A 115,343-nucleotide genomic window follows, 5' to 3' on the forward strand; every position below is an offset into this window, starting at 1 on the left:
CCCCGACCCTCTGGGTGTAAACCAGATGCTCTGAACCAACTGAGCTAAGCGCCCGGGTGCTGAATTGCGGTGCAAATCTAATTTATATTTTTAATTTGTCAAAAGAAATGAAGAAATTTTTATCAGAAAATTAATTTTCCGATTCTTTCAGTTCTTTACTGAAAAGCGTATCGAAGAGATCTCCGCGGGTGAGTTTCCCGTTTTGTAAGCATATGATTTCGACGCATCCTTTTGCACAGAGTTGGTGATCAGGGATTTTGTAAATGTCTTCAAAAAAGAGCAGTTTGATTCCTTCCCGCTTCAACGCAATTTTTACTAAAAAGCGATCGCTTCCTTTCAGAGAGTATTTGTAGGAAATATCCACCCGGGAGACCATGGCGTCGATGCCCTGGGCATGAAGGTCAGAAAAGCTTTTTCCCGTGGTTTCCAGGAATTCATGCCTGGCGTGCTCTAAGTAATGTTGATAATTGGCGTTATTGACTACTCCCTGAATGTCACATTCGTAGTCGCGTACTTTCATTTCCAGTTCGAATATATATTTATGCATATTTTATAAACCTAAGGATTCGTTGATCAGGATAATTTTAATTCGTTTTTGCGGAAAGGACTTTTCGGTGATGGTCCAGGTGTTGCAAAGACGATCGCTACTTTGGCAATTCATACAGGTGTTGGTCGTTTGGCATGGCGTGTGTAAATGGGGATGGCGAATCGCATTCCGGGGTGCGGCGACGGTACGGATACGTTCCATGGCTTTTTCCAGGTTTTCGACGATTTTGTTTACGCCGATGAATAAAACGACATTTTTGGGGCCGAACGTGATGCCTGCCACCCGGTTTCCGACCATATCCACATTGACGAGTTGTCCCTGTCGGGTCAAAGCGTTTGTTCCGGTAAGAAACAGATCGGCTTGCAGGGCTTGTCGTCTCCAATATGTTTTTTGAGTTCGACTGTATCCCTCTTGAAAGGTTCGGATCAATACGCACTCGGAATTGCTTTCTAATTTGCTCAATACTCCGGTTGCTTTCATCGTCTCGGAATCGCCCCAGGAGACGGTTGTAGGTTGAAGGCGCTCGAAAATCTCCGTAAAGAAAATTTCTTGGGCCTCGGCCGTCGTTTGGGCAAAATAGACTTCAAAATGATTCTTTTCCAGCGCTTTTATCGTGTGATTTATGATTTCGTTTTCCATGACGGAATGATTTTTATATGAAACAAAGATAGGATAAAAACTGAAAGACTCAAAAAGGGAAGCCTAAGCCGGATTCCTAACCACTCCCTGTGATTACCGTATTCATAATCGAATTTTATGCTATAGATCTTAGCGTAATGGGGTATGATAATACCGGTCTGTTTCTGTTTGTATTATTTTATCGACAAGGGATAACGGATTTTTTTGTATTTTTGCCTTTTGAATAGGAAGTATAGTATTTATTTGAAAATGTTATTTTTATGAGAATCTTTTTTTCTTCTCTTTTTCTTCTTTTTTTCGTGCATGTTGCTTCGGCTCAGTTAGTATTGAAGTCTGAAAAGGGAGAGTTCGAGTGTCGGTTGATCGGTCGGGCGTTGTTTGACGGGGGGGTATTTTTTAGTGATAAGACCCCGTTGGGAAATGCCGTTGAAATTTATGATGTGCGTTTGGGGACTACTATGCGTTTCCTGGATCATTGGTTTGGAAAAATCGAAATCGGTTTTGCTAATAGTGAGGTTTCTTTGAAGGATATATATATTGAATACCAGCAAGAACGCCATGTAATCCGGGTGGGACATTATTACGAGGCTTTTGGTTTGGATTACCGGATCGGGACGTCGGATATGAAGTTTAACGGGGTATCCGTTACGGGAAAAGCGTTTGGTGATCGCCGTAAACTGGGGATCAGTTATATTTATAATGTGGACGCTTTAAACTTGTGGACCGGTATTTTTAGTGATAAGGATGTGGACAATAAGGAAAAAGGAGATGAAGGTTTTACTTTGGCCGGTCGGTATCTCTATCGTCCTTATGTGGACGGGGATAATGCTATTCACATCGGGCTTTCTTCTCGTTTTAGCACTCACGGGGAAGCGGAAGAGAACACGATAACTTATGCTGCCGGGGCTCCTTCCGAATTACTTTCGGAAAAGTTCTTAAAAGCGGATGTAACGGATGCCATCAATCAATGGAAACTGGGAGCCGAGATTGTTTTGGTGTATGATAAGTTTTATATGCAAAGCGAGTATATGCTCGGACATGTAAACCGGAGGCATGCCTTTTCTGATTATAACGGTGACGGTTGGTATGTGCAAATGGGATACGCTTTGTTAAGCGGGAAATACGGTTACAGTAAGATGACCGGAATGGCGAAGAGTCCGGGGGCGAAAAGCCTGGAGGTGCTTTGTCGATATAATGTGACTAATCTGAACGATCGAGGAGCGGGGATTATGGGTGGAAAACAAAACGATCTCTCTTTGGGAGCTATCTATTATTTCAATAAATATATCGCGGCCAAAATGAGTTATAGTCTGGTTAGTTTGGATAAATATGCCCGAATTGACGGTAAGCAGACGTTCAATATGATTCAGGGACGTGTTCAGGTGAGTTTTTAATTGTATAACCTTATTTCATGAAGCTTTGTATAGCGGAAAAACCCAGTGTCGCAAAGGAGATCGCTGCCGTATTGGGAGCAAAGGTTCGCCGGAATGGTTATTTCGAAGGAAATGGCTATTGCGTGACTTGGACGTTCGGTCACCTTTGCTCTTTGCAGGAACCGCATGAATATACGGATAAATGGAAACAATGGAATATGACTTATCTGCCGATGATTCCTTCAACGTTCCGGATTAAGTTGATAGAAGACGAGGGGATAAAGAGGCAATTTGCCGTCATTGAGGAGTTGGTAGGAAAGGCCGATATGGTGATCAATTGCGGGGATGCCGGACAGGAAGGAGAGTTGATTCAACGTTGGGTATTGACAAAAGCCAAATGCGGGGTCCCGATGAAACGATTGTGGATCTCTTCCTTGACGGAGGAGGCAATTCGGGAAGGGTTTGAAAAATTGATGGATGCCGCCGATTTCGATACGTTGTATGCTGCCGGATCGGCAAGAGCAATCGGGGATTGGTTGTTGGGGATGAATGCCACCCGGGCCTACACGTTAAAATATGGAGACGGTAAGGGGGTATTTTCGATCGGTCGCGTGCAGACTCCGACCTTGGCTTTGATCGTGGAGCGTCAGAAAGCGATAGAGCAATTCAAGCCCGAAACCTATTGGGAGGTACGTACGGATTACAGGGGTGGATGGTTTGCCAACACGAAAGGACGATTTACGGATAAATCCCAGGCTGAAACTTTTTTAAGGGAGATAGAGCCGTTGGAGTTGGAAATCACGAGTGTAGAACGGAAAAAGGCGATGGAACATCCGCCGAAATTGTTCGATCTTACCTTGTTGCAGGTGGAGTGTAACCGTAAATTTGCCTTCTCTGCGGATACCACGTTAAAAATTATTCAATCGCTTTACGAGAAGAAGTTAACGACTTATCCTCGCGTGGATACGAACTTTTTACCTAACGATATATACCCTAAGGTTCCTACTATATTGAAGGGATTGAAGCCTTATGAGGCCGTGGTACAACCGGTATTGAACGGAGGGAAGATTCGAAAATCGGGGAAAGTTTTTAATGATAAAAAAATCACGGATCACCATGCTATTATCCCTACCGGGGTATTCAGTTACGATATGACTCCGGATGAAAAGCGGGTATACGATCTGGTTGCCCGTCGTTTTATTGCCGTTTTTTATCCGGATTGCGAAGTGGCTAATACAACGGTGATGGCTGTTGTGGGTGATCATGAGTTTAAAGCCACGGGTAAACAAATTGTCGTTTCTGCGTGGAGGGTTCTTTTTCCGACGGCTTCCAGCAAGCAAAGCGATGAAAATGTTTTGCCCGTGTATGAAGTCGGAGAGCGGGGGCCTCATCGGCCGGAGTTACAGGAGAAGGAAACGCAGCCGCCGAAGTATTATACCGAAGCGGATCTGCTGCGGGCAATGGAGACGGCCGGGAAGCAGGTAGAAGACGAGGAGTTGAGAGATTTGATGAAAGAAAACGGCATCGGGCGTCCTTCTACGCGGGCGGGTATTATCGAGACCTTATTGAAACGTCGTTATATCCGGAAAGATAAAAAGCGATTGGTGGCTACGATTACCGGGGTCGAATTGATCGATACGATCCAGAACGGGTTGTTGAAATCTGCCGAATTGACCGGACAATGGGAAAGAAAACTCCGGATGATTGAAGATGGATCTTATCGTGTGACGGATTTTATGGAAGAGTTAAAAGTGATGGTCAACGAGGTGATCCACGAGGTGAAGTGTGCCCGTCGAAAGGCGATTACCGTGGAAACAGAAGGAGAAAAAATGGCAGAGAAGCCTGTAAAGGAACAGGTTGCTGCTGCTTTGAAATGTCCCAAATGTGGTAATGGTGAGGTTGTAAAGGGACGTACGGCTTGGGGATGCACTCTTTATAAAAAATCCTGTGATTTCTTGATACCGATGGAGGTACAGGGGAAAAAAATAACCCAAAAGCAGGTGGAGGCCTTGGTGTTAAAAGGCAAGACCGGGACATTGTCCGGTTTTAAAGATGCTGACGGTAACGTGTTCAGCGGGACTCTTCGTTTGGATGAATCTTATAAAATAGTGATCGATAAAAAATAATTTGGTAACCGAGGGATGATGTCTTACGTTATAATTCGTATTTATTAAATGGAACGGATGATGACGGATCGTACACAGAACAATGAAAAACATCCTAAAGTGGATACCCGTGTAGTAAAAGAGTTGGAATTAACTCGTTATATGGGTAAGTGGTATGAAATCGCCCGTTTTGACCATCGCTTCGAACGGGGATTGGAACGGGTAACAGCGGTTTACTCTTTGGGGGATAACGGAAAAATCGAAGTTATAAACAGCGGTTATAAAGAGGGGCGGTTGCATAAGGCCAAGGGAAAAGCCAAAATTCCGAATCCGGACGAACCCGGCAAGCTAAAGGTCTCTTTCTTCTGGTTTTTTTATTCCGATTATTTTGTTTTAGAGTTAGACGAACAATACTCTTATGTCCTTGTCGGAAGTTCTTCCGATGAATATTTATGGATTTTGAGCCGTACTCCGCAGATGCCTGATGATAGGCTGAAAGATTTGTTGAAGAGAGCCGAGGCCCGAGGTTATGATACGGGAAAGTTCATCTATGTCGATCAACAGATGCCTGCCGTTTGATGCATGAAATATTAAATCTATCTTAAATCCGCTTTATATGATCGATTATTGCTCTGAATGATTTAAATTTGGTTGTCTATTAAAACTATAAAAAGAGAAAAGCTATGAAATTGAAATACGTATTGGCATGTATATGTGCCTGTTTGTTCTTCACTACGGTTGGAGCACAGGAGAAAAAAGAGTTGAAAGCAGGAGATCCTTCACCGGTTTTTAAATACAAGGATATAAATGGAAAAGAGGTATCTTTAAGCGATTTGAAAGGTAAGTATGTTTATATCGATATTTGGGCAACCTGGTGTCCCCCTTGTCGACAGGAGTTACCGCATCTGAAAGAGTTGGAGAAAAAGATGCATGACAAGAATATTGTTTTCGTGAGTATCTCTTGTGACCAGAATAAGGCGGATTGGGAAAAGATGGTGAAAGATCAGAAATTAGGTGGTGTTCAATTGCATATAGGCGGAGACCGGGCTTTTATGGATGCTTATCGTGTACGGACTATTCCTCGTTTTATCTTATTGGATAAAGAGGGGAAAATATTGAATCTGGATATGACTCGTCCTTCTGATCCGGCAACGTTAAAGACATTGGAGGCATTAAAAGGAATAAAATAGAAAGAAGCCTTTGGGATGTATCAAAACGGGCTTTGTTTTTATGGAGGGATTGCTTGTAGGGCAATCCCTTTTTTTAATTGTTTACAATCTCATGACCGAAGGGGGCGAGGGCTAAGCCTGCCAATTTGAAATGTTGTATCCCGAAAGGAATACCGATAATCGTTAGGCAAAAAACGATCCCCAAAAAAAGATGTGAAAGGCATATCCATATACCGCCGATGAAGAACCAAATGATATTCATGAGGAGGGATAGACATCCGTTACTCTGAGGAATATCGACCACTTGGCTGCCGAATGGCCAGAGGGCTAATATACCTAATTTAAGGGTTTGTAATCCGAATGGGATTCCTATAATGGTAATGAAAAGTATTACGCTTGAGGTGAAGTACTCCAATGCGACAGCCAATCCGCCGAAAACGATCCAAATAATATTTCCCAGGATTTTCATAACGTTTGTTTTTTGAGGGTGTTCTTAAAGAGACAAAAATAAAATAAAGGTAACAATTTTGGTAAGGAAACGTATCATTTGTAGAGAATAGATCATGTATTTAAAAACAGAGGGATATGATAGAACATTTGACAAAGGATAGTTTTAAACAGAAAGTGTTTGATTATCAAAATAAAGAGGAATACAAATTTAAAGGACAGCATCCTGTTCTGGTTGATTTTTATGCTACCTGGTGCGGACCCTGTAAGGCGATAGCCCCGATACTGGACGAATTACAGGAAGAATATAAGGGAAAGATCGATTTTTATAAGGTAGATAGCGATATTGAAAATGAATTGGCCGCTACTTTTGATATTCGTAGTATTCCGACATTGATGTTTGTTCCGATGGCGGGTCAACCTCAAGTTGCAAGCGGGGCGATGTCAAAGGCTCAGTTTAAAGAGTTGTTTCAGAAAGTTTTTAATCTATAGATAACTTCGAAGTATTTATTTATTACATTATATTGAAGATCCCGAAGAGAAGCTGTTTTAAAAGGCTTCTCTTCATATTTTTATGATTCTTTATTTCAAATACCTGCAGATGTATTTATTTTTTTACCTTTGTGCGTTTTTATTAAAGGGTGTTTGATATGGAAAAAGTGTTTGATCCGAAATTGTTTGGATTAATTAAGGATGGTTCTGTAAAAAAGAACTTGTCGAAAGATATTTTAGCGGGTATCGTTGTCGGAATTGTGGCTTTGCCGTTAGCCATCGCCTTTGCCGTGGCTTCCGGTGTTTCTCCGGAGAAAGGGGTGATGACGGCTATTATTGCTGGATTTATTATCTCGTTCTTGGGAGGTAGCCGGGTACAAATCGGGGGACCGACGGGAGCTTTTATTGTGATTGTTTACGGCATCGTGAACGATTACGGTATTGACGGGATGATCATTGCCACCATGTTGGCCGGAATTATCATGATCGGGTTTGGTATGTTACGGTTGGGAACGTTGCTTAAATTTATACCTCATCCGTTGATTGTCGGTTTTACTTCCGGTATCGCGGTGGTCATTTTTTCAACCCAGATATCCAATGCATTGGGACTTACCATAGCGGATGTGCCGAGTGGTTTTATCGGGAAATGGGCTTGTTATATCAATCATATACATACGATCAACTGGTATGCTGTTATCATAACCGTCGTGACGGTTTTAATAGCGGTATACATGCCGAAGTTGACCACTAAGATTCCGGGTTCCTTTGTGGCGATACTGCTTGTTACCCCCGTGGTTGCTGTTTTTTCCCTTCCGGTGACGACAATCGGGACCTTGTATGGAGAGATATCTTGTAATCTGGCTCCGACAATCCCCTCTTTCGATTTCGGTAATTTGGCCCGATACGTGCAACCGGCTTTTACGATTGCTATTTTGGGAGCCATAGAATCATTGCTTTCGGCTGTGGTTGCCGACGGTATGATCGGGGGACATCATCGATCGAATACGGAATTGATTGCACAAGGGGCGGCTAATATTGTGGCTCCTTTGTTCGGGGGAATTCCGGCAACAGGTGCTATTGCCCGTACGGCTACCAACGTGAAGAACGGGGGACGGACTCCGGTGGCAGGGATGGTACATGCCGTGGTCTTACTATTGATCATGCTTTTCTTTGGGAAGTGGGCATCTTTGATCCCGATGTCCTGTTTGGCCGGAATATTAATTGTTGTTTCTTATAATATGAGTGAGTGGCGTTCTTTCCGTTCCGTGTTGAGAGCTTCTTACTTTGATATAGTCATTCTTTTGGTAACGTTCTTTTTAACTGTTTTGGTCGATCTGACCGTTGCCATTGAGATCGGTGTGGTTTTGGCAGCCCTGTTGTTTATGAAGCGTATGGCTGATAATGCCCCGAAGGATATTACCGGAACGGGAAATATGGATCAGGATGTGTTGGAAAATTATAAGGATATTCCTTCTGCCGTGGGAATCTATGAGATTAGCGGTCCTTTCTTTTTTGGCTCTGCCAAGACCTATTGCGAGACGATCCGGATGATGGGGGTTCGTTATCAGGTATTGATTATCCGGATGAGGCATGTGCCTTTTGTGGACACGACAGCATTGAAAAATTTGACGGAAACGATATCTCAATTGACAAAAGAAGGAACACGGATTATTCTATCCGGAGTGAATGATCAGGTGAGAAAAGATTTGCTTAAAAACGGTATCGGACGGCAGATCGGAGAAGAACAAATTTATTCTAAGTTTGATTTGGCTTTGAAAGCTGCCCTTGATAGGGTTGAGACAAAATAATAGAAAAGCCGTTCCGATTTTTAATCTCGAACGGCTTTTTCTTTTATCACAATCTTACTCTCTCTTCGAAAATTATTATAATTTTGTGTAGAATTAATTTATGACGATAATTTTATGAGTGGATTTTTTGGGTGTGTATCTCGCAAAGAGTGTGTTGCTGATGTTTTTTACGGCACGGACTATCATTCTCATTTAGGAACGAAAAGAGCCGGAATGGCTTTTTATAACGGACAGGAGTTTACCCGTTCTATACATAGTTTGGAAAGTGCCTATTTCCGGAATAAATTTGAACCGGAGTTGGATAAGTTCAAGGGTTCGTCACTGGGTATCGGAGTGATCAGTGATATGGAATCTCAACCGATTACGGTAATTTCTCATTTGGGGCGTTTTTCTGTCGTAGTCGTGGGGAGGATAGATAACCTGGATGAGATCGAAAAATGTTTTTTGGATGAAAAGAAACATTTTGCAGAGCTTTCGAGTTCTACTGTCAACCAGACGGAGGCTGTGGCTATGCTCATTAATACGGGAAATACCTTTAAAGAAGGAATTGAAAACGTGTATAACCGGGTGAAGGGTTCCTGTTCCTTTTTGATTTTGACGGAAACCGGAATTTATGCCGCACGGGATAAGTATGGCCGTACTCCGATCGTTTTGGGAAAAAATGATAACGGTTATGTGGTGGCGAGTGAAAGTTCTTCTTTTACCAATTTAGGCTACACGATTGTACGGGACTTGGAACCCAAGGAAGCGATACAGATTAGCAGGGACGGCATTACCCGGGTAACGACACCGGGATGCAAGAAACAGATATGTTCTTTTCTTTGGGTGTACTACGGTTATCCCTCTTCTTATTACGAGGGTATTAATGTGGAGGATGCCCGTTATCGTTGCGGGGCGGCTATTGCCGCACATGATGATGTGGACGTCGATTTTGCGGCGGGTATTCCTGATTCCGGAGTGGGACATGCGATTGGTTATTCCAATGCCAGAAAAATTCCGTATAAACGTCCTTTCGTGAAGTATACACCCACGTGGCCGCGTAGTTTTATGCCGCAGAATCAAAGTATGCGGGATTTGGTCGCTAAAATGAAGTTATTGCCGAATGAGGCTTTTACAAAGGGGGCCAAGATTTTGTTTTTGGATGATTCTATTGTTCGCGGTACCCAGTTAAAGGATAATGTGGTAAAACTGCGGGAATGCGGGGTGAAAGAGGTACATATGCGGATCGCTTGTCCTCCGTTGGTTTATCCTTGTATCTTTTTGAATTTTTCATCTTCCCGCTCTAACTTCGATTTGTTTACTCGTCGGGTAATTCGTGATTTGGAGGGAACATCCGATTTGACGGAAAAGATACTGAAACCTTATACTGATCCTGACTCGTTGCAATACAAAAAGATGTTAGGGGTGATGGCACAGCATTTAGGTTTGGATTCCTTGAAATTTCAGCGTTTGGATGATTTGGTCAAAGCCATCGGTCTTCCCAAAGAGGAGCTTTGTACGCATTGCTGGGATAATTCCAGTTATATGTAATTGTAAAAAATAACCTACGGGGACGGGGATTGAAAAGATTTACGATTTATGATTTGAAGAGACAAGGGATTAAAGGATTTTGTGATTGAGTGATTGGGGATTAAGAGATTAAAAGGATTTACGATTTTGGATTCAATGATTGGAATATCAATATAAAACGAGAGCCGGAAATATTTCCGGCTCTCGTTTTATATTGATTCCTGTGCTTGTATGGAACTTAGTAGGCGTGATGATCCTCCTCAATGTCCTGGAGATTGATCTGTTTTTTGTTCAACGCTCTCCAGGCGTAGAAAATATACGCGATCACAAGGGGTGATATAAGAGAAACGTATGACATGGCTTTTAGCGTGTAATAGGAGGAGGAGGCATTGTATATGGTCAGGGAAGAGTTCAGGTCGGTATACGACGGATAGAAAGCCGTATTGTTAAAGCCTGCCACGACGAACAGGGCTATTACAGCCAAAACGATCCCTATGCCGGAGAACCAAATTCCTTTATTCCATTTCTCGGAGAACAGCGTTTTGATGATACCGAAAAGGACTCCTGCAACTCCTATCAAGAGAATGATCGTGTTGACAGGCATCTCGATCAGGTTATAGAAGTATTTGTATTGTACGAGAACAATCTCTCCGTTTTCCGCGATGGCGTAACCTTTACTGAATAAAATAATGGTCAGGAAGATTAACAAAAGCATGACAAACGGAATGGCATTGTAAAGAACCTGTTTCCGACTCCTGTTGAAGATGGTTTGGTTATCGATATTATTGATAAAATAGAGGGCGGCCAAGGTTCTGGCCAGGAAGAAAATAGCGAATCCCAAGCAAAGGTTGGCGATATTGAACAATACTTCTATGCCTCGCCAGGGACTCATCCAGGTTACGTCGTTCATGGTTCCCAATGAAAAAGGATTACCCGTGAAGAAGGAGCCCACTACCGCCCCGATACAGATGGTTCCGATAACTCCATTGATGATCAAAAAGACATTATACGTTTTTTCTCCCAGTAAATTACCCGCTTTCCGACGATATTCATAAGAGACGGCTTGCATGACAAAGCAGAAAAGTACGATCATCCAGGCCAGGTAAGCTCCTCCGAAACTTGTAGAATAGAAGAGAGGGAAGCTGGCAAAAAAGGCTCCTCCGAATACAACTAATGTCGTGAACGTAAATTCCCATTTCCGGCCAAGACTATTGACGAGTAGATTTCTTTCGTCTTCCGTTTTGGCTATCGTGTATAACAGGGTTTGTCCTCCCTGGACGAATAACAGGAACACCAGCAATCCTCCAAGTAACGATATTAATATCCACCAGTAATGTTGTAAAAATTCCATATTCATTTACAATTTTAGATTTAATAATTGGGTGATTCTGTGATTAAAGATTTCGTGATAATTGAATCGCTAAATCGTAAATCACTAAATCATTTAATCTGTTTCCGGTCCTTTTTTAATCTGTTTCCCCATGATTCTCAGTTCAGCGATAAGCAGTATCGTGAAGAGTACGGCAAACATCCAAAAAGTCGTTATCACCCAGTTGGACGTAATTTTCGTTACGGCCACATTGGTGGGTAAAAGATTTTGTACGACCCAGGGTTGGCGTCCGACTTCGGCAACGATCCACCCGCATTGGGAGGCCACGTAAGCTAACGGAACGCAGGCGAGGGCCAGATAGGGTATGACTTTGAATTTATCGAATTTCCTTTTTTGGGCATACCAAAGCGAAAGGATGAATAAAAGAACGAATAACATACCTAACCCGACCATGATACGGAAGCTATAGAATACGAGAGGGACAGAGGGAATCGTGTCGTATGGAGAGTTAAGATAACCATACCCGAAATCCGCGTAGTTCGCCCTGAATATCTTTAAGGTGCTGTCCGCTGCAATCTGATTGTTTTCTTTGACGGCTTGTTTGTAGTCCTTCAATGCCTCTATGGCCGTACGACCGTTAGCCATACGTTGTTCGATGGAAGGATAGGTTTTACCTTCTTCGGAAGTATATCCGTCCAGAATATCTTGAATTCCGGGGATGTAGGCATCTCCTTTGTGATATCCCAGAAACGAGAGCATTTTGGGGATATGAATTCCGTACGAGACTTTTTTCATACGGGTCGTCGGGAGTGCCGGATCGTCGGTCAGAAGGCCGATAACGGTTAATCCGACTCCTCTTCCTCCTTCGTTTAAGCCTTCCATTGCGGCTAATTTCATGGGTTGTGTCTTCGTCACGTCCTGAGCGCTGGAATCACCGGTATAAATGGTGATAAGTATACTGATTAGTCCGAAAATGGAGGCTAATATAATGCTTTTACGGGCAAATTCAAGATGCCGCTTCTTCAATATAAACCAAGCGCTAATCCCCACGACGAAGCAAGCCGAGAGGGTATAAGCGGAGGTCACCGTGTGAAAGAACTTACTTATGGCCGTCGGAGAAAAGAGTACGGCCCAGAAGTTATCCATTTCGTTTCGGGCTGTCAACGGATTAAATTCCATGCCGACCGGATTTTGCATCCAGGCGTTGGCGACCAATATCCACAGGGCAGAAATATTTGCTCCTACAAACACCATCCAGGTGGAAATCAGGTGGAAACGCTTGCTGACCCTGTTCCAGCCGAAGAACATGACGGCAACGAAGGTCGATTCCAGGAAGAACGCAAGGATTCCCTCAATGGCAAGCGGGGCTCCAAAAATATCTCCCACGAACCAAGAGTAGTTCGACCAGTTGGTTCCGAACTGAAATTCTAAGATTAGACCGGTAGCTACACCGATGGCAAAGTTAATTCCGAAAAGTTTCATCCAGAATTTAGTCGCATCCAACCAACGCTGATCCCCTGTACGAACCCAGATGGTTTCCATAACGGCAAGCATTAAGGCTAACCCTAATGTTAACGGAACAAACATATAATGGTAGATCGCTGTCATCGCAAATTGCCAACGTGACCATTCCACTAAAGAAGTTGTTGTTAGGTGAAAGAACATAATGTTAAGGTTTTGTGGTTAATTCTTCGAATACATGATCACTTTTTTCTTGAAAGGTGTCATAATTGGAATTTAAATAATTGGGCATAAAAAAGAGTTTGAGTACTAAGAACATAATACATAGCTTGATTAAGATAATCAGCCATAGATTTCTTCCCCAACGGGGCATATTTTTGAATCCGTCGTAATATAACCTCCAAACTTTTTTCAGCATAGTAAAAAATGAGTTTATAATAACTTAAAAACGTAATAAAGATAAAAATGTTTTCTAATATAATATTCTTATTGTTAATAATATTTATTTATGAACCGATAGATAGATTTTATAAGGCAAAAAAGTTGTTTAAGATTCGATCTGTTTCTGTCCTAATTGCTTGAAATTGAATGCAAATAAATTTTGAAATTAAATAATTAATTTTTAGATTTACAACGGTGAGTGTAACGAGGGAGAGTCACCCGAAGAGCAAGTCGGATGCATTTACTTGTGGGGTATATTCTATGTGAAGGAAACATTATTAATACTAAATATAAATCCATGGGTTTTATTACGGATAAACAAACATTTGATGACCTGAATATATTCGGGAGACATCGGGGAAATAATATTTATAGTCTATATAACTATATCCAGACGGCTGGGGGCTCCGGGTACTTAGAAGATATGTTTCTTTCTCCGTTGACGGAAAGGGAGAAGATCGTGGATCGGTCTTCGATCATCCAATTTATGAAGGAGAATAAGATGCGTTTTCCTTTTAACCGGGAAAGGATCGGAAAAGTAGAGGTTTATCTGAAAAATGCTGCAAAGAACAGTCGGTTGGAAAGCGACGACGTGTCGTTGGATGAAAAGTTAAAACGGAATATGGGATTTAACTTGGAATACGAGATGTATAAAGAAGGGGTGAAGGCTACTGTCGAAATGATAAAGGAGGTATACAAGTATTTTGAGAAACAGAAGCATTTTTTTGATTCGGTTTCTTTTAAAAATAATGTAGCGGATATTTTGTCTGTAATAACTACGGAGCAGTTGAGTTGGACCTTGAAAGAGAAGACCGTGAAGTCTTATTCTTATGAAAAAGTTGTGGGATGTGATACGATTTTTCGGTTTGACGGGAAAGATTTGTTGGAAAGGATAATGACTCATATTTATATGTTCGATGCCTATATTTCGGTGGGGAGAGTTGCGGAAAGTATGGGCTTCGTATTTCCTGAGGTATTGCCGGACGGGAGTAACCGGATTTCCATGGTCGATTTTTATCATCCTCACGTGAGTAATCCGGTAGCCAATAGCATTCATGTTGACCAGCAGAGTAACGTGATTTTTTTGACCGGGGCCAATATGGCTGGTAAGTCTACCTTTATGAAAGCTTTTGGAGTGGTCTTGTTTTTGGCTCACATGGGATTTCCCGTGCCGGCGAAGAGAGTAGAATTTTCTGTTTGTAGCGGTTTATATACCACGATTAATTTGCCGGATGATATCCATAAAGGGTATAGTCATTTCTACGCGGAAGTTTTGCGGGTGAGAAAGATCGTGGATAATGTAAGTCGTCGTTCTAATCTGGTCGTTATTTTCGATGAATTATTCCGCGGTACGAATGTAAAAGATGCTTATGACGGCACATTGGTTCTAACAAGAGCATTTGCCCGAAATACTAAGAATGTTTTTTTGATATCTACTCATATCATAGAGGCCGGGGAAGATTTAAAAAAGGATTGTACGAATGTGAATTTTGTCTACTTTCCGACTAAATGGGAAGGTAATAAGGCTGTATTTCCTTATAAGCTGGCACAAGGGATAACCGGGGAACGGCATGGAATGAATATTATTCGTAATGAACAAATCATTGATATTATTACAGGAAAGGCAGAAGTGAAGAATACGGATTCCGGCAAACCCGGTAAATTCGTTGCGGATTGGCAAACATTAAAGGATCTGGAGCTATTGGGTAAATTTAAAAGTACATCCGTGTTTAATTTGTTTAACGATACGAAGACTATGGGAGGGGAGCAACTATTGGAATATATGTTTGAAAATCCGATTACCGATGAAGAGGAGTTGAAGCGTCGTTATAGGGTAATTGATTATTTCCGTCATGCAAATATAGAATTTCCTTTGGAGCCGGAAGTGTTTGATGATCTGGATGCTTATTTATTGGCGACGGAAAGAAGAAAAAAAGTCCTTGCTTTTATCGACACCTGGTGGTTGAGTATGAAGCACAAAAGTATTTGTGATCCTGAGTACGACATCATTCGCGGGGGCATAGCGGCGACTATTCAGATGTTCGGGGTATTGGAACAATTCATTCGGTCGTTTGATTCCCGGGAGACGGCTTATCTTGAGCAACGTAAAACCATTCATGGAATTATTAATTCTGAGGAATTGAAATGGTGGCGTAATGAAACGAACGTAAAGAAGTTATCCTTTATGAAGGTATATCGTTACGATCACATACTAAGGACGATTTGTAAGGAACAACTGAAAACATTGAGGAATTTGTTGTACGAATTGGATGTAAATACGGCTGTAGCTCGCGTAGCGAATAAATATGATTTTACGATTCCCCGTATTTTGCCGAAAGAGGAGGCTGTTATGCAGTTGGAAGAGCTTTTTCATCCGGGCATCAAGAACCCGGTTTCCAATTCGTTCCGGATCGATACAAAACAGAATATGTTTTTCCTGACGGGGGCAAACATGGCCGGAAAGTCTACTTTTATGAAAGCCTTTGGTATTGCCGTGTATTTGGCGCATGTCGGACTTCCCGTTCCGGCGAAAGGGATGACCTTCTCCGTTCGGGATGGAATGTATACTTCAATCAACGTGTCGGATGATTTGAATTTGGGGTATAGCCATTTCTATGCTGAGATTCTCCGAATAAAAATGATCGCCGAAGAGGTCGGTCGGAATAAGAATCTGGTACTTATTTTTGATGAGTTATTCAAAGGCGTAAACGTAAAGGATGCTTATGATGCTACGATTGCCGTAACAGAAGCGTTTACCACACGTAGAAATAGTCAGTTCCTGTTTTCGACTCATATCATTGAAACGGGGGAGGTTTTACAGAAAAAATATGATAATCTGCAATGTTGTTATTTTCCGACGAATATGGAGGGAGAAAAGATAATTTATCCTTATAAATTGAAAGAGGGAATTACGGGAGATCGGCATGGGATGTTGATTATTCGTAAACATCACATTATCGAAATGACGGAAAAATGGTAAAAAAAGGAAGATGACTAATTTATTTATCTAATTTTGTTTCGTGTAAGGATAGAATAAATAGGTAATAAATGAAATATGAATAATTTAGGGAAATATCTTTTGGGGGGGATTATTTTAGCCATTATTGCATTTTTATGTTGGTACTTTTCGTCCATTATTGCATATATCTTGGTGTCTGTAGTGATCTCTTTCCTCGGGAGGCCGATCATTGATTTATTAGGCCGTTTAAAAATACGGGGATATGTCCTTTCCGATTCATTGAAGGCTGCTGTCACCTTAGTTTGTATATGGGTGGTGTTTATTCTTTTCTTTTATACGATTATCCCGATGGCGAGTCAGGAATTTCAGTCATTGAGTGACCTGAGTATTACCAATATCGTGAATCAGCTTGATGCTCCGTTGGCAGATGCGGAACGCGGTTTAAAGCATTTTGGTATCATCGATAACGATCAGGATATAAAAGATTATATCGAGGAAAACCTAAGTTCTTTGGTGGATGTTAGCCGGGTAAAAAATTTGTTCGGTTCATTGGCGGGGACGATCAGCGGCATTTTCATTGCCTTATTTTCGATCTCTTTTATTACTTTCTTCTTTTTGAAAGATAGTAAGCTATTTTCCAGAATGCTTTTGGCTATTGTACCCACGCAATACGAGGAAGGAACAAAGAAAGCTTTGGACTCCATTCAAAAATTACTCGTTCGTTATTTCGTAGGTATTATATTCGAAGTGATTATTGTGATGGGGTTGAATATTCTTGGACTCTCTATCGTGGGGTTGAATTTTAATAGTGCGGTGGTGATCGGTTTAGTGACGGGAATTACAAACGTTATTCCGTACATCGGTCCTTTGATCGGAGCCATATTCGGGTTGGTCGTGGGAATAGCCACGCATCTCGATATGGATTTTTATGCGGCGCTACTTCCTTTACTTGTATACATGGCGATCGTTTTCTCTATTACTCAATTGATTGATAATATGGTATTACAGCCTTTGATTTACGGGAATAGCGTACATGCCCATCCCTTGGAGATTTTTCTCGTGATATTGGTTGCCGGTAGCATTGCCGGTATTCCGGGTATGATTTTAGCGATTCCGGGTTATACGGTTTTGAGAGTCATTCTTGGTGAATTTTTCAACAAGTATAAGCTCGTAAAGACACTTACAAAGGGCTTGAACGAAGAGAATGAAATACCGCATGATAAGGAAGGCTGAAAGAGTTTTCAGCAAATGAGTCGTAAAAAATAAAAGACGGCCTTTCGAGAGGAAAGGCCGTTTTATTTAGAGTAGGGCTATTTGTAGAACTTCCCGTATATGATCGACAAAATGGAATTTAATACCTTTAATATATTCTTTTTTTATTTCGTCGATATCTTTTTTATTCTCGTGGCATAGGATAACTTCCTTAATTCCAGCTCGTTTTGCTGCCAGAATTTTTTCACGGATTCCCCCGACAGGTAATACTTTCCCGCGAAGAGTAATCTCTCCGGTCATGGCTAACGCTTTTTTTACTTTTCTGCCCGTGAGGGAAGATGCTAAAGAGGTTACCATGGTAATTCCGGCTGAGGGACCATCTTTGGGGACAGCTCCGGCAGGAACATGGATATGAATATTATGCTCTTCGATCGCTGCAATATCTATGCTTAGTTCTTCCGCGTGTGATTTAATATATTCCAGAGCCAAGGTGGCAGATTCTTTCATAACCTCTCCCAGGCTTCCGGTCATGGTTAATACCCCTTTTCCTTTACTGATACTGGACTCGATATAAAGGATTTCTCCTCCGACTGCTGTCCATGCCAGTCCTGTAACGACACCCGGCAACTCGTTTCCCTGGTACTCTTCTCTTGTGAATATGGGGGTACCCAGGTACTCTTTTATGCTTTCTTTGGAAAGCTTTATCGAGAATGCGGGATCAAGAGCGACGTGTTTGGCCACTTGGCGCATAATTTTGGCTAATGTTTTATCCAGATTACGAACTCCGGATTCCCGGGTATACTTATCAATGATATAATTTAAAATAGTATCACTAAATTCTACCTCTTCTGCTTTTACCCCGTGATTGGTTAATTGCTTCGGAATCAAGTGTCGTTTGGCAATCTCAATTTTTTCCTCCATCAGATAACCGCTTACCTCGATCATTTCCATTCGGTCTCGTAAAGGTGGAGCTATGGTGGAAATATCATTTGCCGTTGCGATAAACATCACTTTGGACAGATCGTAATCCACGTCCAGGTAATTGTCGTGGAAGGTTGAATTTTGTTCCGGGTCCAGTACTTCCAATAGGGCGGACTGAGGATCTCCTCTAAAATCTTGTCCGACCTTGTCGATTTCATCCAGAATGAACACGGGATTTGAAGTCCCCGCTTTTTTAATCCCCTGAATAATTCGTCCCGGCATGGCTCCGATATAGGTACGACGATGACCGCGGATTTCCGATTCATCGTGTAGTCCTCCCAGCGACATTCTGACGAATTCCCGGTTTAGTGCCCGGGCCACGGATTTTCCTAAAGAAGTTTTTCCTACTCCCGGAGGGCCGTATAGACAAATGATCGGAGATTTCATGTCTCCTTTTAATTTTAATACGGCCAGGTATTCGAGGATTCGCTCTTTTACTTTTTCTAAGCCGTAATGATCGCTGTCTAATATTTCCGAAGCCTTCTTCAGGTCAAAATTATCTTCCGAATAGTGGTTCCACGGTAAGTCGGTTAACTCTTTCAGATAATTTAACTGTACGGAATAATCCGGCATGGAAGGATTTTGTCTTCTTAATTTCTGTAGCTCTTTTTCAAAGAATTCCTGAATGTTTTTTCCCCAGTTCTTCTTTTTAGCTGCTTCTTCCAGCTCCTGAATATCGTCATCCACGGAATTTCCTCCCAATTCGTTCTGAATGGTTTTCATTTGTTGATGCAGGAAATATTCCCGTTGTTGCTTATCCAGATCGAATTTTACTTTTTTCTGGATATCGTTTTTCAACTCCAGGATACTGACTTGTTTGCTTAGTAATTCCAGCAGTTTTATAGCCCGTTCTTTTATGTTATCTATCTCCAGTAATTCCTGTTTATTCCGGTAATCGATGTCCGTGTTGGACGAAATGAAATTGATCAGGAACAGCATGCTTTCGATATTTTTCAATGCAAAGCCGGCTTCATTGGGAATATTGCTGGAATACTTCACGATTTTCATGGCCATCTCTTTCAACGAATCGGAAATGGCATTATATTCCTCATCGTTTTGCGACAGTACTTCTTCCGTTTTTACCAGAATCTTTCCCACGTGATAGGGTTCGTCGTATAAGATATCTTCCAACTGGAATCTTCTTTTACCCTGAATGATAGCCGTCGTTGTTCCGTCCGGCATCTCTAATATTTTCAGAACGGAGGCTGCCGTACCGATAGAATACAGATCGTTCTGTGTCGGATTCTCCGTGTTGGTATCTTTCTGGGCGATAACTCCGATCATAGCACTTTGTTTATAAGCGTATTTGATCAATTTCAAAGATTTGTCCCTACCGATATTTATGGGAATAATTACGCCCGGGAACAAGACTGTGTTCCGAAGCGGTAATATTGGCAGAGTGTCAGGCACATTAATCGGTTCGCTTAGGAGTTCTTTTTCATCCCCTAATATCTGTAATAAGTCCTGATGCTCTTCCTGTATGTTTTCCGATAATATATCTTTTAAGTCTATTTCGTTCATTATAATCTCCTTATCTTCCTTTTTAGTTTTTTTTGTAATGACCCTCTTTTTCACCTTTTGTTTTATCTATAATAAGAATGAATAACTGACATTTTGTCAACGATTCATTGAAATAAAGACGATTCTATATAGGGCAATTCCTGTGCCAAAGATTTTTTCCTGTAATACTGGAAGTAATGGAAGCAATTGTTATTTTTGTCATTAAATAATAAAACAATACGAATGAATACCGTTTTATTTGATGATAAAAGTTGGAGTACATTAAGGCCTCTTACCTTGACCCGTCCGGTCTCCGAGTTACGGGTGGGTATTCTCACGTTAAAGGAAAAGTGGGAAAAAAGACTGAAAAATTCTGTTTCCTATTTAACGAGTGACTATCTGCAAGAGAAATATCCCTTGAGATCGGAAGATGATAATTTATGGATAAATGCATCCGTGTGTGCTAATGAGGACTTGATAGCTGCTGTTCGTTGTTTGGAATCGAATGATTTGTTACTCGGAGAACAGGGAGTCATGATTGCCGTACGAGGCGGAAAACATGTGGCGGATTTGTTGAGAAAAGAGGATTTGTCTGCATTTCGTTCCGTGGAATATTCTGGAAAATACACGAGGATAGCTTATCCTTACCATGTTTTTGCTTATAATGCTCAGGAGTTGCTTCTTGATTTCGATTTATTGACGAAGGGGAGAAAAGGTGTTCCTTTGGAAGATAGCGTGCGGGTGCATGGTAAGTATCCCGTCTTTTTGGAAGAGGGAGCTGTTGTACAGTATGCAACGATTAATACGGATGGCGGGCCGGTGTACATAGGTAAGGATGCGGAAATCATGGAGGGAGTATTGATCCGGGGGCCGTTAGCCATGTGTGAACATTCCGTATTGAATATGGGTGCAAAGGTTTATGGTGCGACGACTTTGGGACCCTATTGCAAATGTGGCGGGGAGTTGAATAATGTCGTATTTATTGGCTATTCCAATAAAGCACATGATGGTTTCTTAGGAAATTCGGTTGTTGGTGAGTGGTGTAATCTGGGAGCGGATACGAATAATTCCAATTTGAAGAATACGTATGTAGAGGTTAAACTATGGGATTACGAAACCCGGCATTTTCGGAAAACAGGGTTACAATTTTGCGGACTGATCATGGGCGATCATTCGAAAATGGGAATCAATACAATGATCAATACGGGAACTGTCGTTGGGGTCGGGGCCAATATTTTCGGTTCTGATTTTCCGAGGAATTTTATTCCTTCTTTTTCCTGGGGAGGAGCTTCCGGTTTTGTAGAGCATCAAATGCGTCAATTTGTGGTTACGGCAGAAGCGGTAATGAAGAGACGGGGAAAAATTTTTGATGAAGTGGAAAAACGTATTATAGATCGGGTCTTTGAAGATACCCGTGAATTCAGAACGTTTAAATAATAAAAAAGTCGCTTATATAAATAAGCGACTTTTTTATATCGTATCAGAAACGATTATTTCTTTCTGCTTTCCATGTGTGATTTATAGCGGTTCATGAATTTATCAACACGTCCTGCGGTGTCGATCAATTTAATTTTACCGGTATAAAACGGGTGTGAAGAGTTAGAAATTTCCATCTTAACCAGAGGATATTCCACTCCATCAATTTCAATAGTCTCTTTTGTAGCGGCTGTTGACTTGGTAATAGTAGTCATTCCATTAGACATATCTTTAAATGCTACTAATCTGTAATTTTCAGGATGTATGCCCTTTTTCATCTCGTATATAATTTTAAATTTGTTTCTACTTTAACGGCCAGCAAAGATAGTCCATTCATTATAAATCACAAAGAATTTCATTGACTTTTTTTTATCTCTTTGAAAAGTTCCTGAATTCGTTTGGAAGAACACGGGCTGAAAATCGGGATGCCTGTTATTGATGGGGTTATAGTAATCGAAGGCGAGAAATGGCTCTATCCATTCCCGCCTTCGATCGGTTTTGCTTATCAATATGCTCGTCTTTAAGATAGTTCCTTTTGTAAGGACGCAAGTAATTCTTTTCCAATAAATTCTTCGAAGACTTCGGGTGTCGGCTTGTCTTTTTGCATCTTTAAGGCAGAAAGGTATTTGGCCTTATCCTCTCCCGGAATGATGATGAGCGGTTCGTTAAATAACATTTGAATGTAATTCATTAATAACAAGGCAACTTCAATATTACCTTCTCCGAATGGTTTGATGTGTAGGAAGCGATAATGGAAACGAGCTCCTAATTTTACCGTCATGATATCGTGTACCTGGTCTAACTCTTCGTTAACGTCTTTGCATAATTTATCAAGCATATCCGGAATCTGGGTATAATCGGAGAGTACTCCTTCCTCGTAGTATTCTTCTCCTAAACGGAAATCTCCTAACGACGTATCGTATCGGCCAACGGTAGTCGTCTCTTCTTTTCCCGTGTGTTTCATCACCAGAGCACTAACGTCTCGTACAAATTCCGAAGAAAATCTTTTCTGCTGTTTGGAACACCTTATAAGATACAGGAATGCTGATTCCAAATCTTTTATTCTATGAATATCCCATTCGGTTATTCGTGCCGGAGTACTCTTCTCGTTGAGGACAGCCGAAAAATCTTGCTTTTTGACCGTGATTCCTTCTAATCTGGCAATCTCATAAAGTAATGTTTCCACTAAACGAGAGGAATAGCCTTGGGCTTTAATATCATATTTATCAAGATATTCAGCTCTTATTTTACATAATTCTTGCCACATTTTTCTTACTTTTTGATTTGTGGTAAGTACGTTCCCGAGAGAGAAATTGTTATGTTTTCATGAGTATTTCTTGGGGTGTTTTTATAACTTTGCCGCCCTAAAAGAGCTATTTATGTTGAAAGAGAGTATTCATAATAATATACCTGTTTATCGGTTTACGGGCTTGGGAAGTTATTCTCATCTTGTGCATTTTATTTCCGGGCGTGAGGGTGGTGTCAGTTGTGGAGGACAGTCTTCTTTAAATATCGGTTTTATAGAGGAGGATGAGGAAGAGAATGTATTGAAGAATCGACAATTATTATTGTCGGAAGTGGGAGTCGATTTATCGATACTGACGACCGGGGAGCAAAAGCATACGACTCATATTGAAGTGGTACTCGAAGATAGTGTCGGGTGTGGGGGAGAAGAGCGGGAAACCCGTTTGCCGGAGACCGATGCTTTGATTACTGCTTTACCGGAGGTTTGTTTGATGGTACTGGCTGCCGATTGTGTGCCTGTTTTGCTTTATGATACCGAAAAACATGTGATTGCGGCGATCCACGCGGGATGGCGGGGAACGGTGGGGAGGATTGTCTCTCGGGTAGTTGCCCGGATGGAAAAAGAGTTCGGATGTAATCCTAAAGATATAAGAGCCGGTATCGGACCTTCTATCGGGAAATGTTGCTTTGAGGTGGGTGAAGAGGTTATCGGGATCGTCCGAAAAGAATTGAGCTACTGGGAAGATCTGGTGGAGCCGGGGAAAAATCCGGGGAAATATTATTTTGACTTGTGGGAGGCTAATCGCAGGGAATTGATAGAGGCCGGCTTGTGTTCCGGTTATATTGAGGTCGCCCGTGTCTGTACGGTTTGTAACCGGGATCGTTTTTTCTCTTATCGGGGGGATCAGGGAGATACCGGACGTTTTGGGGCAGGAATAATGATGAAGAAAAAATGTTGACGGGAATTTTTATTATTATGGCATTTTATTTACTGGGAGAATGTTGTTCCTGGTTGATAGATGGGTTTATTCCGGGGAGTGTGCTGGGAATGATTTTTCTATTTCTGGCTTTATCTTGTCATTGGGTAAGGGCGGATCATGTACGGCCTGTAGCCCGGTTTTTGGGAGATAATATGGCTTTTTTCTTTTTGCCTGCCGGAGTGGGAATCATTACTTCTTTGGATATTTTATCCCGTTATTGGGATGTCGTGTTGGTTGTCGGTACGGTAACCACTCTGCTGGTATTGATTGTTGTTGCGACTTTACAGCAATGGCAGGAGAATCGTAAGGATATTCGTGTAAAATGAGAGAAGTGAATAAAAATGCATACGATCGTATCTTCTGAGATTTTTGTTATTACGTTGGTATTCGGTGTTTATCTTGCGGCATTGTGGCTCTACCGGAAGACCCGAGTGGCTTTATTGCATCCTCTATTAGTCTCTATTCCGGCTTTGTTGGGATTGATGAATGTCTTGGGCATGCAGTACGATACTTTCGAGAAAGGAAGTCGCATGATTAATTTTTTACTGGGTCCATCGGTCGTGGCTTTGGGGTATATGTTGTGGGAGCAGGTAGAATGTATGAAAAGTCATGCTGCTTCGATCCTGATGTCTATCTTTGTCGGAAGTTTGGTCGGGATCGTCAGTGTTGTTTGTATTGCCTATGGAATGGGAGCAGACCATGTGTTGGTAGCGACCTTGGAGCCTAAATCGGTAACGACACCTATTGCGATGGGCGTGGCCGAGAAAGCGGGAGGTATTCCTTCCATTGCCGCGGTAATTGTGATTGTTGTAGGTATATTTGGCGGAATTACGGGACCCTTTATATTGAATAAGTTGAATATAGACAGTAAAATTGCCCGGGGGCTTTCCTTGGGGGCCGCGGCTCATGGGCTGGGAACGGCCAGGGCGATGGAATTAGGAGCATTGGAAGGCGCTATTAGTGGGTTGGCTATTGGATTGATGGGAGTGACAACGGCTATTCTGGTGCCGATTATTGAATGGATTATATCTCTGTTTTGATGTTAGATTTTACAGCTATTGATTTTGAGACGGCCAATCGATACCCGACGAGTGCCTGTGCAATAGGTCTGGTTCAGGTACGGAACGGAAAGATCGTAAATGAATTTTTCGGTTTGATAAAGCCTGAACCTTATTATTTTTATCGAAAATTTATTGATATACATGGAATCACACCCGAGCAGGTTGCGGATGCTCCTTTGTTTGAAGAGTTATGGGGAGAGATCGCCTGTTTTTTGGATACGGATGCATTGGTGGCTCATAACGCGGGTTTTGATATGCGAGTGTTGAAAGCCTGCCTGGAACGGGCTGATATCTATGCCCGTCTGCCTCAACACTATTGTACCTATCAGCTGACCCGAAAATACATAAAGGAGTTACCGAATTATCGTTTGAACACGGTATGTGATTATTTCGGGATAGAGTTAAATCATCATGAAGCTTTAAGCGATGCTCGGGGAGCAGCTCAAATCATGTTGGAATTAGAGAGATATAAAAAATGACGGTTTCTACCGTCATTTTTTTATAATTGGTTAATTACTTCCCGGAAGATTGCGGTCATACGAGGTTGCGCGTGATTCCCCACGTCTTGTACCTCTTCGTGGTTTGTCTTTATCAACTCTTCGCTGGCGGTACTGTTGGTGATTACCGACATACCGAAACATTCCATATTCATATGCCGGGCAACAATAATTTCAGGTACCGTAGACATGCCCACGGCATCTCCTCCGATGACTCTTATCCAATTATATTCCGCGGGAGTCTCGAAAGAAGGTCCTTGTAAACCGGCATACACTCCTTTTTGGAGTTTAATATTCAATTTCTTGCCGATCTCTTCCGCCAAAGAGATTAGTCTTTTGCTGTAGGCCTCGGTCATACCCGGGAAGCGGGGGCCCAGTTCCTCTATGTTTTTCCCTCTTAACGGATGTTCCGGGAAGAGATTGATATGGTCTCGTATGATCATAAGATCTCCTACCAAATAGTTGGTATTTACTCCTCCTGCCGCATTGGAAACGAACAATGTTTTCACTCCTAAGGCGTGCATCACTCTTACGGGAAAAGTGACTTCTTTCATACTGTATCCTTCATAGAAGTGGAAGCGTCCTTGCATGGCGATTACGTTCTTGTTGCCGAATTTGCCGATTAACAGTTTGCCTTGGTGCCCTTCGACTGTCGATACCGGGAAGTTGGGAATTTCCGCGTACGGGATAGCCTGTTTTACTTCAATGGATTTTCCGAGTTCTCCTAAGCCTGTGCCAAGGATGATACCTATCGAGTATTCTCCGTCCAGAAAAGGATAGATAAAATCTTTACTTTCTTTTATTTTGCTTAGCATAGTTGTGTATATTTTTGATAAGTTGATCTTTGGAAGTCAAAAATTCGGGTTCAATAGGTATATAAAATATACGTTCCTTAATTTCATCGGGAAATTCGCATGAAACCAGGCGGGTAGCGTCTTTTTCCGTTGTAAAGATGTATTTGTCCGGTTGATCGATTTTATTGAATTCCTGAATGATTTTCTGTATGTCGTTATTCGTGAAACGATGATGATCCGGAAAAGTCAGAATAGAGACCTGTTCGAAAAGCGTTTTCAGGTGTTCCTGATAGGGTTCCGGTTGAGCGATACCCGTTACGCATAAGACGGCATTATTGTTTTTTAGAATACACCTGCTTCTTCCGTCCAATGGGGTAATGTCTCCGTATTTCATCGTGGTAAACAATAATTCCTGATAAGCTTTTAGCTTTAAGTTTTTATAGATGATCCGCTTTTCTATCGGGGTGATATTGGATGGACATTTGGTAATAATGACATAATTGGCCCGCTCCAAAGCACTATGGTGTTCGCGTAAACGTCCCAGGGGAAGGAGATGATCCTTGTAGATAGGACGATTGTAATCGATCAACAAGATATTGATATCCGCTTTTACATATCGGTGTTGAAATCCGTCGTCAAGAATAATAATATCCGGAGGATTAGGTAGCTGTTGTAGTTTTTTCACCCCTCGGACGCGGTCGGCATCGACGGCGACCGTGATATCCGGGAATTTGTTTTTAATTTGCCTGGGTTCGTCTCCGATTTCATCCGCCGTGGAATCTGCTGTTGCCAACATATACCCGGACGTTTTGCGCTTGTACCCCCGACTTAGACAGGCTACATGATGGTCTTTTTTAAGAACATGAATGATGGATTCCGTATGAGGCGTTTTCCCCGTGCCTCCGATCGTGATATTACCGATACAAATGATGGGAACATCGAACTCTTTTGATTCGAGAATACCCAGATTAAACAGACGGTTCCTGATACTTACGCCTATCCCGTAAAGTAAGCTTAAAGGCCATAGAACAAGATATTTAAACACTATGCAGATTTTTTAAGTTAGTAATTGGTCCTTACTGTTTTAATTGAACGATACGTTGTAGGGAATACGTGCGACGGCTCCTTGTATACTTAACCATGTTTTTTGGGTAGTATACAGGTCGTAATATGCCCCTAATTCGGATTTTACTATTTGGTTCTTTACTGTTTCCGAAAGATTTAAAATCAACTCTTCTATCGGGTTTTTACTCGTTGGCAGTTCTATGATCTGGTATTGGGTTGATTTTATTTTGTTGGCTGCAATTTGTATCGCATCGTCCAAACCGCCGAGAAGATCGACTAACCCGATTTTAAGGGCATCGGCTCCGGTCCAAACTCTGCCTTGGGCAATTTCATTAACCGCTTCTTTGCTCATGTGGCGTCCTTCACTGACTCGACTTAAAAATGTATCATATCCCCGGTTAATGTAGTTTTGCATAACGTTTCTTTCGTAAGAAGTAAGCGGTCTGGAGCTTACGGGAAGGGGAAGAGGATAACCTCCTCCGAAGTCGCTGTGTTCGTTGGTTTTTACAACATTGGTTGAGATACCCAGCTTATCCTTTATCAATTCCTCTCCACTGAATAGAAGTCCGAAAATACCGATGGATCCGGTCAGTGTTGTCGGGTCGGCAACGATTGTGTCTGCGGCGCATGAGATGTAGTAACCCCCGGAGGCGGCAACATTTCCCATGGAAACAATGAACGGTTTGGATTCCGCAGCCAATTTGACCTCTCTCCAGATAATTTCGGAAGTTAAAGCACTTCCTCCCGGAGAATTTACTCTCAAAACAATGGCTTTGATGCTTTGATCTTCTCTGGCATTTCGGATGGTTTTGGCTAATTCCGGTCCGATCGTGTTTGAGTTTTGTTCAAAACCGATCTCTCCCTGGGCATAAATAACAGCTATTTTGTCAGCCGTGAAATTGATGTTAGGAACCAGGCTTTTGAAGTAATCCGGTAATGTAGCTATCTCTATTCTTTGATTAGGCTCTTGTCCGCAGGCTCTCTTCAATTTATTCAACATTTCGTCCTCGTATATTGTTCCGTCAAAAAAACCTTCTTTTTTAAACTCTTGTGTCGTGTATACCTGAAAATTGTCGGTTAGTTGATTGATTTTCTCCACCGGAATATGACGGGCTTCGGATATACCTTGTATTTGGGTATTCCATAACGAATTCAAATAGGTTTGTATTTGTTCCCGGTTAGCCTCGCTCATGTGATCGTCTATAAACGGCTCTACGGCAGCTTTGAATTTACCTACTCGAATAACCTCCGGTTTTACGCCTATTTTTTTCAGCAAATCTTTATAAAATGCGACCTCTGCACTCATTCCCGTTAGTAAGAGCGGGGCTTCCGGATTGACAAAAAGACTATCCGCAACAGATGCCAGGTAGTAGCTTTTCTGGGAATATCCCAAGTTGGAATAACTGTAAATAAATTTTCCGCTTTTTTTGAAAGCCAGTAAGGCATTACGTATTTCCTCGATACTTCCCAATCCCCCGAAGTTCGAATTAATCTCGGTAAGATCCAGATAGATACCGGCAATCCGGCTATCTCCGGCTGCTTGATAAATACTTTTTAATATGTTATTTAATCCCATTTGTTTGCTGGGAGTCAATGACCTGAAATCGAAATTTTCGATCGGATTATCCGATGCTTTGTCGGGTATGGCATGTTGTAAGGAAAGTTTTAATATCGTATTGTCTTTGATGGCAACGGTCGAGGTCGACATACTGGCAATTGCGCCGATCATTCCGATAAGAATGAAAAAGAAGAAAATATGTACGATGATGATACCGACAACTGTTGCTAAGGTGTATTTTAAGAAACTTTTCATACTGTTTTTTTTAAAGATTAATCTTATTTAGTGTAGCAATATGTTTTTTACAAATGTATACATATAATTTTGCTAGAGCAAATTTAAAGTTGGGCTTATTTTGTTCGCATTTATTTTTTTAATAGTTTTACGCATACGTTGTAATTAAAATGAAGTATACGAATGAGCAAGTTTGAAGTTGTCGGAGGAAAACGTTTAAAAGGAGAACTTATCCCACAGGGAGCAAAAAATGAAGCATTACAGGTGATATGTGCTGCTTTGTTAACAAAAGAGAGGGTGACGATCAGTAATGTGCCGGAAATATTGGATGTGCTGAAGTTGATAGAGTTACTACGAGGAATGGGTGTGTTAGTGGAAAGGATTCGCAAGGGAGAGTATGCTTTTCAGGCCTCGGATATTGATTTCGGCTATTTAGATACGGAAGATTTTTATAATAAAGCGGCAAGTTTGCGGGGATCTATCATGATTCTCGGCCCTTTGTTGGCAATATATGGTTATGGATTGGTTCCGAAGCCGGGTGGAGACAAGATTGGCCGTCGTCGTTTGGATACCCATTTTCTGGGATTTGAGAAATTAGGGGCTTCTTTTGAGTACGATGCCGTGAGGGGGTGTTTTAAGGCTTCCGCGCAAAAATTAAAAGGAGCCTATATGTTGTTGGATGAGGCTTCGGTAACAGGTACTGCCAATATCGTAATGGCAGCTGTATTGGCAGAGGGAGAGACTACTATTTATAATGCTGCTTGTGAACCTTATATTCAACAGTTGTGCAAGATGCTGAATGCCATGGGTGCTAAAATTTCAGGTATTGCTTCCAATTTGTTAAGGATTGAAGGTGTTTCCTTTTTAAAAGGATGTAGTCATCGTTGTTTGCCCGATATGATAGAGGTCGGAAGTTACATCGGGTTGGCGGCGTTGACCCGTTCGGAGATTACGATTAAAGAGGTTTGTATTGAACAGTTAGGCATTATTCCCGGAGCTTTTCGACGCTTGGGAATTCGGGTGGAGGAACGAGGCGACGACCTGTATATTCCCCGTCAGGAACATTATTTGATAGAGGATTTTATTGACGGTTCCATATTGACCATTGCGGATGCTCCCTGGCCCGGTCTGACCCCCGACTTGTTGAGTGTGTTTTTAGTCGTTGCCACTCAAGCAAAAGGTAGTGTTCTGATTCATCAGAAAATGTTCGAAAGTCGACTCTTTTTCGTGGATAAGTTGATAGATATGGGAGCTAAAATTATTTTGTGCGATCCGCACCGGGCTACTGTGATCGGACAGAATCATGAATCTCAGTTGCGGGCAACGAAAATGACATCTCCGGATATTCGTGCCGGAATTGCGTTGTTGATCGCTGCTCTTTCTGCCCAGGGAACAAGCGTAATTCATAATATCGACCAGATCGATCGAGGTTATGAGAGTATTGACGAAAAATTGAATGCAATCGGAGCGGAGATCAGAAGAATTTAATCTTCCCGTTTGATTACAAGTAAGGAATCCGGACATTCGGTAAAATGTTCGGATATTTTTTTGCCGGTTAACGGATGTATAAAATCCGGTATGATTTCGTTTAACGGAGTCAGAACAAAATTTCGTTCTGCTATCCGGGGATGTGGAATAACCAGATCAGGAGTATTTATAATACATGAATCGTAGAATAAAATATCGATGTCAATGATACGGGAACAATATTGAGAGGAGCTGCGCTTTCTGCCGAGTGCCCTTTCGGTTTCCATACATTTTTTCAATACGTTTTCTGCTGATAGACAGGTCGAATATAGGGCTACTTGATTGTAAAACGTATCGGGAGATTCAAATCCCCATGGGGCCGTTTCGTATAGAGAAGAGATCTTTTGAATTTTTCCGATTTCTTCCATTTGCTTCATGGCTTCTTGAATGACAGCTTTTCGGTCACCCATATTGCTACCGAAAATAAGAGTTACATCCATTTGTCAGCTCTGTATTAATACGTTATGTCAGTTAAAATTAATCGGATTATCCGGAGATAATGAAGTTATATCTGGATAAGAACCTTATTTTTTAGACGAGAAATTAATTATGTTTTTTATAATGTATTTTTTTATTGTTGTTTCCGTTGGTATTCCCGTTTTTGGGTTGGGGTTTGTTGGCAGGCTTGCCTTTTTTCTGCAGGAGGTCTTTAGAGTGAGAGAGAGTCATGCCTTCGGGCATTTCGATATTGCCTCCGTATAATGTGTTGATGTCATTGTAAATTTGCTCGTCTTCGACCGAGTCTTTATTCCAGGTTAGGAATGATTTTTTCATGTGATTGGCCGTCAGTACCGTTAGGACTCGCTTCAGCTCGGGATCGTCGGTTTCTTTTATTTTCTGGATTAATTTTTCGGTTAGCAAACCGTAGTGTTTGTATTTGATGTGGTGGTTATTGTATTCCAGTTTTTCGGGTTTTTCATACAATTTCTCAATGGATGGAAGAGGATAAGGAGTTTCGATGTCCAGACTGAAATTAGACATGATGGCCAAATGATCCCAAAGTTTATGGCGGAAATCAGGAACATCCCGAAGATGGGGGTAAAGATTTCCCATGACGCTGATTACGGTTTTGGCTGCACGGGTTCGCTCCTCCCGGTCTTCAATAGTCGATAAATGATCTATCATTTTTTGAATATTTCTTCCATACTCGGGAAGAATCAATTTCTTTCTTTGGGTATTATAATTATATGCCATGTATTAGGATATTTAATCTTTAAAATCGATTTTGGAATTTTCGGAATAAGAATATTTCAACCGAAATAATTTTATTTTACCTGTTATTGTCTTAGAATATGGGACAAATATAATATAAATTGTTTATAAGTCATTAATATTAATCTTCTTGCACGTACAGTTTTGCAAATTTTAACAATAAAACCTTTTGACCGTGTTTGGAAAAATACACTTTGGCCTTCCTGTTTACTCCTAACCCTTCCAGGGAGATGACTTTTCCCGCCCCGAAATTGGGATGAAAAATAATCATATCGGGAACGACGGCATCTACCGGTATTATTTTCAGTTTTGAAGTATCTATTGCAGGTATTTCTACGTTTCTTAAAGGAATTTGGTTCGCTTTGGCATATCTTTCTGATTGCACCGGTGTCTTGAAAACGGGTTGTTCTGACGATGGACGGGCCGGAACAAAATATCCATCCAGATAAAGCGGGTTTATTTCACCGATGAATCGGGACGGTTTGGGGTAGACGATATTCCCGTTTTTGTACCGGGTGGTAGCGTAACTGATTAGAACTCGCTTTTCAGCCCGCGTGAGGGCCACGTAAAAGAGACGTCGTTCTTCTTCCAGGGCCGACGGAGAGAATGTACTCTGTTGGGCGGGGAAAAGATCTTCCTCTACGCCGACCATGAATACATTGGGAAACTCAAGACCTTTTGCCGCGTGAATCGTCATCAAGGTTACTTTTTCCCGATCTTCCGGTTTTTCACTATCCTGATCCGTCAAAAGGGCGACTCCTTCCAGAAAGGCCGGGAGTTTATCCTCTCTTCCTTCTTTGTAAGCCGTCTCGCTGAATTCTTTAACGGCATTCAACAATTCCTGAATATTCTCTTTTCGGGATACTCCCTCCGGTGTATCATCCGTAGCCAAATCTTCGGCTATTCCGGAGATTTTTGCTATTTGAGAGGCAACCTCATAAGCGTTTTCTGTTTCGGCTGATTGAGAGAAGCCTGCTATCATATCCCGGAAATGGTTTAGTTTGCTGACTGTACTTGCAGACAAAATGCCGGGAATTTTATTTAAATTACAGAGTACGGTCCAGATACTAACGTTGTATTTGGTCGCAACCTCTTTCAATTTGTCAATCGTCGTGTCTCCGATACCCCGTCGCGGATAGTTGATGATTCGTTTTAAAGCCTCTTCATCGTTTTGATTTACCGTTAGTCGTAAATAGGCCAACAGGTCTTTGATCTCCTTGCGTTGATAAAAGGAGAGTCCTCCGTATATCTTATACGGAATATTTCTTTTGCGAAGAGCCTCTTCCATGATTCGGGACTGGGCATTGGTGCGGTAGAGTATGGCAAAATGGCTATAGTCCGATTGCTCGGTTTGAGCTAACCTGAAAATTTCGTTTGCTACCTGAAATCCCTCCTCCTTATCCGACATTGTCTTCAATATCCGGATCTTCTCTCCCTCTTCATTTTGAGAAAAGATGATCTTGGGTATCTGTTCCTTGTTTTTACAAATGATACTGTTCGCTGCTTCTACGATCGTTGTGGTAGAACGATAGTTCTGTTCCAGTTTGCAGAGTTTGTATTCCGGATAATCGTTTCGGAAATTCAAAATATTCTCGATTCTGGCTCCCCGGAATGAATAGATGCTTTGGGCATCGTCGCCCACGACACATATATTTTTGTGTATCTCGGACAATTTTTTAATGATGAGATACTGGGAGTAATTTGTATCCTGGTACTCATCGACTAAAATGTAGTTGAATTTTTGCTGGTACTTCGCCAATATTTCCGGAAAATCCCTAAAGAGGATATTGGTTTGCAACAACAGATCGTCAAAATCCATGACATCGCTTTGCTTACAGCGTAGCTGGTAGTATTTGTATATTTCACTAACCATCGGTTTTTTGGCAGCCTGGTCTGCGGCTGTAATCTTGGCCGATTGCGTGTAAGCCTGAGCTATGACCAGGTTATTTTTGGCCATGGATATCCTGCCGAGTACGTCGCTCGGTTTATATACTTTGTCATCTAATCGTAAATCTTTGATAATGGATTTGATCAGATTCTTGGAGTCCTGCGAATCGTATATGGTGAAGTTGGAACTATAGCCGAGATGTGCGGCTTCGGTCCTCAATATCTTGGAAAAAACGGAATGAAACGTTCCCATCCACAAGTTGGCGGCCTGCTCTTGTCCGACAAGTGTCGCGATTCGGCGTTGCATTTCTCTGGCGGCTTTGTTCGTGAAGGTAAGGGCTAAAATGCGATAAGCCGGAACTCCTTTGCTTAAGAGTTGAGCTATCCGGTAGGTCAGGACACGGGTTTTCCCTGAGCCTGCACCTGCGATGACAAGTGTTGGCCCTTCCGTGTTAAGCACGGCTTCCCTTTGACGTTCATTTAACTCATTTGTAAAATCCACGATAATTTTTGTTCAGGGAAGAGATTTTTCTTCCGTATTTCTTTTGGAAAGGAGTTTTTGAAATTGTTATAAGACTCCTTATTTTACCGATACAAAAATATAAAATCCTTTTTAATTCGGGAGAGATGCACTCCATATTTTTAGAATTGTTACTCTTCTGTTCGGAAAGATGAAATTAGGAGTAAAAATAACATTGAAAAAACGACAAATGAATGTCTTAATTATAAATAAAGTAGTATCTTTAAAACATGAAATTTGATTTATGCAGGCAAAATATGATTATAACGGTTTGATCGGAAAATACTGTCTTGTTGAAAAAGACGAACGTTTGGTCCGGTTATGGTTGGGAAATCGAATATCATTAGTTCCGGAGGAGATAGAAATAAAAGAGACACCTTTGATCCGGGAAGCCAAAAGTCAGTTGGATGCCTATTTCGCTAAACGCCTTCAAATATTTGATTTACCCCTGGCACCGGAAGGATCCGTTTTCCAGATGAAAATATGGGAACTCTTAATGTCAATACCCTATGGGAATACAATCACGTATGGAGAGTTGGCCAAAAGGGCCGGAGATAAGAATGCTTGTCGTGCGGTAGGGATGGCGAATAGTCGTAATCCGCTTCCTGTTTTTATCCCCTGCCATCGGGTCGTGGGTGCCGGAGGAAAGCTGACCGGTTACACGGGAGGCCTGGAGGTAAAAATGAAATTGTTACAGGTTGAGGGTATTGAATTGTTATAGTGTTATATCCGGTTCATAAAATTGATACTATGGCAGGCCACGATTCCGGCGGTTTCCGTGCGTAATCGGCTTTCTCCTAACGAAATCGGAGAGAATTGATGGGAGAGGGCCGAAAGAATTTCTTTTTCCGAAAAATCTCCTTCCGGTCCGATTAATATCGTGACATCGTTTCCCGGAGTGTAAATTTCGTCTAATCTTTTTTTATTTCCGTCATCACAATGGGCGATATATTTTACTCCGTTTCGTTTTTCTTCTATGAAAACTTGAAATTCTGTCAACGGATTCAAAGAGGGGAGGTAGGCTTTTAAGGATTGTTTCATGGCAGAAACGATGACTTTTTCCAGGCGATCCGGTTTGATTATTTTTCTTTCGGAATGTTCGCACAGGAGAGGGGTAATCTCGTCAATCCCTATCTCCGTACATTTTTCCAGAAACCATTCAATACGCTCTATGTTTTTGGTCGGGGCAATGGCGATGTGGAGATGGAAATTTCTTTTCCCGTAATGTTCTTTTTTTTCGAGACACCTAACCTCACAGCGTTTGGCTTCCGGTCGGATAATTTCACATCGGTAAAAACCGCCTCGTCCGTCGACCAAACAGACTTCATCTCCTGTCTCCAGGCGAAGTACTTTAGTACAATGTTTCGATTCCTCTTCCGGTAAAATATATTTTTCTCCGTTAATGTCCGGGGTGTAAAACAGATGCATAATGTTAGAATATTAATGATGATGCAAAAATAGGAAAACATCGGGAAACTCCGAGCATTAAATTATACATCTATTTTTATGATTAAAACCGATTTTCTCCCTTAATCCCCAATCACTCAATCCCTTAATCCTTTAATCCCCCAATCCCTTGTCTCTTCAAATCGTAAATCTAAAATCCGAAATCGTAAATCTCTTTAATCTCTTAATCCCCAATCACTCAATCACAGAATCCTTTAATCCCGAATCCCTTGTCTCTTCAAATCATAAATCTTAAATCCGAAATCGTAAATCTTTTCAATCCCTGTCCCCGTTGGGTTATTTGATGGAAAGTTCGTGATTAAACTTAAAATGAAATAGGGGCTTACAAAAAATAGGCTTTGTTACAAAGCCTATTTTTTATTTGATTTTCGGAATTATTCTTCCGACTCTTCTTCGTGGTATGCCTTAAGCAGCTCTTCCTGGATCTCTCCCGGAACTTTTTCATAACCGGAGAAACTCATTGTGAAGGTTGCACGACCGCCTGTAATGGAACTCAAAGCGGTTGAATAGCGTTGCATCTCTTTTAGAGGTACTTTAGCCATTAGCTTCTGGAATCCCGAATCGGCTTCCATGCCCATGATAACAGCCCGGCGGGTTTGTAAATCTCCCATTACATCTCCCATGCAATCGTCCGGTACGAGAACCTCTACATCGTAAATAGGTTCCAAAATCTTGGGATTGGCTTGTTTGAAGGCCGTACTGAAAGCGTTACGTCCGGCTAATTTGAACGAGATTTCATTGGAATCCACGGGATGCATCTTTCCGTCGTATACACATACCCGGATATCGCGGGCGTAAGATCCGGTTAGCGGACCTTCTTCCATTTTTTCCATGATACCTTTCAAAATGGCAGGCATAAAGCGAGCCTCGATAACACCGCCGACAATACAATTATAAAATATGAGTTTTCCACCCCACGGTAGATTTACTTCTTCCTTGTCTTTGATCGACATTTTGGTATCGACATTATTGATTTTGTAAGTTACCGGATCGGGCATTCCCTCCGTGTAAGGTTCAATGACCAGGTGAACTTCCCCGAATTGTCCGGCACCTCCGGATTGTTTTTTATGCCGGTAATCGGCATACGAGAATTTGGTAATGGTCTCCCGGTAAGGTATTCTCGGGGGAATGAATTCGATTTCTATTTTATCGTTATGTTCGATACGCCACTTCATGGTATTCAGATGGAATTCCCCTTGTCCGGAAATAATCATCTGCTTTAATTCTTTCGAATACTCCACGTTGAATGTCGGATCCTCTTGATGAATCCGTTGTAAAACTTCTGCCAGTTTTTCGTCGTCACTATTATTGACGGCTTTTAGTGCCGTTCTGAAACGCGGGTTCGGGTAAACGATTTGTGCGAATTTGTAATCGCAATCTTTTGTATTCAACGTATCCCCGTTTCCTGTATTTTTCAGCTTCACGGTTGCCCCGATATCGCCGGCCATTAATTCGGTCACCTTTGTCCGGTTCTTTCCGGCGACAACGTAGAGTTGTGATATACGCTCCTTGGTGTCTGTATTTACGTTATAAAGATCGTCCCCCTCGTGGATAGTGCCGGAAGCGACCTTAAAATAAATGACTTCTCCCAAATGCGGTTCAACGGTGGTATTAAACATGTAAAGAGAGGTCGGGCCTTTCTCGTCATAGGGAACTGCTGTACCGTCTTCCGTAACGGATGGAGGCATTTCATTGGCTTTCGGGGCGACGTTAATAAGAAATTCCATGAATCGGCGTACACACATGTCTTTTTCGGCAGATACACAAAATACGGGGAACATATCGCGGTTTACCAATCCTTTTCGGATTCCCGAACGCATCTCTTCTTCCGTCAGACTGCCCTTTTCGAAAAAGAGCTCCATCAGGTTTTCATCATTCTCCGCGGCGGCTTCGATCAGTGCATTGTGCAATTCGTTGGCTTTTTCTTCTTCCTCGACCGGGATGGGAAGTACGTCCGGTTTTCCTCCTTCTGGCTTCCATTGGTACATCTCCATCTTTAACACGTCGATGACTTTATTAAAACCGGCACCCTGATTTACCGGATATTGGATTAGAACGACTTTAGAGCCGAAAGCGGCTTTAGCTTGTTCTACCGTATGTTCAAAATTAGATTTTTCGTGATCTAATTGATTGATAACAAATATCAATGGTTTATTGAGTTTTTTGGCATGACGGCTGATAATTTCCGTTCCTACCTCGACACCTCTTACGGCATTTATAACCATTACTCCGGTGTCGACAACATTCAGCGCAGAGATAACTCCACCGACAAAATCGTCAGCACCCGGAGTATCGATAAAATTGAGCTTGTGCTCTTTCCACTCCGTGTATAGAACGGCAGGAAACACAGAAGAACCGTATTCTTGCTCTACCGGACGATAGTCGGATGAGGTGTTTTTGGCACTAATGCTACCTCTGCGCGGGATGACCCCGCCTTCATACATCATGGCTTCAGCCAACGTGGTCTTGCCCGAACCGGAGCTACCCACTAAGGCAATGTTCTTAATTTCGTTTGGTTTATAGGTTTTCATTGTAATACCTTTAAAGTTAATATTTATATTACAAATAATCTCATAAAAATTCAACGATCACAAAGTAGTAAAGTTTTTATTAAAATACAATAGTTAATGTCATTCTTGGTAAAAATAGTGTGTAATACGGGAGGAATATTATATTTTTGTCAGGAAAACATGACAAAAATAATTTGGCGTGTTTTTTGTATGCCATAAGTTGAATCAAAATCTTAAATGTATATGACAGAAACAGCGATGAGACCCGATATATGGATTTGGGTAATATTTATTGGATTTACTTTGTTGAGTTGGTTGATCAGCCAGCAATTGAAAAGCAGGTTTAAAAAATATTCGAATATTCCCACGACGAACGGAATGACGGGAAAGGATGTGGTCGAGAAAATGTTGCGGGATAACGGAATACAGGGAGTGAAGATCGGGAGCGTTGAAGGTCAGTTGACCGATCATTATAATCCCGCGGATAAGACCATTAATTTGAGCAAGGAAGTTTACTATGGAGCCAATATTGCAGCTGCTGCCGTGGCGGCACATGAATGCGGTCACGCTTTACAGCACGCGAAGGCTTACCAGATGCTGAAATTACGTTCTTCTTTGGTGCCTGTTGTCAGCTTTGCTTCTCATTGGGTGCAGTGGATATTATTGGCCGGTATATTAATGGTAAACACCTTTCCCAGTTTGTTGTTGATTGGTATCTGTTTGTTTGCCACGATTACCCTGTTTAGTTTTATTACTTTACCCGTGGAGATCGATGCCAGTCATAGGGCTTTGGTATGGTTACGTTCCTCGGGAATTACCAATAACCAAACTCAAGGATACGCTTTCGATGCCTTAAAGTGGGCTGCTTATACTTATGTAATTGCTGCTTTATCCTCGTTGGCAACGTTACTTTATTACGTCATGATCTACCTGGGACGCAGAAACTAAAATAAAAAAGTCGGCTGATTTCAGCCGACTTTTTTGTAAATGGTAAGTTCGATTTTCAATTTCTTGTTTTTTAACCTGCAATTGTCCATTAAATTACAATTGGAACGCCTTCCGGATCGTTTCCACGTAATCCAGCTTTTCCCACGTGAATAGTTCTACCTCTTTCTCAATGATCGGCCAATAGTTTGAGGTGTATACTTTTTTTACAACACGGGGCGTACGTCCCATATGTCCGTAACTTGCGGTTTCCGAATATATCGGATTGCGGAGCTTCAAACGTTCTTCTATGGCTCTCGGGCGCAAATCGAAAATCTCCTCTATTTTCTGAGCAATGGCAGAATCATTTAGATTTGTTTTTGCCGTGCCGTAAGTGTTCACGAAGATACCGACAGGTTTGGCTATACCGATGGCATAAGAGATTTGAATCAATATTTCGTCTGCAATTCCGGCTGCAACCATATTTTTGGCAATGTGGCGAGCCGCGTAAGCCGCGGAGCGGTCTACTTTAGATGGATCTTTTCCAGAAAAAGCACCTCCCCCGTGTGCACCTTTACCTCCATACGTGTCTACAATGATTTTTCTTCCGGTGACACCGGTATCTCCATGCGGGCCTCCGATTACGAATTTTCCGGTCGGATTAACGTGTAAAATTAGATTTTCATCGAAAAGAGCTTGTACCCGTTCCGGTAATTGAGCTTTTACTCTTGGTAAAAGGACGTGGATAATATCTTGCCGGATTTGATCTACCATTTGTGCATCTGCGGTTAGCTGGGCTTCGCGAGTATGTTCTTTGGGATAAATAAATTCATCGTGCTGGGTGGAAATCACGATCGTATGAATCCGTGACGGTTTATTGTTGTCACCGTATTCGATGGTTACTTGTGATTTGGAGTCGGGACGGAGGTAAGTCATTTTTTCCTTTTCTTTTCGAATTTGCGCCAACTCGTATAATAATAGGTGTGATAATTCTAAAGACAAAGGCATATAGTTGTCTGTTTCGTTACAGGCATACCCGAACATCATGCCTTGATCTCCGGCACCTTGTTCCATAGGATCTTCCCTTACCACTCCCCGGTTAATGTCGGGTGATTGCTCGTGAATGGCACTTAATACGCCGCAGCTATTCCCGTCAAACATGTATTCGCTTTTCGTGTAACCAATGTGATTGATCACGTCACGGGCAATTTGTTGAACGTCTACATAAGTATTCGTCTTTACCTCTCCGGCAATGACGGTTTGTCCCGTTGTGACCAATGTCTCACAGGCTACTTTTGCATTTGGATCGAAGGCAATGATCTTGTCGAGAATCGCATCGGAAATTTGATCGGCCACTTTGTCCGGATGGCCTTCCGATACGGATTCGGAAGTAAATAAATATCCCATAATAATTTTAAATTTTAAATTGTAGATTGTAAATTAATTTTTGATTTATGATTTCCGATTTATGATTAAATTCAGATATTGTCCTCTTTAAATCGTAAATCTACAATTGTTATTTGTTAATGGAAAGTAAACGGATGGTTGAATCAGAATCGGTTCGCATTTTAGCACTTTTTTTCCGTGGTTGCAATCAGCCAAATCTTTCCACTTTTTTCGGTGACAAAGATATGGAATTTATTCGGAAGAACTCTTGCTTTTCAAGATAAATAATCAAAATAAATGTGTCTTATATATGAAGTTTAAAGTCTCGTTTCGACCGGAGGTTTTTTTGATTAATAACGGAAAAATAAAGGTATACAAGGCTTCCGATCTTGCTTTTGTAAAAGAATCGGGAGAAGGAAAGTCCGGTTTTGTTCAGGCAAAAGACGGTTCTTTGTGGGCAACCAATGAAAAAGAGTTGGTGAAAATCGATGTACAAAACTTGAAGGTAGAGAGGGTCGTATTGGGAGACGATATTTCCGTTTATTATGATCGTTCTTTTTCGTACAGACCCGCGACTCTTGCCGTCTCTACGGATGGAGAAACCTTGTTTTTTGCCAAAGAGCAGAAAGAGGGACAGTGGAGTATATACGGAAAAGAGGTTTGGAAATTCGATGTCTTTTCCCGAAAAGCGACTAAATTTTATTCGGCACCTTCCGCAGACCTTTCCGTGTACGGGTCGGCTCTGAAGGTGAACCCGAAAACCGGAGATCTTTATATTACATACACGGAAGACGGTTATGGTACCTATTATTTAAATACGGCTATTTATATCGTCGACGGTAAAAGCGGACTACTAAAAGAGAAGATATTTTACACGAAAGAGAATGAAGATACGTATTGGTTCCCTTCGGTCATTGTATTTGATTAATAAATATTTAAAAAGCAGGTCTCCGGCTGAAAAAGTTGGAGACCGTTTTTATTGGTATCGTATATTACTTTTTGCGTTCAATTTCCCGTAGGTTTTCCATCTTTTTCTTTTGTAAAAAGCCATGGATGTCTTCCAGGTGCTCTTTGACCCGTTTATTGCCGAATTCGTATACTTTTTTCACTAATCCGCTTAAAAAATCCCGGTCGTGTGATACAACAATCAGGGTTCCGTCAAAATCGATCAATGCGTTTTTTAAAATGTCTTTGGTTTTTAAGTCCAAATGGTTGGTCGGCTCATCCAAAATCAACAAATTCACCGGGGATAAAAGGAGTTTGATCATGGCCAGGCGGGTTCGTTCTCCTCCCGATAAAACTTTGACTTTTTTATCGATGTCATCGCCGCTGAACATAAAAGCTCCCAATAAATCTTTGATTTTACTTTTTAATTCGCTCGGCGTAACATCGTCTATGGTTTGATAAACCGTCAGGCTTTCATCCAATAACGAGGCTTGATTCTGGGCGAAATAACCGATTTGTACGTTATGCCCTAAACTTAATTTTCCCGTGTAGTCGTTAATTTCTCCCATGATACATTTTACCAACGTGGATTTACCCTCTCCGTTGCGTCCCACGAAAGCGACTTTCTCTCCTCGTTCGATAGTGAAATGGGCCTCCTCAAATACCGTGTGATCTCCGTAATTTTTAGACAACTCCTGAACAATAACCGGGTAATTACCGGAACGGGGTGCGGGTGGAAATTTTAGTCTTAAGGCTGAGGTATCCTCTTCGTCTACTTCCAGAATCTCTAATTTTTCCAGCATTTTCACCCTGGATTGAACCTGTAATGTTTTAGAATAAGTTCCTTTAAAACGCTCTATAAACTCTTTTGTTTCGGCAATCATTTTTTGTTGTTCGTCATAAGCTTTTTGTTGCTGTATGCGCCTTTCTTGCCGCAAAATGAGGTATTGCGAGTAATTTACCTTGTAATCGTATATCCGTCCCATGGTGACCTCTATGGTCCGGGTGGTGATATTATCGACGAAAGTCCGGTCGTGGGAAATGACAACGACCGCTTTCCCGTTATTGATAAGGAACTCTTCCAGCCATTGAATGGAATCGATATCCAAATGGTTGGTAGGTTCATCTAATAAAAGTACGTCCGGATTTTTAAGTAGCATTTTAGCCAGTTCGATACGCATCCTCCATCCTCCGCTGAAATCACCTGTCGGACGATCGAAATCTTCCCGCTGGAATCCTAATCCGAGAAGAATCTTTTCAACATCGGCTTCGTAATGAGTGGCGTCGATACTATAATATTTTTCACTTAGCGTGGAGACCTCCTCTATTAGCTTATAGTATTCCGGAGAGTCGTAGTCTGTCCTTTCGGTTAGTTGTTGGTTGAGTTCTTCTATTCGTTTCTCCATGGCGAAGAGATGAGCGAACGCCTGAGAAGTTTCTTCGAATACCGATCGGCTGTTCTCGGTCATCAGGTGCTGGGGAAGATAGGCTACCACCGTGTCTTTAGGTATGGAAATATTACCCCGGTTAGGTTGTCGTTCTCCCGCGAGTATTTTCAATAAGGTCGATTTACCTGCACCGTTTTTTCCCATTAAGGCAATTCGATCTTTCTCGTTGATGACAAATGATATGTCTTTGAATAAAGCCCTGTCTCCAAATTCTACTGTTAATCCGTCTACTGAAATCATAAATCTAAATTAAAAAATACCTGAACGGATTAAGAATCAAACAGAAAAAGATCGTTGACTCTTAATTTTGATCAGCGGTGCGAAGATAGAATAAATTATCTGTTTGGCAAGGTTGTCCGCTTGTCTAATGGTTGAAAGAATAAAGAGATTTTGTACTCCCTTTTGTTTATAATAATGTTATTTTTAAAAATATTATAGAAATTGAATTGTGATCTTTGGATTATTAGCTTATTTTTGCTTTAAAGATACTTTATCCAAAACGAGTAAAAATGGGTGTGTTAAAAATTCAGGAACGGATAGAAATGAGACAGTTGTATCATGATTATTATGAGCCATTGGTGTTGTGGGCGGATACGATTGTGAAAGATATGAATTTGGCGGAGGATGTGGTGCAGGAGTTTTTTATTCGTTTGTGGGAGAAAAAGTTATATGAGCATTTAAAACAAAAACATTTAAAGTCCTACCTGTATACTTCCGTGCGGAATTTGGCTTTACGGAAATTGCAAACGAAGAATAAGATCGAGAATTTGCCTGATATATCTCTCGTGGAAAAAGTGTGGGAAGATGCAGACCATACGCATGATGAGCTCATAAAGCACATCATGGACGAAATACAGAAGTTGCCTCCTCGAAGTAGGAAAATCCTGGAATGTGTTCATTTGAAAAATATGAAATACGCGGAGGTGGCGGAGGAAATGGGAGTCTCTGTTTCTACGGTTAAGACGTTGTTGGTTCGTTGCGTGAAGTCTTTGCGCCAATCCATGGAAGGAAGTATATTGCTATTCTATATCTATACGGTTAAAGCGGTTAAATTTATATCGATTCCAAGAAACAACATCGTATAGGGAATAACCTTATACCGGATGTTCGGTCGGGTAGCCCTTTGCTAACATAATGGCAAGGGGCTATTTTTATTTTATGATAATTTTTTTCAAAAAAAATATAATTCGTTGTCAACCGTTTTGGAGATTCATGTCTATTATATACAAAATAGAATAAAATATGAAAGAACAAAATTGGGACATTAAGTTATTGGAATATGTGACGGGTGAAGTGGTCGATGAAAAAGAAAAGCAGGAGATTGAGTCTTGGATTGCAGCAGATGAGAGAAATCGGGCTTCTTTTGAACAAATGCAAATCAATTATTTAAGGCAACGCTGGTTTTTCCGGAGTAAGTTGATTCGTCGTAAGAGTCAGTGGAGAATACGCTCGAAGAGAAGGCGTATGGTATATATTACTTCCGTTGCTGCTTCTTTTCTTTTATTAGCGGGAATTTTTGTTTTCTGGAGGGGAGAGAAAAGAAAACCTGTGATGAATACTTACGCGAAGGAGATGATTACTCCCGGAACTTTTCGGGCGAAGTTACTTCTCGCTTCGGGAGAAAAAGTAGAGTTAACGAAAAGGAAAAAGGAGATTCTGGAGCAACCACAGGTTCGGGTACTTACCAATGAATCCGGGGAGTTAATTTATCAATCGAAAGAGAATACCCCCTTAAAGGAGGTATATAACACTCTTTTTGTGGAGCGGGGTTGTGAATATAAGATGACTTTCTCGGACGGATCTGTTGCCTGGATAAATTCGTCTACCGAAATAGAGTATCCTGTTGTTTTTATGGGGGATAAACGTGTGGTTAAGTTAAAGGGCGAAGCTTATTTTCAGGTAAAATCGGATTCCTTAAAGCCTTTTATCGTTTGGGCCGATGGGGTTGAAATAAAAGTAACGGGAACGGAATTTAATGTAAATACCCATTGGCATAACTCGGTAGAGACCGTGTTGGTCAAGGGAGAAGTTCATGTGAAGAAAGACAGTATGGAATTTTGTTTGAAACCTTCCCAACGGGCGGTATACGATGTTTCGGGTAATACGATGTATCGGGAGGATGTGGATGTTGAAAAATACATTGCCTGGAAAGAGGGTGATTTTCTTTTTAGTGAAGAACGGCTGGAAGATATTATGGACAAATTATCACTTTGGTATGATTGTCATGTTTTTTTTAAGAGTCAGGCATTGAAAGAGATTCGTCTATCCGGAGATATGAGAAAGTACGGGAAAATAGAGGAATTACTTCACTTTTTCGAGAGCAGCATGGAGGTGAAATTTAAAATAGAGGGAAAAAGCATTATAGTAGAAGATAAATAAAAAACGGAAAGATCGGCCAATCCTTCCGTTTATAACCACATTATCAAGAAGATAATGTTCATTAATAATCTAAATCGCAAATTTATGAAAAAAAATGAAGATCGTAAAGAAAATTTACGGCCCAATCAGAAAATCTTTAAAATTATGAAGATCACTCTATTTCTGATGTTTGTGTTCATGTTCCAGGTGAAAGGGGAGATTTTTTCTCAGAACCAGCGTGTCAGTTTGGATTTGGAGAATTGTAGCGTGGAGGAGTTTTTTAAAGAGATCAGAAAACAAACGGGTGTTCGCTTTATGTACAAGAGTGAATACGTGAAAAAAATGTCTCGTTTCGATGTCAAAGCAAAAAACAAGGAGTTGAAAGAATTGTTGGATGACGTATTCAAAGATTCCGGACTGATGTGTTTGTTTGAAGAAAATGTTATCGTGTTGGTGAAACAAAGTCTGCCGGGAAGCCAGAAAAAGGAAGGGAAAAAAATAAAAGGAAGGGTTATCGATAGAAAAGGGATACCCATGGTTGGTGCGACCGTTTTGATAAAAGGGACGACAACGGGGGTAATGGTCGATACGGCCGGTCGTTTTTCTCTTGTATTACCGGATATTCCGGATCTGACATTGGTTTTCCGTTTTGTCGGAATGGAGACCAAGGAGGTAAACATAAAAGATATTAAGGATCAGGAGATCTTGGCCGGGGAAAAAGACTATGTGGTAACGCTGGTTGAATCGGTTGAGAGTTTGGATGATGTGGTGGTTACCGGATATGCTAATGTACGGAAAGAGTCCTACACGGGAACGGCCATCCGGGTTGAAGGTAAGGAGCTATTGAAAGTGGCCAATCGTAATATTATCTCCTCCCTTCAGGTTTTCGACCCCTCTTTTCGTATCATGGAAAACAATATCATGGGTTCCAATCCGAATGCTATACCTGAATTTTACATCCGCGGTCAGTCCGGTATCGGTAATTTAAATTTTTCGGATATCAGTGAAACCAAAACAAAGAATAATCCGAACCTGCCTATTTTCATATTAGACGGGTTGGATGTAAGTGTAGAGAAGATCTACGATATGGATCCGAATCGAATCCATAGTATCACGATATTGAAAGATGCCGCGGCAACGGCGGTATACGGATCGCGTGCTTCTAACGGTGTGGTGGTTATCGAAACCATTGCTCCTAAAGCCGGGAAATTTAATATTACCTATAATTTGACCGGATCAATCACGGCTCCGGATCTTACCAGTTACGATTATTTCGATGCGGCTGAAAAGTTGGAGGTAGAAAAATTAGCCGGTTATTATGAAATCAATCCGCCTAATAATGGCATTCGTCACGTGTATTCGGAGTTAATACAAAAACAGATGGCCTTGGCGAAAGGAGTGAATACCGACTGGCTGGCTCTGCCTTTACGCGTGGGATACAATCATAAGCATAGTGTGGCTATAGACGGTGGTAACGATAATATCCGTTACGGAATCAACCTTTTTTATGACCAACAGAAAGGAGTTATGAAAAAAGACTTGCGTAGCCGGCTCGGAACGGAATTACGAATCGATTACCGCTTATCGAATCTAAACGTTATTAATCGGATATCCTTTAATAAAGTACTTGCCAAGAACTCGCCTTACGGTACTTTTTCCGATTATGTAAACCAGTTGCCGTATAACGAATTGTATGATGAATTTGGAAACTACCTGTATAATTTTAACACGTGGCATTCCGGTTCGATCTATGTTAATCCGATGTACGAGGGAGCCGAGACCAAAAACTTTAGTAAAACGACCACGGAAGAGTTTTCCGATAACCTGTTAGTCGACTGGTATCTGAATGAACATCTGAATATTAAGGCTCAAATCGGTTTTACGCGGACGACGACTTCCGGTAAAGACTTTACCGATCCGGCTTCCGGAAAATATTTTAATGCTTCGAACGATACGCCGAAAGGAAGTTTGTTGACTTCAGAAGGAAAAACTTTCGACTGGACAACCAATTTACAGGTACTTTATAACCGTTCTATCGGAGTCAATCATATCAGTGGTTCTATCGGTATCAATACGACGGAGAAATATTACTCTTCAGTGGGTATCAATTACCGGGGATTTCCATCCGGAAATTTAAGCTCGATCATGTATGCTCAGGAGATCGTGGGTAAACCCTCGGAATCGGATAATCATACTCGGTTGGCCGGAGCTTTTGTTCGTTTGAACTATTCTTATAACGATATCTATCTGTTTGACGGTTCTTTGCGTTTTGACGGTTCTTCCGAGTTCGGTTCGGACAAAAAATTTGCTCCCTTCTATTCGGCAGGTTTCGGGGTGAATCTCCACAACTATAAATTCTTAAAGGGAAACCCGGTGTTAACGCAGCTGAAGTTGACCGGGACTTTCGGACAAACGGGTAAATTGGACTTCGAGCCTTATGCGGCTAAAGATATTTATGAAATATTCTCCAATAACTGGTATGCTACCGGGATGGGAGTGAAGTTGATGGCCTTGGGAAATTCCGATTTAAAATGGGAAAAGAAAAACAGTTACGACCTGAAACTGGAGGTCGATTTTTACAACGGATTGTTTAATGCTCAATTGGGGTATTATAATACCGTCACGAATGATATGATTACACGGATGTCCGTACCTTCCTCTTTCGGATTTACCTCTTATTACGATAATATGGGTAAAGTGGAAAATATAGGTTATGAATTGATCGTGAGGTCTAATCTTGTTCGGAATCAGGATTGGGACGTGAGTGTATATGGAAATATGGCACATAATAAGAATAAGATCTTAAAGATCGCCAACTCCTTAAAACGCTATAATGACATGGTGGACGATTATTATTCTGATTACAGGGGATATGATGCAAAATACGCGAAATCTTTTACCAAATACGAGGAGGGTGGATCAACGACTTCTATTTACGGAATGAAATCGTTAGGAATCGATCCTTCCAGCGGGCAGGAAGTTTTCGTGAGAAAAGACGGAACTATTACCTATGAATGGGAAGCCAACGAACAACAAATATTGGGAGATAAAGAACCGGATGTGAAAGGAGCGTTCGGGGTAAATATCCAATGGAAGACATTGAGTTTATATGCCAGTTTTATGTATGAATTCGGAGGACAGGTTTATAACGGGACTATCCCAGAGCGTATAGAAAGTGTGGATTTGTATAACTATAACGCGGATAGGCGCGTGCTTACGGATCGGTGGATAACGATCGGAAACATTACTCCGTTGAAAGATATTGCCGACCGAACGAATTACTCTCGTCCTACTTCTCGTTTTGTTCAGGATAATAATGTATTGAAATTCAATTCGTTGAGTGTGGCTTGGACCGTAACGGATGGCTTCGTAAGGAAGTTGAGAATGAGTCAGTTTAAATTGCAGTTCACGATGAACGACGTGGCTTATTGGTCAACCGTAAAGCAGGAACGGGGGACTGGTTATCCTTTTGCCAGAAATTTTGATTTTACCTTAGGTATAAGTTTCTAACTATAAAATAGAATACGATGAGAAAAGGTTTTATAATATTATGCATACAGATAGGTTTATTCTGTTCTTGTAATAGTTGGCTGGAATTGGAGCCGGCGAACCAGATCAGTAAGGAAAAACTTTTTTCGGATGAAGCAGGATTTCAGAATGCATTGAATGGAATTTATCAGAAGTGTGCGGAGACAAATTTGTATGGAAAGAATCTGAGTTGGGGAACTTTAAGTGTAATCGGACAGAATTATAACTTAGACGTTATCTATGATAATAATGACGGTTACATGGGAGAATATGAATACGAGTCCTCTTACGGATTAACCGTGATCGATAATATTTGGTCGGGACTTTATAATGCTATCGCTAACTGTAATTTGTTGTTGAATGAGATCTCTTCTGCCTCTCCCTCTTCATTTACCTTGGATACGGTGGCTAAAAATTTAATCATGGGAGAAACCTATGCTTTACGGGCATTTTGTCATTTGGATTTGATTCGCTTGTTTGCTCCGGCTCCGGTCAAAAACGACCAGGCAGCCTTGGTTCCTTATCACGATACTTATCCTTCTGTCATAACGGTACCCTTAAAGACCAAAGAGGCGATAGATAAGGTTATCGAAGATTTATTGAAGGCGAAGGATCTGGTAGCTTACCATGATACGGTTTACAACAAGACGGGTATGGCTTATAAAATGGCAGCTCGCTTCCAAGGGCAGTATTCTAATAAAGGCGGTTCCTTTTATAACAAAAGGGGATATCGTTTGAATTATTGTGCTATCGTGGGATTGTTGGCCCGGGCTTATCTTTACAAAGGAGATATCGATAATGCCTTGTATTACGCGAAACATTTTTATGATCGTTTCTATAACGGGAATAAATGGTTTACTTTCAATTCGTCATACGATTACACGACTTCTTTGAACTATAAACAAAAGAAATACTTGGAAGAGTGTCTGTTTGCTTTTTACAATGGAGATTTGCTTCAGACTGTGGAGGGCTATTGTGCGGTGGGAAGTTATCCGAGTTCCTTACAGTTAGCGGATTATGACGGTGTGTTTGCCGAAGACATGGATGATTATCGTTCCAATTTGATTAGTAATGATGAGGACCGTAATATTTATAAATACCGTCAGGTAAATAATTACCAGCAGGATGATGTGGAAGGGTTGGCTATTCCCGTGTTACGCTTAAGTGAGATGTATTACATTTTAATGGAGTGTAACTTCCTGAAAGGGAACAAAGCCGAATGCATGCGTTTATTGAAGGAATTTCGGGAGAAGAAAGGGTGTAAACGTCAGATTTCTTCTATTAGCGATATCGGAAATTTATATGATATTTTGGTTAACGATGCCCGTCGGGAATTTGTGGGAGAGGGGCAGCTTTTCTTTATGTACAAACGTTTGAATCGGAATATTCTGGTTGAGGATGGAGAAATTACGGCTTCAGAGGACCGAATGACATTCAAGGTTCCCGATAGTCAGAATTTTTATTAATTAAATAGTGATATTATGAGAAAATATGTATATCTGTTACTGCTTCTTGTTGGTGTGGTAAGTTGTAATAATGACGATATAAAAGTATACCAATCGGATAGTTATATTTCTTTTACCAATAAGGAGAAAGATACGGTAATTGTTTCCTTTTTTATGTTAGGAAATTTAAGTGAATGCGAGTGGCCGATAGAGATAAGGCATACCGGTATTCCTAAGGAGGAAGATCAGGAATTTACGCTTTCTGTGGTCAATGAAAAAACAACCCTGAAAAGCGGATACTATAGCTTGCCGACGGTAACGACCTTTCAACCGATGAGTAAGTTGGATACCTTTTACGTGAAGTTAACCAACTATCCGGAGTTGACGACCACGAATGCTTACCTCTGTTTGGAATTGAAAGAGAATGCCGTGTTTAAATTGGGAGATCGGGATTATCGTCGTATTTATTTAAAGGTGAATGATAATGTGGCACGGCCGGATTGGTGGAACAGTCGGGTGGAGACTTATTATCTCGGGACTTATACCGATACAAAATTCAGAACGTTAGTGGGAGCTGTTCAACCGGATCTTTCCGACCCGAGCGAGGATTGGATTCGCTCCTGGGCTCTTGAATTTAAAAATTGGCTGGATATGAATCCTACCCCGGATGAAAACGGAGATCCGATGACTGTACCTGTAAGAATTTAACTTAAAATGGAATGAATATGAAGAACATAAAAATATTTTGCACGTTCGTGGTCAGTATGCTGTTACTCTTCTCCTGTTTTGAAGATGATGGTAATTATGACTATAAGGATTTGGAAATACATAAAATAACCATTCGTTATCCGGTCTACGGAATTACGGTGTATCAGGGGGAACCGGTCGTTTTCACTCCGACGTTGTCGTTTGCTAATCAGGAACAAAAAGAGGCCGGAGACACCAATATGTACAAATGGTCTTACCATTTTGATTATCTCGGATGTGTGTGTACCGAGCGAAATATGAATATGGTTTTTGAGGATGCGGAAGTGAACAAGACTTACGAGGGAATTGTAATGGCTGAGGATACGTTGACGGGAGCTATTTATACTCAGAATATTTCGTTTGTTTACAAGAGCCGCTATACGGCCGGCTGGATCATTTTATCCGATGACGGAGGAAAGAGTAAGTTAAATTTGGTGCGGATACAAAACGAACAATGGTACACGGATAAGGATATTTATGGGGCCATTCATGATAAGGAGTTGGGAACACAACCGATGGGGTTGATCGGAAATCGTTCCGGAAGGAATGATGTTCGGGTTTTACAGAAAGGAGCGGAGGGAAATGTCATTTTGGAGGGAACCAATTATCAAAAGATCGGGACGATTGCCGATGAGTTTGTGGGAGGAAAATACCCGGATGGTTTTGTCCCGAAATCTATGGCGGTATCCGGAGGGAATGTAGCTGCCATACAGGGAGAAAACGGGGAAGTATTCACGAAAACTTTCGATAGTTGGTCGGGAACACCTTATGAATATGCCTTATTTGCAAATGTTCCGCTTCAATTAAATAAACAGAAATTGAACGTGCCTTTCCTGTTACGAGCTTCTCAGGGGACTTCGACTTATAATCTTATGCTGTATGACGAGACATTCCACGCTTTCTTTATGCTTTATGGAGCTTCTTTCTATGACGCGGGAAGATTATATAAATTAAAAGCTCCGGAAGATTGGGACGGAACAAAAGGGCCTTCTCCCGATAATTTAAGTAATTATGAGATGGTGTATTGTCAAATGAAAAATGCTTCTTCTTATAATCAGGATATTTGCGCTATTTTGAAGCATAAAACGAATGGAAACCTGTATCTCTATACGTTTGAATATTCATCGTCGAGTTCCAATGTAATTGTAAAAAATATTGCTTACACGCAGATCCTTGCCGCTTCAGCCGCGTTGATGGGAGAAAATACCCGATTCCATGCATTGAGAGGCCGTCCCTATATGTTTTTTGTTTCGGAAACAGATCCTTCCACACTTTATTATTATGATTTGAAAACCAATAAACATGAACCGTTTAAAACGTTTAGCGGACGTAAGATTGTTGCCATGGAGTCCGATTATAGTAACAATAATCATGTCGGAATCGGTCTGGATAACGGGGAGTTCTATTTGTTGAACGTGGTAGACGAGGTATTGGTGAGCGGAACGGAAGAAGATAAAGTGATTTATAATACGAAAGTCGACGGAAAAGTCGTCGATCTGTTTTATAAACAATATTGATTTGTCGCTATGATAATGTTTTAAATAATCACCGTGTGTTAGAGCCTGTTTTGAAGAGGCAGGCTCTATTTTTTTTCTGTAAGAAAATCGAAAGAAGTCGATAGACCGTTAGGGAAGTAAAAAGAGGTATCCCCTTATACAAAAGGGGTATGCCTCTTTTGTATTGATGGGGTAAAGGTATATTTTGAGAGGAAAACAAAATGAATTTAATCTCGTAAAACTGAATGTTATTTAATTAAAATTTATAAGATGACACAGATTTCAGATATCGGGTTGATCGGTTTGGCTGTCATGGGAGAGAATTTGGCGCTGAATTTAGAGAATAAGGGTTATACTGTTTCCGTGTATAACCGGATTCATCCCGGGCAAAAGAGTGCTGTTGCCCGTTTTTTGGAGGGGCGGGGAAGAGAAAAACGCTTTGTCGGGGCTTATTCAATCCAACAGTTGGTAGAGTCGTTGAGGTTACCCCGGAAGATTATGTTGATGGTAAAAGCCGGAGAGCCCGTGGATGATTTGATAGGACAGCTGACACCTTGGCTTAGTCCTGGAGATGTTATCATCGACGGGGGAAATTCCGATTTTAAAGATACGGCAAGGCGGGTAAAGATGTTGGAGGAGAAAGGATTGTATTTCGTCGGTACCGGCATCTCTGGGGGAGAGGAGGGGGCCTTGAACGGACCCTCTATTATGCCGGGAGGATCGGAAACGGCCTGGCCTTTAGTGAAGGATATATTGCAGACGATTGCGGCTAAGTTGGACGACGGTTCTCCCTGTTGCGAATGGATCGGAAGCGGAGGGGCCGGACATTTCGTGAAAATGGTACATAACGGGATCGAATATGCCGATATGCAACTGATTGCGGAAGCCTATTCGATTTTGAAAAGGCGAACCGGTAAGAATAACGATGAAATCGGCCAAATCTTCGGGGAATGGAACAGGGGCGAGTTGAATAGTTATCTGATCGAGATTACGGCCGATATCCTGCATTTCCGGGATGCGAACGGTCAATATTTGTTGGACTCCATATTGGATGTGGCCGGGCAAAAGGGAACCGGCAAATGGAGTGTCATGTCGGCTCTGGACGAAGCCGATCCTTTGACTTCGGTGGCAGAGGCTGTTTTTACCCGTTTTATGTCTACCAGACTGGAGGAACGGGAAAAGGCTGCTAAGCTTTATCCCTCTGAAGAGGCCGGGGATCTGGTAACTTCCGTGGCGATCAATGATTCCGGGATAGAGGCGGTAAAGGAGGCTCTCTACGCGGCTAAATTGATATCCTATTCCCAGGGTTTCTCTTTGATGAGACAGGCTTCCGAACGGTACGGTTGGGATTTGGATTTTGGGGCGATCGCTAAGATATGGCGTAAAGGATGTATCATTCGTTCCGTTTTCTTGGAACGGATTACCCGGGCTTATCACCGGGATTCTACCCTGAATAATCTGTTATTCGATGCTTTTTTTCAGGATAAAATACAATTCACCCTTCCTGCTTTGCGGGGTGTCGTGGCGGACGGAGTATTTAACGGGATTGCCTTGCCTTGCTTCTCCTCCGCGTTGAGTTATTTCGACGGGTTGAGAACACTCCGGTCTCCGGCTAACCTGATACAGGCTCAACGGGATTATTTCGGGGCTCATACTTACGAGCGTACGGATACCGAACGGGGACGTTTCTTCCACACGGATTGGACGGGAGAAGGAGGGGAAACGGTTTCCGGAACTTATAATGCATAGTCATCATCATGAAAAAACCAGAGAATCAGATATTAATTATATTCGGGGCATCGGGCGATCTGACCAAACGTATGTTGTTGCCCTCTTTATTTGAACTTTTTGTCCGTCGCTTGTTACCGGAGCGGTTTCTGATAGTGGGGACTGCCCGTTCCTTTTTCACGGACGAGAGTTTCCGGGCGGATATAAAAGAAAAGTTACGGGAGTTCGTAAAGGAAAAAGAGAGAATAGACGATTTTTTATCCCTGTTGTATTATCAGACTTTTGATCCGGAGGGTGGTACCGACGAATTGAGCGAACGGGTCATGAAATTACGTCAAAAGTACGATATTCCGGATCATACCGTCTATTACCTGGCAACTCCTCCCTCCTCCTACGATTCGATTACCCGCTATTTGCGCGGAAGTCGTTTGCTGCACACGAAAGACGGGTGGCGGCGTATTGTAGTAGAAAAACCTTTTGGTATTAGTTTGCCTTCTGCTCGAGAGTTGAATCGTTGTGTCAATTCCGTTTTTTCGGAAAACGAAATTTACCGGATCGATCATTTTCTGGGAAAAGAGACGGTGCAAAATATATTGGTTTTGCGTTTCGCGAATGAAACTTTCGAAGCCTTGTGGAATCGCAATTACATCGATCACGTGGAGATTTCGGCTCTCGAAACCATCGGTATCGAAGGGCGGGGAAAATCTTACGAGGGGGTCGGGGCTTTACGGGATATGATTCAAAACCACCTGATGCAGTTATTGGCTTTTGTAGCTATGGAACCTCCTGCCACGATCGACACGGAGGCCATACGTGACGAAACGGAGAAAGTGATCCGGGCTCTTCGTCCGATGACGGATGACGAGATAGCGAAAAATGTTGTTCGGGCCCAATATACGGCCGGGAATATTCGAGGAGAAGCGGTTGCGGGTTACCGGGAAGAAAAAAATGTAGCTACGGATTCGGATACGGAAACCTTTGTCGGTATCCAATTTTTTATAGATAACAGACGCTGGAGTGATGTCCCGTTCTATTTCTTCACGGGAAAACGATTAGAAGAGAAAAAGTCGGAAGTCGTTATCCATTTTAAGTCTACCCCGCATAAACTATTCAAGGGTGAATGTCCCGGCGATTCCTGCAATCAATTGGTTTTACGTATTAGTCCCGACGAGGGAATCAGGATGAAATTCGGGTTGAAAATACCGGGAGCCGGATTTGAGGTGGAACAGGTTTCCATGGATTTTAGTTATGCCTCCCTTTGCAAGGAGTATATTCCGGGAGCTTACGAACGTCTGTTGCTGGACGTGATGCTGGGTGACTCCATGCTGTATACTCGGAACGATGCCTTGGAAGCCAGTTGGCGTTTTATTGATCCTATTGTGAACTACTGGGCAAAGCACCGGAACGAAGATATGTTGTACTATGCCGCGGGAGAGAACGGACCGGAGTTGAACGGGGGATGGAATGTTTCTTCCTTGGGAGGCTCTTCGGATCTCCAAAAATGTAATAGATGATATGGAAGAGTTGACGTTAACGACACCCTCGATCCTCTTTTCGGCAATATCGCTGATTATGTTGGCCTACACCAATCGTTTTCTGGCCTATGCACAGGTGATCCGCAATCTAAAGACGGAACACGAGAAAAACCCGACTCCCATAACGGAAAAACAGCTGGAAAATCTGAAAAAACGGCTTTATATGTCTCGCTCCATGCAGATTTACGGGGTAATCAGTTTACTCCTTTGCGTGTTGTGCACTTTTTTTATTTATATCGGTCTTCAATTGACCGCCGTCTACGTGTTCGGAATCGCTTTGTTGCTATTGGTGATCTCTCTGGGCATATCCGTCCGGGAAATTTTGATCTCGGTAAAAGCGCTGGAATTTCATTTGGATAACATGACATCCGCTCCTAAAAATAGAAATTCGTAATTTTCCGAAATGATACGAATGCTGCGTTATTGTAAAAGAAGTCTTGTCATTTTGGATAAACTTCTTGTTGAAGGTTGAATGTTTTTGTTTTATGCATTAGAAAACAGTTTTTGATTATCGATTAATTTTTTCTTCTTTTCCACCCCAAATGTTTTTTCCGTCGACCGAAATCTCTTGCGGCTTGTAAATTTGCGGTTTGTAGAGAATCTTCTCGTCTTGTATAAACTTGCCGTTGTCATCAATATGGTAGCGGCAATCTATCCGTTGAGCCTCGAAAGGAGGGGTATCCGGACGAAAATACACGGGTGTTTCCGAGAGTGGTTTTAACCAATACACGGTTAACTTCAAGTCGCTGTCCAAACGGTATTGTTTTGTGAATGTGAAATTGTCAAATGAGCCTCCAACGGCTACGTCTAATGTGTCTATGATTTGATAATTAGAATTGAACGTGGCTAACAAGTGTCGTTCATTCTCTCCTATTTCAATAGCTAAATCTAATAAAATATAATTTTTGCCTTCTGTATTAAAACGTCGAAAGATGGTACAATTGGTGTCATCATATTTAATTCGTTTCTTTAAGTTTACATCGGAATAGGCATGAAGTGATATTTCTGAAGCAAGTTCACTATTGACGGCGTAAAGAGGGGTAGGGTATTTTGTTAAGTTTGTTATTTCAAAGGGTAGTGAAGTTATCTCGATCTTGTCCACTTTATTTTTTAGTGATGTCGTTTCACTAGAAAATCCTATTAGTAAGGCGATTAAAAATAATATACTTTTCATATCTGTAGTTTTTAATTTGTTTTAGAGTGATATTGTTTCATTTAAATAGAGTCTGTTCTAACGACAGACCCGAGAGACGTCATGTATTTTAATTCCCACAGAAAGAACCCTGTAAAGTAAAGTTAGTTAGCATCATAGTATGCTTTTAATTTTATTAGGCCGGTTATAGCTAAGTAAATTTTTCTTTGTGATCTCATTTATTGTCTTGACAGGAAAGAAGAAAAATGACACTTAGACAAAAGAAAAGGAGTGATTTTTTCATAAGGCATATTTTTAGTTTACACAATACCCCTCATATCCTCGATTTTACAAAGTTATAATTTATATATTATTTTACAAATAATATGTAAAATTTAATTCGATTTTTGATGTTTAAAAGAAGGTCGTTTCTATGCCGTACAATTTCGTCGGATCGAAATCGGATTTGTTCCTTTTCTTCCGAATTTCAAAGATTTTGTTTCGTGAGAATTGTTGTTTCATATTTTTAAATAATCTAAGATTTAGACGGGATTTTAACGGTTAAAGATGATCCCGGAAATTACAAATTCGATTTCCGGGATCAGGTCATTTTGAATGATATATAGCCTTATAATTTTCTTCCTTCAAAAATATTGGATTTTTCCGATGGTACGAGATTGCCGTTTAAGATAAGGGTATTGGAATGAAAGGAGGGCAGTATTGTGGCAGAAGCTTTGTTGTTGCCGACGAGGGAAATGTTCACGTAAGCCGATATTCCTAATCCTTGAACGTAAAAACTGTATGAAACCCTTCCTTTTTTATCCGTGCTCATTTTTATATCGGAAACCTTTCCTTCCACGGTTACTCCTCCCAAACCGTTTTGAAGCGGCCGCCCGGTAACGAAACTAACCTGAACGATAGCCCGGTCTCCCGACATGGAGATAAAATTAGTGGAAGGGGTTACGCTTATCGTTCGTCCTCTTTTGAAGGTCAATGTCTGAGCCTCGAGAACAAAATCCTGTTTCTTTAACGCCTCGATAGCCGTTTGAAATAATTTTTCATCTTCTTTTTGCCGGGCAAGTTTACGTTTTTCCTGCGTCATTTTTCTTTTTTCTTTGGCCGTCGTTTTCTCTTGTGCCATCAAAGGGGTTACGCTTGCTAATAAGATAGCCATCATAAACCAGGTAATTATTTTATTCATTTGGCAGAAATTTAAATGTTTGTTACTAATCTCTTGTGATCGTTTAACGAAAATACGATAAAAAAGTTAACCCTGTACTTGGAATGTCAAAATGACAGATACAATAACGTATTTCGAGTCGTTAGACGATCGTTGAAAGTTTGTAGAGAAAGAATTATAAGATTGTTATTATATTGCTGATAATAAGTGTATTTGCTTTTGTTTTTTTTATCAGCCTGTTATGTTGCTTGAAGATGGGTTAGTGTAAAATAGGTTAATAATTTTAATATAGAGTTTCAATAGTTCGTTTTTGGCTTCTCTTATGTAATAATGTATTGAAAATATAAAATAATAGGATCGGTATTATTCGATAGTCGGAATGAGCGGTATAATATGAAAAATAAATAATGTAGTAATAAAAGTAGATACGAACAATTAAAAACAAAGAGTTATGATGACAGAAAAATTACAAAAGGCAATGAACGAGCAAATCACGGCAGAAATGTGGTCTGCTAATCTATATCTTTCCATGTCTTTCTATTTGCAGAAAGAAGGTTTTGACGGTTTTGCACACTGGATGAAAAAACAAGCGGGTGAAGAGACCGAACATGCCTGTCTGATGGCAGACTATATGATCAAACGCGGGGGAGTGCCGAAAGTGGATAAAATCGATGTGGTCCCGCAAGGTTGGGGAAGTCCGCTGGAGGTGTTTGAGCACGTGTATAAACACGAGTGTCACGTTTCCGAATTGATTGATAATTTGGTCCGGGTGGCCTCCGCAGAAAAAGATAATGCTACCCAAGACTTCCTGTGGGGCTTTGTCCGTGAACAAGTAGAAGAAGAAGCAACGGCTCAATCTATTGTCGATAAGATAAAGAAAGCCGGAGAGGCGGGATTATTCTTTATGGATGCGAAATTGGGAGAACGTAAATAAGTATCCGTCGGCCGGCTTAAAGAGAGTAGAAAAACATACGGACCTTCATTAACGAGGTTCGTATGTTTTTTTGTGGATAGAATACGTGATAATTCAGGAAAAGTATCACGATATGTATCATATTAATTTTATAAATTTTACGAATTAGTATATGCAAATGTGAGTATATAAATAATTTTTTATAACTTACACCTTATTTCTTGGTAAAACTAAAGTTTTTGATTCGTATGAAGAGTTGTAGTTACATATTGATAACTCGAATACAGGCAAAATTATTGCTTCGGTTCGTTTTTTTTAATATTAATTTTATAACTTGTGAATATGAAAAAAATTCTTTTTACTTTTAATTGGTATAATGGTTTTAGGTCACTCTTCAGAGGCAGCAGGGGCTTATGTGCCATGGAGACTCGATCGCTTGAGCGCGACACTCTCGAATTCAGATACGCTTTCGGTCTATATTTCAGTCATAGAGGATCACCATTATAAAGAACTTGATTATGAATTGAATGTTATCATTCCGCAGGTGTTAAAATCATGGGATATCCTATAGTAAAAAAAGAAAAGAAGTTGTTATCCTGATAGGGCATATTCCCGGGAGCATGTAAAAAGATACACGATAAAGATACCGGAGAAGCTGTTGCCCGGGGAATACAAAATATCTTTCCGGGTATCGGGGAAAGTAAAAACAAGAGAGGGTGAAGTAGTGGATATAGAGAAAGAAGTAAAAATACTCAAGATTACGGTAACAGATAGAAAACATTCATCCCGAGATGTGAAAAATAATGGATGTGATTTTGTGAGGGCAATAGTCAATAAAATGAGTTATCTTTAATTATGATTAGTTTGTCCTGAACCCGAGAGAAATGTATTAAATTGATATAGTATTAAAAACTCGTGTTTTATATCAGTTAACATGTAATACTATTAAATGTTTAAACTATTTGTGTGAATCAAAGTAAGAATTTCAAATGCTTAACTCGATAAAATCGACAAATATAAAGTTTATGTAATTTATGATTATTAAGATAATAATAACATTTATATATTAAATAATTTTCGTAATTTACACTAAATTTTTATGCGGCTAAAATTTTTAATTGACATGGAAATTTTTCTTTGCATTTTAATAGTTTAAATACGAGTAAGATTGATACACGGATGGAGGTAGAGATTTTTTTTGACTATTCTGACATTTTATTTTCTCTTGGAAAAGTACGAGTGTTTTGAGGGGTAAAGGATAGTTGGATGCTTTATATAGAGGATGCTGACGAGTGAAGTTTGATTAATTACGGGTATAGGCTTTCATTAATTTATTTATAAATATTAAAAACAGAATGTATGAAAAAGATTTTACTTGTTTTGAGTATGGCGTTTTGTATTTTAACGTCGTTTACTTCCAGTTCTGTACAAGGAGACGTGGCATGGATCGTTAGTCCAAACACGGTAACTGTTACCCAGGGTAACATGTTTATCATCGATGTGACAATCTATAAAACCCATGGCGAATTTACTAGTTTAGCTCTTAAGGCTACTAGTAGTGATTCAACAAGCCTTCCTATTCTTGTCGTTAAAAATCCGAGTCATTTCAATGATAAGGTTATATATCAGATTATGGTCGATGCTAGAACGCTAGGGACTTACACTATTGATATAAATCTTTCTGGTTCGTATAACTATAATGGGACTGTATCTTTTAATCAGGACAAAACGGCACGCGTGACTGTTGTTCATTAATCAAATTGTAAAAACCGGTTAATTCTAATGAAAGCCCGGTTTTTCTTTACTATTTATTTTATAACTTGTGAATATGAAAAAAATATTTTTACTTTTAATTAGTATAATGGTTTTAGGTCACTCTTCAGAGGCAGCAGGGGCTTATGTGCCATGGAGACTCGATCGCTTGAGCGCGACACTCTCGAATTCAGATACGCTTTCGGTCTATATTTCAGTCATAGAGGATCACCATTATAAAGAACTTGATTATGAATTGAATGTTATCATTCCGCAGGTGTTAAAATCATGGGATATCCTATAGTAAAAAAAGAAAAGAAGTTGTTATCCTGATAGGGCATATTCCCGGGAGCATGTAAAAAGATACACGATAAAGATACCGGAGAAGCTGTTGCCCGGGGAATACAAAATATCTTTCCGGGTATCGGGGAAAGTAAAAACAAGAGAGGGTGAAGTAGTGGATATAGAGAAAGAAGTAAAAATACTCAAGATTACGGTAACAGATAGAAAACATTCATCCCGAGATGTGAAAAATAATGGATGAGAATATTTTAAAAAACATGTGATGTTGTCTTTGTGATATATGGAGGCGAACAATAGTCAATAGATTGTTGTTTTTGAGTTGCATAGACTTATTCCGGATTCAATAAAATATTTGGAGATTTCAATATTCGCTCTCGATAAGGTTTTGTAATTGTAAAATTCAAATAAATTGTAACTTCTAAAAAATAGTATTTATTCTCGAATAATTTCTATAACTTATATCGCATTTTTTTTGATTAAACCAAAGTTTTCAGTTGGCATGAAAAGTTTTTATAGTGTTCAGGTAGCCCGAGTGCAGACAAAATTGTTATTTAGGTCTGGTTTGGGAAAATTCTTTTTTTTGATTGTCCCGGCGTGTATTCTCTTTTACATTGGATTTAATTTGAGTACTACCAATTCTGCAAGACAGTCTGGAGAACTCTACATGGCGTCCCAGTTTCCTTATACTATAGCTTTTTTACTGACAATATTACAATACCTGCCGCTTGTTTTCTTGTCCGCGATGTTTTTTTCCAGAAGAAAGATAGATACGCTGGATTCCTTATATGCTCGACCTATAAGTAATATTGAATATTACACGGGAATCGGTATCGGGTTTATCCGGGTATTTATGATATGGGCGATGGTGCTTTTTTTCATAGGTATGCTTGTTCAGGTCTTTACCAGTAAGGCGCCTTTTAATCCGTGGCTTTATTTCTATTACTTGATTACTTTGGTGTTTCCGGCAATGGTCTTTATGCTCGGACTTTCTTTTTTTGTTTTTGCTATCCTGCGTCATGCGTTTGCGGCTATTTTAATCTTGTTTGCCTGTATTTGGGCTACCATCTCTTTGTCCGGAGAGTCTTGGGCGGGTATTTTAAATTTCTCCGGACTTACGTTACCCAATGAATATTCCGGGATAACGGGTTTCGTTGCTGTCGTTCCCTATCTTTTGCAACGGCTGGGATGGTTATCCGTGGGAGTGGGGTTGTTTTTTTGCTCGATTCTTTTTTGTAAACGCTTGGAGAATAGGCTTGGAGAAAGGAAAGTTGTCGGGAAAAGGGCGCTGGCGATCGTTTTGTTGGGTGTGGGTTGCCTGATGACGGTTTGGGGAATTTACACGGAAAAATATATTCGGCGAGATTGTTACGCTGCCGTGTATAATCGTTATGCGGATCGCGAGAAACTCTATCTTCTGAGCCAGGAACTGGAGATCACACCCGAAGGCGACCGATTGAAAGGTCTGAGTCGAATGAAACTTATGAACGAGACGGGAGAGATATTGTCCGATTTTTTACTTTACTTGAATCCTAAGTTAAAGGTGAAATCACTAACGGTAAAAGGTAATAACGTATCTTTCCGCCGGGAAAAACAAGTTATTATCGTTGAAAAAAACGTTTCTCCGGGTGATACGCTCCATGTGGAGATGGAGTACGAGGGCGGTATCGATGAAGAGGTTTTCTACCTCGATGTGCCTGAAAAAGAGCTTAGGAATACTTGGAATTGGAGTTATAAGCAAAATTTATGTCCGTCGGGAAAACGTTACGCTTACCTGGAAAATAATCAGGTGCTGTTAAACCCTGAAGGCTTATGGTATCCCGTGACAGTTCCACCGGTGAATCCCGCTTCCCCGTATATCGTTGAAAAAAACTTTACTGACTATAAGTTAATAGTTCATGATAGTAAAGACCGTACGGTTATCTCTCAGGGAGAATGTCAGCGACTCGGAGAAAGTGTTGTCTTTGATAATGATTATTTTCTTCCCGGAATCAGTTTGTGTATTGGAGGGTATGAAGGGCGTCAATTGAGTGTAGATACTATCGGCTACGAGTTTTTTTTATTCAAAGGACACGGAATCTTCGTGGAGGCTTACGAGGATGTTCTCGATGCTTTACCGGACTTTCTCTCTTTTCAAATAAAAACTCTTTTTGAACTAAAATTTAATAGGAAGTATCCATTCAGACGATTGATTTTCGTTGAAACGCCCCGCGCTTTTGCTACTTATTACCGGAATCAACGAGGTGGTAGTGAATACGTGCAACCCGAAATTATCTTTTTTCCGGAAAGCATGCCGCCACGGTGGAAAGATCGATGGGCATTGAACAAAGACATTCACGAGCGACAAGAGAATTACTTCGGTGGAGGAAAAGAGATGAAACTTCACGAAATACAGAGTTTACTTCTTAATACCCTTTGGGTAGAAAGCATGCCTATAGATTATTCCCCCCTGAAACGGGAAGTGGATCGATTGACCTTCCGGTCTTCTAAGCCGGTGAAAACCAGTAATCCATTTTTTGTCGCTCCTCTTTTTTATAATTATGTTTATTCTTTTTATTCTCTCGATTACCCGATTATAGAGACCATATTCAATAGCATGGTGAAAAATTCCTTTGATCCGGCGGTTGCTGCTTTTTCCTTTAATATAAGTAATTACCGTGAAGGTATTCGTTTTCTGAATGCCCATAGTTTAAAAGAGGCTTTCGGGGATTCAAGGATAAAACCGGAGCTAATGAGTAGACTTGTAAATCTCAAGACAGATGAATTATTTACCTTTTTCAATTTCTTTGGAATTTCCACGGATGAGTTGGCGACGTATCTTCGGGAGTATATCTCCCGAAAACATTTTAGTCGAATTGATTTGAGAGAAATTAGCCGGGAGATGAAGTATGCTTTAGGGATTGATTTGATGGAAATATTATCCGGTTGGTATCATCAGAGTTGTTTACCATCCTTTATTGTAAAAGATATTCAGATGAGAAGAATCAGCCCGACAGGACATCTTTACGATTACTCTAACGATATTACACAATTTATTTTCACCGTTTATAATAATAGCGAAGTTGATGGGTTTGTCTCTTTGTCCTATTCTCCGGAATCGGGTTCGAGGGTTTCTCGTAATTATGTTTACCGCATTCCGGAAGGAGAAGGCAGAACGATTACCCGGACGGTTTACGGTAAGTGTTTCGATCCTGTCTTAAAATTGAATCTCTCTCAAAATTACCCGGCAGAGTTTTCTTTTGGTGGATATCAGTCTTCTTCCCCTTTGATTGACACGATGAGTCGGGAGAAAAAGATATCTAAAGAAGAGCTATTCCCGCCTGAAGAAGTTATCGTTGATAATGCGGATGATGGTTTTTCATATGGTGAGCGAAAACTGTCGTTAACCGAGCGATGGAGGAGAGAACGGCAAAAAAAGGTCGCTCAAGAGAAGGACTGGACTTCTTTCGATCGATTAAATCCCGACTGGCAAATAATTCTTGATAACGCGGCTTACGGTTATCCTGTACGTACTTCAGTAGTTCGGTTGGTGGCTAATTCGGGTAGTAAAGTGAGTTGGACGACGGAACTCGAGAGGGAGGGATATTATGAAATTTCTGTCTATATTCCGCCAGGTATAATAAAACGTGCGGGTTCTTACATGAAGAGTTTTAAAGATAATAATGCCATTTCACGATTCTCGCAATATTACACGATCGAACGCAACGGCGAGTTAAAAGAATCCAGTATCGAGATTTCCGATCAACCGGGTTGGGTATCGATAGGAAGATGTTACTGTACGCCCGGGGTGATTCGGGTATCTCTTCTGGATAAAGGAATTACCGAGCAGTTTGTTTGTGCGGATGCCGTCAAATGGAGATATCTTGGCGCTAAGAACGAGTGAGTTATGGGTATCTCCGGCGAATATGTTTTGCATAAGATTCGTGCATGATTATGGGGTGTCGTGATGGAAAATTGCTTCAGACTTCGGGGAGAGTATACACTTTTATTATACGAAAATCAGACGGATCGATTTATGAAACGAGGGTTTGCATCCGTGTAGAGGAGTGATAAAGTCCCATGAGAAAAATTCAAAATGATACAAGCTACTTTGTGCTTGTGATAAAAACAAAACCATGAATAAGCAGAATGATCTTAAATAATAGATCTCTTTTTTGGTAATTATAAGTTATTTTCTTTTTATCCATTTTATTACATCGGCAACGATAAATTGTTTCGGCCCTCCCTTGTCGTTGAGGGTGACGCTTGTTTTGCCCGAGCCTAAAGTGAAAGTTCCGAGACTAAACCATTCGTTAAATGAATATGGTTTCGAAAGGTCTAAAATAACCTTATGCGTTTTTGACCGGAAAATAAGTGCTTTATTGAAGCTATCGAATGTATTGGAATGTAAAAAATTAATGGTGATAACCCGTGATTTCGAACAAGTACTGGAAATAGACCATAAAACAATTGTGATTATTCCGGTTTGGAAGTGGCTTTTGAATCTTTTAAATGGATGTTAATGTCTAAATTATAATGCGGTAGTTTGTTGAATAAAAAGAAAAAATCTATACAAAAAGTATTAAAATGGAAGAATTGAAACTGTTTAAAACAATAATCATATTCTTTATTGAAAAATAAATTAATATTTGTAATTTTGCGAATTGAAGTTTTAAAAGTAATAACTTAAATAATTAAATGTGATGAGATTGTTTTTATATGCAGGTCTATTTGTGTTTATTTTTACTTCTTGTGGAACAAGTAAGGAAATTAGTAGTAAAATATTGGATTTACAATCGAAATTTGCTTCTTTGGAACAAGAAAATATAAAATTGCGTGATGAGTATGATCAAATTAAAAATGAGAATCATTTTTTGAAAATAGAGATTGAGAGTCTAAAAAATGGTATGGCTTGTTTTTATACGAAATTGGATAGTGTATTAAATAGAGCCGGTATAATAAAACAAATCCCCATTCGTTCGGTGACAAAAACAACTTCTCCGTCTACGCCAAAGAGCCAATCCAAAAAAGTAAGTACTACATCTGAATCCGTATATAGTGGTAGGTGTCAAGCCACGACCAAGAAAGGAACTCAATGTAAGAGAAATGCTCAAACAGGAAGTCGATATTGTTGGCAACATCAAAGGTAGTTGTTTTTATATTAAGTAGTTACTAATAGTTCTTGATAAAGAAATACGTTATCCTGCGATGTAAATTGTTGATTTTTAATTGTGTTATAGTCCCGTACGGTGATATTTCCGTGGAGATTTCCATTGTTCGTGTCATAAAAATAAAATGTCGTTGCGTACCCGTTGCGTAAAATCTAAAAAATAAGGGAAATAAAAAATACCAATTAATTGATTTTCAATTAATTGGTATTTGATATATTGTGGTCCCACTTGGGTTTGAACCAAGGACCCCCTGATTATGAGTCAGGTGCTCTAACCAGCTGAGCTATAGGACCTACACTTTCGTGTGTTAACTCTGGTTTGTTGTTAACGGCTGCAAATATAGGGATAATTTTTGGGTTTTTGCAAGGGGAAACCGAAAAAAATATTACTTTCGCTTGGGTGTATGTGAGAGACCGGATCGGATTGCGTTGATATGGAGTTAGAAAAGAAGAGTGGATTTAGGTGAATGGCGATAAATAAATCGATAGGGTGAGGTGTTTAATACGATGTTTATATGAAGGTATGTCTATTAGTGATCGGTAAAACGGATGCGGCTTACTTGAGGACGGGGATTGAAGAGTACGAAAAGCGCTTGAAGTTCTATATTCCTTATGAAATGAAGGTTATTCCGGATATAAAAAAGGCGAAGAGTTTAACGGAGAACCAACAGAAGGAGAAGGAGGGGGAGCTTATTTTGGGACAGTTGGAGTCTTCGGATGTGGTCGTTTTGTTGGATGAGAAAGGGTATGAGTACACTTCAAAAGGGTTTTCCGAATTTTTGGCACAAAAGATGCTGGTAGGTACAAGGCGTTTGGTTTTTATTATCGGAGGGCCTTATGGGTTCTCGGAACAGGTATACAAGGAGGCTCACGCGAAGATTTCGCTGTCCAGGATGACCTATTCACACCAGATGGTGAGAATGGTTTTTGTGGAACAGTTGTATCGGGCCATGACTATATTAAGGGGAGAACCTTACCACCATGAATAATAAGATGCCGGATTGCATGGCTAAAGGAGAATAAAATGAAGAAATTTTGGATCGTTGTATTATTGATGTTTGCATGCCTTATTTCGGCTTTGTCTTGGGAATACATGATCAGGACACAAACTGAAGAGGAGCAGTTGGCTATTTTTGAGAAGCGGCTGCACCGGGAAGAACGACATGTTGACGAGCAGTTGAAAAAGATCGTTATTCCCGCGGATATCAGTAATATAGAATGGAAAAGTAAAAATGTTATTTTAGTTGCCTTTGAACGTGGAGAATTAAGGTATTGGAGTAGTGAGCAGGTTGGGGAACCCAATTTGTACGACAAGTTAAAAGAGGCCGGAAACCTGGTTAAGATCAATAATATTTACTATGACATAAGACGACATTCGGTAGGTGATGTCGACTTTTTTGCTTTGCTTTTCTTAAAGGATGATTATCCTTACACGAACAATTATATTAAGAATAATTTTAATTCCGTTTTTGGTGTTAACGTGGAAGATGCGGAAAGTGTGATCCTTCATATCTCTCGGGTCCCGAATGAGCCTACTGTGTATAATCAGGAGGGGGAGAGGTTGTTTCAGGTAGAACGTCACGTTGCTTATGAGAATTCCTTGCCCAATTATTTTGTATTGATTCTCTACCTTGCTTTTTTGTATTTGTTGTTTTATGCTTACGAGGTGGTGTTGGATCGAGTCCGGTCTTTTCGCGTTCAGTTGATTGCGGCATTCGGTTTCTTCGTGTGCTTGGTTGTGCTTCGGGTATTGATGGTCCAGTATCAGATACCTTATACGTTATACCATTTTGCGATCTTCCAGACGGATAATTCCGAGTGGAACTTGGTTTTGCCGGTAGGAGACCTGTTTTTGACGATGTTCTGCCTTACTCATTTTCTGTATATAACGCTGAATAAACTACGGATAAAGTATAAGGAGCCCCGGTTAATACGATACAGGTATCTTTTTTTGTCGGGATTTGTTTTTTCTGCTTTTTTGTATACGAATTTTTTACATTTCTCTATTAACTCTTTGATCGAGAATACGCAAGTCAGTTTGAATATCGCGCGTTTTTTAAACATCGATTTTTCTTCGATCGTGGCCTTTATCACTTTAATTCTTGGAGGGATGGGACTATTTGTATTGATTAACGGCTCCGTGCGTTATTTTTACAATATTTTTTCGTTGAGGGAGGTTTCTTCAGGAGTTATAGTTGTCTTAGCGTTTTGTGCGGTGTTGTGTTATTTCTTCGATTTTTCTCTTACTCCTCTGGAGTGTTTGTTTACGCTATCTTTATATATACTGTTTATTTTAAACATCTACCTTGTAAAGCCTGACGCACAAAAGAGTATTTTTATGATAGCACTGGTCGTTGTTTCTGTATATGTTATCTTTTTGTCTAAAAGTAGTGAGATTCACCGGGAGATAACGATCCGGGCAAAATACGCGACAGAAATTATCGGAGAACGGGATTCGCAGTTCGAAAAGAAATTGATGGAAATAGACCAGGTGATCAAAACTTCGAGAGAACTGGATTCTTTGGTCGATCTTCGGGATGAAGAAGGGATTACCCGAAAAATCTTGGATGAGTTGACAGATCTTTCCGGTTTTTATTTCGATTGTAGGGTATTTTTATGTACCGATAAGGATAGTTTGTTGCTGGAACCCGGTTTTGCGATAGAAGATTGTAACTCCTACTTCCGTGCATTGATTGACAGTACGGGAGTGCAAATAGAGAATACCTCTTTTTACAATATCGATGATTTCGACGGAATGATCTCTTATGTCGGACTTTTTGATTTTAAAACACCCGCGGGGCCGAGTAAATTATACCTGCGTTTCGATTCAAAAGATGAAGGTGAGGCTATCGGGTATTCGCAGGTTTTATCGAAAGAGGCGTCCGAGGATAGAACGGTTGTGTATCCTTATTCTTATGCAAAATATAAAGATGGAGTTTTATTGACTTCCAAGGGCGAGTTTAACTATTATAAACGCTTGGAACAATTCGGGAAAAGTGATTTTGAACATGTGGAGATTTTGACAAAAGATCACTATTCGCACATGATTATCCCTGTGGGTAAGAGTGGGGTCTTCGTGATTAGTTTGGGCGATGATATATTTGCTCTTTATTATCTGAATGTGCTTTATGCTATTTTCGTGTGCGTGCTGTTCTCTTCTTATGGTTTGTTTTTCCGTTTTGAGGGACAAGAATGGATTAATTTCAGGCAGGAGACCCTGAAAAGACGGATTAAAAGCAATATCATTTCATTGATAAGCGCCCTTTTCATTATTATGACGGTGATGAGCATCGTTGTGAATACGGATAGTGTGGAAAGAAAACAGAGTATGAAGGTAGTTCAGATATCCAAATACATCAGTAAAGAGTTAGAAAAATATGATTGTATCGATATACAGGTGTGTCCTCAAATTCAAGATATTCTATACAAGATTGCCAGAATGTTATGGGTCGATATTAATATATACGATCAAACGGGAAGGTTGGTGGCTACTTCTCAACCTGTTATCTTTGAAAAAGGTTTCAAGGGAACCTTGTTGAATCCTATCGCTTACCGGAAATTGGTGAAAGAAAAGGCAACGAGTTTTGTACAGGAGGAGAAGATTGGAGAGCTGGATTATATGTCGGCCTACGTTCCGATGATGTTGGAGAATAACGAAGCTTACGTGTTAAACATCCCTTATTTTACCAAGAGTGACGAATTGAACGTGGATATAATGCTGTTTGTGATCATTGCTATAAATATTGCCATGATCGTGATGGTACTGGCATTTATTTTTTCGGGAATTGTCGCGGAGCGGGTAACTAAACCTTTACAAATGGTGAATGAAAAATTGCGTTTAATGCGGGTAGGAGGAAAAAATGAGAAAATTGTTTATAATCAGCGGGATGAAGTGGGGATGTTGGTGAAGGAGTATAACGGGATGGTGGATAAATTGGAGGATAGTGTAAAGAAATTGGCCAAGTCTGAACGGGAAACGGCCTGGCGTGAAATGGCCCGTCAAATTGCCCATGAGATTAAAAATCCTCTGACACCGATGAAATTGAACATCCAGTTTTTGCAGCGGACGTTGCAAGGCGGTAACGTGGAAGAGGTACGGCAGCGTTTTAAAGATATATCCTCTATTTTGGTAGAACAAATCGATCATATGGCCTCCATCGCTTCTGCTTTTTCCGATTTTGCAAAAATGCCGATAGCTAATAGCGAGTGGTTTAATTTGAGCGAATTGGTTCAGGGATGTACCACATTGTTTGAAAATAATGTGGATCGAATGATTTGTGAGATAGAGTCGAATGTATTGGTGTATGGTGACAAGGAGCAGGTTAACCGGGTGATTGTAAATTTATTGAAAAATGCGGAACAAAGTATTCCGGAAGATAGGGAGGGGTTGATTACGGTTACTTTGATTCATAAAGACGGTAGTGTGGTATTGGAGGTAAGGGATAATGGCGTTGGAATACCTGAAGGAATACGAAATCACATATCGGAACCGAATTTTACGACAAAATCCGGAGGCATGGGGTTAGGATTGGCCATGTCTTATAAGATCATAGAAAGTATGGGCGGAACCGTCACTTTCGAGAGTGAAGAGGGAGTGGGAACCGTATTTCGGGTTAGTTTAGAAAGTGAGAAAATATAAGATTACTTAAGCATTCGTTTCACTTGCCCTGCTACTCTATTGGGGGTAATATCGACCATGCATTTTTGCCAAACCGATTGCTTGCATTTGCCGTGTCCGTCTTTTGTGCAGGGACGGCAGGGGAGGGGAACCTCCATCACTTTGATCTCTTCTCCCGTCGGGAACCCGAAAGCCGTGGGCCCCATCAGGGCGATGCCCGGTGTATGAAAAAGATCTGCCGCGTGTAAGAATCCGGTGTCTCCGCTGATAACCAGATTGGATTGCTTGACCAGGTAACAGGATTCCAGCAAAGAAGTTTTTCCTGCCATATTGTTTACTCGCTCCGGGGCGACGGCTCGGATGGTTTCGCAGAAGGAGTCCGACGGCCCGGCAAGGATGAGGAATTTGTATTCCGGGAGGAGTTGTATGATTTGCTGCCAGTAGCCGACGGGCCAGCGTTTCATCTCCCAATTGGCCGATGGGACGAGGGTGATGGTTTGCCTGTCGATCAGGGGTGTTAAGCGCTTTTCGAAATCGGCCGGGAAATACCAATCGGAATAGTTTGAATCAAAACGGGTAATCCCCCATTGGGCCAAGGGTTTCCGGTAAGAGGTAATTCCTTTGAAAGGGTTGTCGAATTTGTTGATTCCTAATTTAAACAGTAAAAATCGTTTCCAGCGTTCTTTCTTTCTTAACACGTAATCCGGTTTCCGGTGCAGCAACTTCCGGCAAGGCGGCAATAGAACCGTCTTCAATAGATTCGACCGGATATTGCTATGTGCATCGTAGAGGTAGTCGAACTGCTCGGCTTTGAGTTGCCGGGCAATCTTTAAAAGACCTTTTAAGCCGCTTTTCTTATCAAATTCCCATACTTTGTCGATTCTTTTATCCATATGAAGAAAAGAGGCCATGTCTTTTCGCGCAATCCAATGAATCTCCGAATCCGGGAAATGATTTTTAATGCCACTGATGACATTCATGCATTGAATGATGTCTCCGATGGAGCTGAATCTAATGATAAGAAATTTGGTCATGCCCTATAATTTTATGACAAAAGTAATAAAAATGTGATTTATTTAGGGTAAAAAGCACTACTTTCGTACTCGTATTAAATATCATAGACTTATGAGAAAACAAATTCCGAACCTGATCACCTGCATGAATGTTATTTCCGGAACAATGGCCGTTTTTATGGCGATGTACGATAATTTATTGGTGGCTGCTTTATTGGTATTGTTGGCCATGGTTTTTGATTTTTTTGATGGATTTGCCGCAAGATTATTGCATGTGAAGTCGGAAATGGGGAAAGAGTTGGACTCGATGGCTGATATGGTAAGTTTCGGCGTGGTCCCTGCCGTTATGGCTCATTTGTTGATCAAGTTGTCCTTGTTATCCGGAGCTCAGTTTTCGCCGGATTCCTCTTATTCATGGATCGAGTATGTTTTGATGTATTCCCCCTTGCTTATTCCCGCTTTTTCCGCTTTTCGTTTGGCTAAATTTAATTTGGATACTCGTCAGGCCTACTCGTTTATCGGTATGCCGACCCCTGCAAATGCCTTGTTCTGGGTCTGTCTGGTGTTATCTTATTATTGGAATAATGAACTTTTCCCTTATCTGTGGGGAAATGTTTGGGTACTTTTCGGGTGCGTTATCATTTTGTCCGTGCTATTAGTCGTTGAATTACCCATGTTCTCCTTGAAGATAACTGATTTCTCATGGAAAGCCAATCGGATACGTTATCTTTATTTCGGAACGGCTGTACTCTTGGCTATCCTGTTTCAGATCGGCTTTTTGACTTTTCTGATACCCCTCTATATTCTTTTTTCTCTTGTCGGTTATTGGGCCGGATGGACTACAAAGTAGAGAGCGGATCAAATTCTACAAAATCACAATCGGGTGAAATAATGGCGGGGGCGTGAACGGGCTTCGTCTTCGCTTGAATGGCCGTCGGTTGCAGGTTGCTTGTCTCTGCCTGATGATCCGTCTTGAATATATCCTGTTGTGAAATGATTATGATACCCGTGATCATAGCGGCTGAAAGCCCGTATTTGAATAGACGTGTAACCAGATTGCCCGAGTCTGTGTTAATATATTCTGCGCGAATGCTTTTTTTACCGGAAGGGGAGACCTCGATGGCGTGCATGCCGATCGTATCGGCCAGAAAATTTTGTTCTCCGGGTTCGAATACTATATTGAAACGACGATCCGTGTAAAAGGTACCGATAGAGCCGAATATTATTTTTTGGTTTTGGTTTAATCGAACTTTTAGTTCTTCGCAAAAAAGTGATAAACGACGTTCTGCTTTTTCGTAATCGATTTTTTCTTTCCGGGCAATCCAATGGATTAACAGTCCGTCATTTTGCTTCAAATGTTTATTGAACACCACCTTTTTGGAGGGAGGTGTTAAAATTCCTGTTTTCGGATGAATGGTGGCCTCTGTGTAATTACCGATAAAGCCACCGAATCCGGGAACTATCACGCAATCATGCAGATAGAGAAGGTCTTCTATGTGTTCAATATATTTGTACATACGGCAAAGGTAAGAAAAAAGAATACGAACACAAGGTATTTTTGGGCATTTTGAATTATTATTATTTACTTTGTAGTCTCTGTAGCGGTGGCTCAGAAAGTTATAAATTGAAAAAAATATATGGTACTATGAAGGTTTTTGTAACGGGCGGAACGGGATATATCGGATCACATACGGTTGTTGAACTTCAACAAAGGGGTTATGAGGTTGTCATTGCGGATAATTTGATTAATTCTAATCTTCAGGTGTTGGATGGCATCCAAAAAATCACAGGTATTCGACCGGAATTTGAGCAGATCGAATTGACGGATCTGGCCGAAACACGAGATTTCTTTGCCCGTCATAGGGATATCGAAGCTATTATTCATTTTGCTGCTTTAAAAGCGGTAGGAGAATCGGTGAACAAGCCTTTGGAATATTATTATAATAATTTGAATTCTTTGATGAATGTTTTGTTTTGTATGCGGGAATTTGGAGTGAAATACCTGGTATTTTCTTCTTCTTGTACCGTGTACGGACAAGCTGATATATTGCCCGTTACGGAACAAACTCCTCGAAAAGAGGCCGAATCTCCTTATGGGAATACGAAAGTAATGAGCGAGGATATTATTCGGGATTTTATGCGGGTAGAACCTTCAATGAGTACATTGGCCTTGCGTTATTTCAATCCGATCGGAGCTCATCCGACGGCATTTATTGGAGAATTGCCTAATGGCGTTCCTAATAATTTAATTCCTTATTTGACACAAACAGCTATCGGAATACGGGAAGAACTGAGTGTTTTCGGTAATGATTATAATACTCCCGACGGTTCTCCTTTACGGGATTACATCGACGTTGTCGATTTGGCTAAGGCTCATGTCCTGGCAATCCGACGTTTGTTGGAGAAGAGGAATAAGGAGAACTACGAGTATTTTAATATCGGTACGGGAAAGGCTCTTTCCGTGCTGGAGGTTATACATGCCTTTGAGAGTGCTACCGGGATAAAAGTTAACTATAAGATTGTCGGACGCCGGCCTGGCGACGTGGAGAAGGTATGGGCTGATACGACTTTAGCTAATAAAGAGTTGGGCTGGAGGGCCGAGACTCCGATTGAAGAGACAATGGTGAACGCCTGGAAGTGGCAGAAGAGTTTGGAAAAGTAATCGGAATGGCGGATAGAGTTATTGCTGTTTATTTCAGTCCGACGGGCACAACCCAAAAGATCGTGTCTGCTATCGCTTTGGAAATTGCCCGGATACTGGAGGTGCCGGTAGCGTGTTACGACTTTACCCTGCCAATGGCCAGATCAACGGTTTTAACTTTGAAAAAAACGGATATTGTGGTGTTGGGAACACCGGTCTACGCCGGACGGGTACCCAATGTTTTATTGAAATATCTGGCAACCGTAGAAGGTAATGAGGCGATTGGAATACCGGTTGTGTTATTCGGTAACCGGGATTATGACGATGCTTTGATAGAACTCAGGGATATCATGGAGAGAGCCGGTTTGCATACGATGGCCGCGGCGGCATTTATCGGAGAACACTCCTTTTCGCGTGTGTTGGCCAAGGGGCGTCCGGACGAGAGGGATATGGAAACGGCAAGTGCGTTTGTCGTCCGGGTGGTGGAAAAATGTAAGGAAGGATACGATATAAAAGTTTCGGTGGAAGTAAAAGGAATGCCTTACCCCTATCGCGGTTATTATACTCCCCGGGATCGTAAAGGAAATGCCGTGGATATTCGTAAAGTGAAACCGTTGACTGATGAAAAGTGCAACGATTGCAAATTGTGTGCTCTGGTTTGCCCTATGGGTTCAATAAGTTATGAAGATGTACGTCTCTTCACGGGGATCTGTATAAAGTGCGGGGCCTGTATAAAAAGATGTCCGACGGGAGCCAAATATTATGAGGATGCCGGATATCTTTACCATAAACAGGAGTTGGAAGAAGGGTTAAAAGAGAGGCGAGAACCAGAATTATTTCTATGAATATAGAGATTAAGAGATAAAAAGATTTACGATTTTGGATTTTAGATTTACGATTTAAAGAAGCAAAAGATTAAAGGATTCAATGATTTAGTGATTCAGTGATTGGGGATTAAGGGATAAAAGAGATTTACGATTTCGGATTTTAGATTTATGATTTGAAGAATCAAGGGATTAAAGGATTCAGTGATTCAGTGATTGGGGATTAAGAGATAAAAGAGATTTACGATTTAAAGAGGGTAAGATCAGAATCTTAATCATAAATCTAAAATCAAAAATTAATTTACAATCTACATTTAAAATTTACAATTGATTGAAGGGAAAGGGATAAAAACGAAGGGGCATCAATAGCGAACGGCGAGCGTCGTGTTCGGTTTTCGGAGCGGCTACCCGACGGACGGTCTGAGCGAAGCGAGTCCCGGAGGGTAGTGAACAAAAATCGTTTACACGACCGACGAGAACGTCCAAGCCCCGAGGGATTATTTCTTGACGATTACAGGATAAGAGATTCAATGATTCCGAGATTCGAACTTCAAATCACGGAATCATTGAATTACCCAATCACAGAATCAACTTGTTCTGTTATTCTACGGTTACGGATTTCGCCAAATTTCGCGGCATATCCACGTTGCATCCCCGCATCACGGCAATATGATAGGAGATCAACTGTAATGGAATCACGTTTAGAAGGGGAGAGAGGTATTCAAGTGTCTCCGGGATCTCGATCACGTGCTCTGCCATTTTCTTTACCTGTACGTCATTATTATTGACTAAGGCGATAACATGGCCTTTGCGGGATTGTACTTCTTTTATGTTCGATACAATCTTTTCATAAAAGTTATCTTTCGTTGCAATGGCAAATACCGGCATGTTTTCGTCAATAAGGGCGATGGGACCGTGTTTCATTTCTGCCGCGGGATAACCTTCTGCATGAATGTACGAGATCTCCTTCAATTTCAGGGCTCCTTCCAGGGCAACGGGGAACTGACTGCCCCTTCCCAGGTATATGGCATTTGTTGAATCTTTATAGGCTTCTGCAATTTTTTTGATCTGCTCGTTTTGGTGTAGAATTTCTTTTATCTTGTCGGGCAGATTATATAGTTCGTGTATGTATTTGTGATAACATTCAATAGGTAGCGTTCCTTTCCGGTAGCCGATTTGTAAAGCCATCATGGTTAAAACAGAAATCTGGGCCGTGAACGCTTTTGTAGAGGCTACTCCGATTTCGGGACCGGCATGCGTGTATACTCCGGCGTGGGTTTCTCTGGCGATACTGGAGCCTACCACATTGCATATGCCCATAACGGTAGCTTCTTTTTGTTTGGCGAATTTGATGGCTGCAAGCGTGTCTGCTGTTTCTCCGCTCTGGGAGATGGCGATCACGATATCGTCCGGAGTGACTACGGGATTCCTGTAACGGAATTCAGAGGCGTATTCTACCTCCACGGGAATCCGGGCAAACTCTTCCAGTAGGTATTCTCCTACCAGTCCTGCATGCCAGGAGGTTCCGCATCCAATAATGATAATACGTTGAGCCCGGATCATTTGAGGGATAATTTCGGAAATACCTCCCAGGTAAATCTCGGAAGCTTCTACGTTAACTCGTCCCCGGATGGTATCGTAAATAGAATTTACTTGCTCGTAAATCTCTTTCAACATAAAATGCGGAAAGCCTCCTTTTTCTATTTTTTCAATATCGATATCGATTTGTTGGATATTGGGAGTCAGAAGATTGTTTTGTAAGTTCTTAAGAACCATTTCGTCCTTTTTCAACACCGCGATATCATCGTCATTCAGGTAAATCACATTTTTGGTATACTCTACGATAGGTGTTGCATCCGAAGCCACGAAATATTCATTTTGGCCAACCCCTATTACAAGCGGACTACCTTTTCTCGCCACGATGAGTTTGTCTTTCTCGTTTTCACACATGACGACCAAGCCGTAGGCTCCGATGACTTTTGTCAAAGCGAGACGTACCGCTATTTCCGCCGAAACTTTTCCTTTCAGGTAGATGTATTCGATCAGATTGGCTAATATCTCCGTGTCGGTTTCGCTGGTGAAAACGTATCCTCTTGCCGTTAGTTTTTCCTTCAATAAAGCGTGATTTTCGATGATGCCGTTATGGATGATAGAGAAAATACCATTCATAGATGTTTGCGGGTGTGCATTGGCATCATTCGGTTCTCCATGAGTGGCCCAGCGGGTATGTCCCATTCCGATTGTCGCTTTCGTTTGTTGACCCGTAATATGATTTTCCAGATCGATGACCCGTCCTTTGCATTTGTAAATATTGATTTGCTCGTCGTCCATTAAGGCAATGCCGGCAGAATCATATCCTCTGTACTCTAATCGTTTTAAACCGTTAATTAAGATTGGATAGGCCTCTCTCGACCCAATATATCCTACGATACCACACATATACTTATTTTTTTAGACAAACGAAAATGACGTTTGTTATAACATTATCCTATAATTTTGTCAAAGAAATCGGAATATTGGTCGACATACGACTCCTCTCCGGGATATTCTAAAATCGGTTTTCCGGATGCTTCCGCGAATGCCTTCAATTCATTTTCGATATCGGGTTGATTGAAAATGATTCCATCAGAATATTGAAACGCCAATTTGTTGATATTCGTGTGAGTAGGTTCCTTCACGAGTGTCAAATCTTTCGGGTATACGCCTTCCGTAATCGCTTTTTCTGCAAATTTATGATTTAAGCTCCCTTCGAATTTATCGTTGTACGTCGAAAATACTACTTTTGCTTTTGAGAATACCGGATCATCATGGTATTCTTTTTTTAAATAAAGAGGTACGAGTGATGTCAACCAGCCTTGACAATAAATTAAATCCGGAGCCCATCTCAGTTTGCGTACGGTTTCGAATACTCCGCGAGCGAAGAATATGGCCCTTTCATCATTATCGTCAAAAAAATTCCCTTCACTATCGGTAATCACGTGTTTTCTTTGGAAATAATCATCGTTATCGATAAAATAGACCTGCATCCTTGCTGCTTGTATGGAGGCAACTTTTATGATGAGAGGGTGATCCGTATCATTAATAATTAAATTCATCCCGGAAAGTCTGATCACCTCATGCAGTTGATTGCGTCGTTCGTTTATACAGCCATATCGAGGCATAAACGTTCTAATTTCTTTTCCTTTGTCTTGAATCCCTTGAGGTAGATACCTGCCGATATTTGCCATTTCCGATTCCGGAAGGTACGGAACTATCTCTTGGGAGATAAATAAAACTCTTTTTTTAGCCATAACTACTACTTTTCCCAAAAATCATACAAAGATAATGATTTAGGGCGAGATTCCAAAACAAATAAAAAATCAATCCTTAAATTAAACTCTTGAATTAGAGATATATTATGAATTTGCAATAAAAATTTTGCGTTTTCGATGCTTTTATATATCATTGCAAAACTCTTTTTAGCCTGTAAATTGGGATTAGTATGTATTTGTCTGAAAAATACGGGTATTACGTGGGGTAATTGCTTTTATTTCCATGTGAAGGCAACTATTTTGAGGGGATGGAAACGGTGATTTGTAGACATTTTTCAATATGGCACGGCATAACGATTACGGTAAGATTGGAGAGGAAAAGGTATATTACTTTCTTCTCGAACAGGGGTATGTCGTGTTGGAAAGGAATTGGCGTATCGGGCGCAGAGAGTTGGATTTTATTGCCCTCGACGGTGATGTCCTTGTGGTGATAGAAGTAAAAACCCGGATGATGCCGGAAGCCTATCCGGAAGAGTTGTTGTCGTTGAAGAAGAAAAAAAATTTATTAGCTGCCGGAGCTGCTTATCTCACGTGCAAGAATATTCGACGGGAAATTCGTTTTGATTTGATATTGGTGATAGGAGCGGAGATGAAAATAGAACATATCCCCGATGCCGTCGGCCTGTTTTAGGTGGGACGAGAAGAATAGAATGCCGGGCTCTTCTGTTTTTAGTGTGTGTGATGTAAAGGATAAGTCAGTTTCCCCGGCATTCTAAAGTGTCAAAAGGGTACTTGTAAATATCAAAAACTGTGCTAAAACTGTCTACAGGAGTAAAAAAGATCAAATATTCGATATTTGTATCAAATTTAAAGTAATTTGTTATCTTTGAAAATCAAAATTAAAGATAGAGGTTATGACAACAGTAAAAGCAAAATATTTAGGAGACTTGCGTTTGGAATGCACTCATTTGCAAAGCGGAACAACGATTATTACGGATGCGCCGACAGACAATAACGGTAAAGGAGAAGCTTTTTCTCCCACGGATTTGTGTGCTACTTCTTTGGCCGCTTGTGCGATGACGATCATGGGAATATACGCGAAAAACAATGGACTCGATTTGTCGGGAGCGGAAATAGAAATCACCAAAAAAATGGCGGCAGAGCCACGTCGGATAGCCGAAATTGATGTTATTTTTCATATGCCGGCCCGTGCATTTTCCGGAAAAGATAAAACAGTATTGGAACGGGTCGCTCATACTTGTCCCGTCCATTTAAGTTTACACCCTGACGTAAAACAGAATTTTGTTTTCGATTGGGCGGAATAGATTTTCGAATATATGGTTTTTGTAACTGGGGCCACGGGTCTGTTGGGGAGTCATTTGTTATGTCATTTGGCGAAAACCGAAAAAGACATTATAGCTTTAAAAAGAAAAGAGAGTCGAACGGACGAGACGATGGCTCTCTTTTCTCGTTATTCCGATATGCCTGAGTTTGCCGAGAAACGGGTGAGATGGGTTACGGGTGATGTTCTGGATGAAGAGACTTTGATTGCCTATGTGAAAGAGGCTGCTGTCGTGTATCATTGTGCTGCGGTCGTTTCTTTTCACGGAAGTGATCGAGACCAGTTGCTGGAAACGAATATAAAAGGGACGGAGGTTATTTGTCGCTTATGTCTTCGTTTTGGTGTGCGTTTGTGTTTTGTCAGTTCTATTGCGGCTTTAGGAGATGCCAGAAGAGAGGGGGAGTGTATCGACGAGGAGACTCCGGTTGTTCCGGGTTCCGAGCATTCTTTGTACTCGGAAAGTAAAGGTATATCGGAAAAAATAGTGTGGAATTTTATTCACGAGGGGTTAAATGCCGTCATCGTGAATCCGGCTGTTATATTGGGTGGGGGATTAAGGGGAAGGAGTAGTGCTCAACTTATGGAACGGGCGTTACGGGGAATGCCCGTGTATACATTGGGGGTAAATGGCTATGTCGATGTCCGTGATGTGTGTGTGGCGATGATCGCTCTGGCAAATCATCCGGCGATTCGTTCCGAGCGTTTTGTACTATGCGGAGGAAATTATTCCTATAAACATTTGTTTTCAACGATTGCCCGTGTTGCGGGAAAGAGGCCTCCTCGTGTCGCTCTGTATCCCTGGATGACTTCTGTGTTGTGGCGAGTAATGGCGGTTTTAACTTTATTGCAGGGGTCTAAACCTGTTTTTACGCGGGAAACGGCTCGTTCTTCTCAGCATAGGGCCTGTTTTTCGAGTGCTAAATTGTTAAGAGTATTGCCTGATTTTCATTTCCGTTCCTTAGAAGATACTGTAGCTTTCTTTAAGGAGTAGTTTCGACACGGAATCTGCGGGTAGCGAGTCCCGGGTAGGTGTGATGTCCCTGTTTTCTTCTTTGACGGGAAAGGAGTAGGAGGCCGTATCCGCACGGTACGTATGTAGCAAAATCAATAAAGTGATACATACGATTAATAGTGTGCAGGCCGGGATTGCAGGCATCCATTTGTGTATACGCGTGATCATTTTATCTCTATTTGATCGGGTTTGTAATCTAATGTTGTCGAGTAACTTAGGATGTTTTTTCCGTCTGTTTTCAATATTAGTCCCATCCCTTTTATATAATATGAAATTTCATCAGGAACGACCGACTTGTTGCTCGACAAGTCGAAACTTTTCCGGGTGACCTGTAAGGCTTTATACGTGTGTTGCCCGTTCAGGGTTAATGTAACGTATTTGCAGGAGTATACCAGACGTTCCGAGGAGGTTTGATTGGTCCAGTAATTGTATCCCTTTTTTCCCGGTAACGCCAAGACGGTTGTTTTGTTCTTTTGATTCATATTTCCGTTAATCCCTGCTATCCGAATGAATTCGGATGTAATGCAACTCTTTTGAAATTGAAGTTTAAGGGAGATCGTTCGAATTGTTTGGTGTTTTATTGATAAGGTATAAACCAGATAAACCGTATTTTTATCATAGCGCTGTATCTGGTAAGTTTCTGTCTGATTTTTTCCATCGGTGAGGGTGTGTATTTGTTTTTCCTGAAAGAAAAAATCCGTTATATTTTGCGAGAAACCGCGAATGGGAATAATAGTAAGTACTCCCACGACCGTAATAATGAGTAGAATAACTTTTTTCATGCTGCAACGTTATTGATATAAATCACGGCGTATCATTTATGATACGCATCTTGCAAATATAAAGTAAAAAATTTGCGTATCAAATATGATACGTAATAAAATGGATTACGACGAAGAAATACATCGAATAGCATTGAATATCAAACGAATAAGAATGAGTAGAAATCTTACAATACAAGAACTTGCTTATAAATGCGAAATAGAACGTTCGAATATGAGCCGAATAGAGGCTGGTAAAAGTAATGTTACCATAAAAACGCTTTGTTTGATTTGTAGTGCTTTGGAAATCGAGTTGAGTGATTTGGTTGGGAAAAATCTGGAGGAGCCGTTGAGGGAATAGATGTATATTTAAATCTGTTGATATTTCTATTGTTTTATAAAAAACGGGGAGTCTGGAGGTGATTCGAACCACATCCGGATTGTTCTTGTGCTTTACAAGTCCGGACATAAACGGGGATTTGTGATGAAATGGATTGAAAACTGTTTTGTTTTTATTATTTTCGCGGGAATTATAATTAAATGTATATGAGTGATAATGCCCTTTTAGAGAAGTTAGAGACATTTTATATTCGTTTCCGCGAGATCGGACAACTGATTACGGATCCCGAAGTGATTCAGGATATCAATCGGTTTGTAAAGTTGAATAAGGAGTATAGGGATTTGGAACAGATTGTAGAAGCGGCTGACGAGTTAAAGAATGCAGTGAAGTTACGTGAAGAGGCAGAGGAGATTCTGGAGCACGAGAACGATAAGGAGTTGCGGGAGATGGCTCAGTTGGAATTGGACGAGTTGTTAGAGAAAATTCCGGAGATAGAAAATCGGGTGAAGATGTTATTGATTCCGGCAGATCCGGAGGATTCCAAGAATGTCATTTTAGAAATACGTGCGGGGACGGGTGGAGACGAGGCCTGTATTTTTGCGGGAGATCTGTTCCGTATGTACACGAAGTTTTGTGAAACCAAACGTTGGAAGATGGAGGTGACGAACGTGAGTGAAGGAACTTCCGGGGGATATAAAGAGATTGTGGCTAATATTTCGGGCGAAGGCGTGTATGGTATTATGAAGTACGAATCCGGGGTACACCGGGTACAACGCGTGCCGGCGACCGAAACACAGGGACGGGTGCATACTTCTGCTGCAACCGTGGCTGTTTTGCCTGAGGCCGAAGAGGTGGATGTGGAGTTGAATCCTTCGGATATTCGCAAGGACACCTACTGTTCTTCCGGTCCTGGAGGGCAATCGGTAAATACCACTTATTCGGCTATTCGGTTGACGCATATTCCCACGGGGATCGTGGTAACTTGTCAGGACGAGAAGTCGCAGATTAAGAACCTGGCGAAAGCTATGAAAGAGTTACGTTCCCGAATTTATGCTATCGAGTACCAGAAATACATGGATGAGATTGCTTCTAAACGGAAAACGATGGTATCTACCGGAGATCGTTCGGCAAAGATCCGTACCTATAATTATCCTCAGGGACGGGTGACGGATCATCGGATTAATTTGACGTTGTATAATTTGGCCGCTATCATGGACGGAGATTTGCATGAAATTATAGAGAAGTTGCAGATAGAGGAGAATACGGAAAAACTAAAGGAAAGCGGGTTTTGATTGTAAATTAAAAAACTAATGGATTGAGCGATTGTGAGATTCGATGATTAGGGGATTATAGGATTAGGAGATTTGAATCCCTAAATCACAGAATCCCTAAATCACAGAATCCCTAAATCACAAAATCTCTAAATCGGAGAATCACAAAATCAATAAATATGTTGTACCAAGAGTTGTTTGAACAGATTAAGAGGAAGAAGTCCTTCCTTTGCGTCGGATTGGATTCCGATATAAAGAAGATTCCGCAGCATTTATTGGATGCAGAAGATCCTGTATACGAGTTTAATAAAGCTATAATAGATGCGACGGCGGATATAACGGTTGCCTATAAACCGAATATCGCTTTTTACGAGAGTCGCGGCGTGGAAGGATGGGAGAGCTTGGGAAAGACGATTGAATATATAAAAACGAATTATCCGGAGGTGCTGACCATTGCCGATGCCAAGCGCGGAGATATCGGGAATACTTCGGAAATGTACGCGCGTGCCTTTTTGGAGACATTAGATTTCGACTCTATAACGGTAGCTCCGTATATGGGAGAAGATTCCGTAACCCCGTTTTTAAAATACGAGGGGAAATGGGTGATCTTGTTAGCTTTGACTTCGAATAAAGGAGCGTATGATTTTCAGTTTTTCGAGGAGAACGGGGAGAAATTGTACGAGCGGGTATTGCGTAAATCTCAGGAATGGGGGAATGAACGGAATATGATGTACGTGGTCGGAGCGACCAAAGCAGAGATGTTAGAGAATATCCGGGAAATTGTGCCGAATCATTTTTTATTGGTTCCGGGTGTAGGAGCACAGGGCGGTAGCTTGGAAGAGGTAGCTAAGTACGGAATGAATGATCATTGCGGGTTGATCGTCAACTCTTCCCGCGGAATTATCTTTGCCGATAACACGGAAAATTTTGCCGTAAGAGCCCGAGTTGAAGCTATTAAATTGGAACAACAAATGAAAGACCTTTTGGAAAGAAAAGGAATTATCTGAAACGATATCTGCTGTCACGCGTGAGAGTCGTATTTCCGTTGCTTGAAATGAAAGAGGTAAGCGTTTGGCACACGAGGAAGGAGGAATCGAGTTTTAAATTACGATGCCCCTACGGAAGGGATTGTCTCCGTTCCGGTAGGGATATTTAAAATAGGTGTAGGACCAGCAAAACGCAGATTCTTGTTAAGATCGGCGAATGTAAAGTTAGTTTTCCGGCGTAATAATAGCCGATGCCGTGAAATGGAAATACAGGGGTCAATAGTCTGTTTATAGATCGAGGGTTTGGCGGATAAAGGCAGCAAGACCGTTGTCGATATCGGCGGGAACCTTTTTGAATCGCTTTGTGAGGGGTTCCGGGGCATTCGCCACGACGAAGGAAAAACCGCACCGTTCCAGAAAATCCAGGTCGTTGTAATCGTTTCCTAATCCGGCACATTCGGAAAAAGAGATGCCGAGTTGATTCAGGAGAAGTTCACAACTGCTTCCTTTGTTCACGTCTTTGGCGAATATTTCAGTCCATATGGCCTGGTTATCGATAGGGGAGGTTGCTCGAATAACAGAATAGGAGGAGAGTTGTTGCTGTATCTCTTCGTGCAGAGCGGCTTGCTCCGCTCCTAAAATGGTCAGAAATTGGGTTGCACCTTCGTTGATCTTCTCCGGTTGGGGCATCGGTGTTCCTAAGCCGGGATAATTTTCTATCCGGCGTCTGAAATCTTCATGTTGCCGGGCAATATGCCTGTAATAAAAAAAATGATTATCCGGAATGCGTTTCTGGATGGTAAAATTGACATCGTATTTCCATAAAAAGGAGGCTATCTCCCGGGTTTCTTCAACTGTTAATTCCCGGGATCGCGTGATTCGGCGGTTTTCCCATTGCATGATTCCGGCACCGGAGGAAAATACCATATAATCTATGGGCAACCCTTCGGGAAGAACGTGGTTAAAAGAGAAAAGAGAACGTCCGGTTGCTAAAATCCGGATGATGCCCATCTCTCCCGCTCTTTCCAAAGCCTTCCGGTTTTCTTCACTCACGGAATGCCATTGGCGGGGAAGAGTTGTGCCGTCAAAATCAATGATAATGGCTTTTGTCATGTCCGGTCGGTCGTTTTCGGTTCTTCTATCAGTTGATACCTGTAATAAGGTAGGGGCTCGTTCAGGTAGTGTAATACTTTCTCTTGATTCATGCCGTCGAGAGGGTTGTGCCTGTAACCGAAAGTGGCCTTGATTCCCATATTGATAAAATGAACGGCACGGTCGATAGCTTCGGGAAGGCTGTCTCCGTTTAGTAGACTACCCGTAATTACGCTGGCGAAGGCATCTCCTGTTCCCGGATAGGATGCCGGGATGTGATCGCAAATGACTTCCCAGTAACGGTTGTCGGTCCGGTTATAGGCTATCGTTACGATATCTTGGGGATGATTGCCCGGGGCGGAAGTGATGATCACGTGTTCCGGTCCGAATTGAGATAGGGCTTTACACCATCCCAACGTTTGCTCTGCCGAAATTTCTTTGATACTGTTTTCCCCGAGTAAAAATGCGGCTTCCGTTAGATTAGGGGTAATTACTTTGGCTTGAGTACATAGGTGTTTCATTCCTTCTACCATAGCTTGATCCATGTTCGGATAAAGGGAACCGTGATCACCGAGTACAGGATCTACCAATATGAAGTTCTGTTCGTTTTTGAAATGGTGAAAAAAATCGGATACGATTTCCATCTGCTTTACGGATGCGAGGTAACCGGAGTAAATCGCATCGAAATGCAGGTTTAATGCTTTCCAGTGTGCGATATACTCTTCCATAAAATCGGTCAAATCGAGTGAACGGAAGTTCGGGTATTCGCTATGTGCCGATAATATAGCCGTAGGAAGTGGACATACCTGATATCCCATATGAGAAAGTATCGGTATGGCAACGGTCAGGGAGGCTCTTCCGTAACCGGATAAATCGTGTATGGCCGCAATTTTTTTCATATTCAAAATTTTAGGAAACAAAGTTACGTGAAAAGAGGAATATTCAGGCATGTGCTTTTGAAATTTATAAAAAATATTTTTGAAAAGAAAAACTTGTTCGTGAAGGGGGTGTGGTGCTTTAAAATTATTTTTTAGTGATATATTGATAAAAATATAGGGGGTAATGATCAAATTAATTACTTTTTTATATATTTGACCCCTGAAAATATAGGGGTTGTATCTAAATAAAACAATTTATGGCAAAAATCAGATTCATGGCTTTGGAGAAATTGGCCGAACGAAAGCCAATAACGGGAGAAGCTTGGCCCAGGTGTTCGGAAATTTTCGGGGAAGATGTTTTTTCTTTGGAAAAAATGAGGCATTATCTTTCTATTGAAGCGTTTAAAAAATTAGAGCGCATTATGTTCGATGGAACCAGTATTGACCGAGGGTTGGCGGATCAGGTGGCTGCAGCTATGAAGGCATGGGCGGTAGAGCGGGGAGTCACCCATTACACGCATTGGTTTCATCCGTTGAACGGTGCAACGGCCGAGAAGCATGATTCTTTCGTGGATGTCCTGCCTGACGGTAACGTGATCGAATCCTTTGATGGCCGGGTTTTGGTACAGCAGGAACCGGATGCTTCGAGTTTTCCGAACGGGGGGATTCGAAATACATTCGAGGCTCGGGGATATACGGCATGGGATCCGGGTTCTCCGGCTTTTATTAATAGCCGGACCTTGTGTATTCCGACCGTGTTTGTGGCTTATACCGGAGAAGCGTTGGATTTTAAGACTCCGATGTTAAAAGCTTTGGCCTTGATTGACAAAGCAGCTGTGGATATTTGCCAATATTTTGATAAGGACGTGAATCGGGTGATTGCTACGTTAGGATGGGAACAAGAATATTTTTTGGTAGATGAAGCTTTGTATAACGCTCGTCCCGATCTGAAGTTGTGTGGACGGACATTGATGGGGCATTCATCGGCAAAGGATCAACAGTTGGAAGACCAGTATTTCGGCTCTATCCCGGCAAGGGTGACTTCTTTTATGGAGGAGTTGGAATACGAGTGCCATCGTCTGGGAATTCCTATTAAGACCCGGCATAATGAGGTGGCGCCGAACCAATTTGAATGTGCCCCGATATTCGAAGAGGCGAATTTGGCTGTCGATCACAATCAATTGTTGATGTCCACCATGAAGAAGGTGGCGAGGCGACATGATTTCCGGGTTCTTTTACACGAGAAACCTTATAAAGGGGTGAATGGTTCCGGAAAGCATAATAATTGGTCGTTAATGACGAATACGGGGGTGAATTTGTTGTCACCCGGACGTAACCCGAAGTCAAATATGCAGTTTTTGATTTTTTTGGTTTCGACCATAAAGGCGGTACATGAATATTCGGACTTGTTCAAAGCCTGTATCGTATCGCAGGGGAACGAGGCCCGTTTAGGAGGAGAGGAGGCTCCTCCCGTAATTATGTCCGTGTTCTTGGGAGCCTATTTGTCTGGAGTGTTGAACGAGCTGGTGGAGAAGGTAAGTTCCAAAAAAATGAGTCCCGATGAAAAGACCGAGTTAAAATTAAACGTGGGAAAAATTCCGGAGATTATGTTGGATAATACGGATAGAAACCGGACGTCTCCTTTTGCTTTTACCGGTAATCGTTTTGAATTTCGGGCCGTGGGTTCTTCCGCGAACTGCGGAGGTCCCATGATTGTTTTGAATACGGCTGTGGCAGAACAGCTGGTATTGTTTAAAAAGGAGACGGATGCCTTGATTGATAAGGGCGTGAAGAAAGATGAAGCGATATTTCAGATATTACGCAAGTACATCATAGAGTCCCAGTCCATTCGCTTCGAGGGGAATGGTTATGGACAGGAATGGAGGGAAGAGGCTGCCCGGAGAGGTTTGTCTACCGATACGGATTGCGTACCTGCCCTGAAGGCTTACCTGTCGGATAAAGCCCGTCGTTTATTCGTGAATTTAGGGGTGTTGAGTGAGCGGGAGTTAAAGGCTCGTTTTGAGATAAAAAATGAGATTTATCTGAAAAAATTGCAGATCGAATCGAGGGTATTGGGGGATTTGGCTTTGAATCATATTATTCCGATTGCCATAAAATACCAAAATACGCTTTTGGATAACGTGAACGGCTTAAAAGCGGTATTTGCAGATGAAGAAATCGTTGAAATTCAGTTGGAAATGATTCGGACTATCTCTTTGCATATCCGAAAAATACAAACGATGGTTTCCGATATGACTGAAGCCAGGAAACAGGCTAATACCATATCGGATGAGGTTAAGCGGGCTGAAGCATATACGTCTGACGTGCGTCCTTATTTGGAGAAGATCCGTTATCATATTGATAAATTGGAGTTGTTGGTAGATGATGAGATATGGCCTTTGCCTAAATACCGGGAATTATTGTTTTCCCGTTAACCCGATAAATAAAGCCTCCCTTTGCTAAGGGAGGCTTTATTTATTATTTTTCGTTCATTTTTAAGATCATTCCGTCGGGAAGGGTGAATTGGATCTCTTTACCTTTACCGATTAAGTCCACTTGATCGTTTTTGTAATGGAAACCGGAAGCTGAAACTTGCTGGGTCAATTCGAAGGTCTGGTCGTCGTATTGAACCTTTGCTTTTTCCTGATCGGGGAAATAGGTTACCGTGATTTGATACAACATTTTGGTCTTGCCGTTTCCTCCCAAGTAGGTAACGGTGACAGGGCCGTTCGGGTCTTGTACGAACAAGGTTTCTCCCCGTTTTTCGATGATCCATTTACCGTCGGCTCTTCTGACGTTGTAAGTATCGTCATCTTCTATGTTCCAGGCGCTACCTCCTTTGGGAAGACTTCTTTTGTCTAAGATCGGATGAGTCTCCTCCCCGGGCAAAAAAAGTTCGACTTTGGAGGAGTCCGGTGCGAAAACGATAAAAGCTGCATTTGAGGCTTCCGGGTTTTGTTCGGAAAGCATACGAATACCCGATTCGAATAGACGGATGCATTCTTGGGATACTTCCGACCAAGTATACCCGGCTGCAGCGTTACATCCGTGTTCATCGTTTGCCACTCCTATTTGTTGTTCTTCTTTTTGAGGAACAAAGATCAATGTCTGCTTTTTTGCTTTGTCCGTTAATTTTAATTCTTTATCCGTAATGGAATAAGAGGTCATTTGGGCGAATACTTTCATAAATTGATCCTCGAATTGCAGATCGGGGCAGGCCATCATGGTACTTCCTCCCGGTGTGATTTTGATGGTGTTTCCTTCGGTGGAGTATTTACCGAAAAAGCGGTTGCAACCGGAGAATCCGAACATGGCATTGGAATCGGCAAACTCTACGGAAGGAACTCTTTCCGGGAGTACTACCTTTTTATTTTCCACACTCATCTCTTTTAGTTGCCATTTGTTAGCTGTTAATTGAGCTAAATTTCCCGTGTTGCTTTTACAGCCTAACAGTACCAATACTGTTGCGATTGTTGTTAAAATAGTTGTTTTTTTCATAGATATTTTTTTTACAAAAGTATATTCTTTAACGATCTGATCGTTAAAAATGATAGACAAAAAGATTATAAATGCTCTAAGGAATGATTACGTTCTGTTTTATTTTTTGTTGTTTAATCGTAATAATTCTTCTAAATGGGAACGATCATTCCATAGACGGGGTACTTTATTCTGTCCTCCCAGTTTACCTTTTTCTTTGAGCCAATCGTTAAACAGGTTGGGACGGGCGACGTGAATGATCAATCGTCGAAGGGACATATCTTTGTATCTTTTTGCCTCGTAATCGGAATTGAGTTTCTTTAGTTCGTTGTCCAGTATCTCGGCAAAAGCTTCCGGATCGTTAGGAGGAGTCTCAAATTCGACAATCCATTCGTGCGCTCCTTTTTTTCCTTCTTCCATAAAAACCGGGGCGGCGGTAAAGTCTATGATATTGCATTGCATCTGACGACAAGCTTCATCCATGGCCTGGGTTGCATTGTCTATAATTAATTCTTCCCCGAAAGCGTTGATAAATAGTTTTGTGCGTCCCGTGATCCTGAATTTATAAGGTTTCAGAGAGGTAAACTGGATTGTGTCTCCGATCATATAACGCCATAATCCTCCGTTTGTCGAAATAATTAAGGCATAGTTTACATTTGTTTCGACCTCTTTTAGCGAAAGAGTACGGGGATTGGCTTTTCCCAGTTCGCTGGTGGGCATGAACTCGTAATATATTCCGTAGTCGAGCATCAATAACATGGATGAATCGCCCGGATCGTCCTGAATTCCGAAAAATCCTTCGGAGGCGTTGTAGGTCTCCATGTATTTCATTTTCGGGTTGGGAAGGAGTCGTTTGTATTGTTCCCGGTAGGGGGAGAAGCTGACCCCCCCGTGGATGAATAACTCTAAATTGGGCCATACCTCATGGAGGTTATTTTTGCCTGTACGTTCCAGAATGCGGTTGATTAGAGTTAGAAACCAGCTGGGGACACCGGCTAAGCATCTCACGTCCTCTTTTATGGTTACATCGCAGATTTTTTCGATTTTTTCTTCCCATTCGCTCATCAACATGATGGATTGATCCGGAGTTTTCATTAGATTGGCCCAGAATGGGGTGTTTGAAATCAGAATGGCGGAGAGATCCCCGTATTGGCAATTGGAGTTTATGCTGGAAACCTCGCTACTTCCGCCTAAAGCCAGCGTCTTTCCCCCGAATGCTTGTGCATCCGGGTAGTTCCGGTTAAAAAGCGAGATGACGTCCTTTCCTCCCCGGAAATGGCAGTTTTCCAAAGCTTCTTTACTAACGGGGATGAACTTGCTTTTAGCGGCTGTGGTACCTGAAGATTTGGCGAACCAGGTAATCGGTTCCGGCCATAGTAAATTCTGTTCTCCGTTCATTAAACGTTCGGAATAGGGTGCGATCTCTTCATAGTGAATAATCGGAAGCCTTTCCCGGTATTGTTCTGTCGTCCATATGGAGGCAAAATCGTATTTTTTTCCGTATTCCGTATCTTTCGCCGTTTGCAAGAGATTTTGCAAGGTTTCTTCCTGGGTTTGCACGGGATTTGCCTTGAAATAATCGATTTGTGATAATCGTTTGGATGAAAATAAAGATATAATTGAATTAATGAGAGCCATAATGATATATTAAAAATGAAATTGATACGATTGTTTTTATCTCTCAATCACTAAAATTCAATTCCAGTTGTTGATCTGTTAAATTGAATGTCTTCCGATGGAAAGGAGTGATCCCGTGTATCCGGATTTGGGACCTGTGCTCTTTGGTCGGATAACCTTTATTGTGTTGCCAGTCATAAACCGGATACTCTTTGTGCAGGTTCTTCATGTATTCGTCCCGGTGTGTCTTTGCCAGGATCGATGCCGCGGCAATAGGCATGTATTTCCCGTCACCTTTTATGATGCAATGATATTCAATCTCCTCGTACGGCTTGAAGCGATTCCCGTCGATAAGAATGTGTTCCGGTCGGATGGAAAGCATTCCCAAGGCTTTCTGCATAGCCTTGATAGAAGCGTTTAAAATATTGATTTTATCGATTTCTTCGTTGTCGATACTGGCAACAGCCCAAGCCAATGCTTCCCGTTCTATAATCAAGCGCAACTCGTCTCTTTTCTTTTCGGATAGTTGTTTCGAGTCGTTCAACATCTCGTTGGAGAAGTGGTCGGGAAGTATTACTGCTGCGGCAAAGACAGGACCTGCCAAGCATCCTCGTCCGGCTTCATCGCAACCGGCTTCAATTTTATCGGAATAATATTTTAATGTCAACATATACGCGTGGTTGAATCTCCAGCAAATATATAAAAAATGTTGTTCTTTAATAGGATATTTCTTTTTCAGCTGTAGGGAAATATATAAATTTGTATTCGATAAAAATAAGGTTATGGTAGAAAAAATAACGGTTCCCGGGAGTCGGCTGAAAAATTGTTATCGGGTTGATAAAGATGTCTACCGATCGGATCAACCTTCTTATCGTGATTTTCGGGCTCTTGAAAAATTCGGTATCAGAGAGGTTTTGAATTTGCGCAGTCGTCATAATGATAATGATGAAGCAAGGGGAACCGATATAAAATTGCATCGTTTGAGGATGAAAGCTTCTAAAATGAATCAGGATGACCTTTTGGAGGCGATGCGTGTCATCCGGGACAGGGAAGGACCTATTCTGATTCATTGTTGGCACGGTTCCGACCGAACGGGGGCCGTTTGTGCCATGTATCAGATCCTTTTTTTGGGAATCAGCAAGGAAGATGCCGTGAACGCGATGGTCGACGGAGAGTTTGGTTTCCATATGATATTCGATCAGTTGATCGATATGTTACACGGGACGGATGTAGAACATATGAAGCAGGCTTTGGGCATTTCATGAGAACCCTGTATATTTGTCGGTCCGAAAAGTAGAATTTTATGTTTACAAAAGAGGAGGCAAAAGCGATAAGAATCGGTTTTTGGCAAGGGTTTAAATCCTATTGCCGGAAAAAGCATATTGATCGGCGTTGGATATTGACCGGAGTAAAGATAAAATCCGTGCAATTGAAATTTTTTGCGGATGAACGGAAAGCGTTGGTCTTGTTTCAAATAGATCATAAGAATGATTTACGTCGTTTTGAAATTTATGAATGCTTTCTTGCTTACCGGAAATTGTTTGCCGGCGTGTGTGGTCCGGAATTGATGTGGGAGGAGGAGTACGAGGGAATAGAAGAAGGCCATCGGGTGAGTGCGATTTTTTTCGAATTGCCAGGGGTAAATTTATATAACACGGGGGATTGGGAAAAAATATACGCTTTTTTCGTAGAGAAAATGCCATTACTGGAAGAGTTGTATTTTGAGTATCGGGATTTGATTAATGCACGGTTGAAGGAGTGCTAAACGGAATAGTTATGAAAGTAAATAGAAGTGGAGCCGTTCTTTCCAGAATTGTACAAATAGGAGAGAATTTAAAGGAATTGACCCGGGTAAACGGGAAAGAATATCTACCCCTGAACCGGGGAGTAAATCAGGTCGTTCCGATCGATTTGACGGAAGTTGTAAAGGGAATCAATTTTAATTCCCCGGAGATACAGGTCTATCCCCACGGAGCCGGTCGTCCGGAGTTGAGGGCTGCAATTAATGAAGAGTTTTTTATGGGAAAATCCTCCTCCGATCGTATCTTGATCACGGCAGGAGGGATGCATGCCTTGGATCTCGTTGCACAAACGGTTTGCATCGAAAAATTATATTTGCCTGCCTATTACTGGGGATGTTATTATAAGATGTTGACTATTCGGAATGTGAAAAATGCCGAATACTACAGTCAGGCCGACCTTCCGGGGATGCTTGAAGAGTTGAAGGGTAATGCCGTTCTGATTAGTGACCCGAGTAATCCGTTAGGGGATAAACACGATGATGAACAACAGCTTGACATCATCCGACAATTGAATGATGCCGGAGTCGTTGTGTATTACGATTGTCCTTACCGTCGTCTTTTTATGGACAGGCGGGATGATTATTACGTGAGGTTGATGGAGATGGAGAATGTAATTATCACCGAGAGTTTTAGTAAGTCCGTGGGATTAAGCGGGCAGCGGTTGGGCTTTATATATACCCCAAATAAAGAATTACATGACGAGCTGGAAGTCCGGATCATGTATAATACCAATGGGATCAACGGTTTTGCACAGGAATTGGTACTTCGTTTATTAACGACTCCGGAGGGAAGAAGGGCTGTAACGGACTTTAAAACAAAGACGACCCGGGATATTGCGTTAAATATTGATTACCTGAAACAAAGGGAACTCTTAGCTGATGAATTTTATCAGGGAACGGTTCCTAAAGGAATTTTCGTAATCGTAAACCGGAGTGAAGAGGAGTTATTGCGTCATTATATAGGGGCCGTATCTCTTGATTTCTTTACCAAGACGCGGCAAACGTACGCGAGTGCGTATTCCCGCGTATGCGTGTCGGTACCTCACGAAAAATTTGTTACCTATTTTAATGATTTGGAATAATGTACTGAGAGATAGTAGATCATAATTAATGATGTTTAAGGAAATAATTTTGAAAGAAGCATTGTTTTATTAGAATATAGACTTATCTTTGTCGCAAGATTGAGTTGAGTTCGTTGTTTTTAAAGTACTTGCCTTTCATGTATTATGTATCGTTAAGTAGACTTTTTATCAATCTAAAGCACTCAATTGAATAAGGTATTTATTATTAAAGTTTTACTTAATGAACATTTACATTTCAAATTTAAGTTACAGTATCGATGATGCTGATTTAAGAGAGTTGTTTGCGGATTATGGCGAAATCGTTTCTGCAAAAGTAATTATGGATCGCGAAAGCGGAAGATCCAGAGGTTTCGGATTTGTTGAACTTGCTGACGATACGTTAGGTCAGAAAGCTATCGACGAGTTGAATCAGGCTGAATATGATGGTAAGGTAATCAACGTGAATGTGGCTAAACCGAGAACGGATAAACCGAATTTCGGAAACCGCGGTGGAAACCGTGGCGGATTTAACCGCGAGCGTCGTGGCGGATATAATTCCGAGAGATCAGAAAGAAGATATTGATTGATTCAATCATGAAAAAAAACGAGGAAATCGAAATCTCCTCGTTTTTTTTTATGCTATCTTTGACGTCCATTATTGTGTAAATAAAAATAGAACATATGACAGCAAATTGGTTTGAATGCAAGATTAAGTATACGAAGGTGACGGAAGATGGAAAGGAGAAGAAGGTTTCTGAGATGTATCTTTTGGATGCTATCTCTTATACGGAAGCAGAGAGTCGTATCACGGAAGCGTTAGCCTCTATGATCCAAGGAGATTTCTATATTGCCGGATTAAAAAAGTCAAACGTTACGGAATTAGTAGAGTCTAATGATGGAAACGATGACAAATGGTTTAAGGCCAAGATCGCGATTATCGATGCCGATCAGCTTACCGGTAAGGAAAAGAGGGCTTTCCAGTATTTTTTAGTAGCGGGAGCGAATATTAATCGGGCATTGGAAAATTTGGAAAAGAGTTTGTCCACTTATGTAGTTCCTTTTGAAATCGTATCCCTTGCAGATACGGCTTTTATGGATGTATTCCCTTATTTCTCGGAGGATGAGGGGCAGACGGTTCCCGATCGTTTTAAACCTTTAAATGATTTGGCATCGGAATCCGGTTCGTTCGAATGATTCCTATCTCGAAATTAATGATATAAAAAAGTCCTATGAAGGACTTTTTTTTGTTAATGTGTAATCTATCTTATTGGTATATAGTTGTTTTTGTTATTACATACTTTTGATAATTTCTACAAAAAAATTCGTTTTGTCGTTTCTCTTTTGTACCTTTGCCGGATTAATTTTTTACGGTTCGTTTTTAATGGAAAATCGGGAATATAATTCTATATAAAAGAGTTCCCATTCATAATGAAACTAAAGTAAGTAATAAACGTATTGGAAATAATTAATTATAACAGGATTATGAAAACAAGAATAGAACATGATTTGTTAGGAAACAAAGAGGTGCCCATGGATGCTTATTATGGAGTACAGACTTTGAGAGCTATTGAAAACTTTGCGGGAATTAGTGGACGTCATATTGGTGATTTTCCGAATTACGTGAAGGCTTTGGCCATGGTAAAATGGGCTGCAGCTAAGGCGAATTTGGAGTTGGATTTAATCCCGAAAGAGATCGCGAATGTGATTACGGCCGCTTGTGAAGAGATAATTGATGGTAAGTTGCATGATCAATTCCCGGTTGATATGGTACAAGGTGGTGCTGGAACTTCTACGAATATGAATATTAATGAAGTGGTTGCTAACCGGGCCTTGGAGTTGTTGGGGCATCAAAAAGGCGAATATCAATATTGTCATCCGAACAATCATGTCAATCTGTCTCAATCAACCAACGATGCTTATCCAACCTCTTTCCATTTGGCTATTATCCTGATGAATAAAGATTTGGTAGCTGAGTTGAAATTGATGGTAGAGGCTTTCCGAGCCAAAGGCAGAGAGTTTGTAGACGTGTTGAAAATGGGACGTACTCAGCTGCAAGATGCCGTGCCTATGACATTAGGACAGGAGTTTGAAGCTTTTGCTGTTACGTTGGAAGAGAATATCGAGAGATTGAATGACGCTTCCAGGTTGTTCTTGGAACAAAATATGGGTGCTACGGCTATCGGAACCGGAATTAATTCTGAACCGGAATATTCTGAAATCTGTACGCGCGAGTTACGTATCATTAGCGGTGAGGAGTTTGTTTTGGCTCCGAATTTAATTGCTGCAACTCCGGATACCGGTGCTTGTGTAAGTTATTCTTCCGAATTGAAACGTTTAGCCGTTCAATTGTCAAAGATTTGTAATGACTTGCGTTTGTTATCAAGTGGTCCGAGATGCGGTTTGGGCGAAATCAATTTGCCGCCTATGCAACCCGGTTCTTCTATTATGCCCGGTAAAGTTAATCCGGTTATTCCCGAGGTGGTAAATCAGGTTTGTTTCAACGTGGTTGGTAGCGATACGACTGTTATGATGGCAGCAGAGGCAGGTCAGTTACAGTTGAATGTTATGGAACCGATTATTGTATATTCTTTGTTTAACTCCATTCAAATGTTGACTAAAGTGATGGAGCGCCTGAGAGTTTTGTGTGTTAACGGTATTACTGCAAATCCGGAACATTGCAAAGAACTGGTGATGAATAGTATCGGTATTGTGACGGCGTTGAATCCTACTTTAGGTTATGAGAATTCTTCTCGTATCGCCAAACGTGCTTTGCAAGAAAAGAGAAGTGTTTATGATTTGGTTTTGGAAGAAGGGTTGTTGACAAAGGAGGAGTTGGATAATTTATTACGTCCGGAATTGATGATTAAACCAAAAAAATTCTATAAAAAGAAGTGATAAAAAAAATAATTGTTACATTTACTTTTTATCTAATACTTTAACACAATCTAAATTAAAAAAAGAGTTATGAAAAAGAATTTTACAAGAATGGTGGCTATCCTGATGATTGGAGTGTCTTCAGTTGCCTTTACAGGATGTTTCGGATCATTTGGTTTGACAACAAAATTACATAGTTGGAATAAACAAGTGTCTCAAAAGAAGTTTGTGAATGAGTTGGTATTTTTGGGATTGTGTATCCTGCCGGCTTACGAATTGGCTTGTTTGGGTGACGTGTTGATCTTTAATTCCATTGAGTTTTGGGGTGGAGAAGATCCGTTAGCAATGAATGAAGGTGAGGTAGAAGAGAGTCAGGTTGTATATGCTGGAAATTCTTATACTGTAACTAAATCTTTAAATAAGATGTCTGTTGCCAGTGAAAATACGGATGCCAAAGCTGAATTCCAATATTTCCCGGCAGAGAAAGCTTGGTATTTGATGGATGGCCAGAATAAAGTGAAGGTGATGAAGTCTACGAAGAAAATGTTCAAAGTCGTAGAGCAAGCAAACTAATTTTAGTTTTTATTATACAAAAAACGCCATTTGATTTTTCAGATGGCGTTTTTTTTGTAGCACCCGGGGACGGGTGCGATGTGCTATTTTAATCTACAATCGTCAATTGTCAGCTGATATATCTCCAATTGATTTTAGTTTTGAAAAGTCGTTTGACCTGGGATGCGAATACCTGGTTTTCCTCTTTTGAAAGGTTGGGGTCAGTTTCGAGGATGGTGCTGGCGGCTTGGGCGGCTTCGTTGAGTATTATTCCGTCTTTTCCGAGATTGGCTACCCTGAGGTTGCAGCTTAACCCGCTTTGCTGGGTTCCTTCGATATCTCCCGGTCCCCTTAGTTTCAGATCAACTTCGGCTATTTCAAAGCCGTCGTTTGTGGAGGTCATGGTTTCTATTCGCTTGCGGGAGTCGTTGGAAAGCTTGTAGGAGGTCATCAGAATGCAATAAGACTGATCGGCTCCTCTTCCTACGCGTCCCCGGAGTTGATGTAATTGGGAGAGACCGAATCGTTCTGCGCTTTCGATGACCATAATCGAGGCATTGGGGACATTTACCCCCACTTCAATGACCGTAGTTGCAACAAGTATTTGAGCTTTTCCCGAAACAAAATAGTGCATTTGAGCCTCTTTTTCTGCCGGTTTGAGCTTCCCGTGAACAATAACGGATTCGTATCCTCGAGGTGCGAAAAATTGATAAACGTGTTCATAGCCTTCCTTCAGGTTTCTGTAATCCATTTTTTCGGATTCGGAAATCAGAGGGTATACGATATAAGCCTGTCTGCCTGCTTCCAGTTCTTTTAAAATGAATTTGTAAACGTCGTTTCGTTTACTCTCGAACGTGTGGTAAGTGGTAATCGGCTTCCTTCCCGGAGGGAGTTGGTCGATAACGGAAACATCCAGATCCCCGTAGAGGGTCATGGCTAAAGTACGGGGGATAGGGGTTGCCGTCATAACCAGCATGTGGGGAGGTGTATTGTTTTTTTGCCATAATTTGGCACGTTGTGCTACGCCGAAACGGTGTTGTTCGTCAATGACGACCAGGCCCACGTTGTTAAAACATACGACATCTTCTAATAAGGCATGGGTTCCGACGAGAATCTGTAAACGTCCGTCGGCTAACGCTTCATGTATGATTTCCCGTTCTTTCTTTTTAGTGGAGCCTGTTAACAAAGCTACGCTAATAGGCGTGTCTTTCAACATTTGCGTGATGGTTTCATAATGTTGAGCGGCTAAAATTTCTGTCGGGGCCATAATACAAGCCTGATAACCGTTGTCCAGGGCAATCAACATACACATGACGGCTACCAATGTTTTTCCGCTTCCCACATCTCCTTGAAGAAGACGATTCATTTGTTTGCCGGAACCGCAATCCAGCCGGATCTCTTTGATCACTCGTTTTTGAGCGTCTGTCAGAGGAAACGGGAGGAGGTTATGGTAGAAGTTGTTGAAAAAATCTCCCACGATATGAAACGGATGTCCCTTAAATGAAGCCTTACGATTGAACTTCAGTTTAAGAATATTCAATTGGATATAGAATAGTTCTTCGAACTTTAACCGATATTGTGCTTTTCGGAGTAGCTCCGGATTCTCTGGGAAATGTATGTTGAACAGGGCGTCGTGTAGATAGATCAGGTTGTACTTTTTGATGAACCATGCCGGTAAAGTTTCCGGGATGCGTCCATTCAGATTTTTGAATATGTTTGCCTGAATCTTACTGATGCTCCTCGACGTGAGGAAGCTTTTTTTCATTTTTTCCGTGGTAGGATAAACGGCCTGAAATCCTACCAGTTGCCTGGCATTTGCTTCATATGGGTCTATTTCCGGATGAACGATGTTTAGTTGTTGATTGAATACGCTCGGTTTCCCGAATATCAGGTATTCTTTATCGGGTAAAATTTGACTATCTAAGTATTTGTATCCTTTAAACCAAATGAGTTCCAGTTCGCCCGTACCGTCATTCGCTATTGCCACCATTCGTTTTTGTTTCCCGATTCCGACGCTTGTCAGGCGAGATATCTTTGCTTTGATTTGGATATAAGGTAGTTGCGCGTTTAGCTCTCTTATCGTGTATAAACGGGTACGATCGATGTATTTATAAGGAATATGATAAAGCATATCCTCGTAGCTGCAAATATTTAATTCCTGTTCGAGCAAAGAAGCCCGTTTAGGGCCTACTCCAGGTAAAAATTTAATATTTAATCCGGCTATTTCCAATGTAGAGAGGATAAGTTTATATTTTATTTGTCGAACGAAAATAAAAAAAATAGATGACTTTGTTGAGCAAGTCGGGAATAAATTTTAATTTCGTTGTTCGGAGTTTTGAATGAAAGAACGACAAGGTCGTTTTCAATATTGACGAGGAAAAATTGAGATGTATAATTATTTGAAACAACGAGTGAAACATGCCATTCGCTTCAGGCATAAAAGAGGGTTTGGTGTTCACTCTCCTTTTGTATTCGATTTGATTACAAATGTGATTAAAGAGAGAACCGTCTATTATGATTTTGAGCGAATAGAAGCAAGGGGTAAGTTGCGAAACAACGAAAAGAAATTATACCGTTTGCTTTTCCGTTTGTCGGATTATTTGTCTTATCGGAATGTCTTGTTGTTAGGGTTGGAAAATTCGTTCGTAATCTCTTATCTGGAAGCTGTTTCCAAGGATATGCATCTGTTTTATAAGGGAAAGGAGTTTAAGGAGGAAAAATATGAAAAAGCCGAACTGTCATCTCTCGGTAGAGCCCCGTTAGATATGATATTTTTAGGACGGGAACTTGATCGGGTTTGGAGTTCGGCGTGGGAGTCTTTGTTGAAAGAGCGAAAAGACGGACCGCTTTGTGTTATTATTACGGATATTTATAAAAAACCGTTGAATGCTCAGTTGTGGAGACAATGGAGAAAAGAAAGTACGGTTTCGATTGATATGATGTGGTATGGTATGTTGTTCTTCGATAAGCGGTTGCAAAGAGGGAGATATAATATGATTATTTGAAAAAGAGGGGAAGTAAGTGTCGGTTGGTCATGAGTTTTGAATCAAAATTTAATATAAAATGAAAGTATACACGAAAACCGGGGACAAAGGAACGACTTCATTGATCGGAGGTACGAGAGTTCCTAAGAATAACGTGAGATTGGAGGCATACGGGGGAGTGGATGAATTAAACGCTCATTTGGGGATGATTCGTTCTTATCCTATTCCGGCAGAAAGTATGGAAGAGATTGTTCGAATTCAAAATATATTATTTGTTGTAGGAGCCAATCTGGCAACAGATACGACGGTTTCGGATTTGAAACAGAAACTTCCTTGTACATCGGAGGATATAGAGTTTTTGGAAAAAGCGATAGATCGGATGGACGAGGCTTTACCTCCCATGAAATTTTTTGTGTTACCCGGAGGAGATCCGGCCGTGTCTGCCTGTCATATTGCCCGGACCGTCTGTCGTCGGGTGGAACGTCGAATATTAGATATGAGTGAAACAATAGAGGTGGATGAAGTGATTACGCGTTACGTGAATCGTTTGTCGGATTATCTTTTTGTTTTATCAAGAAAATTGGCACACGATCTTCATATCGAGGAGATGAAATGGGAACCGAAAAAATGAAAAAAGCGATGAAAGAGATATTGCATTTTTTAAGCGACCTGAAAGAGAATAATAATCGGGAATGGTTTCAAGCAAATAAATCCCGTTATTTGAAAATAAAGGTTCTTCATGAAGAGTTTATTGGCGAGCTTATTCGGGAAATTGCCAAGTTTGATCCGGAAATAGACGGGTTGGCAGTAAAAGATTGTATCTTTAGGATATACCGGGATACCCGTTTTGCTACTGATAAAACTCCTTATAAAACACATATAGGGGCTTTCATGGCAAGAGGAGGTAAAATGGATCCCCGGGGTGGTTATTATGTGCATATAGAACCGGGCGGTTCCCTGTTCGCCGGGGGGATATGGTGTCCTCCTCCGGCGATGTTGAAAGCGTTGAGGCAGGATGTATATGACAATATAGAAGAGTTCACCTCTATTATCCGGGAGCCGGAATTCGCAAAATATTACTATATGGACGGAGAGAAATTAAAGAAAGTGCCCTTGCCTTTTCCCAAAGATTTTCCGGAGGGTGAACTATTGAAGTATAAAAACTATACGGTAACAAACGATGTCTCGGATGCTTTTTGGGAGGGAGATCACCTTGTAGAAAGGTGTGCGGAACGGTTGAAATTGCTTTTGCCGTTTAATCGGTTTTTAAATTATACGGTGGACGAATCCATGCAGGGTGGTCGGATTCCCCAGGTATTTTGATCGGTTTATATATCTTGGAACTACCTTTGTTTCAGAATCGTATAAATATTTTATAAAATGCCGATAATGAGGATTTTGATAGAATATTTCGTGTCTAAATCTTTGGTTGTTAGCGGAAAAATTCGTATATTTGTTACATGGAAAAAGTAATAGAAGAGATGCCTGTTAAAACATTGACTACCGTGAAAGAAGAGATATTGCAAGGCATGATAGCGTCCTTTCGTTTGGAAGGAATAAAAATTCAAGAAAAGACAGCTTATACGATATTGGAACAGGTAGATCGGAAACTTAAAATGCAGAAGAAATAATTTGTTCCATCCACGTGTAATTCCGTTTGGCGACTTGCTGAACGGCAATTATGTATTGTTCAAAGTCGATGCGATTGAAATCCAAGCCCGGATAACCTTGTTTGCGAGCCATGAGATTGGCTAATATTCGGGCCGTGCGGCCGTTACCTTCTCGAAAAGGATGAATAAAAAGTAACTCCCCGTGTACGATAGCCATATCTTTAATTAGTTTTTTTTTGTTCGGGTAGCGATCCGGAAGATTGAATAATATTTCTTGCTCGAAGCGGATCATGTTTTCGGCTATAAACCGGGCTGCCGGAAAAACGAAACCTCCTTTGGACATATTGACACTACGAAATTTTCCGGCAAACGGATAGAGGTGTTTTAGGGCCATGCGGTGAATGCTTTGGATGTATTTTACGGTAAAGTGCGTCCGGGGAGAGAGTTGTTCCGTGAAAATGATTTCAGCCATTAGAAAGCCTTCGAATTCTGCATTGTGAATGGCCTCCTGATCGGTAAGACCGAGCAAATTTTGCAATATTTCGCCTTCATTACCATTGGTTGTATATCTGGTCATGGCCATTGATTTTTAACAAAGGTAGAGAAATGCCGTAATAAACCAAATTTATTTAGGATTTATGCTTAACGGTTTCTGATTAAGAACTATCTTTGTACTAATTTAAAATAGTTTATGTGTTTAACAGCTTTCTATTTAAAGGACAAACCGTTAAATAAGATAAAAGATGAAGGTATTACTATTAGGTAGTGGAGGTCGTGAGCATGCATTGGCCTGGAAAATAAATCAAAGTCCGAAATTAACCGAATTGTACGTGGCCCCGGGGAATGCGGGGACGGAGAAGTTGGCTGAAAATATCGATATTCAAGTGACCGATTTTCCTGCATTGGCAGAGTTCGTGTCGGAGAAGGGAATAGAGATGGTTGTTGTCGGACCGGAAGATCCTTTGGTGGAAGGAATCCGGGATTATTTTGAGGCGGACGGACGTTTTGCCGATTTGATGCTTGTCGGACCGGGTAAGGCTGGAGCGATACTGGAAGGGAGTAAAGATTTTGCGAAGGAATTCATGATAAAGCATGCCATTCCTACAGCTGCCTACTTTACGGTAACTCGGGATAATCTTCAGGAAGGGATTGCTTTTTTAAAAGGAATGAAATCTCCTTATGTTTTAAAAGCAGACGGTTTGGCTGCCGGTAAGGGGGTGTTGATTCTGGAAGATTTGGATGAAGCCGTGAGGGAGTTGAATTTAATGTTAGGCGGGAAATTCGGAAAAGCGGGAAACCGGGTAGTTATCGAGGAGTTTTTGGAGGGGATTGAGCTTTCGGTTTTTGCTTTAACCGATGGAAAAGACTATAAAGTGTTGGGATCTGCTAAGGATTACAAGAGAATAGGAGAGGGGGATACCGGTTTGAATACGGGAGGAATGGGAGCCGTTTCCCCGGTACCTTTTGCCGACGATGCTTTTAATCGTAAGGTGGAAGAAAGAATTATCCGTCCGACGGTGGAAGGTTTGCAAGCAGACGGAATCGATTATCGCGGTTTCATCTTTTTCGGGCTGATGAATGTCGGGGGAGAGCCTTATGTGATCGAGTATAATGTACGCATGGGAGACCCGGAAACGGAAGTGGTTATGCCTCGGATAAAAACGGATGTATTGGCTTTATTCGAAGCTACCGCCAGGGGAGGAATACGGGAGATCACTTTAGAATTGGATACCCGGTCTTGCACGACGGTAATGCTGGTCTCCGAAGGTTATCCGGGAGCTTATAAGAAAGGTGAGGTAATTACCGGGATAGAGGAGGTGGACGATAGTTTGGTTTTTCATGCCGGGACAAAAGTGTCGGAAAGAAAAATCGTGACAAACGGGGGACGGGTAATCGCTGTCAGTTCTTTCGGTCGTACGAAAGACGAAGCGTTGGCATTATCCTATAAGAATGTAGAAAAGATTCGTTTTACGGGAAAAAATTTCAGACGAGACATCGGGACGGATTTGTAAATAGTAAGCCATAGAGCATGAGACTGAATACTATTATAAAGTCGAAAAGTATATATATGCTATATCTATTACCGTTTTTGGTGATAGGTATAGCATTTTTTCGTTATTGGCTGGGAGGAGAGTATACGCCGTGTAGTGTGGACGGTTTAATATCGTTATCTTTTTTGGAAGCATACGCGGGGAGTTTCTGGCTTGCTAATGTCGGTTTATTATTGCTTTTATTTCTTGCTTTTGTGCTTTTTTTTATTGCTGACCGTTATAAGTTTTTATCCCATGTTTCCGTATTACCTTCTTTCCTTTATTCTTTCTTGACTGTCGGGGCTTTATGTCATTATGGGGTGAATGCCTATTTGTTTGCAGCGTTTTCCGTTGCTTTGGCCGTAGCTTGTCTGCAATCGGCTATCGTTTATTTTAAGACGAATGCTCCGGTATTTAATTTTGGTTTTTTTATTGCTCTTTCCGTGATGCTTTGTCCTGATTTACTCGCTCTTGTCGTGTGGGCCGTGGTCGTGTTGCCCTTTTCGGGAAGAGCAACGTTGAAAGATATGGTTGCTCTCTTTTTAGGATTTGGAACCATGATCTTTTTGGTTTGGGGGTATTACTTTTTGTCCGGGGATTCGGATGGATTATTTACCCGTTTTTGGGATAAAATATGGGAGGGGGATCCTTTCATGCAGATCGTATTGGCCAAACCGGTTGTGTTTATTATTATAGGAATATTGATTTTCGCTTCTTTCGGTAACGTGTTGATTAATTATCCCACGGTAATTGTGGCGCAGCGTCGAGGGTTACTTTCCATGTTGTCCATGCTATTCTTTGTGGGAGGTTCCATGTTTATTGTTCCCTTCTCGTGTCACGGGGGAATATATATATTAGCTATCCCTTTAACCTATCTGTTTTCACAATACTTTATTTCTCATCGTACCAGATGGGCGGGAAATGTATTATTCATTCTGCTACTGATTGCTTGCGGATTGTTGATTTTCGGTTAATCCTCGAAGGTTAACAGTTCCCCTCTGTATGTTTCGTCAAATTTACCTTCCCGGTAGACCGTATGGCCGTTGACTATGGTCGTATTTACCCGGTAAGAGAGAGTTGTTCCCTCGAGGGGCGACCAGCCGCATTTATACAATAGGTTCTCTTTTGTAACGGTCCACGGATTTCTTTCCACAAGCACGATATCCGCTTTGTAACCTTCTCGAAGATATCCGCGTTGTTGTATACGAAAAATATCCGCGGGAGCATGGCACATTTTGTCTACGATATTTTCCAGGGTTATTTCTCCGTTTTCCATCAGTTGCAACATAACGGATAAAGAGTGTTGAACCATCGGGCCTCCGCTGGCGGCTTTCGTGTATACCCCGGCTTTTTCTTCCGGGAGGTGAGGCGCATGGTCGGTAGCGATGATGTCTAACCGGTTCGAGTTCACGGCTTGTAACAAGGCCTGTCTGTCTGCTTCTGTTTTGATGGCGGGATTCCACTTCACCCGATTTCCCTTGCTTAAATAGGCCTCATCGTTGAACCAGAGATGATGTACGCAAACCTCTCCCGTGATGTGCTTTTCTTTTCGTGTACCTTGATCTAATAACTCCAGTTCTTCTTTCGTACTTAGATGAAGGATGTGCAATCTGCTATGATACTTCCGGGCCAGACGTGCGGCCAATGAAGAACTGGTATAACAACATTCCCGACTTCTGATTAACGGATGGCAGGCCGGGGGAATGTCTTCCCCGTAACGTTGTTTGTAGAGTTCCAAATTCCGGTTGATCGCGGGAGTATCTTCACAGTGTGTGGCGATTAATAGGGGTGATTCTGCAAAGATTTTCTCGAGTACTTCTATATCCTCCACGAGCATGTTTCCCGTAGAAGAACCCATGAATATTTTTATTCCGCAAGTTGTCTTCGGATCAACTTTTTTAATTTCTTCTATATTGTCTAAGGTCGCTCCTAAGTAAAAAGAGTAGTTGACCAATGAGCTTTGACGGGCAATATGTTGTTTTTCTTTTAATAATTCGTTCGTTGTCGTGGGAGGAATAACATTGGGCATGTCCATGAAGGAGGTGACTCCACCTGCGGCGGCGGCCCGGCTTCCTTCTCCTATGTCTCCTTTCCGGGTAAGTCCCGGTTCGCGAAAGTGTACCTGATCGTCTATAACTCCCGGAATGACGTATTTCCCTTCTGCATCTATGATTTGGACGTCATCGGGAATAGATTTAATCCCTTCTTCCTCGATGGCTTCAATGATATCGTTATCAATAAGGATGTCTGCCCGGAAAATTCTTCCTTCGTTAATCAATGTTCCGTTTTGAATAAGTGTTTTCATAGATGATGGGATTACGAAATTTTAATGTGTTTCGTTTCGGTTGATTTTTTTCTTTTTCCCCAGACTGCGGAGTTTCATGGTGATGACCCCCCAAAAGGCTTCGTTAAAGATTCCCCCGTTCATCTTGGATGTCCCTTCTGTCCGGTCGGTGAATATAATAGGAACCTCTTTTAATTTGAAATCCATGGTCCAGGCGGTGAACTTCATTTCAATCTGAAAGGCGTATCCTTTGAAGCGGATATTATCCAGATTAATGGATTCCAATACTTTACGCGTATAACATACGAAGCCGGCCGTGGCATCGTTTATTTTCATGCCGGTAATAAATTTCACGTACTTGGAGGCAAAATAAGACATAAGAACTCGTCCCATGGGCCAGTTGACCACATTCACTCCGGTAACGTAACGGGAACCGATAGCCATATCCCCCTCTCCGCTTTGACAAGCTTCGTAAAGCTTAACCAGATCATCGGGATTGTGAGAAAAGTCGGCATCCATTTCGAAAATGTAGTTGTAGTTGTGTTCCAATGCCCATTTGAAGCCTGTAATATAAGCGGTACCCAGACCTAATTTTCCCTTTCTTTCGATCATGAAAAGTTGGGGAAATTCTTTTTGCAGGTTTTTGATAATCAGAGCAGTTCCATCCGGAGAGTTATCCTCTATCACCAGAACATCGAATGACGGTTCCAGCTTGAATACATAACGGAGGATATTTTCAATATTCTCTTTTTCGTTATAGGTGGGTATGATGACAAGTCTGTCGTTCATGTTGTGCTTTTTACAGGTATTCGACAATTCTCTCTAACTTATTTCCTCGGGAACCCTTAATTAAAATAAACGAGGTGGTCACTTTATTTTTTTTAAGGTATTCTATTAACGTTTCCGTGTCGGGGAAATAATTTATAAAAGTATATTTATTTACAAACGGTTCAAAATTTTCACCGACCAGAAATGCATGATGAAGTTGTTTTGTTGCCAGCAAGTCAAGAACTTCTTCGTGAGCTTCGGGTGACATGGAACCTAACTCTCGCATTTGTCCGATAATTACCAATTTACGATCTCCTGTCATTTCTGCGAAATTGGAAATAGAGACCTTCATGCTGCTCGGGTTGGCATTGTATGCATCGAGGATAATCGTGTTATCTTTCGTTTTTACGAGCTGTGAGCGCATATTGGATGGTGAATAGTCTTCGATGGCTTCTTTGATCCGTAGCGGATCGATATCAAAATAGAGTCCGACGGCGGAGGCAGCCATGGCATTGTCGAAATTATACCCGCCGATTAACTTGGTTTTCACGTAAAGGTGTCCCTTGCGGGTTTTTAGAGCGTAAACCAGATAAGGAATGGTTTGTAAGATCTCTCCGTTGACAAAACAATCGGAAGTGCCATAGGTGATTTTCGTTTGGTTGTCGGCTAATCCCATTAGCAATTTATCGGTTCCATTCACAAAAAGAGTTCCTTTTCGGGCTTTGATCGCCTCGTATAATTCGTTTTTAGTACGTATAATATTCTCGTATGATCCGAAGCCTTCCAGATGTGCATATCCGATATTGGTGATAATGCCGTAATCCGGCTCTGCAATGTCGCATAAGGTTTTGATCTCTCCCGGGTGATTAGCTCCCATTTCGACAATTCCCAATTCCGTGGAGGTATCCATGCTTAACAAAGTTAACGGAACTCCGATGTGATTGTTGAAATTTCCTTGTGTGGCGACTGTCTTAAATTTTTTAGAAAGGACAGCGTAACAAAGCTCCTTGGTGGTCGTTTTTCCGTTGGTTCCGGTAATGCCAAGAATCGGTATCCGGAGTTGCCGGCGATGGTGGCGAGCTAATTCCTGAAGAAACAGAAGTGTGTCGGGGACTAATAAACATCTTTCGTTAGTGGCATATTCCGTTTCATCTATTATCGCGAGTACGGCTCCCTGGGCGATCGCCGTTGCTGCAAAGGCATTGCCATTGTGATTTTCTCCTTTTAATGCAATAAAAATATCTCCTTCTTTTACTTTTCGGGAGTCAGTAATTATTTGCCTGCCTTTACAGAAAGCTTCATACACAGTCGCAATTGTATCCATGCTTGTTTGTCTTTACCAAGATACAAATTTATAAAAATATAAACGTACCTGCCGAAAGATCCCTATTTTTTGATATCATAATCTTAAAAATCGGTCAAAATAAGGGGTGAAATGAAAAATGCAGTCTGGATTTGTTTCTTCCAGACTGCATTTAAGACTTTTTTATCGGATATTGTCAGAACATATAATCCCAAACCGGCAGTTGCATGGGTTTCTGATCTAAGCTATCAATGGCTTTATCGCTTAAGTATTTTTTATGAATGACGATACGAAAAACGTATTCGTCAAACCATTTATCCGTGAATGTCAAGTAACCGTTGTGTCCGATAGAAGGACCCCAACTGTTTTCAAATTCCCATTTTAACGGTCGGTCGTTGGCATCCGTGTCGACTCCTACTAAAGTCATCGCGTGGGAAGAACCGCTCTGGCGGGTGAGAATTCGTGCTTTTTTATCCATTTTGAAGTCGACGCCCATCAATGAGTTGTAGTCGTACATATCTGGGTCCATGATACCTGTTTCCCGGTTGAGGAACTTGCCTACATCGCAGGAAGAGTACATGGCTTCATTGTTTTTAATAGAAGCGACAGCAGCTTTTTTAATCTCCTCGTTCGGAAGATTCAGGTATACCCAGTTGATCCCTTCGACGGTGTTCCGGTAGTTTTTGATCTCGTATAGTTTGTAATATTCTCTGGTCGGGTCGTTCATGATCATGATGTAATTTTTCGGATCATAATCTTCCGGGGTGATCTCTTCGTAGAACTGTTTCGGCGTGTAATTGGCCAGTTCTTTGATATTCCCGTCTTTATCCGTGTACCGCCAGGTAAATTGGGCGGGAGGCTCACCCAGACAGAGGGCTAAAATACGATATATGTCTTTTAAGATGGAGATCTTCTCGGTTTCCAAAGCTTTTGACTTTTTACCTTGAGCAGCCATTTCCCGTAAGGTATAACCGCCTTTACGAAGTCTTTCGTTGATAAGAGAACCCATGGCTGCCGTATTGTCGGAATGGGCCGTTTCCGGCATGACGGATTTGGGCACAACTCCATATTTTTCTCCTAAATTGTAATACAAATTCCATACTCCGCCATCGTTCACCGGTGCGGAAAAGAAGAAGGTCACTTCCCGGTCATCCATCGGTTTGTTGGCAGTAGCGATGATGTTCTCCAGAAAAAGATTGGATTTTTCGAACATATCCCAAAAATAGAGATAGTTATGAGAAAAATCAAAATCGTTCAGATGGTATTTTTTAATGATGCCTGGACGTAATACGTTCATGGAAGTAAACATCCAGCAGCGTCCCGAACTATGCTGATCGGTGATTCCTTTGACATCTACCCGATACTTGAAATAGTGATCTATTTTGCCCTGAAGTTCCCGGTTAAGGGCATTATCCCGGATATTCTTGTCGTTTGTCAAGATATTTTGGATTGCCTTCGTGGAAGGATCTTTTTTAAAGCTTCCCTGAATCTCTTTTAACTCTTTTTCCGTGATCGTCTGAGCGCATAATGAGGCTCCGATCATTAATAAAACTCCTGTTAATAGTGTTATTTTCATCTAATCTTTAATTTTAATAATGTCTATAAGATCCCTGAATTCAAAAATCGTATTTTTTAATCCCTTAATCCCGTTCTCTTTAATCAATTGTAAATTAATTTTTGATTTACGATTAAGATTCTGATCTTACCCTCTTTAAATCGTCAATCTTTTTAATCTCTTAATCCCCAATCACTCAATCACTGAATCCTTTAATCCCAGAATCCCTTGATTCTTTAAATCGTCAATCCGAAATCGTCAATCTACAATTGGAAGGGATAACTCCTCGGGGGCTGGGACGTTCCCGACGGTTGCGTAGACGTTTTTCGTTCACTGTCCTCCGGGACTTGCTTCGCTCGAACAATCCGTCGTCCGGGCGTTCCGATAACCGTACGCGACGCTCGCCGTTCACTGTTTATGCCCTCTCGTTTTATCCCTTTTCTCTGTTAATTGTAAATTAATTTTTGATTTAAGATTTACGATTTATGATTAAGATTCTGATCTTGCCCTCTTTAAATCGTAAATCTAAAATCCGAAATCGTCAATCTTTTTAATCTCTGAATCTTTTAATTTACAATTGTTAATCGTTATTTTTTTATCTATTTTTGTAAAAAGGGAAGGGCAAGGGCTCTGAATTAAAAATGGATAGATATGAATGCTATTATCATTGAAGATGAATATTTGGCTGCAACTGAATTGGAAGTAATGCTAAAGGAGGTTGCTCCGGATATAAAAATAGAAGTGAAACTGGACTCGGTAGCGGATAGTGTGAAATGGCTGAAAAAGAACCGGACGGATTTGATCTTTATGGATATTCATTTAGGTGATGGGCAAAGTTTTGATATTTTCGAACAGGTAGAAGTCAACGTTCCGGTTATTTTTATTACAGCTTATGATGAGTATGCATTGAAAGCTTTTAAATATCAAGGGATTGATTATATACTAAAACCGTTTGACAAGGAAGAGCTACAACGTGCATTATCAAAGCTGGAAGCACTTCGTCCCGATTCCGTTCCCTTTCCGGCAGCTTCCTTGTCTGTTTTCCAAGAGCGTTTTTTAGTGACCGTCGGAGCCAAGATGAGATCCATTGCGGTTCAGGAAGTAGCTTATTTTATGGCAGACGGGAAATACCTTATTCTTTTTACCCGGGATGGACAGAACTATATCCTTGATCAGACCATAAGCGGTATAGAAACCAAATTGAATCCGCTCCATTTTTTTAAAATAAACCGCAAGTTTATTATTAATTTTGCGGCGATAAAAGAGATGATTCGTTATTCCAATAGCCGGATCAAAATTATTTTATCACCGCTTCCTCCCGATGGTATCGAATCGATTGTCAGTACAGACCGAATTCAGGAATTTAAACAGTGGCTAAACAGATAAAAGAATTGACAATTTTAAATTGTAGCTTGTAAATTAATTTTTGATTTACGATTTATGATTAAGATTCTGATCTTACCCTCTTCAAATCGTCAATCTACAATCCGAAATCGTCAATCTTTCTATTACGGGCGTAGAAATTTTTTTCTTAACCAATAATCCAGACTGAGCAATAGAATGAGGATAAAAGAAATGGCGATTAACGGTACTAATAGTTCTGCCTGTTCCTTAAAAGAAGGTAATGGAATAGAGATGGAAAAATAACGGAGAGTGAATCTTATTAAAATTAAGGTGAATAGGATAAAAGCTCCTAAAAGAGACATGCTTTTTATCGTGTTCCGTTGTTCTTTGCGATACGTTTCCCGGACTATTTTTTGCACGAGTCTTTTGTTAAAATCTTCCGAAAGTTTTTCCCGTTCTGAAAGTTGGAATAGTTTTTTCAATTCTTTATCCTGTATCTCTTCTTTTGCCATGTTTCCGGTTTTAATTTGAATTCAATAAGGTGTATAATTTTTTGCGGATACGGAACAGTTTTACTTTGATATTGGAAGTGGTCTGACTTAAAATAAGTGCGATCTCTTCGATGTTTCGATTGTCCGTGTAATAGAGTGTGAGCAGGGCGACTTCCTCAGGTGGTAAAAGTGGAATGATTTTTTCCAGTTTTTCCATTAAATCTGCTTCTTCATTTTGTTCTGCTTCTTTATCCGTGTCTAAGAGATTATCCATAAATTTTTCTTCTGAATAGACAAATTCCATTTTCTTTTTTCGGACGAAAGAGATAGCTGTATTGAAAGCTATTCGATAAAGCCAGGAAGAGAAACTGGAATCTCCTTTAAAGGTATTTAAATGCCGGAAAGCCTTTAAAAAGACATCTTGCGTTAATTCTTCCGCGTCTTCCCTGCAACGTACGATACGCAGGACGAGTAAAAAAATACGTTGACTGTATTGTTCTACCAGTTGCCCGAAAGCGGCAGTTTCTCCGTTAAGGGTACGTCGAATATATAAAGACTCGATTTGTTCCATTCGCCTCTTTGACGCAAAGATAAGGGTTCGGTTACATATTAGGAAGTCTTATTTCTAAGGAATTTTTTTGAAGAAAACATCCATTTACTTGTAACCAAAGCAGGATGACGGCGTCAAAAGAGCGAAGAAAATATAAATTGTTAAATCATAAAGTTATGAATGGGTTATTAGTTTTGTTAGGTTTTGTTTCGTTCTTTCTGTTGATCTATAAATTGTTTGAGTTGTATGCCAGAAGACGCGAACGCTTATTGGTGCTTGATAAGATTGAAGTGCTTGGTAAAGCTGAATGGTCAGGCAAAAAACTTCAATTGCCGGGTTTTTCCAGTTTCTCGTTTAGTGCCCTAAAAGGAGGCTGCTTGTTGATCGGCTTGGGGTTGGGTATCTTTATTGCTTTTTTGATCTGTTCCTTAGGTTTTGACTTGTATGCTCCGGGCAATGACAGTTTTTTGAACATGAAAATAGAAACTGTCATTTATAGTGCCTCTGTTCTTTTGTTCGGTGGTATAGGGTTATTGGCCGCTTTTGTATTAGAATTAAGAATGGAACGCAAGGAGCGGGAAAATAACAGTTCCCCAAAGCAAATGGAGTAGGATTTAAAACGTGCGTTCGCTTTTATAGGAAAGATCGTGATTCGACCAATCACGATCTTTTTCTTTTATGGACAGAGGGAAATACTGTATTTTTTGTTATGGAATATAAAAGTCTATCTTATCGTTAAAAAATCTTTTTTGGTTTTTTAACGATAAAAATTAGTTTAGTAACTAAAACTTTTAGTTACTTTGTAATAAAGGAATTGAAATTATGAAAGGGTTAACGAACAAAGAAGAAGAAATCATGAGTCTTTTCTGGGCGAAAGGACCATTATTCGTGAAGCAGTTACTTGCTTTTTATGATGAACCCAAGCCGCATTTTAACACGCTTTCGACCATTGTCAGGGGGTTGGAGGAAAAAGGTTTTTTGAGTCATGAAACCTATGGAAATACTTATCAATATTATGCGGTTATCGGAGAAGAGGAGTTCAGGAAGGGAACATTGAAAAATGTTATCAGTAAATACTTTAATAATTCATACTTGAATGTAGTCTCTTCGTTGGTAGAGGAGGATGATATTTCATTGGATGAGTTGAAATACTTAATAGATAAGGTAGAGAAAGCGCATAAAAAGTAAATTCTAAAAATTGGAATTATGGGTTCTTTTTTCGTCTACATATTGAAAATGGCATTCAGCCTGATTCTTTTTTATCTTTTCTATCGTTTATTACTTGGAAAAGAGACTTTTCACCGTTTTAACCGGATTGCTCTTTTGGGTATTCTTATGTTGTCTTTATGCATTCCTTTTTGGGAAATTTCCGATGAGAATAATCCGGGGAGAGAAGAAAAGATAACGGGAGTACCGTTTGTTCCGACGTTGACTTCATCTACTACGCTACAGGAAGATATTGTATATCCGGTATTGAATATTCCTGTGGAGGTTGTGGAGAGTGAAAGTGTACCGTTTGGGTTGATATGTTTATTGGTCATTTATTGGTGTGGTGTTATTTTCTTTGTAGGACGTCATCTTTGTATCTTATTCCGGCTTTTCTATTTTATACATATCGGGCGGAAAGAGCGAATGCCGGATGGGATCACGTTGATTGTACATCGGCGGAATGTTTCTCCTTTTAGTTGGATAAAATACATTGTGATTTCGCAAAAAGATTTGGAGGAAAACGGACGTGAAATTCTGATTCATGAAATGGCTCATATTCGTAAACGGCATTCCATCGATTTGTTATTAGCCGATATCGCTATTTTTTTCCAATGGTTTAATCCGGCTTCTTGGTTGCTAAAACAAGAGCTGAAGAATATCCACGAATATGAGGCGGACGATGCCGTGCTTCATGAAGGGGTGGATGCAAAACAATATCAGTTATTATTAATAAAGAAAGCTGCCGGCACAAGGCTCTACTCTATGGCCAACAGCTTTAATCACAGTAAACTTAAAAAACGTATCACTATGATGTTAAAAGAAAAATCCAGTCCGTGGGCACGTTTGAAGTATCTCTATGTACTTCCGTTAGCTGCACTCAGTATGGCGGCTTTTGCCCGTCCTGAAATCTCTAATGAATTAAAGGAGATTTCCACCGTCAAAGTTAATGATTTACTTTCGATTTCGGAAATCGACAAAGAAAATAATGCTATTTCTGCTGCCTTTGTTTATCCTAGGTTTTCCGATTCTTTGGCTGATAAAGAGTATATTACCAAGTTAAGGGAGATGATCTCTTTGTTGGAAAAAAGACAAAAAGAAGCTGCCAAGTCAGGAAAGAAGGGTGCCTCTTCTAAGTCGAGTGCGGTCATCGATAGTATGACAAGAGAAATGATGGTTCGGATGGAAACGGAATTCGGACCTCTTACAGATGAGCGCATAAAAATATTTTTTGAGGGTGAGGGATCGAATCCGGCCGTGCAAACTGAAACAATCGTCATGAGAAAAGATCCGAGAGCCCAGCTTTTCCTGAAAAAATCAGAAGGTTCTCGAGAAAAACAGGGAGAGAAAGGTGAAAGAAAGAAGGTATCTTTTTATAGAACCACCTATATGAATCCGTCAGATTCCGTAATGGTAGAGTATGTGATACTCGGTAGTATAGATACCGAACAAGTAAAATATAGAAATATAATGCTTCAAAAACAGAACCAAAGGTTAACGGATAGGGGAGTAATTGTTTTAAAGTCAGATACCCTTGTTCGCACTCCCGGCGTTGCGATAGAAAATATTAGAATAACTTCGAGCGGAGTAGCCGAATCGGATTCTCTTTATAGGGAGTTTTTTTATACTGTTACTCCCGATACGCTGATACCTGCCGTAAAGATAGCAAAAATGAATTCGATGGATGCTTTCTTCTATGAGGATGTTGCTGCTAATAAACTGAGACGAGAGCTTCATAACGAAAAGATAACAAAAGGAGAGTATCCTTTATTTTATATTGACAACAAAAGAGCGACATATAACGATGTGATTAACTTAGATATGGATCTTGTAAA

At 41.0% G+C, this 115,343-nt stretch carries 102 protein-coding genes, 1 tRNA gene and 1 pseudogene (1 of these 104 running past the window's edge); 63 read left to right on the forward strand and 41 right to left on the reverse strand.

Features of this window, described 5'->3' with window-relative positions; genetic code table 11:
• Window positions 1-130: 130 nt before the first annotated feature.
• Both QZR76_RS04370 and QZR76_RS04375 read right to left on the reverse strand, forming a co-directional pair.
• The gene (locus QZR76_RS04370) at window positions 131-547 is read right to left on the reverse strand and encodes an acyl-CoA thioesterase (protein WP_294140745.1); all 417 of its coding nucleotides are present in this window, start codon (window positions 545-547) and stop codon (window positions 131-133) included.
• 3 nt (window positions 548-550) lie between these two features.
• A complete protein-coding gene (locus QZR76_RS04375; protein WP_294140747.1) occupies window positions 551-1,186 on the reverse strand; it encodes a lactate utilization protein in 636 nt (211 codons plus the stop codon).
• A gap of 260 nt (window positions 1,187-1,446) precedes the next feature.
• Here QZR76_RS04375 and QZR76_RS04380 point away from each other — a divergent pair, with 260 nt between their 5' ends.
• The 4 genes and pseudogenes from QZR76_RS04380 to QZR76_RS04395 all read left to right on the forward strand — a co-directional run bounded on the left by QZR76_RS04380 (window position 1,447) and on the right by QZR76_RS04395 (window position 5,854).
• Window positions 1,447-2,580, forward strand: coding sequence for a porin (locus QZR76_RS04380; RefSeq protein WP_294140749.1), 1,134 nt, complete (start codon window positions 1,447-1,449; stop codon window positions 2,578-2,580).
• Between the two features lie 17 nt (window positions 2,581-2,597).
• Complete coding sequence (locus QZR76_RS04385) at window positions 2,598-4,685, forward strand: type IA DNA topoisomerase (RefSeq protein WP_294140751.1); 2,088 nt, start codon at window positions 2,598-2,600, stop codon at window positions 4,683-4,685.
• A 123-nt stretch (window positions 4,686-4,808) separates the two neighbouring features.
• Window positions 4,809-5,243 (forward strand): annotated as a pseudogene (locus tag QZR76_RS04390) (lipocalin family protein); the annotation flags it as partial.
• A gap of 104 nt (window positions 5,244-5,347) precedes the next feature.
• Window positions 5,348-5,854 carry a TlpA disulfide reductase family protein gene (locus tag QZR76_RS04395; RefSeq protein ID WP_294140755.1) on the forward strand — a complete coding sequence of 169 codons (507 nt, stop codon included), beginning with the start codon at window positions 5,348-5,350 and terminating at the stop codon, window positions 5,852-5,854.
• 73 nt (window positions 5,855-5,927) lie between these two features.
• Here the strand turns inward: QZR76_RS04395 and QZR76_RS04400 are convergent, their stop codons facing one another.
• Window positions 5,928-6,302 (reverse strand): YccF domain-containing protein, encoded by a 375-nt coding sequence (locus tag QZR76_RS04400; RefSeq protein WP_294140757.1) that lies wholly within the window; start codon window positions 6,300-6,302, stop codon window positions 5,928-5,930.
• Between the two features lie 116 nt (window positions 6,303-6,418).
• On the opposite strand from QZR76_RS04400, the gene trxA reads away from it, so the two are divergent.
• The 3 genes from trxA (at window position 6,419) to QZR76_RS04415 (ending at window position 10,110) form a co-directional block, all read left to right on the forward strand.
• Window positions 6,419-6,772: a thioredoxin gene (trxA, locus tag QZR76_RS04405; protein WP_294140759.1), complete on the forward strand. Its 354-nt coding sequence runs from the start codon at window positions 6,419-6,421 to the stop codon at window positions 6,770-6,772.
• A gap of 158 nt (window positions 6,773-6,930) precedes the next feature.
• Window positions 6,931-8,580, forward strand: coding sequence for a SulP family inorganic anion transporter (locus tag QZR76_RS04410; RefSeq protein ID WP_294140760.1), 1,650 nt, complete (start codon window positions 6,931-6,933; stop codon window positions 8,578-8,580).
• A 114-nt stretch (window positions 8,581-8,694) separates the two neighbouring features.
• Complete coding sequence (locus QZR76_RS04415) at window positions 8,695-10,110, forward strand: amidophosphoribosyltransferase (RefSeq protein WP_294140762.1); 1,416 nt, start codon at window positions 8,695-8,697, stop codon at window positions 10,108-10,110.
• 217 nt (window positions 10,111-10,327) lie between these two features.
• Here QZR76_RS04415 and QZR76_RS04420 read toward each other — a convergent pair whose 3' ends face one another.
• The 3 genes from QZR76_RS04420 to QZR76_RS04430 all read right to left on the reverse strand — a co-directional run bounded on the left by QZR76_RS04420 (window position 10,328) and on the right by QZR76_RS04430 (window position 13,298).
• A complete protein-coding gene (locus QZR76_RS04420) occupies window positions 10,328-11,446 on the reverse strand; it encodes a cytochrome d ubiquinol oxidase subunit II (RefSeq protein ID WP_294140764.1) in 1,119 nt (372 codons plus the stop codon).
• A gap of 87 nt (window positions 11,447-11,533) precedes the next feature.
• Entirely contained in the window at window positions 11,534-13,084 is a 1,551-nt protein-coding gene (locus QZR76_RS04425; protein ID WP_294140766.1) for a cytochrome ubiquinol oxidase subunit I, read from the reverse strand.
• Window positions 13,085-13,088: 4 nt separating this feature from the next.
• The gene (locus QZR76_RS04430; protein ID WP_041502819.1) at window positions 13,089-13,298 is read right to left on the reverse strand and encodes a DUF4492 domain-containing protein; all 210 of its coding nucleotides are present in this window, start codon (window positions 13,296-13,298) and stop codon (window positions 13,089-13,091) included.
• Window positions 13,299-13,619: 321 nt separating this feature from the next.
• On the opposite strand from QZR76_RS04430, the gene QZR76_RS04435 reads away from it, so the two are divergent.
• On the forward strand, window positions 13,620-16,301 hold the full coding sequence (locus QZR76_RS04435; protein ID WP_294140767.1) for a hypothetical protein: 2,682 nt from the start codon (window positions 13,620-13,622) through the stop codon (window positions 16,299-16,301).
• A gap of 75 nt (window positions 16,302-16,376) precedes the next feature.
• Window positions 16,377-17,513, forward strand: a complete 1,137-nt coding sequence (locus QZR76_RS04440) for an AI-2E family transporter (RefSeq protein WP_294140769.1) — start codon at window positions 16,377-16,379, stop codon at window positions 17,511-17,513.
• Between the two features lie 66 nt (window positions 17,514-17,579).
• Here QZR76_RS04440 and lon read toward each other — a convergent pair whose 3' ends face one another.
• Window positions 17,580-19,994: an endopeptidase La gene (gene lon / locus QZR76_RS04445; protein WP_294140771.1), complete on the reverse strand. Its 2,415-nt coding sequence runs from the start codon at window positions 19,992-19,994 to the stop codon at window positions 17,580-17,582.
• Window positions 19,995-20,216: 222 nt separating this feature from the next.
• Here lon and QZR76_RS04450 point away from each other — a divergent pair, with 222 nt between their 5' ends.
• Window positions 20,217-21,410: a GlmU family protein gene (locus tag QZR76_RS04450; protein WP_294140773.1), complete on the forward strand. Its 1,194-nt coding sequence runs from the start codon at window positions 20,217-20,219 to the stop codon at window positions 21,408-21,410.
• Between the two features lie 53 nt (window positions 21,411-21,463).
• On the opposite strand, the gene QZR76_RS04455 is transcribed toward QZR76_RS04450, so the two are convergent.
• A complete protein-coding gene (locus QZR76_RS04455; RefSeq protein WP_294140775.1) occupies window positions 21,464-21,727 on the reverse strand; it encodes a type B 50S ribosomal protein L31 in 264 nt (87 codons plus the stop codon).
• A 120-nt stretch (window positions 21,728-21,847) separates the two neighbouring features.
• Between QZR76_RS04455 and QZR76_RS04460 the strand changes: the two genes are divergently transcribed.
• Complete coding sequence (locus QZR76_RS04460) at window positions 21,848-21,973, forward strand: hypothetical protein (RefSeq protein ID WP_294140777.1); 126 nt, start codon at window positions 21,848-21,850, stop codon at window positions 21,971-21,973.
• Here QZR76_RS04460 and QZR76_RS04465 read toward each other — a convergent pair.
• Complete coding sequence (locus tag QZR76_RS04465) at window positions 21,970-22,716, reverse strand: Fic family protein (protein WP_294140779.1); 747 nt, start codon at window positions 22,714-22,716, stop codon at window positions 21,970-21,972. The two genes, QZR76_RS04460 and QZR76_RS04465, sit on opposite strands and share 4 nt — an antisense overlap.
• 112 nt (window positions 22,717-22,828) lie before the next feature.
• Between QZR76_RS04465 and pgeF the strand changes: the two genes are divergently transcribed.
• Genes pgeF through QZR76_RS04485 form a run of 4 tightly spaced genes read left to right on the forward strand, consistent with a single transcriptional unit; the run spans window position 22,829 to window position 25,214 of the window.
• Entirely contained in the window at window positions 22,829-23,653 is an 825-nt protein-coding gene (gene pgeF, locus QZR76_RS04470; protein ID WP_294140781.1) for a peptidoglycan editing factor PgeF, read from the forward strand.
• Window positions 23,654-23,670: 17 nt separating this feature from the next.
• A complete protein-coding gene (locus QZR76_RS04475; RefSeq protein WP_308572892.1) occupies window positions 23,671-24,000 on the forward strand; it encodes a CidA/LrgA family protein in 330 nt (109 codons plus the stop codon).
• 15 nt (window positions 24,001-24,015) lie between these two features.
• Entirely contained in the window at window positions 24,016-24,714 is a 699-nt protein-coding gene (locus QZR76_RS04480; protein WP_294140786.1) for an LrgB family protein, read from the forward strand.
• On the forward strand, window positions 24,714-25,214 hold the full coding sequence (locus QZR76_RS04485) for a 3'-5' exonuclease (protein ID WP_294140788.1): 501 nt from the start codon (window positions 24,714-24,716) through the stop codon (window positions 25,212-25,214). The genes QZR76_RS04480 and QZR76_RS04485 overlap by 1 nt, the downstream gene beginning before the upstream one ends.
• 20 nt (window positions 25,215-25,234) lie before the next feature.
• On the opposite strand, the gene QZR76_RS04490 is transcribed toward QZR76_RS04485, so the two are convergent.
• The 3 genes from QZR76_RS04490 to sppA are packed head-to-tail and all read right to left on the reverse strand — an operon-like array spanning window position 25,235 to window position 28,904.
• Entirely contained in the window at window positions 25,235-26,047 is an 813-nt protein-coding gene (locus tag QZR76_RS04490) for a purine-nucleoside phosphorylase (RefSeq protein ID WP_294140790.1), read from the reverse strand.
• Window positions 26,022-27,071: a tetraacyldisaccharide 4'-kinase gene (gene lpxK / locus QZR76_RS04495; RefSeq protein ID WP_308572894.1), complete on the reverse strand. Its 1,050-nt coding sequence runs from the start codon at window positions 27,069-27,071 to the stop codon at window positions 26,022-26,024. Before lpxK ends, QZR76_RS04490 begins: the two co-directional genes overlap by 26 nt.
• A 39-nt stretch (window positions 27,072-27,110) precedes the next feature.
• Window positions 27,111-28,904, reverse strand: coding sequence for a signal peptide peptidase SppA (sppA, locus tag QZR76_RS04500; RefSeq protein WP_294140792.1), 1,794 nt, complete (start codon window positions 28,902-28,904; stop codon window positions 27,111-27,113).
• Between the two features lie 162 nt (window positions 28,905-29,066).
• On the opposite strand from sppA, the gene murA reads away from it, so the two are divergent.
• Window positions 29,067-30,371: a UDP-N-acetylglucosamine 1-carboxyvinyltransferase gene (gene murA / locus QZR76_RS04505; RefSeq protein ID WP_294140794.1), complete on the forward strand. Its 1,305-nt coding sequence runs from the start codon at window positions 29,067-29,069 to the stop codon at window positions 30,369-30,371.
• Here murA and folK read toward each other — a convergent pair.
• The 3 genes from folK to QZR76_RS04520 form a co-directional block, all read right to left on the reverse strand.
• Window positions 30,368-30,850 carry a 2-amino-4-hydroxy-6-hydroxymethyldihydropteridine diphosphokinase gene (folK, locus tag QZR76_RS04510; protein ID WP_294140796.1) on the reverse strand — a complete coding sequence of 161 codons (483 nt, stop codon included), beginning with the start codon at window positions 30,848-30,850 and terminating at the stop codon, window positions 30,368-30,370. The genes murA and folK overlap by 4 nt on opposite strands.
• A 103-nt stretch (window positions 30,851-30,953) precedes the next feature.
• Window positions 30,954-31,604: a DUF4290 domain-containing protein gene (locus QZR76_RS04515; RefSeq protein ID WP_294140798.1), complete on the reverse strand. Its 651-nt coding sequence runs from the start codon at window positions 31,602-31,604 to the stop codon at window positions 30,954-30,956.
• A gap of 139 nt (window positions 31,605-31,743) precedes the next feature.
• Entirely contained in the window at window positions 31,744-34,014 is a 2,271-nt protein-coding gene (locus tag QZR76_RS04520; protein ID WP_294140974.1) for a UvrD-helicase domain-containing protein, read from the reverse strand.
• Window positions 34,015-34,273: 259 nt separating this feature from the next.
• On the opposite strand from QZR76_RS04520, the gene QZR76_RS04525 reads away from it, so the two are divergent.
• Complete coding sequence (locus tag QZR76_RS04525) at window positions 34,274-34,750, forward strand: methylated-DNA--[protein]-cysteine S-methyltransferase (protein ID WP_294140800.1); 477 nt, start codon at window positions 34,274-34,276, stop codon at window positions 34,748-34,750.
• Window positions 34,751-34,752: 2 nt separating this feature from the next.
• Here QZR76_RS04525 and QZR76_RS04530 read toward each other — a convergent pair whose 3' ends face one another.
• Both QZR76_RS04530 and QZR76_RS04535 read right to left on the reverse strand, forming a co-directional pair.
• The gene (locus QZR76_RS04530; protein ID WP_294140802.1) at window positions 34,753-35,457 is read right to left on the reverse strand and encodes a 16S rRNA (uracil(1498)-N(3))-methyltransferase; all 705 of its coding nucleotides are present in this window, start codon (window positions 35,455-35,457) and stop codon (window positions 34,753-34,755) included.
• A gap of 413 nt (window positions 35,458-35,870) precedes the next feature.
• Complete coding sequence (locus QZR76_RS04535) at window positions 35,871-38,027, reverse strand: elongation factor G (protein WP_294140804.1); 2,157 nt, start codon at window positions 38,025-38,027, stop codon at window positions 35,871-35,873.
• Window positions 38,028-38,249: 222 nt separating this feature from the next.
• Between QZR76_RS04535 and QZR76_RS04540 the strand changes: the two genes are divergently transcribed.
• Window positions 38,250-38,954: a zinc metallopeptidase gene (locus tag QZR76_RS04540; RefSeq protein WP_294140807.1), complete on the forward strand. Its 705-nt coding sequence runs from the start codon at window positions 38,250-38,252 to the stop codon at window positions 38,952-38,954.
• Window positions 38,955-39,047: 93 nt separating this feature from the next.
• Here the strand turns inward: QZR76_RS04540 and metK are convergent, their stop codons facing one another.
• Complete coding sequence (gene metK / locus QZR76_RS04545; protein WP_294140809.1) at window positions 39,048-40,337, reverse strand: methionine adenosyltransferase; 1,290 nt, start codon at window positions 40,335-40,337, stop codon at window positions 39,048-39,050.
• Between the two features lie 289 nt (window positions 40,338-40,626).
• On the opposite strand from metK, the gene QZR76_RS04550 reads away from it, so the two are divergent.
• Window positions 40,627-41,244 (forward strand): DUF5074 domain-containing protein, encoded by a 618-nt coding sequence (locus tag QZR76_RS04550; RefSeq protein WP_294140811.1) that lies wholly within the window; start codon window positions 40,627-40,629, stop codon window positions 41,242-41,244.
• 64 nt (window positions 41,245-41,308) lie between these two features.
• On the opposite strand, the gene QZR76_RS04555 is transcribed toward QZR76_RS04550, so the two are convergent.
• Window positions 41,309-42,949 carry an ABC-F family ATP-binding cassette domain-containing protein gene (locus tag QZR76_RS04555; RefSeq protein ID WP_294140813.1) on the reverse strand — a complete coding sequence of 547 codons (1,641 nt, stop codon included), beginning with the start codon at window positions 42,947-42,949 and terminating at the stop codon, window positions 41,309-41,311.
• A 269-nt stretch (window positions 42,950-43,218) separates the two neighbouring features.
• On the opposite strand from QZR76_RS04555, the gene QZR76_RS04560 reads away from it, so the two are divergent.
• The 9 genes from QZR76_RS04560 (at window position 43,219) to QZR76_RS04600 (ending at window position 55,940) form a co-directional block, all read left to right on the forward strand.
• Window positions 43,219-43,794 carry a sigma-70 family RNA polymerase sigma factor gene (locus QZR76_RS04560; protein ID WP_294140815.1) on the forward strand — a complete coding sequence of 192 codons (576 nt, stop codon included), beginning with the start codon at window positions 43,219-43,221 and terminating at the stop codon, window positions 43,792-43,794.
• Between the two features lie 157 nt (window positions 43,795-43,951).
• Window positions 43,952-45,088, forward strand: a complete 1,137-nt coding sequence (locus QZR76_RS04565; protein WP_294140817.1) for a FecR domain-containing protein — start codon at window positions 43,952-43,954, stop codon at window positions 45,086-45,088.
• Window positions 45,089-45,172: 84 nt separating this feature from the next.
• Window positions 45,173-48,577: a SusC/RagA family TonB-linked outer membrane protein gene (locus QZR76_RS04570; RefSeq protein WP_294140819.1), complete on the forward strand. Its 3,405-nt coding sequence runs from the start codon at window positions 45,173-45,175 to the stop codon at window positions 48,575-48,577.
• 17 nt (window positions 48,578-48,594) lie between these two features.
• Complete coding sequence (locus QZR76_RS04575) at window positions 48,595-50,061, forward strand: RagB/SusD family nutrient uptake outer membrane protein (protein ID WP_294140820.1); 1,467 nt, start codon at window positions 48,595-48,597, stop codon at window positions 50,059-50,061.
• 15 nt (window positions 50,062-50,076) lie between these two features.
• Complete coding sequence (locus QZR76_RS04580; RefSeq protein WP_294140821.1) at window positions 50,077-50,748, forward strand: DUF4843 domain-containing protein; 672 nt, start codon at window positions 50,077-50,079, stop codon at window positions 50,746-50,748.
• A gap of 17 nt (window positions 50,749-50,765) precedes the next feature.
• Window positions 50,766-52,304, forward strand: coding sequence for a PKD-like family lipoprotein (locus QZR76_RS04585; RefSeq protein ID WP_294140823.1), 1,539 nt, complete (start codon window positions 50,766-50,768; stop codon window positions 52,302-52,304).
• Window positions 52,305-52,553: 249 nt separating this feature from the next.
• Window positions 52,554-54,032 (forward strand): decarboxylating NADP(+)-dependent phosphogluconate dehydrogenase, encoded by a 1,479-nt coding sequence (gene gnd, locus QZR76_RS04590; protein ID WP_294140825.1) that lies wholly within the window; start codon window positions 52,554-52,556, stop codon window positions 54,030-54,032.
• An 8-nt stretch (window positions 54,033-54,040) separates the two neighbouring features.
• Window positions 54,041-55,525, forward strand: coding sequence for a glucose-6-phosphate dehydrogenase (zwf, locus tag QZR76_RS04595; RefSeq protein ID WP_294140826.1), 1,485 nt, complete (start codon window positions 54,041-54,043; stop codon window positions 55,523-55,525).
• A gap of 1 nt (window position 55,526) precedes the next feature.
• The gene (locus QZR76_RS04600) at window positions 55,527-55,940 is read left to right on the forward strand and encodes a DUF2721 domain-containing protein (RefSeq protein ID WP_294140827.1); all 414 of its coding nucleotides are present in this window, start codon (window positions 55,527-55,529) and stop codon (window positions 55,938-55,940) included.
• Between the two features lie 114 nt (window positions 55,941-56,054).
• Here QZR76_RS04600 and QZR76_RS04605 read toward each other — a convergent pair whose 3' ends face one another.
• Together QZR76_RS04605 and QZR76_RS04610 are read right to left on the reverse strand one after the other, a co-directional pair.
• Complete coding sequence (locus tag QZR76_RS04605; protein WP_294140829.1) at window positions 56,055-56,720, reverse strand: hypothetical protein; 666 nt, start codon at window positions 56,718-56,720, stop codon at window positions 56,055-56,057.
• A gap of 586 nt (window positions 56,721-57,306) precedes the next feature.
• Window positions 57,307-57,879: a DUF4251 domain-containing protein gene (locus QZR76_RS04610; protein WP_294140831.1), complete on the reverse strand. Its 573-nt coding sequence runs from the start codon at window positions 57,877-57,879 to the stop codon at window positions 57,307-57,309.
• 430 nt (window positions 57,880-58,309) lie between these two features.
• Here QZR76_RS04610 and QZR76_RS04615 point away from each other — a divergent pair, with 430 nt between their 5' ends.
• The 6 genes from QZR76_RS04615 (at window position 58,310) to QZR76_RS04640 (ending at window position 65,952) form a co-directional block, all read left to right on the forward strand.
• The gene (locus QZR76_RS04615; RefSeq protein ID WP_294140833.1) at window positions 58,310-58,792 is read left to right on the forward strand and encodes a ferritin; all 483 of its coding nucleotides are present in this window, start codon (window positions 58,310-58,312) and stop codon (window positions 58,790-58,792) included.
• Window positions 58,793-60,130: 1,338 nt separating this feature from the next.
• Window positions 60,131-60,526 (forward strand): hypothetical protein, encoded by a 396-nt coding sequence (locus QZR76_RS04620; RefSeq protein WP_294140835.1) that lies wholly within the window; start codon window positions 60,131-60,133, stop codon window positions 60,524-60,526.
• Window positions 60,527-60,599: 73 nt separating this feature from the next.
• Complete coding sequence (locus QZR76_RS04625) at window positions 60,600-60,827, forward strand: hypothetical protein (RefSeq protein ID WP_294140837.1); 228 nt, start codon at window positions 60,600-60,602, stop codon at window positions 60,825-60,827.
• A gap of 621 nt (window positions 60,828-61,448) precedes the next feature.
• Complete coding sequence (locus tag QZR76_RS04630; protein ID WP_294140839.1) at window positions 61,449-64,706, forward strand: hypothetical protein; 3,258 nt, start codon at window positions 61,449-61,451, stop codon at window positions 64,704-64,706.
• Between the two features lie 271 nt (window positions 64,707-64,977).
• A complete protein-coding gene (locus QZR76_RS04635) occupies window positions 64,978-65,325 on the forward strand; it encodes a hypothetical protein (protein ID WP_294140841.1) in 348 nt (115 codons plus the stop codon).
• A gap of 177 nt (window positions 65,326-65,502) precedes the next feature.
• Window positions 65,503-65,952 (forward strand): hypothetical protein, encoded by a 450-nt coding sequence (locus QZR76_RS04640; protein ID WP_294140843.1) that lies wholly within the window; start codon window positions 65,503-65,505, stop codon window positions 65,950-65,952.
• Between the two features lie 240 nt (window positions 65,953-66,192).
• Here the strand turns inward: QZR76_RS04640 and QZR76_RS04645 are convergent.
• Window positions 66,193-66,266, reverse strand: a tRNA-Ile gene (locus QZR76_RS04645).
• Between the two features lie 221 nt (window positions 66,267-66,487).
• Here QZR76_RS04645 and rlmH point away from each other — a divergent pair.
• Both rlmH and QZR76_RS04655 read left to right on the forward strand, forming a co-directional pair.
• Window positions 66,488-66,961, forward strand: a complete 474-nt coding sequence (rlmH, locus tag QZR76_RS04650; RefSeq protein ID WP_294140844.1) for a 23S rRNA (pseudouridine(1915)-N(3))-methyltransferase RlmH — start codon at window positions 66,488-66,490, stop codon at window positions 66,959-66,961.
• Window positions 66,962-66,996: 35 nt separating this feature from the next.
• Window positions 66,997-70,611, forward strand: coding sequence for an ATP-binding protein (locus QZR76_RS04655; protein WP_294140847.1), 3,615 nt, complete (start codon window positions 66,997-66,999; stop codon window positions 70,609-70,611).
• 2 nt (window positions 70,612-70,613) lie between these two features.
• Here QZR76_RS04655 and QZR76_RS04660 read toward each other — a convergent pair whose 3' ends face one another.
• Window positions 70,614-71,624: a glycosyltransferase family 9 protein gene (locus QZR76_RS04660; RefSeq protein ID WP_294140848.1), complete on the reverse strand. Its 1,011-nt coding sequence runs from the start codon at window positions 71,622-71,624 to the stop codon at window positions 70,614-70,616.
• Window positions 71,625-71,715: 91 nt separating this feature from the next.
• On the opposite strand from QZR76_RS04660, the gene pssA reads away from it, so the two are divergent.
• Window positions 71,716-72,453, forward strand: a complete 738-nt coding sequence (pssA, locus tag QZR76_RS04665; RefSeq protein WP_294140849.1) for a CDP-diacylglycerol--serine O-phosphatidyltransferase — start codon at window positions 71,716-71,718, stop codon at window positions 72,451-72,453.
• Here pssA and QZR76_RS04670 read toward each other — a convergent pair.
• Window positions 72,443-73,120, reverse strand: coding sequence for a hypothetical protein (locus QZR76_RS04670; RefSeq protein ID WP_294140850.1), 678 nt, complete (start codon window positions 73,118-73,120; stop codon window positions 72,443-72,445). The genes pssA and QZR76_RS04670 overlap by 11 nt on opposite strands.
• 128 nt (window positions 73,121-73,248) lie before the next feature.
• On the opposite strand from QZR76_RS04670, the gene galE reads away from it, so the two are divergent.
• Window positions 73,249-74,265 (forward strand): UDP-glucose 4-epimerase GalE, encoded by a 1,017-nt coding sequence (gene galE / locus QZR76_RS04675; protein WP_294140851.1) that lies wholly within the window; start codon window positions 73,249-73,251, stop codon window positions 74,263-74,265.
• Window positions 74,241-75,089 carry an EFR1 family ferrodoxin gene (locus tag QZR76_RS04680; protein ID WP_294140852.1) on the forward strand — a complete coding sequence of 283 codons (849 nt, stop codon included), beginning with the start codon at window positions 74,241-74,243 and terminating at the stop codon, window positions 75,087-75,089. Before galE ends, QZR76_RS04680 begins: the two co-directional genes overlap by 25 nt.
• Window positions 75,090-75,668: 579 nt before the next feature.
• On the opposite strand, the gene glmS is transcribed toward QZR76_RS04680, so the two are convergent.
• Entirely contained in the window at window positions 75,669-77,507 is a 1,839-nt protein-coding gene (gene glmS / locus QZR76_RS04685; protein WP_294140853.1) for a glutamine--fructose-6-phosphate transaminase (isomerizing), read from the reverse strand.
• A gap of 44 nt (window positions 77,508-77,551) precedes the next feature.
• Window positions 77,552-78,358: a glycogen/starch synthase gene (locus tag QZR76_RS04690; RefSeq protein ID WP_294140854.1), complete on the reverse strand. Its 807-nt coding sequence runs from the start codon at window positions 78,356-78,358 to the stop codon at window positions 77,552-77,554.
• A gap of 301 nt (window positions 78,359-78,659) precedes the next feature.
• Here QZR76_RS04690 and QZR76_RS04695 point away from each other — a divergent pair, with 301 nt between their 5' ends.
• From QZR76_RS04695 to QZR76_RS04705, 3 genes are all read left to right on the forward strand, one after another.
• A complete protein-coding gene (locus tag QZR76_RS04695) occupies window positions 78,660-79,010 on the forward strand; it encodes a YraN family protein (RefSeq protein WP_294140855.1) in 351 nt (116 codons plus the stop codon).
• A 223-nt stretch (window positions 79,011-79,233) separates the two neighbouring features.
• Window positions 79,234-79,644 carry an OsmC family protein gene (locus QZR76_RS04700; protein WP_294140856.1) on the forward strand — a complete coding sequence of 137 codons (411 nt, stop codon included), beginning with the start codon at window positions 79,234-79,236 and terminating at the stop codon, window positions 79,642-79,644.
• 12 nt (window positions 79,645-79,656) lie between these two features.
• A complete protein-coding gene (locus QZR76_RS04705; RefSeq protein ID WP_294140857.1) occupies window positions 79,657-80,652 on the forward strand; it encodes an NAD-dependent epimerase/dehydratase family protein in 996 nt (331 codons plus the stop codon).
• Here the strand turns inward: QZR76_RS04705 and QZR76_RS04710 are convergent.
• Window positions 80,620-80,841, reverse strand: a complete 222-nt coding sequence (locus tag QZR76_RS04710) for a hypothetical protein (RefSeq protein WP_294140858.1) — start codon at window positions 80,839-80,841, stop codon at window positions 80,620-80,622. The genes QZR76_RS04705 and QZR76_RS04710 overlap by 33 nt on opposite strands.
• Window positions 80,838-81,455 carry a hypothetical protein gene (locus QZR76_RS04715; protein WP_294140859.1) on the reverse strand — a complete coding sequence of 206 codons (618 nt, stop codon included), beginning with the start codon at window positions 81,453-81,455 and terminating at the stop codon, window positions 80,838-80,840. The genes QZR76_RS04710 and QZR76_RS04715 overlap by 4 nt, the downstream gene beginning before the upstream one ends.
• 85 nt (window positions 81,456-81,540) lie before the next feature.
• Here QZR76_RS04715 and QZR76_RS04720 point away from each other — a divergent pair, with 85 nt between their 5' ends.
• The 3 genes from QZR76_RS04720 to pyrF all read left to right on the forward strand — a co-directional run bounded on the left by QZR76_RS04720 (window position 81,541) and on the right by pyrF (window position 84,052).
• Window positions 81,541-81,795 carry a helix-turn-helix transcriptional regulator gene (locus QZR76_RS04720; RefSeq protein WP_294140860.1) on the forward strand — a complete coding sequence of 85 codons (255 nt, stop codon included), beginning with the start codon at window positions 81,541-81,543 and terminating at the stop codon, window positions 81,793-81,795.
• 185 nt (window positions 81,796-81,980) lie between these two features.
• Window positions 81,981-83,066, forward strand: a complete 1,086-nt coding sequence (gene prfA / locus QZR76_RS04725) for a peptide chain release factor 1 (protein WP_294140861.1) — start codon at window positions 81,981-81,983, stop codon at window positions 83,064-83,066.
• A 158-nt stretch (window positions 83,067-83,224) separates the two neighbouring features.
• Window positions 83,225-84,052: an orotidine-5'-phosphate decarboxylase gene (gene pyrF / locus QZR76_RS04730; RefSeq protein ID WP_294140862.1), complete on the forward strand. Its 828-nt coding sequence runs from the start codon at window positions 83,225-83,227 to the stop codon at window positions 84,050-84,052.
• A gap of 267 nt (window positions 84,053-84,319) precedes the next feature.
• On the opposite strand, the gene QZR76_RS04735 is transcribed toward pyrF, so the two are convergent.
• Window positions 84,320-85,144: an HAD family hydrolase gene (locus QZR76_RS04735; RefSeq protein ID WP_294140863.1), complete on the reverse strand. Its 825-nt coding sequence runs from the start codon at window positions 85,142-85,144 to the stop codon at window positions 84,320-84,322.
• Window positions 85,141-86,022, reverse strand: a complete 882-nt coding sequence (locus QZR76_RS04740; protein WP_294140864.1) for a pyridoxamine kinase — start codon at window positions 86,020-86,022, stop codon at window positions 85,141-85,143. The genes QZR76_RS04735 and QZR76_RS04740 overlap by 4 nt, the downstream gene beginning before the upstream one ends.
• A gap of 236 nt (window positions 86,023-86,258) precedes the next feature.
• Between QZR76_RS04740 and QZR76_RS04745 the strand changes: the two genes are divergently transcribed.
• The gene (locus QZR76_RS04745; RefSeq protein WP_294140865.1) at window positions 86,259-88,436 is read left to right on the forward strand and encodes a glutamine synthetase III; all 2,178 of its coding nucleotides are present in this window, start codon (window positions 86,259-86,261) and stop codon (window positions 88,434-88,436) included.
• Between the two features lie 43 nt (window positions 88,437-88,479).
• Here the strand turns inward: QZR76_RS04745 and QZR76_RS04750 are convergent, their stop codons facing one another.
• From QZR76_RS04750 to QZR76_RS04760, 3 genes are all read right to left on the reverse strand, one after another.
• Window positions 88,480-89,499 (reverse strand): META domain-containing protein, encoded by a 1,020-nt coding sequence (locus QZR76_RS04750; RefSeq protein ID WP_294140866.1) that lies wholly within the window; start codon window positions 89,497-89,499, stop codon window positions 88,480-88,482.
• 99 nt (window positions 89,500-89,598) lie between these two features.
• Window positions 89,599-91,116, reverse strand: coding sequence for a GH3 auxin-responsive promoter family protein (locus QZR76_RS04755; RefSeq protein ID WP_294140867.1), 1,518 nt, complete (start codon window positions 91,114-91,116; stop codon window positions 89,599-89,601).
• A gap of 43 nt (window positions 91,117-91,159) precedes the next feature.
• A complete protein-coding gene (locus tag QZR76_RS04760; RefSeq protein ID WP_294140868.1) occupies window positions 91,160-91,765 on the reverse strand; it encodes a ribonuclease HII in 606 nt (201 codons plus the stop codon).
• Window positions 91,766-91,877: 112 nt separating this feature from the next.
• Here QZR76_RS04760 and QZR76_RS04765 point away from each other — a divergent pair, with 112 nt between their 5' ends.
• The 7 genes from QZR76_RS04765 (at window position 91,878) to QZR76_RS04795 (ending at window position 97,404) form a co-directional block, all read left to right on the forward strand.
• Window positions 91,878-92,360 carry a tyrosine-protein phosphatase gene (locus QZR76_RS04765; RefSeq protein ID WP_294140870.1) on the forward strand — a complete coding sequence of 161 codons (483 nt, stop codon included), beginning with the start codon at window positions 91,878-91,880 and terminating at the stop codon, window positions 92,358-92,360.
• A gap of 38 nt (window positions 92,361-92,398) precedes the next feature.
• Complete coding sequence (locus tag QZR76_RS04770) at window positions 92,399-92,860, forward strand: DUF4268 domain-containing protein (protein ID WP_294140872.1); 462 nt, start codon at window positions 92,399-92,401, stop codon at window positions 92,858-92,860.
• A gap of 11 nt (window positions 92,861-92,871) precedes the next feature.
• Window positions 92,872-93,978 (forward strand): pyridoxal phosphate-dependent aminotransferase, encoded by a 1,107-nt coding sequence (locus tag QZR76_RS04775; RefSeq protein WP_294140874.1) that lies wholly within the window; start codon window positions 92,872-92,874, stop codon window positions 93,976-93,978.
• Between the two features lie 220 nt (window positions 93,979-94,198).
• The gene (locus QZR76_RS04780) at window positions 94,199-94,540 is read left to right on the forward strand and encodes an RNA-binding protein (protein ID WP_041502883.1); all 342 of its coding nucleotides are present in this window, start codon (window positions 94,199-94,201) and stop codon (window positions 94,538-94,540) included.
• A gap of 98 nt (window positions 94,541-94,638) precedes the next feature.
• Window positions 94,639-95,151: a DUF4494 domain-containing protein gene (locus QZR76_RS04785; RefSeq protein ID WP_294140876.1), complete on the forward strand. Its 513-nt coding sequence runs from the start codon at window positions 94,639-94,641 to the stop codon at window positions 95,149-95,151.
• Between the two features lie 288 nt (window positions 95,152-95,439).
• Window positions 95,440-96,852, forward strand: coding sequence for an aspartate ammonia-lyase (gene aspA, locus QZR76_RS04790; protein ID WP_294140878.1), 1,413 nt, complete (start codon window positions 95,440-95,442; stop codon window positions 96,850-96,852).
• Between the two features lie 69 nt (window positions 96,853-96,921).
• Window positions 96,922-97,404, forward strand: a complete 483-nt coding sequence (locus QZR76_RS04795) for a DUF3332 domain-containing protein (protein ID WP_294140880.1) — start codon at window positions 96,922-96,924, stop codon at window positions 97,402-97,404.
• A gap of 109 nt (window positions 97,405-97,513) precedes the next feature.
• Here the strand turns inward: QZR76_RS04795 and recG are convergent, their stop codons facing one another.
• Window positions 97,514-99,613, reverse strand: coding sequence for an ATP-dependent DNA helicase RecG (gene recG / locus QZR76_RS04800; protein ID WP_294140881.1), 2,100 nt, complete (start codon window positions 99,611-99,613; stop codon window positions 97,514-97,516).
• 157 nt (window positions 99,614-99,770) lie between these two features.
• Here recG and QZR76_RS04805 point away from each other — a divergent pair, with 157 nt between their 5' ends.
• The 4 genes from QZR76_RS04805 (at window position 99,771) to QZR76_RS04820 (ending at window position 101,998) form a co-directional block, all read left to right on the forward strand.
• Entirely contained in the window at window positions 99,771-100,388 is a 618-nt protein-coding gene (locus tag QZR76_RS04805) for a hypothetical protein (RefSeq protein ID WP_294140882.1), read from the forward strand.
• Between the two features lie 58 nt (window positions 100,389-100,446).
• Entirely contained in the window at window positions 100,447-100,998 is a 552-nt protein-coding gene (locus QZR76_RS04810; protein ID WP_294140884.1) for a cob(I)yrinic acid a,c-diamide adenosyltransferase, read from the forward strand.
• A gap of 8 nt (window positions 100,999-101,006) precedes the next feature.
• On the forward strand, window positions 101,007-101,690 hold the full coding sequence (locus QZR76_RS04815) for a DUF2461 domain-containing protein (protein ID WP_294140886.1): 684 nt from the start codon (window positions 101,007-101,009) through the stop codon (window positions 101,688-101,690).
• 137 nt (window positions 101,691-101,827) lie between these two features.
• Window positions 101,828-101,998, forward strand: a complete 171-nt coding sequence (locus QZR76_RS04820; RefSeq protein ID WP_294140888.1) for a hypothetical protein — start codon at window positions 101,828-101,830, stop codon at window positions 101,996-101,998.
• Here QZR76_RS04820 and QZR76_RS04825 read toward each other — a convergent pair.
• A complete protein-coding gene (locus tag QZR76_RS04825; RefSeq protein ID WP_294140890.1) occupies window positions 101,979-102,554 on the reverse strand; it encodes a Fic family protein in 576 nt (191 codons plus the stop codon). The genes QZR76_RS04820 and QZR76_RS04825 overlap by 20 nt on opposite strands.
• 166 nt (window positions 102,555-102,720) lie before the next feature.
• On the opposite strand from QZR76_RS04825, the gene purD reads away from it, so the two are divergent.
• On the forward strand, window positions 102,721-103,989 hold the full coding sequence (gene purD / locus QZR76_RS04830; RefSeq protein WP_294140892.1) for a phosphoribosylamine--glycine ligase: 1,269 nt from the start codon (window positions 102,721-102,723) through the stop codon (window positions 103,987-103,989).
• 56 nt (window positions 103,990-104,045) lie between these two features.
• Window positions 104,046-104,981, forward strand: a complete 936-nt coding sequence (locus QZR76_RS04835) for a hypothetical protein (RefSeq protein WP_294140894.1) — start codon at window positions 104,046-104,048, stop codon at window positions 104,979-104,981.
• On the opposite strand, the gene QZR76_RS04840 is transcribed toward QZR76_RS04835, so the two are convergent.
• The 4 genes from QZR76_RS04840 to QZR76_RS04855 all read right to left on the reverse strand — a co-directional run bounded on the left by QZR76_RS04840 (window position 104,978) and on the right by QZR76_RS04855 (window position 109,938).
• Window positions 104,978-106,312 carry a dihydroorotase gene (locus QZR76_RS04840; protein WP_294140895.1) on the reverse strand — a complete coding sequence of 445 codons (1,335 nt, stop codon included), beginning with the start codon at window positions 106,310-106,312 and terminating at the stop codon, window positions 104,978-104,980. The genes QZR76_RS04835 and QZR76_RS04840 overlap by 4 nt on opposite strands.
• 21 nt (window positions 106,313-106,333) lie before the next feature.
• Entirely contained in the window at window positions 106,334-107,080 is a 747-nt protein-coding gene (locus tag QZR76_RS04845) for a polyprenol monophosphomannose synthase (RefSeq protein WP_294140897.1), read from the reverse strand.
• Window positions 107,081-107,090: 10 nt separating this feature from the next.
• On the reverse strand, window positions 107,091-108,383 hold the full coding sequence (gene murF / locus QZR76_RS04850) for a UDP-N-acetylmuramoyl-tripeptide--D-alanyl-D-alanine ligase (RefSeq protein ID WP_294140898.1): 1,293 nt from the start codon (window positions 108,381-108,383) through the stop codon (window positions 107,091-107,093).
• A gap of 175 nt (window positions 108,384-108,558) precedes the next feature.
• The gene (locus QZR76_RS04855) at window positions 108,559-109,938 is read right to left on the reverse strand and encodes a C1 family peptidase (protein WP_294140900.1); all 1,380 of its coding nucleotides are present in this window, start codon (window positions 109,936-109,938) and stop codon (window positions 108,559-108,561) included.
• 630 nt (window positions 109,939-110,568) lie between these two features.
• Here QZR76_RS04855 and QZR76_RS04860 point away from each other — a divergent pair.
• Window positions 110,569-111,303, forward strand: coding sequence for a LytTR family DNA-binding domain-containing protein (locus tag QZR76_RS04860; protein ID WP_294140902.1), 735 nt, complete (start codon window positions 110,569-110,571; stop codon window positions 111,301-111,303).
• 122 nt (window positions 111,304-111,425) lie between these two features.
• On the opposite strand, the gene QZR76_RS04865 is transcribed toward QZR76_RS04860, so the two are convergent.
• Window positions 111,426-111,773, reverse strand: coding sequence for a hypothetical protein (locus QZR76_RS04865; protein ID WP_294140904.1), 348 nt, complete (start codon window positions 111,771-111,773; stop codon window positions 111,426-111,428).
• A gap of 10 nt (window positions 111,774-111,783) precedes the next feature.
• The gene (locus tag QZR76_RS04870) at window positions 111,784-112,323 is read right to left on the reverse strand and encodes an RNA polymerase sigma factor (protein ID WP_041504864.1); all 540 of its coding nucleotides are present in this window, start codon (window positions 112,321-112,323) and stop codon (window positions 111,784-111,786) included.
• Window positions 112,324-112,478: 155 nt separating this feature from the next.
• Between QZR76_RS04870 and QZR76_RS04875 the strand changes: the two genes are divergently transcribed.
• The 3 genes from QZR76_RS04875 to QZR76_RS04885 form a co-directional block, all read left to right on the forward strand.
• Window positions 112,479-112,913: a DUF6249 domain-containing protein gene (locus QZR76_RS04875; protein WP_041501959.1), complete on the forward strand. Its 435-nt coding sequence runs from the start codon at window positions 112,479-112,481 to the stop codon at window positions 112,911-112,913.
• A gap of 211 nt (window positions 112,914-113,124) precedes the next feature.
• The gene (locus QZR76_RS04880; protein WP_294140906.1) at window positions 113,125-113,490 is read left to right on the forward strand and encodes a BlaI/MecI/CopY family transcriptional regulator; all 366 of its coding nucleotides are present in this window, start codon (window positions 113,125-113,127) and stop codon (window positions 113,488-113,490) included.
• Between the two features lie 18 nt (window positions 113,491-113,508).
• A protein-coding gene (locus QZR76_RS04885) for a M56 family metallopeptidase (protein WP_294140907.1) crosses the window boundary here: on the forward strand, window positions 113,509-115,343 show its 5' portion. The gene runs 301 nt beyond the window's last position; the window shows 1,835 of its 2,136 coding nt (coding positions 1-1,835); it begins with the start codon at window positions 113,509-113,511; its stop codon lies off the right edge, out of view.

This window comes from uncultured Sanguibacteroides sp., assembly GCF_900543425.1.
In the GTDB taxonomy this organism is placed as follows: domain Bacteria; phylum Bacteroidota; class Bacteroidia; order Bacteroidales; family Marinifilaceae; genus Gabonibacter.

Excerpts from the sequence above, each read along its gene's own strand:
- QZR76_RS04370 (WP_294140745.1), bottom strand. The coding sequence starts at position 547 with ATGCATAAATATATATTCGAACTGGAAATGAAAGTACGCGACTACGAA.
- QZR76_RS04375 (WP_294140747.1), bottom strand. The coding sequence starts at position 1,186 with ATGGAAAACGAAATCATAAATCACACGATAAAAGCGCTGGAAAAGAAT.
- QZR76_RS04380 (WP_294140749.1), top strand. The coding sequence starts at position 1,447 with ATGAGAATCTTTTTTTCTTCTCTTTTTCTTCTTTTTTTCGTGCATGTT.
- QZR76_RS04385 (WP_294140751.1), top strand. The coding sequence starts at position 2,598 with ATGAAGCTTTGTATAGCGGAAAAACCCAGTGTCGCAAAGGAGATCGCT.
- QZR76_RS04395 (WP_294140755.1), top strand. The coding sequence starts at position 5,348 with ATGAAATTGAAATACGTATTGGCATGTATATGTGCCTGTTTGTTCTTC.
- QZR76_RS04400 (WP_294140757.1), bottom strand. The coding sequence starts at position 6,302 with ATGAAAATCCTGGGAAATATTATTTGGATCGTTTTCGGCGGATTGGCT.
- trxA (WP_294140759.1), top strand. The coding sequence starts at position 6,419 with ATGATAGAACATTTGACAAAGGATAGTTTTAAACAGAAAGTGTTTGAT.
- QZR76_RS04410 (WP_294140760.1), top strand. The coding sequence starts at position 6,931 with ATGGAAAAAGTGTTTGATCCGAAATTGTTTGGATTAATTAAGGATGGT.
- QZR76_RS04415 (WP_294140762.1), top strand. The coding sequence starts at position 8,695 with ATGAGTGGATTTTTTGGGTGTGTATCTCGCAAAGAGTGTGTTGCTGAT.
- QZR76_RS04420 (WP_294140764.1), bottom strand. The coding sequence starts at position 11,446 with ATGAATATGGAATTTTTACAACATTACTGGTGGATATTAATATCGTTA.
- QZR76_RS04425 (WP_294140766.1), bottom strand. The coding sequence starts at position 13,084 with ATGTTCTTTCACCTAACAACAACTTCTTTAGTGGAATGGTCACGTTGG.
- QZR76_RS04430 (WP_041502819.1), bottom strand. The coding sequence starts at position 13,298 with ATGCTGAAAAAAGTTTGGAGGTTATATTACGACGGATTCAAAAATATG.
- QZR76_RS04435 (WP_294140767.1), top strand. The coding sequence starts at position 13,620 with ATGGGTTTTATTACGGATAAACAAACATTTGATGACCTGAATATATTC.
- QZR76_RS04440 (WP_294140769.1), top strand. The coding sequence starts at position 16,377 with ATGAATAATTTAGGGAAATATCTTTTGGGGGGGATTATTTTAGCCATT.
- lon (WP_294140771.1), bottom strand. The coding sequence starts at position 19,994 with ATGAACGAAATAGACTTAAAAGATATATTATCGGAAAACATACAGGAA.
- QZR76_RS04450 (WP_294140773.1), top strand. The coding sequence starts at position 20,217 with ATGAATACCGTTTTATTTGATGATAAAAGTTGGAGTACATTAAGGCCT.
- QZR76_RS04455 (WP_294140775.1), bottom strand. The coding sequence starts at position 21,727 with ATGAAAAAGGGCATACATCCTGAAAATTACAGATTAGTAGCATTTAAA.
- QZR76_RS04465 (WP_294140779.1), bottom strand. The coding sequence starts at position 22,716 with ATGTGGCAAGAATTATGTAAAATAAGAGCTGAATATCTTGATAAATAT.
- pgeF (WP_294140781.1), top strand. The coding sequence starts at position 22,829 with ATGTTGAAAGAGAGTATTCATAATAATATACCTGTTTATCGGTTTACG.
- QZR76_RS04475 (WP_308572892.1), top strand. The coding sequence starts at position 23,671 with ATGGCATTTTATTTACTGGGAGAATGTTGTTCCTGGTTGATAGATGGG.
- QZR76_RS04480 (WP_294140786.1), top strand. The coding sequence starts at position 24,016 with ATGCATACGATCGTATCTTCTGAGATTTTTGTTATTACGTTGGTATTC.
- QZR76_RS04485 (WP_294140788.1), top strand. The coding sequence starts at position 24,714 with ATGTTAGATTTTACAGCTATTGATTTTGAGACGGCCAATCGATACCCG.
- QZR76_RS04490 (WP_294140790.1), bottom strand. The coding sequence starts at position 26,047 with ATGCTAAGCAAAATAAAAGAAAGTAAAGATTTTATCTATCCTTTTCTG.
- sppA (WP_294140792.1), bottom strand. The coding sequence starts at position 28,904 with ATGAAAAGTTTCTTAAAATACACCTTAGCAACAGTTGTCGGTATCATC.
- murA (WP_294140794.1), top strand. The coding sequence starts at position 29,067 with ATGAGCAAGTTTGAAGTTGTCGGAGGAAAACGTTTAAAAGGAGAACTT.
- folK (WP_294140796.1), bottom strand. The coding sequence starts at position 30,850 with ATGGATGTAACTCTTATTTTCGGTAGCAATATGGGTGACCGAAAAGCT.
- QZR76_RS04515 (WP_294140798.1), bottom strand. The coding sequence starts at position 31,604 with ATGGCATATAATTATAATACCCAAAGAAAGAAATTGATTCTTCCCGAG.
- QZR76_RS04525 (WP_294140800.1), top strand. The coding sequence starts at position 34,274 with ATGCAGGCAAAATATGATTATAACGGTTTGATCGGAAAATACTGTCTT.
- QZR76_RS04530 (WP_294140802.1), bottom strand. The coding sequence starts at position 35,457 with ATGCATCTGTTTTACACCCCGGACATTAACGGAGAAAAATATATTTTA.
- QZR76_RS04535 (WP_294140804.1), bottom strand. The coding sequence starts at position 38,027 with ATGAAAACCTATAAACCAAACGAAATTAAGAACATTGCCTTAGTGGGT.
- QZR76_RS04540 (WP_294140807.1), top strand. The coding sequence starts at position 38,250 with ATGACAGAAACAGCGATGAGACCCGATATATGGATTTGGGTAATATTT.
- metK (WP_294140809.1), bottom strand. The coding sequence starts at position 40,337 with ATGGGATATTTATTTACTTCCGAATCCGTATCGGAAGGCCATCCGGAC.
- QZR76_RS04550 (WP_294140811.1), top strand. The coding sequence starts at position 40,627 with ATGAAGTTTAAAGTCTCGTTTCGACCGGAGGTTTTTTTGATTAATAAC.
- QZR76_RS04555 (WP_294140813.1), bottom strand. The coding sequence starts at position 42,949 with ATGATTTCAGTAGACGGATTAACAGTAGAATTTGGAGACAGGGCTTTA.
- QZR76_RS04560 (WP_294140815.1), top strand. The coding sequence starts at position 43,219 with ATGGGTGTGTTAAAAATTCAGGAACGGATAGAAATGAGACAGTTGTAT.
- QZR76_RS04565 (WP_294140817.1), top strand. The coding sequence starts at position 43,952 with ATGAAAGAACAAAATTGGGACATTAAGTTATTGGAATATGTGACGGGT.
- QZR76_RS04570 (WP_294140819.1), top strand. The coding sequence starts at position 45,173 with ATGAAAAAAAATGAAGATCGTAAAGAAAATTTACGGCCCAATCAGAAA.
- QZR76_RS04575 (WP_294140820.1), top strand. The coding sequence starts at position 48,595 with ATGAGAAAAGGTTTTATAATATTATGCATACAGATAGGTTTATTCTGT.
- QZR76_RS04580 (WP_294140821.1), top strand. The coding sequence starts at position 50,077 with ATGAGAAAATATGTATATCTGTTACTGCTTCTTGTTGGTGTGGTAAGT.
- QZR76_RS04585 (WP_294140823.1), top strand. The coding sequence starts at position 50,766 with ATGAAGAACATAAAAATATTTTGCACGTTCGTGGTCAGTATGCTGTTA.
- gnd (WP_294140825.1), top strand. The coding sequence starts at position 52,554 with ATGACACAGATTTCAGATATCGGGTTGATCGGTTTGGCTGTCATGGGA.
- zwf (WP_294140826.1), top strand. The coding sequence starts at position 54,041 with ATGAAAAAACCAGAGAATCAGATATTAATTATATTCGGGGCATCGGGC.
- QZR76_RS04600 (WP_294140827.1), top strand. The coding sequence starts at position 55,527 with ATGGAAGAGTTGACGTTAACGACACCCTCGATCCTCTTTTCGGCAATA.
- QZR76_RS04605 (WP_294140829.1), bottom strand. The coding sequence starts at position 56,720 with ATGAAAAGTATATTATTTTTAATCGCCTTACTAATAGGATTTTCTAGT.
- QZR76_RS04610 (WP_294140831.1), bottom strand. The coding sequence starts at position 57,879 with ATGAATAAAATAATTACCTGGTTTATGATGGCTATCTTATTAGCAAGC.
- QZR76_RS04615 (WP_294140833.1), top strand. The coding sequence starts at position 58,310 with ATGATGACAGAAAAATTACAAAAGGCAATGAACGAGCAAATCACGGCA.
- QZR76_RS04620 (WP_294140835.1), top strand. The coding sequence starts at position 60,131 with ATGAAAAAGATTTTACTTGTTTTGAGTATGGCGTTTTGTATTTTAACG.
- QZR76_RS04625 (WP_294140837.1), top strand. The coding sequence starts at position 60,600 with ATGAAAAAAATATTTTTACTTTTAATTAGTATAATGGTTTTAGGTCAC.
- rlmH (WP_294140844.1), top strand. The coding sequence starts at position 66,488 with ATGAAGGTATGTCTATTAGTGATCGGTAAAACGGATGCGGCTTACTTG.
- QZR76_RS04655 (WP_294140847.1), top strand. The coding sequence starts at position 66,997 with ATGAAGAAATTTTGGATCGTTGTATTATTGATGTTTGCATGCCTTATT.
- QZR76_RS04660 (WP_294140848.1), bottom strand. The coding sequence starts at position 71,624 with ATGACCAAATTTCTTATCATTAGATTCAGCTCCATCGGAGACATCATT.
- pssA (WP_294140849.1), top strand. The coding sequence starts at position 71,716 with ATGAGAAAACAAATTCCGAACCTGATCACCTGCATGAATGTTATTTCC.
- QZR76_RS04670 (WP_294140850.1), bottom strand. The coding sequence starts at position 73,120 with ATGTACAAATATATTGAACACATAGAAGACCTTCTCTATCTGCATGAT.
- galE (WP_294140851.1), top strand. The coding sequence starts at position 73,249 with ATGAAGGTTTTTGTAACGGGCGGAACGGGATATATCGGATCACATACG.
- glmS (WP_294140853.1), bottom strand. The coding sequence starts at position 77,507 with ATGTGTGGTATCGTAGGATATATTGGGTCGAGAGAGGCCTATCCAATC.
- QZR76_RS04690 (WP_294140854.1), bottom strand. The coding sequence starts at position 78,358 with ATGGCTAAAAAAAGAGTTTTATTTATCTCCCAAGAGATAGTTCCGTAC.
- QZR76_RS04695 (WP_294140855.1), top strand. The coding sequence starts at position 78,660 with ATGGCACGGCATAACGATTACGGTAAGATTGGAGAGGAAAAGGTATAT.
- QZR76_RS04700 (WP_294140856.1), top strand. The coding sequence starts at position 79,234 with ATGACAACAGTAAAAGCAAAATATTTAGGAGACTTGCGTTTGGAATGC.
- QZR76_RS04705 (WP_294140857.1), top strand. The coding sequence starts at position 79,657 with ATGGTTTTTGTAACTGGGGCCACGGGTCTGTTGGGGAGTCATTTGTTA.
- QZR76_RS04710 (WP_294140858.1), bottom strand. The coding sequence starts at position 80,841 with ATGATCACGCGTATACACAAATGGATGCCTGCAATCCCGGCCTGCACA.
- QZR76_RS04715 (WP_294140859.1), bottom strand. The coding sequence starts at position 81,455 with ATGAAAAAAGTTATTCTACTCATTATTACGGTCGTGGGAGTACTTACT.
- QZR76_RS04720 (WP_294140860.1), top strand. The coding sequence starts at position 81,541 with ATGATACGTAATAAAATGGATTACGACGAAGAAATACATCGAATAGCA.
- prfA (WP_294140861.1), top strand. The coding sequence starts at position 81,981 with ATGAGTGATAATGCCCTTTTAGAGAAGTTAGAGACATTTTATATTCGT.
- pyrF (WP_294140862.1), top strand. The coding sequence starts at position 83,225 with ATGTTGTACCAAGAGTTGTTTGAACAGATTAAGAGGAAGAAGTCCTTC.
- QZR76_RS04735 (WP_294140863.1), bottom strand. The coding sequence starts at position 85,144 with ATGACAAAAGCCATTATCATTGATTTTGACGGCACAACTCTTCCCCGC.
- QZR76_RS04740 (WP_294140864.1), bottom strand. The coding sequence starts at position 86,022 with ATGAAAAAAATTGCGGCCATACACGATTTATCCGGTTACGGAAGAGCC.
- QZR76_RS04745 (WP_294140865.1), top strand. The coding sequence starts at position 86,259 with ATGGCAAAAATCAGATTCATGGCTTTGGAGAAATTGGCCGAACGAAAG.
- QZR76_RS04750 (WP_294140866.1), bottom strand. The coding sequence starts at position 89,499 with ATGAAAAAAACAACTATTTTAACAACAATCGCAACAGTATTGGTACTG.
- QZR76_RS04755 (WP_294140867.1), bottom strand. The coding sequence starts at position 91,116 with ATGGCTCTCATTAATTCAATTATATCTTTATTTTCATCCAAACGATTA.
- QZR76_RS04760 (WP_294140868.1), bottom strand. The coding sequence starts at position 91,765 with ATGTTGACATTAAAATATTATTCCGATAAAATTGAAGCCGGTTGCGAT.
- QZR76_RS04765 (WP_294140870.1), top strand. The coding sequence starts at position 91,878 with ATGGTAGAAAAAATAACGGTTCCCGGGAGTCGGCTGAAAAATTGTTAT.
- QZR76_RS04770 (WP_294140872.1), top strand. The coding sequence starts at position 92,399 with ATGTTTACAAAAGAGGAGGCAAAAGCGATAAGAATCGGTTTTTGGCAA.
- QZR76_RS04775 (WP_294140874.1), top strand. The coding sequence starts at position 92,872 with ATGAAAGTAAATAGAAGTGGAGCCGTTCTTTCCAGAATTGTACAAATA.
- QZR76_RS04780 (WP_041502883.1), top strand. The coding sequence starts at position 94,199 with ATGAACATTTACATTTCAAATTTAAGTTACAGTATCGATGATGCTGAT.
- QZR76_RS04785 (WP_294140876.1), top strand. The coding sequence starts at position 94,639 with ATGACAGCAAATTGGTTTGAATGCAAGATTAAGTATACGAAGGTGACG.
- aspA (WP_294140878.1), top strand. The coding sequence starts at position 95,440 with ATGAAAACAAGAATAGAACATGATTTGTTAGGAAACAAAGAGGTGCCC.
- QZR76_RS04795 (WP_294140880.1), top strand. The coding sequence starts at position 96,922 with ATGAAAAAGAATTTTACAAGAATGGTGGCTATCCTGATGATTGGAGTG.
- QZR76_RS04805 (WP_294140882.1), top strand. The coding sequence starts at position 99,771 with ATGTATAATTATTTGAAACAACGAGTGAAACATGCCATTCGCTTCAGG.
- QZR76_RS04810 (WP_294140884.1), top strand. The coding sequence starts at position 100,447 with ATGAAAGTATACACGAAAACCGGGGACAAAGGAACGACTTCATTGATC.
- QZR76_RS04815 (WP_294140886.1), top strand. The coding sequence starts at position 101,007 with ATGAAAGAGATATTGCATTTTTTAAGCGACCTGAAAGAGAATAATAAT.
- QZR76_RS04820 (WP_294140888.1), top strand. The coding sequence starts at position 101,828 with ATGGAAAAAGTAATAGAAGAGATGCCTGTTAAAACATTGACTACCGTG.
- QZR76_RS04825 (WP_294140890.1), bottom strand. The coding sequence starts at position 102,554 with ATGACCAGATATACAACCAATGGTAATGAAGGCGAAATATTGCAAAAT.
- purD (WP_294140892.1), top strand. The coding sequence starts at position 102,721 with ATGAAGGTATTACTATTAGGTAGTGGAGGTCGTGAGCATGCATTGGCC.
- QZR76_RS04835 (WP_294140894.1), top strand. The coding sequence starts at position 104,046 with ATGCTATATCTATTACCGTTTTTGGTGATAGGTATAGCATTTTTTCGT.
- QZR76_RS04840 (WP_294140895.1), bottom strand. The coding sequence starts at position 106,312 with ATGAAAACACTTATTCAAAACGGAACATTGATTAACGAAGGAAGAATT.
- QZR76_RS04845 (WP_294140897.1), bottom strand. The coding sequence starts at position 107,080 with ATGAACGACAGACTTGTCATCATACCCACCTATAACGAAAAAGAGAAT.
- murF (WP_294140898.1), bottom strand. The coding sequence starts at position 108,383 with ATGGATACAATTGCGACTGTGTATGAAGCTTTCTGTAAAGGCAGGCAA.
- QZR76_RS04855 (WP_294140900.1), bottom strand. The coding sequence starts at position 109,938 with ATGAAAATAACACTATTAACAGGAGTTTTATTAATGATCGGAGCCTCA.
- QZR76_RS04860 (WP_294140902.1), top strand. The coding sequence starts at position 110,569 with ATGAATGCTATTATCATTGAAGATGAATATTTGGCTGCAACTGAATTG.
- QZR76_RS04865 (WP_294140904.1), bottom strand. The coding sequence starts at position 111,773 with ATGGCAAAAGAAGAGATACAGGATAAAGAATTGAAAAAACTATTCCAA.
- QZR76_RS04870 (WP_041504864.1), bottom strand. The coding sequence starts at position 112,323 with ATGGAACAAATCGAGTCTTTATATATTCGACGTACCCTTAACGGAGAA.
- QZR76_RS04875 (WP_041501959.1), top strand. The coding sequence starts at position 112,479 with ATGAATGGGTTATTAGTTTTGTTAGGTTTTGTTTCGTTCTTTCTGTTG.
- QZR76_RS04880 (WP_294140906.1), top strand. The coding sequence starts at position 113,125 with ATGAAAGGGTTAACGAACAAAGAAGAAGAAATCATGAGTCTTTTCTGG.